This window comes from Streptomyces sp. CHD11 (assembly GCF_018638295.1).
Classification (GTDB): domain Bacteria; phylum Actinomycetota; class Actinomycetes; order Streptomycetales; family Streptomycetaceae; genus Streptomyces.
This window is the reverse complement of the sequence record NZ_JABTTS010000033.1, coordinates 1-109,953: the sequence shown is the minus strand read 5'-3', so window position 1 is coordinate 109,953 and position 109,953 is coordinate 1. Positions and strand designations below refer to the sequence as shown.

Below are 109,953 nucleotides of genomic sequence, written 5' to 3'. Positions count from 1 at the left end.
CGGCGTTTGAGGAGCGGGGTCCGGGGCGGAGCCCCGGTTTCGGGACGGGAAGGGGCGGCGGGGGCGATCCGGCGTACGGGCGCCTCCCGTGCTCACGGCGCTCGGCCGGTGCCGCCCCGCCCACCCGTGCCGCCCAGGGGGCACCTCCCAGGCCTTCGAGGCACTGGGGAGTGGGGAGGCACGACTGCCCGCAGGCTGGCGCGGTAGGTCCGCCCGCAGCCACGCCGGCCTCCCGGGCACAATGGCCGGCATGGTCTCCACCACCCCGCTCCCGCCCACCGTCGGCTTCGACCTCGACATGACCCTCATCGACTCCCGCCCCGGCATCCGCGCCTGCTACCTGGCACTCGCCGGGCGCACGGGGACGTACATCGACGCCGATCTCGCGGTCAGCCGGCTCGGGCCGCCGCTGGAGGACGAGCTGGTCAACTGGTACCCGGCCGAGCGGGTCGGGGAGATGGCCGATCTCTACCGCGAGATGTACCCCGCCTACGCCATCGCCCCCACACCCGCCCTCCCCGGCGCCCGTGAGGCGATAGCGGCCGTACGGGAAGGCGGCGGGCGCGCGATCGTCGTCACGGCGAAGTACGAGCCCAACGCGAAACTGCACCTGGCGCACCTCGGCATCGAGCCGGACGCGGTGATCGGCGGCCTGTGGGCCGAGCGCAAGGCGTCGGCGCTGCGCGAGCACGACGCCACCGTCTACGTCGGCGACCATGTGGGCGACGTGCGCGGCGCGCGGACCGCCGGCGCGCTCGCCGTCGCGGTCGCCAGCGGTCCCTGCGACGCCACGGAACTGCGCGAGGCCGGCGCGGATGTCGTCCTCACCGCCCTGACGGACTTCCCGCGATGGTTCTCGGACCACCGCACCGGCGATCCGGCGGCTCAGCTCTCGGACAACTGACCCGCCCGTGCCCTGCGCCGCCCCGCCGCGGCGGATCGCAGAACGCCCGCCCCGGCCATCAGGAACCCGACGCCCATCAACATGCTCAGGACGAACATGTACGTCGGAAAGGGCGTCGTACCGAGGAACAGCGGGGCCACCGTGACCAGAGTGGCCACGGCGCCGATGATGAAGACGAGGGCGCCGGCACGGACCAGACCGTCACCGGGCGCTGCGGAATTCGCTTGGGTTTTGTCACGCACCGGACCAGGGTAGTTCCTGGCCGAGAGGAACAGCCGGGTGACGTCTTGTCACCGGACTGAAGAGCATTAGCCTTGGTACCGGCGGGTCATCGGGCCCGCCCGAGTGCTATCACGAGCCGTTTTCCGACCCAGTTTTCCCGACGAGTACGAGGACGAGGACAGACGTGCCCACCGGCAAAGTCAAGTGGTTCAACAGTGAGAAGGGCTTCGGCTTCCTCTCCCGTGACGACGGCGGCGACGTCTTCGTGCATTCCTCGGTCCTCCCCGACGGGGTCGAGGCCCTGAAGCCGGGACAGCGCGTGGAGTTCGGTGTGGTCGCCGGGCAGCGCGGCGACCAGGCACTCTCCCTGACGATCCTCGACCCGACCCCGTCGGTCGCGGTCGCCCAGCGCAGGAAGCCGGACGAGCTGGCCTCCATCGTCCAGGACCTCACGACCCTGCTGGAGAACATCACGCCCTCGCTGGAGCGGGGCCGCTACCCCGAGCGGGCGGCCGGCAAGAAGATCGCCGGCCTGCTCCGCGCGGTCGCCGACCAGCTGGACGTCTAGGAGGCCGGCCGGCCGGACGTCCAGGAGATCGACGCGGCGCTCACGGAAACCGCAGCGCGTCCGGGCCGAGGGGCGGCACCAGTCCCTCGGCCGCCGCGCGGGTGAGCAGTCCCCGCACGGCCGCGTAGCCGTCCTCGCCGAGGCCGGCCGTGAACTCGTTGACGTACAGCCCGATGTGCTGGTCGGCGACGGCCGGGTCCATCTCCTGCGCGTGATCCATGACGTACGGCCGTGACGCCTCGGGGTCGTCCCACGCGGCCCGTACGGAGGCACGGACCGAGTCGGCGAGCCGCGTCAGCGTCTCCTCGCCCAGCGCCCGCCTGGCGATGATCGCGCCGAGCGGGATCGGCAGCCCCGTCGTCCGCTCCCAGTGTTCGCCCATGTCGGCGAGCTTGTGCAGCCCGTAGTTCCGGTAGGTGAAGCGCGCCTCGTGGATGACGAGTCCCGCGTCGACCTTCCCGTCCCGTACGGCGGGCATGATCTCGTGGAAGGGCATCACCACGATCTTCCCGAACCCGCCCGCCCGTCGCCCACCACCGCCCTCGACGGAGGGCCCTGCGGGCCCGCCCCCCTTGCTCGCCCGTCGCCCACCACCGCCCTCGACGGAGGGCCCTGCGGGCCCGCCCCCCTTGATTCGCAGCACGTCCGCCGCCCAGAGCCGGAACAGCAGGTACGCCGTGGACCGCTCGCTCGGCACGGCGACCGTGCGGCCGGTGAGGTCCACGCCCGCCTCCCGGGTGAGCACCAGCGGACCGCAGCCCCGCCCCAGCGCGCCCCCGCAGGGCAGCAGGGCGTAGTCGTCGAGGACGTACGGCAGCACCGCGTACGACACCTTCAGCACATCGAGTTCGCCGCGCTCGGCCATGCCGTTGGTGAGGTCGATGTCGGCGAAGGTGACGTCGACGGCGGGCGCGCCGGGGACGCGGCCGTGGGCGAGGGCGTCGAAGACGAAGGTGTCGTTGGGGCAGGGGGAGTAGGCGATCCGCAGCCGCTGCTGCTCAACAGTGGTCATGCCGGTTCCAACTCTCCAGGACGGGCGCGAGCTTCCCGAAACCCTCGGTGAGGGCGGTGAGGGCGTCTGCGATGCGCCAGGCGGCGCGGTCGCGCGGGCCGACGGGGTTCGACACGGCCCGCACCTCCAGTACGGGCAGGCCGTGCGCGGCGGCCGCCTCGGCGACTCCGAAGCCTTCCATGGCCTCGGCGAGGGCGCGGGGGTGACGGGCGCGCAGTACGCCGGCGCGGGTGGCGGTCCCGGTCACCGTGGAGACGGTGAGCACGGTTCCGGTGAGCGCGCCGGCCGCGGCGGCGGCCTCCCGCGCCAGTGCGGCGGGCGGGCGGTGGGTGACGGTGCCGAAGCCGAGGCCGGTGACCGGCAGGAAGCCGTCGGCCGTCTCGGCGCCCAGGTCGGCCGCGGTGATCTCGTCGGCGACGACGAGGGAGCCGAGGGGCGCGTGCGGCGCGAATCCGCCGGCGATCCCGGCGGACACGACCAGCCGGTAGGGCCGGCCGCCGAGGGCGGCGGCGGTCAGGGCGGCGGCGGTGGACGCGGCGGCGAGCGCGGGTCCGACTCCGGCGGCGAGGAGGTCGGGGCCGTCGGTCACCCGGTGCGGGGCGGCTCCGGGCAGGCGCACCTCCCGCACCGTCCGCCCCGGGAACGCCTCGGCCACCGCGTCCCGTTCGGCGGGGACCGCGGTGGCCACGAGCACGCGTGACGGGGACGTGATCAGCTGTCCTTCTTCAGCCGGAAGGACCACAGACCCGTGGCCTCGTCGTTCCCGCCCTCCTTGATCGACACCAGGGTCGAGTCGCCCTGGGCGCCGTACTGGGCGTTGAAGAAGATGTTGCCCGGGATGGTGGTGTAGGTCTTGGTCTCGGCCTCGGACAGCAGGGGCTGTCCGTTCATCAGGATGATCCAGCCGTTGTCGGCGATCTCCGGGTCGACACCGAAGCGCACGGGCTCGTCGGGATCGACGGTGAGCTCGTCGACGCCCTTGTCCTGGAGGCACTTGGTCAGCTCGGCGGCCTTGAGGGCCTTGCCCTCCCCGCCGCAGGTGGCCTCGGAGCTCGCCGAGTCGCTGCCCACCGTGACGGTGGCGATCGGCGTCGGCTTGTCACAGGCGGCCAGGACGAGCAGTCCGGCGGAAACGGCGCCGGCGGTGGCGACGGCGCGGCGGCGTCGTGCACCGCGGTGTCCGATTGCGGCTGCGCCGCGGGGCAACGTGGTCATGGCCGAAGGTTATCGGGCAGGCGTGCCCCACTCCCCACGTGGGGTACGGCGTGGCCGGAGCGTTACGCCACTCGCGCCCGTCCGCCGTGTCCCTGCCGGGCCGAGCGGACCAGTCCGCGGAGCGTGGTCAGCCAGCCCGTGGCGACGATCGCCGCGCCCACGGCCAGCCCGAGCGGCCCGATCAGCGGCATCACGATGCCGATCGCTCCGCCCAGCACCCAGGACATCTGCAGCAGGGTCTCGGACCGGGCGAAGGCCGAACTGCGCACGAACTCCGGCACGTCCCGCTGGATCAGCGCGTCCAGCGACAGTTTGGCCAGCGCCTGTGCGAACCCGGCGATCGCGGCGAGGCACGCCACCAGCACCGCTCCGAAGAACGCCGCGGCCACGACCGCCGCGCTGACCACGCAGGCCACCACCGTCACGATGATGATCTCCGGCGCGCGGTTCCGCAGCCCTGCGCCGACCGCCGTACCGAGTGCGTTGCCCGTGCCGGCCGCCACTCCCACGATGCCGAGCGAGACCGCGGCGCTCTGGCCGGACATCGGATGCTCGCGCAGCAGGAACGCCAGGAAGAAGATCAGGAATCCGGTGAGGCAGCGGATGGAGGTGTTGGCGGCGAGCGCGTGGGTGACGGCCGGGCCGACCGTGCGCAGTCCGGGGCGCTTGTCGGTCTTGCGGTGCGGGCCGTGCAGATGCTGCTCGTCGGCGGCGAGCAGGGCCATGGCCTCGCCCTTGGCGGAGTCCACCTTCGGCGGCAGCCGGAAGGACAGGAACACGCCGGTCATGAAGAGCACGAACGCCCCGTACAGCGGCCAGCGCGGCCCGATCTGATGGAGCCCCGCGCCGATCGGCGCGGCGATGCCGGTCGCCAGCAGCCCGCCGAGGGTGACCCGTGAGTTCGCTTTCACCAGGGAGAAGGCGGGGGGCAGCAGCCGCGGCACGACCGCGCTTCTGACCACTCCGTACGCCTTGGAGGAGACCAGTACGCCCAGTGCGGCCGGGTACAGCTCCAGTCCGCCGGTGACGACCGCGCCGGACAGGACCAGCGCGAGCAGTGCCCGGGCGAGCATCGCGCCGGCCATGGCGGCGCGGCGGCCGTGCGGGAGACGGTCCAGGAGCGGGCCGACGACGGGGGCGAGGAGGGTGAAGGGCGCCATGGTGATGGCGAGGTAGAGGGCGACACGCCCGCGGGCCTCGTCGGTCGGCACGGAGAAGAAGACGGTGGATGCCAGCGCGACCGTGATCATCACGTCACCGGCGCCGTTCACGCCGTGCAGTTCGATCAGCTTGCCGAGTCCGGACTCCCCTGCGCCGTGCGCGTGGGTCGCCCGGCGGATCCCGCGGGCGGTCCTGGTCACCGGGAAGCGCAGGGCGCGCCCGCACGCACGCAGGGGGCCGCCCGCCCGGCCCGTGCCGAGGCGTCGGCCGTTTCCCTTGTCCCCTTTCGGCCCACCGGTCCCGGTGGCGTCCTGGGGCGTCCTCGCGGTAGCCACGACGTCATAGTGCCCCGAGATGGCGGTGCGTAGTGCGGTCTCCCCCACGGACGGCATCCCGGTTGCGGCTGTACGGCGCAACGCGGGCCCCCGCGCCGTGTCGCCGCGCGGCCGACGCCGCCGCCGGTGTGTCGTGGACGGATCAACGCCGCGGAGGCGGACGAACGCCCACGGAAAACCGGCGCGCGGCACCCCATAACAACCGTCGGTGTAGGCCCAGCGCACGCGAACAGGTAGCGTGCGTATCTCAGCCATCCCGCAGAATGGATGGAGGCGCGCCCGAGCACGTTGCGGCGCGGACGTCGACGCGGTCCCCTGTCCGCTCCGTCCGCCCCCCGCGCTGGGAGTGGCGCACTCGTGAGACGGCGTAGGAGAGAAGCGATACCTGTGAGCGCAGCGACAACGCGAAGCCGCACCCCCGACCGTCTGTGCGCCGAGGCCGTCGACCTCGCCCGCGCCGCAGCCGAGGAGGCCGCCGCCCCCGGGGTCGTGGGCGAGCACGAGGGAATGGTCTCCGAGGGTGACCGCGTCGTCACCCACTTCTTCGGATGCATGGAGCCCGGCTACCGCGGCTGGCGCTGGGCCGTCACCGTCGCCCGCGCCTCCCGAGCCAAGATCGTCACGGTCGACGAGTCGGTGCTGCTGCCCGGCCCCGACGCGGTCCTCGCGCCGGAGTGGGTGCCGTGGAGCGAGCGGCTGCGCCCCGGTGACATGGGGCCCGGCGACCTGCTCCCCACCGACGCCGAGGACCTCCGGCTGGAACCGGGCTTCATCGGCGACGAGGAACCGCCGCCGAACTCCGCCGTCTCCGAGGAGATGGCCGAACTGGTGGAGGCCGAGGACGCCGAGGTCACGTCGGGCGCCCCCGCCGACCTGTCCGTCGTCCCGGCCCGCGGCACCATCGCGGCGGTCGCCGAGGAGCTCGGTCTGCGCCGCGCCCGGGTCCTCTCCCGCTACGGGCTGCACATCGCCGCCGACCGCTGGGAGGAGGGGTTCGGCGCGAAGACCCCGATGGCCCAGGCGGCCCCGGCCACCTGCATGTCGTGCGGTTTCCTCGCCCGTATCGGCGGCTCGCTCGGTCAGGCGTTCGGGGTGTGCGCCAACGAGTACTCCCCGGCCGACGGCCACGTCGTCTCGCTGGGGTACGGCTGCGGCGGCCACTCGGAGGCCGCGGTCATGCCCAAGCCGCCGCAGCCGGCACCGCCGGTCATCGACGAGACCCGCGTCGACCCCTTCCCCCTCCGCCCTGCCCCCGACTCCGGCTCTGTCCCGGCGGCGGAGGACGAGGCGTCGGCGGAGCTGGGGCACTCCTAGGGCAGGTTCGTCCCCGGGGCGGGGCGGGACCTAGGACTGCGCCCCGGCGTCCTTGATCGAGGTCGGGCCCAGCTGCTCGGCGCCGGCGTACTCGGGCATCGCCATGGGTTTGTCGAAGAGGAAGAACGACTGGTTCGTCCCCACGGTGAATTCCATGTACGCGCCGGTCGTGGCGTCGAAACCGTAGTACGCGTGGCACATGGAGCCCGCCGAGTACGTGCCGTCCATGCCCGGCTGCGGCAGGACCGCCACGCCCTGGGACCTGGTCTCCACCCGCTCGGTGGGCGTGAGCATCTTGCAGCGCGGGACCGGCAGGCCCTTCATGACGAAGTACCCGTACTCGCCCTTGGCGTTCTGGATGTAGACGTAGGAGAGCTTGCCCCGCTTGCCCCAGGTCTCGACCCACTGGTTGATCGCCTCGCGGGTCGGGGAGTACTCCATCAGGCCGGCGGGCTGCCGCGCCACGAGCTGGTCGTAGCCGTCCTGCTTGGCCTTGTTCTCCTTGTCCTGGCTGGAGTCGCCGGTGCAGGAGGCCAGCCCGAGGCCCAGGGTGAGCACCGAGACGGCTGTCAGGGAGATGCGTGCGGTCCTGCGCATGGTCGTTCGTCCCCTTCCCGGGGTCAGTCGGTGCAGGTCGTCTTCTCGGCGTCGGCGTCGAGCCGGTAGGGGAGGCTCTCGTCGAGGAAGGGCGCGCGGTGCTCCTGGGCGGCCTTGGCGTTGTACTCGTTGACGGACTCGATCCGTGACGCTCTCAGCGCGGTGACCGACTGGTCGATCTGGGTCTTGCGCGCCTCCGGGGCCGACGGGCGCTCCTGCCGGAGCGCCCCGATCGTTCCCTCGGCGTTCTGCACGGCTTCACACAGGTCGAAGAACTCCTGGTAGGTGGTCAGACGGAACGCACCTGACGCGACGGTCCTCTCCCGCTCGTCGACCTCGCCGCGGAACGGCGCGGTGATCCACGCGGCACTTCCGAAGGCGAACGCACCGGCCACATAGACGGCGGTCACGCCGAGGACCCCGCGGGCGATCCACGCGCCGGTCCGTGCCTGCTTCCGCAACTCCCCCATGACATCTCCCTCTCCCCGGCTGTCCGCCTCAGGCGTGGAACATCACTCGGCAACGTGCGTACTCTGTAGGATTGTTGAACGATCCTCCCAGGCTGACAACCCGTCGCGCGACGTGATTTTTCGTCAACCGCGCGTCGGGCAAAGGGAGATGCCGTCATCGGGGTGTGGTGCAGGTGAGGCAGAGAGCCTGGGTGTCGGGGGCGCGGAAGGCGCGGTCGCAGCCGTCACAGTTGCGGAGATCGTGGCGTACGGGCACGGGCAGGGCCGGAGCGCGGTACGGGGGCAGGGGCGGGAGCCCGCCGGTGAGGCGGTGGGCGAGGAAGGCCGCGGGGCGGTGGAGGGGTTCGTCGGGGAGGTTCTCGGTGAGGGCGTGGCGTAGGGCGGTGGGGGTTACCTCGCGCTCCAGCCAGGCGATGACGCCGGGGGCGAGGTGATCGGTGTCGGCCGCGGAGAGCAGGAGGCGGGGGTCGTGGCGGCGGAGGGTGCTGAGGAGGTCGGCGGCCCGCTGGCTGAGTGCGGTGGCAGCGGCGCGGGTGGGCTGGGGGACCGGGGGAAGGGCTTTGCGGGGGCGAGGCTTGGTGGTGCGCTCCGCCGTCGGGCGGGGCGGCGGAGCGGGGCAGCCAGTGGGTGCCGCTTCGCGTCGGTGGCCGGGCTGGTTGCAGGAGGTGGTGCGGGTGATGATGCGGCCGGTGGGGGTGCGGTGGCGTTCGCGGCGGAGGTAGCCGTGAGTCTCCAGTTCGCGCAGGGCGTCGGCGATGCGTTTGGTGCCTTCTTTGAAGCGGGCGGTGAGGCTCTTGATGTCCACGGGGGCGCCGGCGGGCAGCGACTGGATGTGGCAGCCGAGGCCGATGGCGAGCAGGGAGAGTTCCGCGTGCTGGGTGAGGTGGTTGCCGATCACCACGAAGCGGGTGGTGTGGCGGGTGTTGTCGTGGATGACGCCGCCGGTGGTGGTGCGGTGACGCGATCGTGGCGGATTGCCGCCGTCGGCTGACTGGGCGCGCGGGGGCGCGCTAGGGTTTTGAGTACCCATTCGGGAAGCTCCTCTTCCTGGGTGGTCAGGCCCTCGCACCGGGAGTGGAGTCCCAGCGGGGGCCGAAGTTTTTTCGGGCTGTGTGCGCTGAGCGTAGAGGTGTCTGAGGTCCGGAAATCCAGCTGAGCCGGTGATGTTCACCCGCCCGAGTGACGACACGCCTCGGGCGGGAAGGGGTGGGGCTTGGTGGGGTTCTTTTCCCCCGGGTTGTTGTTCTGGAAGGCGCCGACGGCACCGGAGCCTCAGAATTCGGGTTCCGGTTCCGCGAGCCGTAGTTCGGCCCAGACGGTTTTGCGCGGGAAGCGCTCCTCGGATACGCCCCAGCGGTCCGCGAGCGCTTCGACGAGCAGGAGACCGCGGCCCGACTCGGCGTCGCGGGAGCCCGGTTGAAGCTTGGGCAGGCGATCGCAGCGGGTGTCGGTGACCTCGATACGGAGCGTGTGGTTCACCACGTAGAACGCGAGACGGAAGTCCCGGCCCGGCACGCGACCGTGGGTAACGGCGTTGACAGCCAGCTCGGCCACGACCTGGCGTGCGGCCCCCGAGTCGTATCCCCAGTCGCGGAGGTGGGCGTCGGTGAGGAGCCGGGCGAGGCGCGCACTGCGTGGGGTGGCGGACAACAGCACGCTGAAGTTCCTGACGGAAGCGGTGGGTTCGGCAGTTTGCTGATTCACATCACTCAGCGTGGCGGTGTCTGCGTACCGTGGAGTGTCACTCAGCGGGTGCGTACGGTCACTGTCCGGTGCTTGTCCGGTGCTGTCGTGGCTGTTCCGACGGTTGATACGGGTAGGGCGCCGGGTGGCGTCACGGACGGTTCCCGAGGGAGAGGTGCGGCATGACGGCGGTCGAGACGGAGACGGGGCAACTCAAGACCGAGGCGGACGAACCGGGTTGGGAGGTGGACCCGGACGACGAGTGGGGCGTCGCGGTCATCACGACCGTCGGACGACAACTGAAGCTGCGCCGCGAGGCGGTGGGGATGCGGGCCGCCGACTTCGGCCGGGTCGTCGGGTACGGCGAGGACATGGTGTACAAGATCGAGGGCGGCAAACGGATCCCCCGGCAGGAGTTCCTGGACAAGGCGGACGAGGTCCTGAACGCGGGCGGCCTCATCGCGGCGGCCTGGGAGGACGTGAAGAAGGTCCGGTATCCGAAGAAGGTTCGGGCGCTGGGCAAGTTGGAAGCGAAAGCGATCGAGATCGCTGTGTACCAGTGCAACAGCATCAATGGTTTGTTGCAGACGCCGGAGCATGCGCGAGCTGTGATCGGGGCAGCACAGCCGCCCTACTCCCCGGACGATGTCGAGCGCATGGTCGCTGCACGGGTTGCCCGGCGGACCGTCTTCGAGCGCACACCCGCTCCCGCTCTCAGTTTCGTTCTGGAAGAGGGGGTTCTGCGTCGGCCGATCGGGGGCACAATGGTCTGGCGGCAGCAGCTCGAACGCCTGTCGGAGGTGGGGCGGTTGCACAACGTCGTGCTTCAGGTGATGCCGATGAATTGTGAGACCCACTCAGGGACGGATGGCACCATTGAGCTGCTGAAGTTCGTGGACGGTACGGCGGTTGGCCGGGCCGATGGCGAGTTCAACGGGCGGCCGACTTCGGACCCTAAACAGCTGCGCATCCTTGAACTGCAGTATGGGACGATCCGAGCTCAGGCACTCTCGCCTCGGGAGTCGCTGGCCTTCATCGAGCAACTGCTGGGAGAAACATGATCCGCAAGACCACTGCCGGGGACGCCTCCGAGCTGGCGTGGTTCAAGAGCAGCTACAGCAGCGGCAACAACGGCGAGTCCTGTGTCGAGCTTGCCGTCACCCCGGGCACCATTCACGTCCGCGACTCCAAGAACACTGAAGGCCCCCGCCTCACGTTCGCCCCGGGCGCGTGGGCGGCGTTCGTCCCGTACGCGCCCGAAGCCTGATGGTGCGACCTGGTCCGGCTGCTTACTCCAGAAGCAGGCGGACCAGGTCGTCCAGCTCCTCGGCATCCGGGACATTGCGATGTTGCGATGCGAGCCGCTTCCGCGGCTCCCAGCTCGGCGAGCCGCTGGTGGCCGGGGTTCGCGGGATCGAACTCCGGAATGGGGAGCTGCCATACGGCCTTGTCCACATGCCTCTCGTCCTTGCCGTAGGACATGAGGGGGCGGACGACCTCGGTCAGTGCTGGCGTGTTGAGGATGGCGCAGAGGTACATGCCTTCATCGCGGCTCTTCACGGTGCCCCAGTACAGGCCGTGCTCGATGACCACGTTCGGAGTGTCGACGAGTACAGCAGACACGTGCATTCCAGAGGCGCCGTACACCACCCGCAACGGCGTCCCCGGAAGTTGCATGGAGAGCTTCCGCCGGAACTCCAGCTGATCGAGCAGCGTCAGCCGCTCACTGCTCCGGTTCTCCAGCCACAACTCCTCCGCACCGCGCCACCACTTCGCCAGGTCCGGGTACCGGTCGATGTGCTCGTGACCGCCGTCCATCAGCGTGTTGCTGCCCTCGACGGGCAGCACCGCCTTGCGCGGAGTGAGGAGCCGGTACGGCAGCACGCTTTCCCCGAGCAGAACCGGGCGGACGAACTGCTTCTCGACCACGCCCTCTTGGTCGGAAAGGTCTTTCCACGGCTTCTTCTCGGTGCTGCTGCGAGTCGACCGCACCCTGATCCGCCCGCTTCCCAGTCCGAGCGGGCCGGCGTCCTGCTGCTCCATGAAGAACAGGACGCGCGGCACGATGGTGGCGCCCTGCCAGAACCGCGACCGATACGGCGACGAGATCAGATCCTCGCCCACGTACTTCAACTCGGCCGCCTCCCGCGTGACCCACCCCCGCACGTGGGTCCAGTCATGAGCGGTGACCGGGATTTTCCCGGTCCACCGCTCCGTGTCCTTGGACAGCGGTTCGTCCACACCTATGAGCGGGGGCCGGTCTCACGCCGTCGTGCGGTTCGGGCATCGCCGCGTCCCGCGCCACCCTGTCGCGGCTCGGGCTGGTCGATCCGGAGCGGCCGGTGACGGTGCGTAACCCGGGCGGTGTCGCCCGGAGTTACCTCCGGACGGTCGGTGACGTGTGGCAGCCGGCGCTGGAGGGCAACGCCACCCTCGTGTACGACGCCGAACTGGACCCCGCCATGCTCCTCGGGGACGGTCCGGTGACCTACGAGGGTGCCGCACACATGGCGGAAATCAGCGCGTTCGCGGAACTCAGCCGGGAAAACATGAAGGTGCTGCACGAGGCGGGCGTCCACCCGACCGAGGTCTGACCGCCGGACGTTCGTCACCGTCCCGACGGCCGGCTCCGCCCCGTGCCGCTTCCAGTGGACGAGGGGGAGGGGATGGACGGTGGGGGTGCTGTCGATCGGTCTGGTGGCCGTCACGTCGGGCATCGCGCTGCGGCAGGTGGACCGGTGGTGGTTCAGCCCGGCGCGAGGACGGCACACACCGGACTCGCTCCGGTCGGTGATGCGACTCCAGCGTGAGCGGCTGAACGACATCACGCCCGTGCTCCTGCTGCTCGGTCATTGGCTCGAGTTCGCCGGATGGTGTGCGGTGGCCGTGTACGGCGGCCCCTGGGGGTGCGCGGTCGCGGCGCTCGCGGGAGCGGTGAAATTCCGTCATCTCCAGGAGGTCAGCCACTTCGCGGTGCACGGCGTACTGGTTCGCGGAGGCCGGCTGAATACGCTGCTCGCCGAGGTGGCCGTGCATGTCCCGCTCGGCTTCGTCCCCGTGCCCGTACGTCGACGTCGGCACGTCCGCGAGCACCACCCGAACGCGACGGTCACCGGGGCCGATCCGAACCTGGCCGAACTCCACTCGGTGGGACTGCGTCCGGGAGCCACGGTGGTGCGGTACGTGCTCGCCCTGATCCACCCGCTCACTCCGGCCGGTGTGTACGGCACTGTGCGGAGTATGACCGGCCTGCGGCGGGAGACGGCTACCGGAGGGCTGCTGCGGGCGGCCGGTCCGGTGGCCGTGACGACGGCCCTCGCCCTGGTCTTCGGCTGGGAGGCGGCGGTGTTCGCCTTCCTGCTGCCCCGGCTGCTGCTGTATCCGCAACTCGCCTGGATGTCGCTGCTCGTCGAGCACCGCTGGTTCGATCCTGAGGTGATGACCGGTCCGCCCGTCGCCGTGGAGGCGGGCCGCTGTCTGCGGCTGTACCCGCGCAACGCCTCCCTCACCCTGTTGGCTCGTGGCACCTGGCTGCCGTACGGCGACCTCTACCACTTCGCGCACTCCGCGCACCCGGCGGTGCGCTGGAACTACCTTCCGGCGCTGGAGCGCACCCTGCGCGGCCCCGCGTACCGACCGCACGCCCTTCTGCTGGGCGAGTCCGCGGTACTCCGCCATCACCGCCTGGCCCTGTCCCCGGCCACCGAGCCGACCCGGCAGAGCACAGCGAGCGAGGAAACCGTCCGAGGCGGAGCACGCACCGGCTGGTGAGCACGCCGTCCACGGCGGTCGGGAGGAGAGAGAAGGCCCGTTGCGCCTTCCTCCTGCCTGAACGCTGTCCCGTGACTGAGACCATCCGGCCCGCGGCACGATCGCGGCGAGCGGGCCTGCGAACCGAAGCCACTCCTGCGCGGCACTCCGCTGCGCGGGCGGCCTCCGACCTGAACGCGTTCGAGGGCTGACCGCGGTTCTCGTCCCCGGCGTCATGCGGCCTGGGACGTAAAGGTCACCGAGAGATCATTGTGTCGTTCGAGGCGGAATCGGAGCTCTCGTACCTTTCCGCCGAGACGGCGGGCGTAGGGCTCGTCGAGTATGCCGTCGGAATCGGAGAGGAGGTCTGCGTAGTGGCGATCACCGCCATCACCCTGGCCGAGTTGTCAGCCGGAACACATCGAACGCGCCCGTTGGCTCGACGTTCCGCAACGTGCCGAGAACGAGTTCGGTCCCATCCTCTTCGACGCCGAGGCGGCCCCTGCTGCCAGGGCATCGGGCCGGTGGACATGCGACGGGGCTTCGACGCGTGCAGCGACCCCGGGGCGGCGCGGGGCCGCTTCCGGGGTCGCTCGGTGTTGCTGTGTGACCGGGCTCGGGGTCAGAGGTTGACGCCGTTGGCGCGCAGGAAGGCGGCCGGGTTCACGGCGGAGCCGTAGTTCGGGCTGGTGCGGATCTCGAAGTGCAGGTGAGGGCCGCTGGAGTTGCCGGTGTTGCCGGACGAGGCGATCTTCTGGCCGGTCTTGACGACCTGGCCCGCCTTCACGTTCACCGAGGACAGGTGGGCGTACTGGGAGTACTTGCCGTTGCTGTGCTTGATGACGACGGCGTTGCCGTACGCGGGGCCGTCGCCGGCGCCGTTGCCGCCGGCCTTGACGACGGTGCCGCCGTGGACGGCGACGACGGGGGTGCCGGTCGGGACGGCGTAGTCCTGGCCGGAGTGCTTGGAGGCCCACATGCCGCCGTTCGCGGCGTAGCTGGCGGAGAGCTTGTAGCTCTTCACGGGGGAGACCCAGGACGCCTGCTTCTTGGGGGCGGTCTTGGTGGTCTTGGGGGCCTTCTTGACCGTGACGGCCTGCGTCTTCGCGGCCTCGGCCTGAGCGGCGGCCTGCGCCTGGACAGCGGTGGCGCTGCCGGACACGGCCGTGTTCTCGGCGGCGGCGACCGCGACCCCGGCTCCCAGGACGACCGTGGAGCCCAGGCCGGCGGCCAGGACGGCCGCGCGGGTGCGGGTGGCGGACGTACGGGGGAAACGGGACGTGACGCGCTCGAACATCGAAACCTCATGGGGGAGGGGGCGGGGGAAGCCATCCGCGGAACTGGTCCGTGCCGCGCTGGCTGTTCCTTGGTAACCGCCGCCGCCCAAAAGCCGCAAAGGTGTGACCTACGACGAAAGGCCGTACTTCGGGCGTGAGATCCAGGTCTCTTGACGGGAGCCCCGTACGGAGCGAAACCCCCATTTCAGGCTGATCGATCAGGGCTGCTTGCTAAATGTCCGATTTTGAACAGGTCACTTCTCGACTAATCCGGGTAGTACGGGAGATTCCGCCTGTGGAGCATGTCACCGGGCGGCCGTTCCGGGTGTGGCGTGGGTCTCCGGAGAATCGCTGTTTCCCCCGCTCCGCCGGGCCGGTCGGGCGAGGAAGTCCACCAGCGGGCGGTTCAGTCCGGCGGGACGCCCGGTGGGATCGAGTGGGGGCCAGGCGTCCGGGAGGACGACGGCCTGCGCGCCGGGCATGAGACGGCGCGCCCGGCCCGCCGAAGAGCGCGCCGGGCCAGGCCGACAGCTCACCGGCCCCACGCAAGGCGGCCCCGTCGTGCACCCTGCGGCCGAAGCCGCCGATCAGGGCGGTGGCGTACACCCGGCGGGCGGCGGCCGGCCGGGACCAGCCCCGCCCTGTGCGTCTCGCACAGCCTCCGCGCCCGGTCCGCGCCCTCCGGCGTCCGGCCCTCCTCGGCCGTCCACCCCTGAGCCACCGGCCACAGGGCCCGCGCCTGCGCGGCCCACCGTCCGTCACCGCCGTCGGCTCACGACTGCCCCCCGTGGTGGATGCCCGGCGACGCCGGCGGCCCGATCAATTCCGGCGCCGGTTCACCAGGACTCCGTTGCCGACCACGACGTTCCCCTTCCCAGACTCCGCACGCGGCCCGGACCGGCACGGCTGAGGCTGAGGCTCTCCTCGCCGGTACGCCCCGGGGCGGTACCTTCGTCCTCACGCCGATCAGGGCGGCCGATGAGGAGAGTCAACGTGAGCAAGTACGTGCGGCCCGCCGCCGAGGGTGCCGATCCGTTCGGGACGGCGCGGCTGCGGCGCGGTGTCCTGGACGCCTGGGCCACCAGCCCCGCCCGCTTCCGTGAGGACGCCAACGCCGAGGAGGACCTCGTCCTCGGCGGGTACCGGGACCGTCTCGTCGTCGAACTCGCGCAGAACGCCGCCGACGCCGCCGCCCGGGCCGGCGTACCGGGACGGCTCCGGCTCACCCTGCGCGACGGCGTCCTCGTCGCCGCCAACACCGGCGCCCCCCTCGACGCGGCCGGGGTCGAGTCCCTGTCCACGCTGCGGGCCTCCGCGAAGCGGGACGCGCCGGACCGGGCCGTGGGACGGTTCGGCGTCGGATTCGCCGCCGTGCTCGCCGTGACCGACGAGCCCGCCGTCGTCGGACGGCACGGCGGGGTCAGGTGGTCGCTCGCCGAGGCACGGGACCTCGCCGGCGACACCGCCGGGCAGAGCGCCGGGCTGGCGGACGAGATCCGCCGGCGGGACGGCCACGTGCCGCTGCTGCGGCTTCCGTTCGCCGCCGAGGGGACCGCGCCCGACCCGTACGACACCGCCGTCATCCTCCCCCTGCGGGACACGGCCGCCGCCGATCTCGCCGAGCGGCTGCTGCACGCCGTCGACGACGCCCTGCTGCTGGCGCTGCCCGGCCTGGAGGACGTCGTCGTCGAGATCGGGGACGACGAGCCCCGCACCGTGAGCCGGCGCGTGGACGAAGGGCTCACCGTCGTCGAGGACTCGCGGGAGGGGACGACCCGGTGGCGTACGGCCGTCGCGCACGGGCCGCTCACCCCCGACCTGCTCGCGGACCGGCCGGTCGAGGAACGGCTGCGGCCGCACTGGTCGGTCACCTGGGCGGTCCCCGTGGACGCCGACGGAAGCCCCGCCCGGCCCCGGACCAGTGCCGTCGTGCACGCACCCACCCCCAGCGACGAACCCCTCGGCGTGCCCGCCCTGCTCATCGCCTCCCTCCCGCTGGACTCCACCCGCCGGCACGCCGCCCCCGGCCCGCTCACCGACTTCCTCGTGCAGCGCGCGGCCGACGCCTACGCCGGGCTGCTCGCCGACTGGCGCCCGGTGGGGCACGGGATCATCGGCCTGGTGCCCGGCCCGCTCGGCAAGGGCGAGCTGGACGGCGCGCTGCGCCGGGCGATCCTCGAACGGCTGCCGCGCACCTCCTTCCTCCCGCCGGCCGTCGCGCCGCGCGCGGACGAGGACGACGACTCCGGCCTGCCCGAGTCGCTGCGGCCCCGGGACGCCGAGGTCGTGGAGGGCGCGGGCGCCGACACCGTGCGCGTACTCGCCGAAGTCCTGCCCACGCTCCTGCCCGCCGGTCTCGAGCGCCGCGCGGAGCTGCGCACGCTCGGTGTCGCCCGGGTGCCGCTCGCCGACGCGATCGACCGGCTGGCCGGTCTGGAGAAGTCCCCCGACTGGTGGCGGCGGCTCTACGACAGCCTCGCCGGGGTCGACCCGGACCGGCTGTCCGGGCTGCCGGTCCCGCTCGCCGACGGGCGGACGACCATCGGACCCCGGCAGGTGCTGCTGCCCACCCCCGACGCGGCGGCCCCCGACGCGGAACTCCTCGCCCGGCTCGGTCTCAAGGTCGCCCACCCCGGCGCCGCGCACCCCTTGCTGGAGAAGCTGGGAGCCCTCCCCGCCACCCCGCGCGCCGTCCTCACCACCCCGCAGGTGCGGGCCGCCGTCGCCGCCTCGCTGGACGACGAGGGCGGTGTGAACTGGGAGGAGGACGTCCCGGACGCCGAGGAACTCGCCGACACCGTGCTCGGGTTGGTGCGCGACGCCGCCCTCGAACCCGGTGACGAGCCGTGGCTGGGCGCGCTCGCGCTCCCCGACGAGGACGGCGAACTCTCCCCGGCCTGCGAACTCGTCTTCCCGCAGGGGCCGTTCGCCCAGGTGATGCGCGAGGGCGAACTCGGCCACGTGGACGGCGAACTGGCGGAGAGGTGGGGCGAACAGCCCCTCGCGGCCTGCGGGGTGCTGGTGGACTTCGCGCTCGTCCGCGCCACCGACGTCGTCCTCGACCCCGACGAGCTGGAACCCAGGGAAGGGGACTTCGCCGAACCCGACGACCCCGGGCTGCTGGACGCCGTGGACGTGTGGGGCGAGGACGTCCTCGACCGCTTCCCGGACAGCCCCGTCCCGCCGGTTGCCACCGAGATCGTCGCCGTGCGCGATCTGGACCTGGTGGACGACGACCGGTGGCCGCAGGCCCTCGCCCTGCTCTCCCGGCCCCCGCTGCGTGACGCGCTCGTCCAGCCGGTGCGCGTCCTGCTGCACGACGGCACCCACGAGGTCGTACGGCCCTACACCGCGTGGTGGCTGCGCGGGCACCCGGTGATCGGCGGGCGCCGCCCGGCCGGACTGCGGGCGGCCGGGAGCGATCCGCTGCTGAGGGGCCTGTACGAGGAGGCCGACGCGACCGGCTTCGAGGACGAGCAGGTACTGCGGGCACTGGGCGTACGCACGTCGGTGGCCGCGCTGCTCGACGAGCCAGGCGGCGCGGCCGAACTGCTCGACCGCCTCGCCGATCCGGACCGCCCGGTCACCGCCGAGCAGCTGCACGCGCTCTACGGGGCGCTGGCCGAGCTGGACCCGGAGCAGGTGACCCTGCCGGACGAGCTGCGGGCCGTGGCCGACGGGCGGGTCGAGGTGGTGGACGCGGCCGACGCGGTGGTTGTCGACTCGCCGGATCTGCTGCCGTTCACGGCGGGGGTCCCGCTGCTGCCGGTCCGGCCCGCGCGGGCCGCCGAGCTGGCGGAGCTGTTCCAGGTGCGGCGGCTGAGCGAGTCCGTCACCGGGGAGGTCGGCTCCGAGGGCGAGACGCACGACGTACCGGAAGCGGTGCGGGTACTGCTCGGGGCGGGGACACCGCAGTCGTACGTGGAGCACGAGGAACTGGTCGTCGACGGGGTGGAGATCGACTGGCGCCTGACCGCCGACGGCGTACTGCACGCGGCCACCCTGGAGGGCGTGGCCGCCGGCCTGGCCTGGGCGGCCCGGCAGTGGCCCCGCCGCTTCGAGGTCGCGGCGCTCCTGGAGGACCCCTCCCGAACAGAGGAACTGGCCCGCAACCGCTGGTTCGACTGACCCCGCCTCCCGGCGGACCGGCCGCCTCCGCCCTCCGCCCTCCGCCCTCCGCCCTCCGCGGGCAGTCGTGCCGCAGGGCGGCACGGGTGGGCGCGACGGCACCCCGCAAGCGCCGGGCTGCGCACCACACCCCCGCCCGGCACCATCACCGGGCAGCCCCCGAGCCCCCGGGGCTCCGGGGCCCGGGGCCCGGGGCCCGGAAGCCCGGAAGCCCGGAAGCCCGGAAGCCCGGAAGCCCGGAAGCCCGGAAGCCCGGAAGCCCGGAAGCCCGGAAGCCCGGAAGCCCGGAAGCCCGGAAGCCCGGAAGCCCGGGGCTCGGGGGCTCCGGGGGCCCGGGCTCCCGGGTCACCCGGCGCCGACGGAGCCCCGGACAACCTGGGCGCCCCCGGCCGCCCCCTCACTCCGCCGGCAGCCGCCTAGCCCCCGACGGCTCCTCGGCATACGCCTCCAGCGCACGCGCCAGCGTCTCCGCGTCGTACGGCCCCGTGTGCCTGCGGTTGCCGATGAAGAACGTCGGCGCGCCGCGGACCCCGCTGGCCTCGGCGCCGGCCGCGTCCGCGCGGACCCGCTCGGCCGTCTCGTCGTTGTCGAGATCACGGAGGAACTTCTCGACGTCGAGGCCGAGCTCGGACGCGTACCCCGCCGTGTCCTCGTACTCGAGCTCGTCCTGGTGCGCGTAGAGCAGGTCGTGCATGTCCCAGAAGCGCCCCTGATTGTCGGCGGCGACGGCCGCCCGCGCCGCGAGTTCGGAGTGCGGGTGCACGTCGGGCAGCGGCAGGTGCCGGAACACATAGCGGAACCGGTCGCCGAAACGCTGCCGCAGTTCCTTGGTGACGCCGGTGGCGCGGGCGCAGAAGGGGCACTCGAAGTCGCCGTACTCCACCAGGGTCAGGGGCGCGTCCGGGGGGCCGAGGATGTGGTCCCGCTCCGGGTCGACCGGCTGGTCCAGGTAGCGGGGCAGATCCGCGTCGGTCTGGCCCTTCAGCACGGCGGCCAGATGGAACACCACCCAGCCGACGAGGGTGGCGAACACGGCCGCGAGCAGCACACCGACCGTCGCCTGCGCGCGGGCCTCCGGTTCCTGGAAGGCGAGCCCGACGATCAGCAGGGAGACGGTGAAGCCGAGCCCGGACAGCGCGCCGCCGCCCAGGACGTGGCCCGGTGCCACCCCGGTCGGGAGCCTGCCGAGGCCGAACCGGGTACCGAGGGCGGCGCCGCCCCAGATGCCGAGGAGCTTTCCGGCGACGAGACCCACCACGACGGCCCAGGTCAGGGCGGAGCCCAGGGCGTTGGTCAGGACCCCGTCGCGCAGGTCGACCCCGGCGTTGGCCAGGGCGAACACGGGCACGATGACGTAGCTGGACCAGGGGTGCAGGACGGACTGCAGCCGCTCGTTGACGGAGACGGCCTGCTGCAGCCCCTTGCGCGCGACCTTGCCGACGTCCGCGCGGGGGGACTGGCGGAAGGCACGGAAGAGCCTCGCGGCCTGCTCCACCCCCTCGCGGGAGGGGTTGCGGGCCGGGATGAGCAGACCGCCGAGCATGCCGGCGATGGAGGCGTGGAGTCCGGCGTTGAGGGTGGCGAGCCACATCACGAGGACGATCAGCACGTAGGGTGCGGCCCGCCAGACCCCGAAGCGGGTCAGCGCGGACAGGACCACGCCGAGGAGCAGCGCGGCGATCAGCTCCGGCACGTTGATGCTGCCGGAGTAGACCACACCGATCACGGTGACGGCCACGATGTCGTCGATGACGGTGATGGCGAGCAGGAAGACCCGCAGCTGGGTGACGAACCGCGGGCCCACCACGGCGAGGGCGCCCAGCATGAACGCCGTGTCGGTGCCGATCACGACACCCCAGGCCTTGGCGGCCTCGCCCCCCGGCGCGATCGCCAGGTACAGCACGATGGGCACGAGCATGCCGCCGATCCCGGCAAGGCCCGGGATCACGACCCGGCGGCGTTCTTTCAGCGAGCCGACGGAGACCTCGTAGCGCACCTCGAGGCCGATGACGAAGAAGAACAGGGCCATCAGCCCGTCGTTGACCCAGTGACTCAGGTCCATCGACAGCCGGGCGTCGCCGAGTGTGACGGACGCCTCGGTGTGCCAGAGGGTGGTGTACGCATCCGACCAGGGCGAATTCGCCCATACGAGGGCAATCGCCACGGCGATCAGCAGGAGGCCGGCGCTGCCTGCCTCGGTCGCCATGAAGGCCCGCACCGGCGCGGACAATTGGGCCGCCAGTTCGCTTCTCCGTGACTGGGACTGCGAGTTGTCGGTCTTCTTTCCGCGCAGCTTCATCGGGTCTGCCGTCTCCGATCACTTGGGTCGGGGACTCCATGGTCGCTCACATCACGGGCGGCACGGGGAGTCGCGCGGCACCACCTCCCTGACTTGGTCACTTTGCTACCCGACCGTTCGCCTGTGCCACCTGCGCCAAGCGGCGCCCGATGGCACCCCGGTCCCCGCTATGCGGGGAACCGCCGGTCCACCCACCGCCACAGCAGTTCCAGCACCCCCGCCGCGACGGCCGCGATACCGGCCGCCATCCACGGCATGGTCATGCCCACCAGCTTCAGCGCGAAGAAGTCCTGGAGCCACGGCACCACCAGCACCAGCAGGAACGCCCCGCTCATCGCCGCCACCAGTCCGACACGCCACCAGGTGTACGGCCGCGCGATGATCGCCAGCACCCAGATCGAGATCAGGAACAGGGTCAGGGTCGCCGCGCTCGTCTCCGCCTCCAGCGCGCCCGCACCGCTGTAGTGCGCCCGGGCGATCAGATACGTCGTGAAGGTGGCCGCGGCGGCCAGCACCCCGCCCGGGATCGCGTACCGCATGACCCGCTTCACGAAGTACGGACGGGCGCGTTCCTTGTTGGGGGCGAGAGCCAGGAAGAACGCCGGTACGCCGATGGTGAGCGTGGACAGCAGGGTCAGATGGCGCGGCAGGAACGGGTACTCGACCTGTGAGAGCACCACCAGCACCGCCAGCAGTACCGAGTAGACCGTCTTCACCAGGAACAGCGTCGCGACCCGGGTGATGTTGCCGATCACCCTCCGCCCCTCCGCCACCACCGACGGCAGCGTGGCGAAGCTGTTGTTCAGCAGCACGATCTGCGCGACCGCCCGGGTGGCCTCGGAACCGGACCCCATCGCCACCCCGATGTCCGCGTCCTTCAGCGCCAGCACGTCGTTCACACCGTCACCGGTCATCGCCACCGTGTGGCCGTCCGACTGGAGCGCGCCCACCATGTTCCGCTTCTGCTGCGGGGTGACCCGCCCGAACACCGTGGCCTCGTCCAGCGCCTTCGCCATGCCCCCGGCGTCGGCGGGCAGCCGGCGCGCGTCCACCGTCGTCCCCGACAGGCCCAGCTTGGACGCGACCGCGCCGACCGACACCGCGTTGTCCCCGGAGATGACCTTCGCGCGGACGTCCTGCTCGGCGAAGTAGCGCAGCGTGTCGGCGGCGTCGGGCCGCAGCCGCTGCTCGAGCACCACCAGCGCGGCCGGCCGTACGCCCGTCGCGGCGGCGGGGTCGTCGACGTCCGGCCCGGGACGGACCCGGGCGAGCAGCAGCACCCGCAGCCCCTGCTCGTTCATCCGCCCGGTCTCGGCCAGCGCCGGGTCGCCGGGCTCCAGCAGCACGTCCGGGGCGCCCAGCAGCCAGGTCACGGTCTCCCCGCCCGCCACCTCCTCGAACGTCGCGCCGCTGTACTTGCGGGTGGAGGAGAAGGGCAGCGTGTCGGTCAGGCGCCACTCGGTGGTGTCCGGGAACGCGTCGATCAGGGCCTGCAGGGAGGCGTTCGGGCGGGGGTCCGCCGAGCCGAGCTCTCCCAGCACCTTGCGCAGGTACGTCTCGTCCCCGTCCCCCAGGACCCGCAGCTCGGTGACGTTCATGCCGCCCTCGGTGAGGGTGCCGGTCTTGTCCAGGCAGACCGTGTCGACCCGGGCCAGCCCTTCGATGGCGGGCAGTTCCTGCACCAGGCACTGCTTGCGGCCCAGCCGGATCACGCCGATCGCGAAGGCGACGGAGGTCAGCAGCACCAGCCCCTCGGGGACCATCGGCACGATCCCGCCGACCGTGCGGGCGATCGAGTCCTTCAGCTCGTTGTCCTTGACCACCAGCTGGCTGATGACCAGACCGATCGCGGTCGGGATCATCATCCACGTCACGTACTTGAGGATCGTGGAGATGCCGCTGCGCAGCTCGGAGTGGACGAGGGTGAAGCGGGACGCCTCCTCGGCGAGCTGCGCCGCGTAGGCCTCGCGCCCCACCCTGGTCGCCTGGAAGGAGCCGCCGCCCGCGACGACGAAACTGCCCGACATGACCTGGTCCCCGGGCTGCTTCACCACGGGATCGGCCTCACCGGTGAGCAGCGACTCGTCGATCTCCAGGCCGTCCGCCCCGGCGCACACCCCGTCGACGACGACCTTGTCACCCGGCCCGATCTCGATCAGGTCGTCCAGCACGATCTCGGAGGTGCCGACCCGCGCCGCCACCCCGTCACGGCGCACCGTGGGCCGTACCTCGCCAATCACCGCCAGGGAGTCCAGGGTCTTCTTCGCCCGCCACTCCTGGATGATCCCGATGCCGGTGTTGGCGAGGATCACGAAGCCGAACAGGCTGTCCTGGATCGGCGCGACGATCAGCATGATCACCCAGAGCACGCCGATGATCGCGTTGAACCGGGTGAACACGTTCGCACGGACGATCTCGGTCAGCGAGCGGCTGCTGCGCACGGGCACGTCGTTGACCTGGCCGCGCGCCACCCGGTCGGCCACTTCCGCGGAGTTCAGCCCGGTCGCCGGAGAGGTGACCGTGGCGGGGAGCGCGGTGTCGGCCCGGGCGCCCGCATCGAGATGCGTCATGCATTCGACGTTACGTGCGGACCCGTGGCCGCACCCACTCGAACGGCCGAAGTTCCGACCTGGGGAGGACGGTCACCGGGACGGGCGTAGTGCCGTGGTCGTACGGCGGTGGACCGCGCGGGAGTTGACTCCGCCGCCCCGCCCCGCCCCGCCCCGCCCCGCCTCAGTCCGGCCGGGCGGTCTCCGCCCGCTTGATCGCGGCGTCGCGCCTGCGGACGTACCAGATGCCGATGAAGCCGAGCCCGCCGCCGGCCAGACAGGTCCACAGCCACCAGGTGTGACCGTGCTCGTCGAACCACCCGTAGAACGGCAGCTGCACCAGGAGCAGGGCGAACCAGACGATCGTGCCGCCGGTGATGGTGGCGACCACGGGGCCCTCCAGGGGCTCCGGCGCCTCGTGCTGGGGGGTCCACTTCGCCATACGGACAGCTTACGAGGGCGGCCGGCGGACCGGACGCGTGAGGTGCGTCGGGGGCGGTGCACGGGAGCGGTGTCCGGTCGGTGCGTGCGGCGCGTACGGCGGAATCCGGCCGGGCGCGGCTCCGTGTTCTACGCGCGGAGATAGCTTCGGCACCGTTATATGTTCATACTGAATCTGTTTGTCCCTGACCGCTTTCCTTCGTAGAAAACACCAAAGGGCTTCGGGGGGAGCCCGCCGGTGATGAGGTCCTCGCATGTCCACGTCGGCCCCCGCCAAGGCCCCCACCCCCGAGCAACCGGGGTCCGGTGCCGGCTCCGGCGCCCTCGACAGCTACTTCCGGATCAGCGAGCGCGGCAGCACCCTGTCCCGCGAGGTCCGCGGCGGTTTCGCCACCTTCTTCGCGATGGCCTACATCATCGTGCTGAACCCGATCATCCTGGGCAGCGCGAAGGACCTGTACGGTCACCAGCTCGACAACGGCCAGCTGGTCACCGCGACCGCCCTGACCGCGGCGTTCACCACGCTGCTCATGGGTGTCATCGGCAACGTCCCGATCGCGCTCGCCGCCGGACTCGGTGTGAACTCGGTGGTGGCCCTCCAGCTCGCCCCGCGCATGTCGTGGCCGGACGCCATGGGCATGGTGGTGCTGGCCGGCTTCATCGTGATGCTCCTGGTCGCCACCGGACTGCGCGAGCGCGTGATGAACGCCGTCCCGTACGGACTGCGCAAGGCCATCGCCATCGGTATCGGCCTGTTCATCATGCTGATCGGCCTGGTCGACTCCGGCTTCGTCGCCCGCATCCCGGACGCCGCCCGGACCACCGTCCCGCTCCAGCTCGGGGCCGGCGGCCACCTCGACGGCTGGCCCGTCCTCGTCTTCGTCCTCGGCACGCTGCTCACGCTGGCGCTGATCGTGCGCAGGATGCCCGGCGCGATCCTCGTCTCGATCGTCGCCATGACCGTCGTCGCGCTGGTCGTCGACGCCGTCGCGGACGTCCCCTCCTGGGGTCTGACCACGCCCACCTGGCCCGGCAACCCGGTCGCCACCCCCGACTTCGGGCTGATCGGTGAGGTCAGCCTGTTCGGCGGCTTCGCCGAGGTCGGTGTGCTGACCGGCGTCCTGTTCGTCTTCACCGTGCTGCTGTCGTGCTTCTTCGACGCGATGGGCACGATCATGGGTGTCTCGGACGAGGCCAAGCTGACCGACGGCGAGGGCCAGATGCCCGGCATCAGCAAGGTCCTGTTCATCGACGGGGTCGCGGTCGCCGCGGGCGGCGCCAGCTCCTCCTCGGCCACCACCGCGTTCGTGGAGTCCACGGCCGGCGTCGGCGAGGGCGCGCGGACCGGCTTCGCCAACGTCGTCACCGGCGGCCTCTTCGCCGTGGCGCTGTTCCTCACGCCCGTCGCCACCATGGTGCCGTCCCAGGCGGCCACCCCGGCGCTGGTGGCGGTGGGCTTCCTGATCCTGGCGGGCTCGGTCAAGGAGATCGACTGGGCGGACTACACCATCGCCGTCCCGGCCTTCGTGACGATGCTGATGATGCCGTTCACCTACTCGATCACCAACGGCATCGGCATGGGCTTCATCACCTTCGCGGTGCTGCGCCTGGCAGCCGGCCGCGGCCGGGAGGTCCCGTCGGCGATGTACGCGGTGGCGGCCGTCTTCGCCTTCTACTACCTGATGCCGGCCCTGGGTCTGACCTGACGGGGTCCGGCCCCTCAGGGGACCCCGTAGAACTTCTCCGTCTCCTCGACCGCCGCCTGGAACCGCTGGTCGAAGTCATCGCGCATGAGCGTCCGGACGACATAGTCCTGCACGCTCATGCCGCGTCTGGCGGCATGCTCCCGGAGCCGTTCGAGCAGTTCGTGATCCATGCGCAGGCTGAGCACGTCGGTCCCCATGGGCACGAGCGTTGCCGCATACCGGGGTGCGGTGTGTCGTGTTTCCTGGCCGGATCACTCGTACGGGTGATCTCTCGTGACAGGAGTGGCAGGTCTCACCGCAGATGTGGCGTCCTCCGGGTGTTCTTTAGAAAGGGTAATGAGTTACGCTAAAGAACATGCCGGACTTCAGCCATGGCGACGACGCAGCCGCCGTGAACGCCCTCCGCTCCGCCGTGATGCGGCTGTCCCGTCGGCTCAAGCATCAGCGCGTCGACGAATCCCTGAGCCCCACCGAGATGTCGGTGCTGGGCACCCTGGCCCGCTGCGGCCGGGCCACCCCGGGCGAGCTCGCCCGCAAGGAACACGTCCAGCCACCCTCGATGACCCGCATCGTGGCCCTGCTGGAGGCCAAGGGACTCGTCCGCCTGGAGCCGCACCCCGACGACCGCCGCCAGAAGGTCGTCACGCAGACCGAGCAGGCCGAGGCGATGCTGGAGGAGAGCCGCCGCAAACGGAACGTGTTCCTCGCGACGCTGGTGGCGGACCTCGACGAGGACGAGTGGGCGACACTGCGCGCCGCCGCCCCCGTGCTGGAGAAACTCGCACACATCTGAGCACTTGAAGCACCTGCAGTAACAGCAGTAGCAGCAGTACCAGCAGTACCAGCAGTACCAGCAGTACCAGCAGTACCAGCAGTACCTGAGTGCCCGAGCAGGCAGCAGCGCCGCGGGCAGTGGCCGTAGCAAGGAGGCGACATCTTTGAGTACGGGATCCGGAGCAGCTTCCGCCCCCGCACCTGACCCCTACGACACCCCGACCGCCCTCGACACCCCCGCCCGCAAGAACTCGATGTTCTCCTCGCTGAGGATCAGGAACTACCGCCTGTTCTTCCTCGGCCAGGTCGTCTCCAACATCGGCACCTGGATGCAGCGCATCGCCCAGGACTGGCTGGTGCTCAGCCTCACCGGCTCCTCGGTCGCCGTCGGTATCACCACCGCCCTGCAGTTCCTGCCGATGCTGCTCTTCGGCCTGTACGGCGGTGTCCTCGCCGACCGGCTGAGCAAGCGGCCCACCCTCATCGTCACCCAGTCGGCGATGGCCGTCACCGCGCTCGCGCTCGCCGTCCTCACCCTGACCGGCCGGGTCGAGGTCTGGCACATCTACGTCGCCGCCTTCGCCCTCGGCCTCGCCACGGTCGTCGACAATCCCGCCCGCCAGGCCTTCGTCTCCGAGCTCGTCGGCCGCGGCCATCTGCAGAACGCGGTCAGCCTGAACTCCGCGAACTTCCAGTCCGCCCGCCTGGTCGGCCCCGCCGTCGCGGGCCTGCTGATCACCGGCGTCGGCACCGGCTGGGCGTTCCTCCTCAACGGCCTCTCCTTCGTCGCCCCGCTGGCCTGCCTGATGATGATGCGCGCCCGCGACCTGCACGCCGTGGAGCGCGCTCCGCGCGGCAAGGGACAACTGCGGGAGGGCCTGCGCTACGTCAGCGGACGGCCCGAGCTGCTCTGGCCGATCGTGCTGGTCGGGTTCATCGGCACCTTCGCCTTCAACTTCCCGGTCTACCTCTCGGCCTTCGCCGACGACGTCTTCGACGGCGGCGCAGGGGCCTACAGCCTGTTCAACACGCTGATGGCGGTCGGCTCGGTCTCCGGCGCCCTGCTCGCCGCCCGTCGCGGCACGGCCCGGCTGCGGCTGCTGATCCTGGCCGCGATGGCCTTCGGCGCGCTGGAGATCGTGGCCGCCGCCTCGCCCCGGCTGTGGATGTTCGCCCTGATCATGGTGCCGCTGGGCCTGTTCTCGATGACGGTCAACGTCACCACCAACACCAGCCTTCAGATGGCCACCGACCCGGTCATGCGCGGCCGTGTCATGGCCCTCTACATGATGGTCTTCCTCGGCGGCGCCCCGGTCGGCGCCCCGATCGTCGGCTGGATCACCGACACCTACGGCGCCCGCGTCGGCTTCGCCACCGGCGGCGCGATAGCGATGGCCGCGGCGTCCGTCATCGGCCTCGTCCTGGCCAGGGTCGGCGGCCTGCGGCTGTCGCTCTGCTGGCACGGCGGCCACCCGAGTGTGCGGTTCGTGCCGCGGGAGCGTCAGAAGGCCCTGGCCCCGGCGGGGTGAGGGCCGTCCGGGTCGCGGTCAGCCGCGGGGGAACTCGTCCGTCTTGAGGACGAGACCGACGACCGTCCTGGTCAGATCGATCTCGATGCCGAAGTCGAAGCGCGCGTTGCCGTGGTACTTCCCGTCCTTCGGCAGCGTGTGCAGGTGCCACTCGCCGGTGTACGGGTCGGCGATCAGGTACACCGGCACGCCGGCGGCGGCGTAGGTGTCCTTCTTCGGTCCGTAGTCGTTGGCCGCGGTCTTCCTGGAGATCACCTCGGCGACGAACTCGACCTCCTCGAAGCGCCACAGCCCCTTGCCGTTCTTCGTCGCGCCCTCGGCCAGCAGAGTCACGTCGGAGGCGAAGCCGTTGAGGTGTCCCGGGTAGTCGATGCGGACATCGGACTTGACCCGCTTGCGCGGGTACTTCACGCGCAGCTGGTCGTAGAGGTCCGCGATGATCTCCCAGTGGGTGTCCCGCTGCGGTGCCATGAAGATGTGCCCCCCGACGATCTCGGTCCTGTAACCCTCGGGGATGGGCATCTTCTCCAGCCACTCGAACATCATGTCGAGTGTGAGCTCGTCGCCGCCGCTGTCGGCCATCGCGATCCTGTCTTCGAGGACGGTCATCGTGGCGCTCCTCCCCGGCCGCCGCTCGATTGCGTACAGCCGCGCGGTACAACGATACGCACGGCGGCCAGGACACGCGGGAGTGTACGGACGTTCCCCTGTGAGACTGGACCCATGAGACTCTTCGCCGCCGTGCTGCCGCCCGAGGACGTGGTCCAGGAGCTCGCCGACGTGGTCGGGCGGCTGCGGAAGCTGCCCGGGGCCGACGGGATGCGGTGGACCGGGCGGGCCGGATGGCACTTCACGCTCGCGTTCTACGGGGAGGTCGACGACGGGCTGGTACCGGAACTGACCGACCGGCTGGCGCGGGCCGCGGCCCGCACGCACCCCTTCGAGCTGGCCCTGCACGGCGGGGGCCAGTTCGGGCACGGCAGGGCGCTGTGGGCCGGGGCCGCGGGGGACCTGCGCACGATGCGGCTGCTGGCCGGGCGCGCGGGGGCCGCGGCCCGGAAGGCCGGGGTGGGGAGGGAGGACCACCGGCGCTACCGGGCCCATCTGACGGTGGCCCGCAGCCGGGACGCCGTCGACGTACGGCCGTACCTCGACGCCCTGCACGGCTTCCGTGGCCGTCCCTGGACCGTGGACGAGCTGGTGCTGGTGCTCAGCCGCCTGCCGACGTCCGGGGTGCCGGGCGAGCAGCCCCGTTACGAGGCGGTCGCCCGCCGGGCCCTGGGCGCGGCCGGTTAGGCTCACAGGCGTGGACCCGAAGACCCGGAACCGGATCATGGCCGGTGCGCTCGTACTGATGTTCGTCGTCGTGGCGCTGGCGGCGGCGCTGGGCGGGTAGCGCCGCCGCCGGCCGCCGCGCGCGCTGCTACCAGGCGAAGGCCTCGGGGGACGGACCCGGCCCCGGGAAGATCTCGTCCAGCGAGGTCAGCAGTTCCTCGCTCAGCTCCAGCTCCACCGCACGCAGCGCGGACGCGAGCTGCCCGGCGGTGCGCGGACCGACGATCGGGCCGGTCACCCCGGGCCGGGTGAGCAGCCAGGCCAGTCCGGCCTCACCGGGCTCGATGCCGTGCTTCTCGAGAAGGTCCTCGTAGGCCTGGATCCGGTCGCGCGCGGCCGGATCGGAGAGCGTGTCGGCGGCCCGGCCGGAGGCGCGGCGGCCGCCCTCGGCCTCCTTCTTGATGACCCCGCCCAGCAGACCGCCGTGCAGCGGCGACCAGGGGATGACCCCGAGCCCGTACTCCTGCGCGGCCGGGATGATCTCCATCTCGGCGCGGCGCTCGGCGAGGTTGTAGAGGCACTGCTCACTGACCAGGCCGATGGTCCCGCCGCGCCGGGCGGCGATCTCGTTCGCCTGCGCGATCTTGTAGCCGGGGAAGTTCGAGGAGCCGACGTAATGGATCTTGCCCTGCTGGATCAGGACGTCGATCGCCTGCCAGATCTCCTCGAACGGAGTCTGCCGGTCGATGTGGTGGAACTGGTAGACGTCGATGTAGTCGGTGCCCAGCCGCTTCAGCGAGGCATCGACCGCGCGCCGGATGTTCACCGCGGACAGTTTGTCGTGGTTGGGCCAGGCCTCGCCGTCGGCGGCCATGTTCCCGTACACCTTGGTGGCGAGGACCACCTTGTCGCGGCGCCCGCCGCCCTTCGCGAACCAGCTGCCGATGATGCTCTCGGTGCGGCCCTTGTTCTCGCCCCAGCCATAGACGTTGGCCGTGTCGACGAAGTTGATCCCGGCGTCCAGCGCCGCGTCCATGATGGCGTGACTGTGGGGCTCGTCGGTCTGCGGACCGAAGTTCATCGTCCCGAGGACGAGCCGGCTGACCTTGAGACCTGTGCGTCCGAGCTGCGTGTACTTCATGTTCATCAAGCCAACGGCTTGGAGTGCGCTCCATGCAAGAGGGGCCGGTCCCGGGGGAAGTCGCCGGTGGGCACGGTCAGGTCGGCCACGGTGCCGGTCAGATCGATGTCGTCGCCGAAGTCCACCCTCGTCCTCGTGACGTAGTCGCCGTCCTTGGGGTCGGTGTAGACGTAGCAGCGGCCCTGATAGGGGTCGGCGATGACGTAGAGAGGGACCTCGGCGGTCGCGTAGGCGGTCTTCTTCGGACCGTAGTCGTTGGCGGCCGTGCCCTCGGAGATCACCTCGAAGACGAACCTGACGTCCTCGTAGCGCCAGTGGTTTCCCTCGTCCTTCTCCGCGGAGGCACGGAGCACGGCCACGTCGGGACAGAGGCCGTTCTCGTGCCCCGGGAAGTCGATTCGGACGTCCGAGAACACCAGGGCGTCCTTCCCGAACCGGGCTTCAACGGCCATCGCCATCTTGAAGATGATGGTCCAATGGGTGTCACGCTGCGGTGTCATGTAGACGGTGCCCCCGACGATCTCGACTTTGAACCCTTCGGGGACGGGCATCCGCTCCAGCCGCTCGAACCACTCGTCCAAGCTCTGGGTGTTGTCGCTCTCGGCCATCGCGATCCTGTCGTCAAGGACGGTCATCGTGGCGCGCTCCTCCCCGGCCGCCCACGGACGAGTGCGGCCGCGCGGTACAACGATACGCACGGTGAGCAGGTCACGGTGCCGACCGCATATGCCGGACGGGCGGGACGGTCACTCCGCCCCGTCGTACGGCCCGCCCAGGTCCCACTCCCGCCACATCGCCTCCGCGAACGCGCCCGCGATTCTGTGTTCGCCGGTCTCGTTGGGGTGGGTGCCGTCGTAGGTGTCCGTGTGGAAGTCGTACGAGGCCGGGGGCGGGACGAGCACCAGGGAGGAGCCCGGTTCGTCGAGGTCGGCGACGGTCTTCGCGAGAAGTTCGTTGAAGCGGGTGACCTGCCCGGCGAAGGAATCGTCCGCCTCCACCCGGATGTTGCGGACCACCGGCATGACGGCGATGCGGATGCGCGGCGCGGCGGCCCTCGCCTCGGCGACGAACGCGCGGACGTTGTCGGCCGTCTGCTCCGCGTTGGTGTAGAAGCCGAGGTCGATCAGACCCAGCGAGACCAGCAGCACGTCCGCGCGGCAGGAGCGTACGGCCTCGCCGATCAGCGGGGTCATATGGTGCCAGCCCTCGCCCCAGCCGGCGAGATGGGCGCGGGGGAAGTCCGGATCGGCGTACGCGTAGGACGTGGGGGCGTCCGCCGCCGGGTCGTGCAGCGTCTCGCGCGGGCCCACCAGGGTGAAGGGGCCGCCGTACGCCGCGCACAGGTGCTGCCACAGCCGGTAGCGCCAGGTGTGTTCACCCGCGCTCCCGATCGTCATGGAGTCACCTACGGGCATCAACCTGAGCACCCGCTCATCATGGTCGATCGGCCGGGCCGTCGCGATGTGAGACCGGCCACCCGCCGTGAAGTCCGCTGAACAATGGCACCCTTGGCACATGCGCCGACCTTTCGTCCTGCTCGCCGCGGCCCTTCTCACGGGCGTGCTCGCCGTCCCCGCCTCCGCAGCCGCAAGCGGCGACGGAAACGACGGGTTCTCGATCGACGACCCGCGCATCACCGAGTCCAGCGGGCTCGCCGCCTCCCGGCAGCACCCGGGCATCTACTGGACCCACAACGACAGCGACGACGGCCCCTACCTCTACGCCGTCGACAGCGCGACCGGCGAGACCGTCGCCCGGCTCACCCTCACCGGTATCGGCGCGCCCCGCGACGTCGAGGCCATCTCCATCGGGCCCGGCGACAGGATCTTCGTCGGGGACATCGGGGACAACCTCGGCGGCACCTGGCCGTACGTCTGGATCTACGAACTGCCCGAGCCGAAGAAGCTGCGGGACGCGACCGTGCGGGCCACGCAGTACGTCGTGAAGTACTCCGACGGGCCCCGGGACGCGGAGTCGATGGTCGTGCACCCGAAGACCGGGCGCGTCTACATCGTCGACAAGAAGGAGGAGGGCGGGCATCTCTACGAGGGGCCCGAGAAGCTCTCCGCGTCCGGCGAGAACGTCTTCCGGCCGATCGCCCCGGTCGAGCTGTGGGCCACCGACGCCGCGCTCTCCCCGGACGGGCAACGGCTGGCGGTGCGCGGCTACTTCGGCGGTATCCACTACACCTGGAACGGCGGGAAAATCCAGCGTGTGGACCGGCTGAGCGTGCCGCTCCAGGGGCAGGGGGAGTCCGTGACCTACTCCGCCGACGGCTCCCGGCTGATGTTCGGCAGCGAGGGCTCCGGGAGCCCGGTCGAGTCGCGCGAGGCGCCGGGCGCCGGTGAGAGCGGGGGCGGTGGCGGGAAGGGCGCCCGCGCGGAGGACGGGAAGGACGCCGCGGGGGCGGAGAGCGGGGACGACGTCAAGCTCGGGGGCGCTGTCGCCGTGGCCGTCGTCGTCGCGATCCTGTTCGGGCTGACCCGGCGGCGCCGCCGGAGCTGAACCGGGCGGCGCGCGGAGGCTGTTCAGGACGTGTCCGCGGCCGCCCGCTCCGCCGTCCGCCGGGTGACGAACCCCTCGAGGCCGTCCAGGATGCGCTGGAGTCCGAACTCGAAGTGGTCGAAGTCGGGGCCGAAGGTGTCCTCCGAGAGCCCGGCCAGGACGGGATAGCGCCCGCTGTTCATCGCCTTCTCCAGGGCCGGCTGCTGCGCCTGCCAGAACTGCGCGTCCGTCAGTCCGGAGGTGCGCTCCGCCTCCAGCTGGTACACCTGCGTACGGGCGGCCCCGACGACGTACCCGTCGATCATGGTGATCGCCGACAGCAGCTCCGGGTCGGACAGGCCCATGGGCTTGATCCGGGCGAGCACCCTCTCCATGCCGTCCAGCGCGCCCGGCCCGAGGATCGGACGGGACTGGTTGACCTCCAGCAGCCAGGGGTGCCGGCGGTACAGGGCGAGGGCGGCCCTCCCCAGCGCCTCCAGCGCCGCGCGCCAGCCGCCGTCACCGAGGTCCGCCGGGTTCTCCGAGGGCCGCTGGACCCGGTCCAGCATCAGGTCGAGCAGCTCGCCCTTGCCGGGGACGTAGCGGTACAGGGACATCGTGCCGGTGCCGAGTTCCGTGGCGATGCGGCGCATCGAGAGCGCGCCGATCCCGTCCCGGTCGGCGACCTCGATCGCGGTCTCCACGATGCGGTCCAGCGTCAGGCCCGGTTTCGGCCCGCGGCTGGGCCGTGGCCCGGTGTCCCACAGCAGGTCGAGGGTGCGGGCGATGTCGCCGCTGCCGCTGGTCTCGGTACCGCTCCTGCCGCTGCTCATGAGGTCAGTCTAGGACCGGGCGCAACAACTGAGTACGGTGTACGCGCAATCGGGTACGCTGTACCCAGTTATTGGAAGGGGGACCCCCATGAACGAGTACGACGACGGCTGCGCGGTCCGTGCCGAAGGGCTGGAGAAGCGCTACGGCGAGAAGCGCGCCCTCGACGGCTTCGACCTCACCGTCCGGACCGGCACGGTGCACGGGCTGCTCGGGCCGAACGGCGCCGGCAAGACCACCGCCGTGCGCATCCTGTCGACCCTGATCCGGCTCGACGGCGGCCGGGCCACGGTGGCCGGGCTCGACGTCGCCCGGAGCGCGCGCGAGGTGCGGGCGCGGATCGGCCTCACCGGCCAGTACGCGGCGGTGGACGAGGTGCTCACCGGGCGGCAGAACCTGGAGATGTTCGGCAGGCTGTTCCACTTCGGCGGCCGGCGCGCCGGGGCGCGGGCCACCGAGCTGCTGGAGCAGTTCGACCTGACCGGCGCCGCCGACAAGGGCGTGGGCGACTACAGCGGCGGCATGCGGCGCCGCCTGGACCTCGCGGCCTCGATGATCCTCGCGCCGGCCGTGCTGTTCCTGGACGAGCCGACCACGGGCCTGGACCCGCGCAGCCGGGGTGAAGTCTGGGACTCCGTACGGGCGTTGGTGGCCGGCGGCACGACCGTGCTGCTGACCACGCAGTACCTGGAGGAGGCCGACCGGCTCGCCTCCCGGATCACCGTGATCGACCAGGGCAGGTCCATCGCGGACGACACCCCGGACGGGCTGAAGAACCTGGTCGGCGGTGACCGTATCGAGGTGGTGGTCGCCGAACGGTCGGAGATCCCGCGCGTGGTGAAGGTGGTCGCCCGGGTCGCGGAGGGCGAACCCGAGTCCGACGAGACCGAGTTGCGGGTGCACGCCCCCGTCACCGACCGGGTGGCCGCGCTGACGGACGTCGCCCGCGCCCTCCAGGACGAGGGCGTACGGGTGGAGGACATCGGGCTGCGCAGGCCCAGCCTCGACGACGTGTTCCTGCGCCTGACCGGACACCGCACGGAGAAGGAGAAGACGGCCGTATGAGCGCGCTCGACCTGACCGGACCGGCCACCCGCGGCCGCGCGTACTGGGCCCTGGCGGACTGCTGGAACATCGTCCGCCGCGGCCTGACCCACTACCGGCGCCAGCCGGTCAACATCGCCTGGCAGCTGGGCTTCCCGATCCTCTCCGTCCTCCTCTACGGCTATGTCTTCGGCAGCGCGATGAGGGTGCCGGGCGGCGGGGACTACAAGGACTTCCTGATGCCGGGCATGTTCGTCATGACGATGGCGTTCGGCTTCATCAACACGGCGACCGTGGTCGTCTACGACTCCACCAAGGGTGTCATCGACCGCTTCCGCTCGATGCCGATGGCCCCCTCCGCGGTGGTGGCCGGACGTGGGGTGACCGATCTGATCGTCGCCTGCGCGGAGTTGGGCATCCTCATGCTGACCGCCCTGGCGATGGGCTGGCGGCCGGACGGCGGCTGGGGTTTCCTGGCGGCGTTCGGACTGCTGCTGTGGCTGCGGTTCTCGCTGATCTGGCTCGGTGTCTGGCTGGGCCTGCTGGTGCCCAACCCCGAGGCCGCCGGCGGACTGTTCGCGGTCGCCTTCCCGCTGACGATGATCTCCAGCATCTTCGTCGCCCCGCAGCTGATGCCCGACTGGCTGGGCTGGGTGGCCGCCTGGAACCCGATCTCCTCCACGGCGGCGGCGGCCCGCGACCTCTTCGGCACCCCGGTCGGGAACGGGGACTCCTGGGTGGAGCAGCACGCGCTGCTGATGGCGGGCGTCTGGCCCCTCGTCCTGACGGCGGTCTTCCTGCCGCTGGCGGTACGGAGGTTCCAGCGGCTGAGCCGGTGAGGAACGGCCACCGGGGACCGTCCCCGTGCGGGTCCACCGGCCGAACGGCTGGCATACCGCCCGTCCCGCCCGTCCCGCCCGTCCCGCCCGGTCGTCGGCGGGACGGGCGGGACGGCCGGAAGGTCAGGCTCTTCCTCCCGGACGGGGACAGCACGACCCACGGGGTGCTCGTAGCCGTCCCCGGCTCCGTGGCGGTGCTGTGCGCCATCGCGCTGGGGCTACGGCTGGGGCCGGAGATGATCTGGCGGCGCCGGGAGGCGCCGTGACCGCGGTGCCAGTGGTTCAGTCCGCCCGCGCCGGCTGGACGACGCGGGTCGTCGAGACGACATCCGGCAGGGGGCGTTCGCCGGTGAGGACGGGCTCGCCCGAGGGGTCGTTCCCGAGGTGCTTGTCGAAGAAGGCGGTGGCGTAGACGGTCAGCGCGTTCTGCTGGGGCGCGGGGGCGAGTTCGCGGTCGGGGCAGGTGCTGTCGTCCTCGCCGAGCGGGGCCGGGGGTGTCCACCGCGTGTTGAAGTAGTTGTGGTTGCCGTCGCGCAGCGAGACCGAGTAGGCCGGTTCGGTGGTGAGCCCCACGACGTCGTCCAGATACTCCTGGCCCTGCTCGTGCACCGCGCCGTCACAGCCGGAGGTGACGACGGCGACGGGCGTCCGCGTGACGAGCGCATCGGCGTTGCCGTCCCCCGGGGGGTCGAACTTCACGGGCGCCAGGGCGAGTACGGCGCCGACCCGGACCCCGTCGGGAATCTCGTCCCGGTGCTTGTCCGACGCCTGCCACATCACGCCCTTGCCGCCCCGGGAGTGCCCGATCGTCCCGACGCGTTCCAGGTCCACGTGCCCGCGCAGCGAGGGCAGGCTGTCGGCGAGCGGGCCGCCGCCCGAGTCGAGCTCCCGCCACAGCCGCAGATGTTCGTTGATGATGCGGGCGCGGTCCCCGTAGTCGAAGGACACCATGTTGATGCCGTCCGCACTGAGCGAGACGACCACGTAGCCGCGCGCGGCGAGGGCCCGGCCGAGGTAGTCGTAGCCCAGGTGGCTGGGGTACGGCTCGCCCCGGTCGCAGGGCCAGGACTGGGCGTCGGGGTCGGTGCACGCGTACCAGGAGCCGTGGGAGATCACCACCAGGGGCAGCTTGCCGCTCAGCCGGCGCGGTCGGTGCACCACCGCGCGGATCTCGCTGACCGTGCCGGAGACGGAGTCGGTGAACGCCGTATCTCCCAGGTCGTAGTACTCGGTCACCGTCCCGGTCCCGGTCACCGTCCCGGTCACCGTCCCGGTCCTGGCCACGGCACTGTCACCGGCCGCCACTCGGAGAGTGCTCCCGGCGGTCCCGGCGGTCCCGGCCTCCCCGGCCGCGGTGGCCGTACCGGTCGTGCCGGTGAGGCTCGCGCCCAGCAGCAGTGCGGCGATCAGCGCCCCGCCGGCGGTGGCCCGGGTCCTCGTGTGCGCGCGTGTGCGTGGTTTCATTCCGCTTCTCCTGTCGGCCTTCGCGGCCGGCCACCGGGTCCCGGCGCCGGGGGGCGTGGCCCGCCCCCCTCAGAGACGACGGAGCGGGTGGGTCGGTTGGGACGGATGTTCCGGAGGCGCGGTGGTGGCCGGGCGCGGGGCGAAGCGCCCGCCGCGGCGGGCGCCGGGTGGAAGGGGCGACACCGTCCTGTGAACCGGATCACGGCTTCGGGCGGCGCGGAGGGGGCGGGGCCCGGTGGTTAGACTGGAGTTCTGCTCGGCCCCACGGCCGAGGTGGTCAGACCCGGGCGTCCGGTGTCTGGTCCGAGGCTTGAAACCTCCGGCGCTCCTCACAGAACCCCGGAGGTTTCTGCATGTCCGTCCCGTCGTCCCCGCCCGCGGTTCCCGACCCCCGCCGATGGTGGGCGCTGTCGGTGATCGCCCTGACGCAGTTGGTGGTCGTGCTCGACGCGACGATCGTCAACGTGGCCCTGCCCCAGGCCCAGATCGAACTGGGGCTGAGCGACACCGAGCGGCAGTGGGTCATCACCGCCTACGTCCTGGCCTTCGGCGCGCTGCTGCTGCTGGGCGGACGCGTCGCCGACTACTGGGGCCGCAAGCGCAGCTACATGGTCGGGATGCTCGGGTTCGGCGCCGCCTCCGTGTGGGGCGGCCTCGCCCAGAGCGGGACCGAGCTGATCGCGGCGCGCGGCCTGCAGGGCATGTTCGCGGCGCTGCTGGCACCCGCGGCGCTCGCGCTGCTGACGGTCACGTTCCCGGCCGGGCGCGAGCGCGGCACGGCGTTCGCGGTCTTCGGTACCGTCGCCGGCACCGGTGCCGCGGTGGGTCTGGCGCTGGGCGGCGTCCTGACCGAGTACGCCGACTGGCGCTGGTGCCTGCTGGTCAACATCGTCTTCGCCGTGGTCGGCCTGGCCGGCGCGCTGCTGTTCGTCTCCGAGAGCCGGGTCGACGGCGCCCACGGGTACGACATCTGGGGCACCCTGGCCGTCACCCTCGGCCTGGCCGCCCTGGTCTACGGGTTCACCCTGGCCGAGTCCGGATGGACCGAGCCGGACACCGCCGGCTTCCTCGCCGGCGGCCTGGTGCTGCTCGCGGCGTTCGTGTGGATCGAGGCCCGCGTCGCGCAGCCGCTGCTGCCGTTGCGGATCGTGCGGGACCGGGTCCGCGCCGGAGCGTTCCTCATCCACGCGGCCATCGGCGCCGTCTTCATCGGGATGACGCTCTACCTGATGTTCCACCTGCAGCTCGTGCTCGGTCTCTCTCCGCTGCTCGCCGGACTCGCCAGCCTCGCGATGACCTTCGCCACCATGGTCACCGCACCGGTGGCCGCCAGGCTGCTGCCCCTCTGGGGGCCCCGGGCGCTGATGACCGGTGGGCCGCTGACCGCCGCGGCCGGAATGCTGTGGCTGACCTTCATCACCCCCGACGGAAGCTACTGGACCCAGGTCTTCGGCGGTCTGGTGGTCGTGGGTATCGGCATCGCGTTCGTGATCGTCCCGGTGCAGAACGTCGCGCTCACCGACGTGGGCCACCACGACGCGGGCGCGGCCTCGGCCCTGGTCAACTCCACCTTGCAGATCGGCGGATGCGTGGGCCTGTCGGTGTTCACCACGCTCTACCTCAGCGCCGTCGAACGATCCGCCGCCACCGGCGCCGACCGGGCCGCCGCCCTCACCGACGGCTACTCCGCGGTGTTCCTGGCCACGGCCGTCACCCTGGTGGCCGCGGCGGCCGTCGCCGCGGCCATGCTCCGCGGCACCCGCCCCGCCGTCGCACCGCGACAGCCCGCCGAGCTGCCGGTCCACACCGGCTGATCACCTGGCGGCACGCCCTCCCGGCCCTCGTGCCAGGGGGCAGCGGGGTTCCGGGTCCCCACGGCTCGGGCAGCAGGTGACCAGGGCCAGGGAAAAAGGTACGAGGGACGTTCGAGGGAGAAGCCCGGCGAGGCGTCGGCGCCCGGGCCCAGCCGGCCGGCGGCGGAGGCGACGAGGGAAGTGAGCAGGGCGTAAGGACGCGAGAGGGACGCCCGGTGGAGGATGATCCGCCGGGCGCCCCTCGTCGTGCGGGACGTGTCTACAGCTGCTCGATGACGTAGTCGACGCACGTCGTCAGAGCCTCGACGTCCGACGGGGCGACCGCCGGGAACATCGCGACGCGGAGCTGGTTGCGGCCGAGCTTGCGGTAGGGCTCGGTGTCGACGATGCCGTTGGCGCGCAGCACCTTGGCGACGGCGGTGGCGTCGATCTCGTCCGTGAAGTCGATGGTGCCGATGACCTGGGAGCGCTTGGCCGGGTCGGTGACGAACGGGGTGGCGTACTTGGATTCGTCCGCCCAGGTGTACAGACGGGTCGAGGAGTCCTTCGTACGGGCCGTGGACCAGTCGAGGCCGCCCTGGCCGTTCAGCCACTCCAGCTGCTCGTTGAGGAGGAACAGGGTGGCAAGCGCCGGGGTGTTGTACGTCTGGTTCTTGCGGGAGTTGTCGATCGCCGTGGGGAGGCTGAAGAACTCCGGGATGTGGCGGCCGGAGGCGTGGATCCGCTCGGCGCGCTCGATCGCGGCCGGGGAGAAGACGCCGATCCACAGGCCGCCGTCGGAGGCGAAGGACTTCTGCGGGGCGAAGTAGTAGACGTCCGTCTCGGCGATGTCGACCGGGAGGCCGCCCGCGCCGGAGGTGGCGTCCACCAGGACCAGGGAGCCCTCGTCCGCGCCGGCCACCCGCCTGATCGGCATGGCGACACCGGTGGAGGTCTCGTTGTGGGTGAACGCGTAGACGTCCACGCCGGTTTCGGCGGCCGCCTCGGGGTGCGTGCCCGGGTCGGAGGAGATGACGGCCGGGTCGGCGAGCCAGGGGGCGAGCTTGGACGCCTTGGCGAACTTGGAGCTGAACTCGCCGAAGGTGAGGTGCTGCGACCTGTTCTCGATCAGACCGTGCGTCGCGATGTCCCAGAACGCGGTGGAGCCGCCGTTGCCGAGGACCACCTCGTAACCCTCAGGGAGGGAGAAGAGCTCGGAGATGCCCTCCCGCACCGCGCCGACCAGGTTCTTCACCGGGGCCTGGCGGTGGGAGGTGCCGAGCAGGGACGTGCCGGTCGCGGCCAGGGCGTCCAGCGCCTCCGTCCGCACCTTGGAGGGACCCGCGCCGAAACGTCCGTCGGCGGGCTTGATGTCAGCGGGAATCTGGATATCAGCCACGAGCGGAGCCTAGCGGCTGCGGGAAACCCCGGCGAAACATCGTCCGTCCGCTGAGACGGTGAACGGGAGGAACGGGGACGGCCGGGGGACGGCCGGGGCACGAACGGGGCACGAACGGGGGACGGGTGGTGGACGGGTGGTGGGGCGGACCGGGGGGAGGTCCGTCCCACCACCCGCGTCGCTCACCCGCCGAGCTTCACCGGAAGCTCGAACAGGTCGTTCTGCGTGACCACCGGCTTGTTGCGCAGCTCGCTCGCCGGAACCGCCAGGTCCAGCCCCGGGAAGCGGGCGTAGAGGGCCGGGAGTGCCACACCGGCCTCCAGCCGGGACAGCGCGGCGCCGGGGCACACGTGCGGGCCGTGGCCGAAGGAGATGTGCCGGCTGGCGCTCTCGCGGGTGATGTCGAAGTCACCGGCCGTCGGGCCGTGTGCCTGCTCGTCCCGGCCGATCGCCGCGTACGACACGATCAGCGCGTCCCCGGCGGGGAGGACCTTGTCCCCGACGGGCACGTCCTCGGTCGCGAACCGGATCAGGACGTGCGAGGTGGGGGTCGAGTGGCGCAGCGTCTCCTCGACCACCGCCGACCAGTCCGCCTTGCCGGACAGCACCAGCTCGCGCTGCTCCGGGTGGGTGGAGAGGTTGAGCACCGCGTTGACGATGAGGGAGATCGTCGTCTCGTGACCGGCCGCCACCATCAGCTGGAGCGTGGCCACGATCTCCTCGTCGGTGAGGCTGTCGCCGTTCTCCGACGCCTGGATGAGCGCGGAGGTCAGGTCGTCACCCGGGTTCTCGCGCTTGCGCGCGACCGTCTCGGCCATGATCCCGGCGAGCTCGGTCAGCGTCGCGATGACCTCCTCGGGCGGGGTCTGCGTGGAGAAGAACTTCTCGAAGAGCACCTTCAGCCGCGGCAGCCGCTCCTCCGCCAGCCCCATCAGGTCGGCGATCACGTACATCGGCAGCGGATAGGCGAACGCCGCCTTCAGGTCCACCGTGTCGCCGGACTCCGCGGCCACGTCGTCGAGCAGCCCCTCGGTCAGCTCCGTGATCCGCTCCCGCATCCGCTCCACCCGGCGGGGCGTGAGCGCCTGCGCGACCAGCGTGCGCAGCCGGCGGTGGTCGGAGCCGTCCACGGTGAGCATGGAGCGGGGCGGGTTGGCCAGCCCGATCAGCGGCCAGTCGGGGGCTATCTCGCCGCGCTGCCAGGCACCCCAGACGTTGATGTCCTTGACCAGCCGCGGGTCGGTGAGCAGTTTCTTCGCCTCCGCGTGGCGCGTCACCGCCCACACCGGCACACCGCCGGGCAGCGTGACGGCGGCCAGCGGCCCCGCGGCCCGCAGCGCCGCGCTCTCGCCGTCCAGGTCGGAGACGAAGGGGTCGAGGAGGATCCGGGACTGTTCGCCACCCGTCGTCGTGGTGTCCGTAGCAGCCGTCATGCGCGCGTGCCTCCAAGGGCGGGAGTGGGTGTGAAGGTGACCGGGAGTTCGGACAGACCGCGCAGCCACGGTGAGGGGCGGCGGGTCAGCTTCGCGGCCGGGACCGCGAGATCGATGTCCGGCAGCCGGTCCAGGACGACCTCGATACCGGTCCGGGCGATCACCTCGGCGACCTCCTGCGCCGGGAACGGGCAGCGGTGCTCCCCGTGGCCGAAGGAGAAGTGGGCGCCGTTGCCGCCGGTCAGCGCCGAGCCGTCGGTCCGCACCTGGGGGTCGGAGTTGGCGCCCTGGAGGCCGAGGAGCAGCATGTCGCCGGCGCGGACCCGGCGGCCGCCGAGCTGGGTGTCGCGGGACGCCCAGCGGGCGGCCACGTTCTGCGTGGGCGTGTCCTCCCACAGCACCTCGTTCATCGCCTCGGCGACGCTGTTGCGGCCCCCGAAGAGGGAGGCGGCGAACCGGGGGTCGGTCAGCATCAGATGCAGCGAGTTGCCGATCCAGTCGGCGGTCGGCTGGTGACCGGCCGCCATCATGACCATCATGTCCTGGACGATCTCCTCCTCGGTGAACCCCGAGGTGTCGGTGAGCATCCGCGAGGCGACGTCCTCGGCGGGCGCGCTCCCGCGGGCGGCCACCAGTTCCGTCATCGACGTGAAGAGGTGGGTCTGGCCCGCGAGCGCGCGCTCCCGCCCGTCGATCATGTCGTTGAGGGCGGTGACCAGCGCCGGGCCCTCCTCGTCGGGGAAGCCGAAGAGCCGGGCCAGCACCCGCACCGGGAGCAGCATCGCGAACTCGCCGATGATGTCGGCGGCGCCCTGGGGGCAGATGCCGTCGATCAGTTCGTCCGCGAACTTCTCGGCGTAGCCGCGCAGTTCGAACGGGTCGACCGCCTCCAGCGCGTTCACCAGCATCCCGGCCCGCTCACGGTGCCGTTCGCCGACGGTGTAGAGGATCGACGGCTGTCTGCGGCCGATCATCGGCAGCAGGGGCCAGTCGTCGGGGATGTTGTCCCACTGGTTCCACAGGTCGGAGTCGCGGCTGAACAGCACCGGGTCGCCGGTCACCTGGTGCAGTTCCCGGTAGCCGAGGACCAGCCACGCCGGCGCGTCCCCGTCCAGCACCACCGGGACGACGCTGCCGTGCTCGCGGCGCAGCTCCCGGTACACCCGGGCCGGGTCGTCCTGGAGCAGGGGGCCGCTGAACGGGACGGCGTTGGGGACGGTGGCGGGACTCACACCAGCTCCTGACGGGGGGCTCGGGCAGGGTCGGCGTACAGGGTCTGGATGTGCTCCACGAGTGTGATCAGCACGATCTTGCTGGACTCACGGGACCGCGCGTCGCAGTTCACCAGCGGTACGTGCGGGTCGAGGTCGAGGGCCTCGCGGATCTGCGTCGGGGTGAAGGTGGCGCCTCCGAAGTCGTTGCAGGCCACGATGAACGGCGTGCCGTGCTGCTCCAGCCGGTCGATGGCGTACCAGGAGTCGTCGATGCGCCGGGTGTCGACCAGCACGACCGCGCCGAGCGTGCCGGAGAACAGCCGGTCCCACAGGAACCAGAAGCGTTCCTGGCCGGGCGCGCCGAACAGGTACAGCACGTTGTGCGCGTCGAGGGTGATGCGGCCGAAGTCGAAGGCGACGGTGGTCGCGGTCTTGGCGCTCACACCGCTGGTGTCGTCGACGGCCTCGCCGGCCTGGGTCATCGTCTCCTCGGTGTTGAGGGGACGGATCTCGCTGACCGAGCGGACCATGGTGGTCTTGCCGGCGCCGAAGCCGCCCACGACCACGATCTTCAGGCCGTTGTCGGCCGACGCGCCCAGCGGTGCACGGGTCTCGGTGACCGTGTCCGTGCGCGGGTCAGAGGTTGCGGAGTCCAACGAGCACCTGCTCCAGGATGTCGGGGTCGGGTACGGCGGCCTTGCGGGGATGACGGGCACTGACCCGGCCCGCCGCCTGTAGGTCGGAGAGCAGGATCCGGGTGATGCTCACGGGCAGTCTCAGCTCGGCCGCGATCTCCACGACGGCCGTGGGGCGCCCGGTCATCCGCAGGATCGCCGCGTGCTCGGACTGCATGCCGGGCACCGGATCGCATTCGGCGACGACCAGGGTGACCAGGTCGAAGGGGTTGTCGGGACCGGAGCGGCTGCGTCCCTGGGTGAGGGTGTACAGCCGGTCGGGGGCGTCGTCCCTGCCGGGCCGGCTCATGAGCTGCGCGGCAGCGCGGTCAGGTGCTCGCCGAGCTGCTCCACGAGTTCGCTCATGTTGTGCCCGATGAGCCCGGCGTCGGCCTCCTCGCTGGTGACGACGGCCAGATGGGCGCCGTTCCCGGCCTCCACGATGAACAGCACGCCACCGTAGAACTCGGTCATCGCGGAGCGCACCCCACCGCTGCCGTCGCCGAACTCGACGGAGGCGCCGTGGGACAGGGACTGGATGCCGGCGGAGATGGCGGCCAGCTGGTCGGCCTGGTCGGCGGACAGCTCCGGGGTACGGCACAGTTTCAGGCCGTCACGGGAGAGCACGAGCGCGTGCCGCGCGCCCGGCGTTCGCTCCAGCAGGCCCTCCAGCAGCCAGGTGAGCTTCTCGTCGGCGGTCGTCGTGCCGGTCATGAGGTGGTGTCGCCTTCCGGGGTCGCGGGAGTGGTCCGTGCTTCGGGAATCGGGTCGGGGGTGGTACGCGTGCCGGCGGGGCCGGTGCCGGGAGTGTCCGCGGCCGCGGGGGTGTCCGGGTCGGCGGTGTCGTCCGGGGTCGGGGTGCGGACGGCCTGGCGGAAGCTGCTGAAGCGCGCGGTGCGGGCTCGCGTCTCCTCGGCCGTGGGGGCGGGCCGGGGGGCGGAGGGCCCGCTGGTGCCGGAGCGGCCGCGCTCGGCTTCGGCCAGGGTCCGGCCCCGGCGGCGGCGGGGCAGCACGATGGCCTCCGTCTCGTCGGTTTCCGGGGTCGGCGACTCGTGGGTGGGGACCGGGTCGGGGTCGAGGTCGGCCCCGGCGCGGGAGGCGGCGTAGGAGGGAGCGGGGCGGGCGCTTCCGAGGGGCGTGGGGCCTTCGGCCGGGGTGGCGTCGGTGCCGGTGGTGGGGTCGCCGCTGTGCGCGGTGGTGTGGCTCGTCTCCGGTTCCGGCCGGCCGGGGGTGGCGGCGCTGGCCGGGAGGGCTGCCGGGCCGTCGGGCCGGCTGCCGTTCCGGCGCTGGGGAAGGACGATGTCCGCCGGATCCGCGGAGGAGCCCGCGGGACCGGCCGGGAACCCGGCCGCCGTGGCGCCGGCCGGCGGGATGGTGCGGGACGGCGCCGGCGAGGGCGTACGGGGCGGGGCCGGCGAGGGGGTCGTTCCGGCGGGCGTCGCGGTGGTCACCGGCAGCGGTGCCGAGGGCCCCGCGTCCGCCGGTACGAGGATGTCCTGCGGGACGAGTATCAGTACGCCCGTGCCGCCGCGGGCCGAGGGGCGGTAGGAGACCCGCAGCCCGTACCGCCGGGCCAGCCGGCCGACCACCGCGAGGCCGAGCCGGGTACCGGTGAGACCGCCGAGCTCGGTGCTCTCGCCGGAGACCGCGCGCTCCGCGCGGCGCAGCTGTGCCTCGCCCATCACCAGCCCGCTGTCCTCGACGGACACGATGACCCCGGCCGGGACCTCCTCGACGTAGACGTGCACCTCGGCGGTCGGCGGTGAGAAGTTCGCGGCGTTGTCGAGGAGTTCGGCGAGCGCGTGCATCACGCCCTCGGCGGCGTGGCCCGCGACGGCGGTGTCGCTGGCGGAGTGGACGCGGATCCGCTGGTAGCCGCTGATCCGGCCCATGGCGCCGCGCAGGATCGACTCCATGGCGATGGGCCGGGCCCAGCGCCGGCCGGAGCGGGCGCCGGTGAGGACGGCGACGGAGTCGGCGAGCCTGCCCGCCTGCGCGGTGCGGTGGTCGAGGTGGAGCAGGTCGGCGAGGACCTCCTCGTCGTGGTGCTTCTCCTCCATCGCGCGCAGGTCGGCGAGCATGCCCGTGGAGAGCGCCTGCATCCGTCCGGCCGCGTTGGCGGTCGCGGAGACGGCGGCGGCCCGGATGCCGTTGGCCTCCCGCAGCCTGGTGGTCAGCCGGGCGTTCTGTTCGCGGAGCCGGTCGCCCTCGGACATCAGCTCGGTCCGCTCGTCCTCCAGCCGCTTCAGCTCCTCGGCGTGGTCGCGGGCCGTGCGGGCGGTGTGGGCGGTGTGTTCCTCGGTGATGAGGTGCAGCTTCGCGGCGTGTTCCCCGGTCAGCCGTTCCAGTTCGGCGGTGTGCGCACCGGTGAGCCGGGTGAGTTCCCCGTCGTGTTCCCGTGTCAGCCGCGCGAGGTCGTCGCCGTACTGCTCGGTGAGCCGGTCGCGTTCGGCGGCCAGGGTCTCGGCGAGGCGGGCCCGCTCCTGGTCCAGCTCGGCGGAGAGGCGGGCGCGTTCCCGGTTGAGTTCACCGGTCAGCCGCTCGTGCTGGCGGCGGGACTCCTCGGACAGCCGGGCCCGTTCCTGGAGCAGGCGCCCGACGTCCTGGGTGACGGACTCCAGGCGGGTGCGTGCCGCCCGCGCCGCGAGGATGAAGTAGGCGGCCACACCGGCGGCCGCGCAGAGCAGCACGGCGGCGACCGTCCCGGTCACCAGGGTGGCGGTGGCCGCGGCCTCCGGGACGAGGAGGAACGCGGTGAGTACCGCCGCCGCGGCGAGCGCCGCGGTGAGCAGGGGGACGGGCACCATGCTGCGGGGGGTGGGGCGGTCGCCGGGGAGCAGGGGGGAGGTCATCAATCAGGTTCCTCGGTCGGGTCCTCGGTCGGTCCGCGGGCGTGCGCCGTCGTCTCCGCGCGGCCCTCGGGGGGTTCGATGGGACGCCGGACCTGTTTCTGGGGTCGCTTTTCCGAACGAGGTCCGACAACTGCGCGCAACTCGCGGTCACTATATGAGAGTTCGTGATTGTCTTGGGAAGATTCCGGTTCCACTCTCGATAAACGCCGTGTTTCCGGGCGGCGGACCGGCGCCGCGGGCGGTGTGTTCCGCCGCCCCCGCCCGGCCCGTGCGGAGGCATCCTGAGGACATGACGGATCACCGGGAACTGCGGGCCGCACTGCGCGCCGCCGTGGGCGGCGAGGTCGACTTCTCCGCGACCGCACGTGCGCTGACCACGATGGATGCCTCCAACTACCGCCGGGTGCCGCTCGGTGTGGTGGCGCCACGGGACGCCGACGACGTGGCGGCGGCGCTGTCGGTGTGCCGGACGTACGGGGTTCCCGTGGTGCCGCGCGGCGGCGGCACGTCGATCGCGGGGCAGGCGACCGGCACGGGTGTAGTGCTCGACTTCACACGGCACATGAACCGCCTGCTGTCCCTCGACCCCCGGACCCGCACGGCCGTCGTCCAGCCCGGCCTCGTCCTCGACCGCCTCCAGGAGGCCGCCGCCCCGCACGGCCTGCGCTTCGGCCCGGACCCCTCCACCCACAGCCGCTGCACCCTCGGCGGCATGATCGGCAACAATTCCTGCGGCGCCCACTCGGTGGCCTGGGGCACGACGGCCGACAGCGTGCGCGAGCTCACGGTCCTCACCCCGCGCGGCGAGCGGCTGCGCCCGGGACCGGCCTGGGCGGGTGCCCCGGACGGGCTGCGCGCGCTGGCCGACGGCGAACTGGCCCGCCTGCGCACCGGGTTCCCCGACCTGCCCCGCCGCATCTCCGGCTACGCGGTGGACGCCCTGCTGCCCGAGCGGGGCGCCGACGTCGCCCGCTCCTTCTGCGGCTCGGAGGGCACCCTGGGCGTGCTGACGGAGGCGGTCGTGGACCTGGTACGGGCACCACGCGCGCGCAGCCTCGCCGTGCTGGCGTACGCGGACGAGAGCGGGGCGGCGGAGGCGGCGGCGGGACTGCTGGAGCACGGCCCGCTGACCGTGGAGGGCATGGCGGCGGATCTGGTGCCGCCGGACGCCGGGCTCCCGCGCGGGGGAGCGTGGCTGTTCGTGGAGACCGGCGGGGACACGGAGGCGGAGGCCCGCGCGCGTGCGGAGACGATCGTCCGCGCGGCGGACGTCCTGGACGCCCTGGTGGTCACCGACCCGGCCCGCCAGGGCACGCTGTGGCGCGTCCGGGAGGACGCGAGCGGGACGGCGACGCGGATGCCGGACGGGACCGAGGCCTGGCCCGGCTGGGAGGACTGCGCGGTACCGCCCGCCCGGCTCGGCGCCTATCTGCGGGACTTCAGGGGGCTGCTGGCCTCCCACGGCCTGCGCGGCACCCCGTACGGACACTTCGGGGACGGCTGCATCCACGTCCGCATCGACTTCGACCTGCTGACCGCGCCGGGCGTCGCCCGCTTCCGCCGCTTCTCGGAGGAACTGGCCGGCCTGGTCGTCTCCTACGGCGGTTCCCTCTCCGGCGAACACGGCGACGGCCAGGCACGCGCGGAGCTGCTCCCGCGGATGTACGGCGCGGAGACGGTCGCCCTCTTCGGACGGGTGAAGGCCCTCTGGGACCCGGACGACCTGCTGAACCCCGGCATGCTGGTGCGCCCCGCACCCCTGGACGCCGACCTCCGCTTCTCCGTCCTCCCGCGCGAACCGGTGGACGTCGCCTTCGGCTACCCCGCAGACGGCGGCGACTTCCCGGCTGCGGTACGGCGCTGCGTGGGCGTCGCCAAGTGCCGTACGACGTCGGTGTCGGGAGCGGCGGTGATGTGCCCCTCGTACCGTGCGACGGGCGAGGAGGAACACTCCACGCGCGGGCGCGCCCGCCTGCTGCACGAGATGCTCGCGGGCGAACTGATCACCGACGGCTGGCGCTCCACGGAGGTACGGGACGCCCTGGACCTCTGCCTGTCCTGCAAGGGCTGCCGCTCGGACTGCCCGGTCGGGGTCGACATGGCCACGTACAAGGCGGAGTTCCTGCACCACCACTACGCGGGCCGCCGCCGCCCCGCCGCCCACTACGCGATGGGGTGGCTGCCGGTGTGGCTGGGCTGGGTGGCGCGGACACGTACCGCGGGGGTGGTCAACGCCCTGGCCTCGATGGGTCCGCTCGCGCGCGTGGCGAAACGGCTGGGCGGGATCGCGGGGGAGCGGGCGGTCCCCCGGGTGGCGGGGGAGACGTTCACGCGGTGGTGGCGGGGGCGGTCCGGGCCGCCGGGCGACGGCGGACCCGCGTCCTTCGCCGGGGACCTGCCGGGGCCCCCGGCAGGTGCCAGGACCGCGTTCCCTGCCGGAGACCGGCTGGTGGTCCTCTGGCCGGACACCTTCACCGAGCACCTGTCGCCGTCGGTGGGCCGGGCGGCCGTGCGCGTGCTGGAGGCGGCGGGCCTGCGTGTGGCGCTGCCTCCGACCCTGCGGACGGCCGGCAGGGTGGGCGACGCCCGCAGCCGCTCGGCCCTGTCCCTGCTGACGGCCCGCAGGAGCCGGGTCTGCTGCGGCCTGACCTACATCTCCACGGGCCAGCTCGACCGCGCCCGCGCCGTCCTGCGCCGCACCCTCGACCTCCTGGAACCGGTCCTGGCCACCGACGCCCCCCTGGTCGTCCTGGAACCGAGCTGCGCGGCGGCCCTGCGCACGGACGCCCCGGAACTCCTCCACGACGACCCCCGCGCGGCGCGACTCGCCTCCCGCGTCCTGACCTTCGCGGAAGCGCTGGAGCAGTACGCCCCCGACTGGAAGCCACCGTCCCTCAACCGTCCCGTCACCGGCCAGACCCACTGCCACCAGCACGCGGTACTGGGCGACGCCCCCGACCGCCGCCTGCGCGCGTCGGCCGGCCTCACCGGTGAACTGAGCGGCGGCTGCTGCGGCCTGGCCGGCAACTTCGGATTCGAGAAGGGCCACTACGAGGTGTCGGCCGCCTGCGCCGAGGAGCAGTTGCTCCCCTCGGTCCGGGACGCCCCGGAGGAGGCGGTCGTCCTGGCCGACGGCTTCTCCTGCCGGACACAGCTGGAGCAGCTCGCGGACGTCCGGGGGCGGCACCTGGCGGAGGTCCTGGCGGAGGCACTGGAGACATAGGTGAGCAGTCGCCGCCCTGGTGTCCTCGACGCGCTCGGCTGAGCTGCCCCGGCCTCCGCCCCCGGCTGTCCGCCACCCGCAGCGCGTCGGCGAGGGCGGAGGGCGAGGCACTCGGCGAGGTGGCGCCTACGTGGAGGCGGACGTCTAACGCCCACCGCCGCCACGGCCACGCCCGCGCTGCCCGCTCGGCTGCTGGGGCCACTGCGAGGCGGACGACCCATGGTGTCGCTGGGAGTTGTCGCCTGCGTACGGAGTTCGGGTGGGGTTGAAGCCGGCGACGTCCTGCGGCATGCCGTAGGGGGCGGCGGGCTGGGCGCTCGTGGTCCCGTAAGACTGGCCGTACTGGACGTCTTGGGCGCTGTAGCGGGCTCCGAACCGGACCTGGCCGTTCCCCGGCGACGTGGTGGAGGACGAGGCGCCGTACGGGTTGGCCGTGTACGGCGCGGTGCCGACGTGCGAGGCAGGAGCCCCGTACTGCATACCGGGCGGGTTGTACATGTCGACCGACGAGCTGGACGAGGACGATGCGGTGGTCGGTGACTGTCCTGCGGACCCGGACTGGATCTGGAAGTCGTTGTCGGCGTGGGCTGTGAACGCTGCCCGGCTCAGGGGGTGGCCGTAGCCCCGGATCACGTCGTCGCTGTCGCTGCCGCTGTCGCTGTTGCGAACGGTGCTCGTGCTGGTGATGTGGTAGGTCTCCGCACCGACCCCTTCGGACTGTATCCACCTCGCGGCGTCGTTCAGACTGATGGGGTCACGGGGTACGGGAGCGGCCGGGAGCGGGTGGTGCAAGGTCGGTAGCGCCAGGGCGCGGAGGTCCCGCCCGTCGGCGATCTGGCTGTGGTCGACGGAACCGGTCTGGATGTTGTCGAGCCCGTAGGTCTGCGGGTTCGTGACCCTGGCCTGCAGGGGCCATGTGTCGATGTGCGCCGACTCGGGGCGGTTCGGCGGTCCGATGATGACCATCGCGTGTCCGGGCTCGAGGTTCGCGCGCGTCACCTGGGTCCCCCGGAGCCTCCTGTTCGCCTCCGTGAAGGCGTAGGCACTCTGTTCGTCGCAGGCGCCGGCCCCGACGTGTGATGCGAGCACCGCGGTCTGGCCGAGCCACCTCGCCGTGTCCGTGGGCATCCTGAGGCTGTCGTCGAGCAGGACCTCCATGAGCGCGTCGTAGCTCTGACCGCCACTGTTGGCGATGTCGCTGATCTGGTTGGTCGCGAAAGGAACGGCTTCCATGGTGTCCGCGGTGATCCTCCTGGCCCAGTCGCGGCGCGCCCGGTACAGACGGTTTTCCTGTTCCGGTATGGATTCCATAAGTCGACGGTCCGTACGAAGGTCCTCTGCGGACCTGCTGTGTGCCGTCCTCGCCCGCCTCTCGACGTCCCGGAGTGTCGTGAGCACCGTCGCCCTGTTGGTCGCCTCGCTGTCCCTCAGCTCCTGGTACCTCTGGTTCCCCTGCGGGTCACGCCGGGCCCAGCCGATTCCCTGCCTCTGGTAGGCGTCCAGTCCGATGAGCTCGTTGATCGCGTGGGCGAAGTTGTCGATCTCGTTCCGGGGGCGGCCGAGCCGACTCTGCCGGCGCCGGACGCGGTCGCGGATACTCCGAAGCTGAGCGCGGTCGTCGTCCAGCTCTCTCTGCATTCCGACCATTTGTTCCGGGGTCGCCATAGCCGTCTCCTTCGTTGCGATCTGACCACAGCACTACGAGTGGGGACGGTCGATGGGTTCACGCCCGCGATCGACGCGGTGTTGTCCTCGTCGAGCCGCTGTGGGCGCCGCCCGTGCCGGGCGGCATCCGTCGCACGCGGGATCGCCGAGTCGTCCCGGGCGCCCTGTGCCGACCGGGCGGATCCGGGTTCCAGGGGCCGGCCGTGACGTTGCCGACGGTCACCGGCCCCGGTCTGCTGCCCGGCGCGCACGCCGGAGGACCGCGAGCATGCCCGGAGCGCCTTGTTCCTTGAGGAGAGGCGGCCGACGGCACTCTCAGGGAGCCGTCTCCCCCCGTACCAGCGGGCCGCACACCGGCTGGGTTCCCTCCGGGAGGCCGTCCGGGCGGCACCAGCGGGCCTCGATGATCTCGAAGGGGTCGAGGCGGAGTTCGCCGCCCAGGAGGCGGGCCTCGTAGGCGACCTCCATGCGGGTGCGCAGGCCGCTGTTCAGCATGACGAGGCGGCCCACCTCCACGTCGAGGTCGGTCTCCTCCTTGACCTCGCGCACCACGGTGTCCCGGAAGTCCTCGCCCTTGCGGGCGAAGCCGCTCGGCAGGCCCCACTGGCGGTGCGGGGGCCACATCCGGTGCCGGAGCATCAGGACGCGCCCCTCGTCGTCGCGCACGACACCGGTCACGCCGACCACGAACTTGGCGTGCAGCAGCCACATGATGCGGCTCTGCAGCGGGCGCAGGAGTCGCCAGAGACGGACGAGAAGGCGTCGCACAGGGCCTCGGATGCTGGGAGCGGACAGGGGGGGGGATCACCAGGGGAGACGGTACCCGGTGGGGTCCACGTCGTGGACGGAGTTGACCGAGGCGCCGAGCGGGCCTCATCGTCAGGTATATACGTGCTTTACGGTGCTGACTTAGTGCAATAGGATGGACTAGGCAGTACATCAGGCCGCACGCTCGGTCTGGACAAGTCTCCGCTCCGACGCTCCTGGAAGGCCCCGTGACCACCCCCAGCGCCACCACCCCCTCCACCGCGCCCGGGACGGGCCATGCCTCCGCGCCCGCCCCGGACGGCGTCCCGCGCGGGCGGGGTTCGCTGGGGCCGGTCGGGCTGGTGCTCGCGGGCGGGGTCTCCGTGCAGTTCGGCGGGGCGCTGGCGGTGACGCTGATGCCGCGCGCCGGTGCGCTCGGGGTCGTGACGTTGCGGCTGCTGGTGGCGGCGGTCGTGCTGATGCTGCTGTGCCGGCCGAAGCTGCGCGGGCACGCGCGCGCCGACTGGGGCACGGTGATCGTCTTCGGGGTCGCCATGGCGGCGATGAACGGGCTGTTCTACCAGTCCGTCGCGCGGATCCCGCTGGGCCCGGCGGTCACGCTGGAGGTGCTCGGCCCGCTCACCCTGTCCGTGCTGGCCTCCCGGCGGGCGGTCAACCTCGTATGGGCCGCACTCGCCCTGGCCGGTGTGTTCCTCCTGGGCGGCGGCGGCTTCAGCAGCCTCGACCCCGCCGGTGTCGCCTTCGCGCTGGGCGCCGGGGTGATGTGGGCGGCCTACATCGTCTTCAGCGCCCGTACGGGACGCCGCTTCCCGCAGGCGGACGGGCTCGCCCTCGCCATGGGCGTGGCGGCGCTCCTGTTCCTGCCGCTGGGCATCGCGGAGTCCGGTACCAAGCTCCTCGACCCGGCGGTCCTCGCCCTGGGGGCGGCGGTCGCGGTGCTGTCCTCCGTGCTCCCGTACACCCTCGAACTCCTCGCGCTGCGCCGCCTGCCCGCCTCCACCTTCGCCATCCTGATGAGCCTGGAACCGGCCCTCGCCGCGGCCGCCGGCTTCCTCATCCTCGACCAGGCCCTCTCCACCACCGAGGCCGCCGCCATCGCCCTGGTCATCGCGGCGAGCATGGGCGCGGTGCGGACGCAGGTGGGGCGGGGGAAGGTGAAGGGGGCGAGGGCTCTCTCCTGACGATCGCCGGGCGTGGCGCGGCCTGTCAGGACTAGAGTCGCTGTCGTCTCTCGAAGCAACCGGCCCCGTCGCGTGACCGGCCCGTCCCCAGGGGTACGAAGGGAACAGCGCCATGAGCGTGCAGCACACCGAGACCGTCGGCGACCGCCCACTGATCCCCCGCCCGGAGCGAACACCTGGCGCCCTGCGGGCTGCCTGCACGGTTGTTGCTCCCGGCCTGTTGGCGGCGTATGACCAGGCGAAGGATCAGGCGCTCGCGGAGGCGGTGGAACACGGTTCACTCAAGCCGGTACACGCCTACCTCAGGCATTGGGCCGCCCTGATCGAGATCGAGCGGTACCCGGCCACGGCCAGGGAGTATCACCGCGCGGAGTACCTTGCCCGGATTGCCACCACGGCGGACGAGGCGCAGAGGCATCTCAGGACGGCGAGTTCCCTCTATCGTGAGGCTGCCGAGGCGGTGCGCGCGGAGTGACGTGGCGTTGGGAGTACGTGCCCGACCGCGAGACCGTAGCGGGCGGCGCTCCGGTCGACTTCCTTGCCGAGGTGGCGAAGACGGCCGATGAACTGGTCAGGGCGGCTGAGGTGCTTCACCTGCATGGGCCCGGGTATCAGGGCGCCGACGAGGGCGCCAAGCACGCGTTCGTCGCCGGTGGCTTTTTCGTGTACATGATTACGCCGCGTTCGGAGCTCGTCACCATCTGGCGGGTGACACCCGATCCCCTCGCCTGAGGATCCCGGCGAAGAACCAGGCGGTCGCTGAGGGCGAGCGAGTTGCGCCGGAACGGTGCGTCCAGAAATCCATGCAAGCATGCTTGCTTGTTTCTGGTCCCGCTGCCATGCTCCACGCAATCGCGCCGCACACCGCCGTGCCCGTGCCCCGAGGGGAGCGCCTCATGTCCGATCCGACGCCCGTGATCGACGACCTGCGTGAGGAGAGCGAGGCGGTCGACCGGCTCGTGGCCGAGCTCTCTTCCGGGCAATGGACGCTGCCGACGCCCGCCCCCGGCTGGACCGTCGCGCACCAGATCGCCCACCTCGCCTGGACCGACCACTCCTCGCTGCTCGCCGTCACCGACGCGGACGGGTTCCGGGCGCTGGTCGAAGGGGCCCTCGAGGCGCCGCGGTCCTTCGTCGACCAGGGCGCCGAGGAGTACGCCGGGGCCGCGCCAGCCGAGCTGCTCGCCCGCTGGCGGGAAGGGCGCGCGGCGCTGGAGAAGGCGCTGCGGGAGGCGCCGGCCGGGGCGCGGTTCCCCTGGTACGGGCCGCCCATGTCGGCCGCCTCCATGGCCACCGCCCGCCTCATGGAGACCTGGGCCCATGGACTCGACATCGCCGACACGCTCGGTGTGACGCGGCCACCCAGTGACCGGCTGAGGCATGTGGCGTGGCTCGGGGCGCGCACCCGGGACTTCGCGTACGGGGCGCACGGGCTCACCCCGCCCGCCGAGCCCTTCCGCGTGGAGCTCGCCGGGCCGGGCGGTGACGTGTGGGCGTACGGACCCGAGGACGCGCCCCAGCGGGTCACCGGGCCCGCGCTCGACTTCTGTCTCCTCGTCACCCAGCGCGCCCACCGCGCGGACCTCGCCCTCACCGCCGACGGTCCCGACGCCGACCGCTGGCTGGACATCGCCCAGGCCTTCGCCGGGCCGCCCGGCGGCGGACGGGAGCCGAAGGAGGGCACCGCGCCGTGACGGCGACGCCCCTGCGCATCGGGAACTTCTCCGGCTTCTACGGCGACCGCTCCGGCGCCCTGCGCGAGATGCTCACCGGCGGCGAGGTCGACGTCCTCACCGGCGACTACCTCGCCGAACTGACCATGCTCATCCTCGCCCGCGACCGGCTGAAGGACACCTCCGCCGGATACGCCCGCACCTTCCTGCGGCAGCTGGAGGACACCCTGGGCCTCGCGCACGAGCGGGGCGTCGGGATCGTCACCAACGCGGGCGGGCTCAACCCGGCGGGGCTCGCGGACGCCGTACGGGCTCTCGCCGGCCGGCTCGGCATCCCCGTACGGGTCGCCCATGTGGAGGGCGACGACCTCACCGCGCGGTACCCCGGCAGCCTCGCCGCCCACGCCTACCTCGGCGGCTCCGGGATCGCCGAGTGTCTCCGCGCGGGCGCCGACATCGTGGTCACCGGGCGGGTCACCGACGCGGCCCTGGTCACCGGGCCGGCCGCCGCCCACTTCGGCTGGGGGCCGACCGAGTACGACCGGCTCGCGGGGGCCGTCGTCGCCGGGCACCTACTGGAGTGCGGGACGCAGGCCACCGGCGGGAACTACGCCTTCTTCGGCGAGCGCGACCCCCGTGACCTCCGGCGGCCCGGATTCCCGCTCGCCGAGATCCACGCCGACGGCAGCGGCGTCATCACCAAGTACCCCGGCACCGGCGGCTTCGTCGACGTGGGGACCGTCACCGCGCAGCTGCTCTACGAGACGGGCGGCGCCCGGTACGCCGGGCCCGATGTCACCGCGCGGCTGGACACCGTACGGCTGCGGCAGGACGGCCCCGACCGGGTGCGCGTCGAGGGGGTCAGGGGTGAGGCACCGCCGCCCACGCTCAAGGTCGGGCGCAACCGGCTCGGCGGATTCCGCAACGAGGTCGTGTTCGTGCTCACCGGTCTCGACATCGAGGCCAAGGCGGATCTGGTGAAGGAGCAGATGGGCGACGCGCTCGCCACGTCGCCGCCCGCCGAGGTGCGCTGGGAACTGGCGCGCACCGACCGGGCCGACGCCTCCACCGAGGAGACGGCGAGCGCGCTGCTGCGGCTCGTCGTACGCGACCCCCGGCAGGAGGCGGTCGGCCGGGTGCTGAGCGGGGCCGCCGTCGAACTGGCGCTGGCGAGCTACCCCGGATTCCATGTGATGGCACCACCGGGGAAGGGCTCCCCGTACGGGGTCTTCGAGGAGGTGTACGTGCCCCATGGTGACGTCGACCATGTGGCCGTCCTCCACGACGGCCGCCGTATCGCCGTCGACGCGCCGGGCGGGACCGCCGTACTCGACGCCGTACCGGAACCCGCGCTCCCCGAACCGCTGCCCGCGGGACCCGTGACCAGGGCACCCCTCGGCCTCCTCGCCGGCGCCCGCAGCGGCGACAAGGGCGGGAACGCCAACGTCGGCGTCTGGGTGCGCGACGACGACGCCTGGCGGTGGCTCGCGCACGAGCTGACCGCCGAGCGGTTCCGCGCGCTGGTCCCCGAGGCCGCCGGTCTGCCCGTCACCCGGCACGTACTGCCCCACCTGCGCGCGCTGAACTTCGTCGTCGAGGGCATCCTCGGCGAGGGCGTCGCCGCGCAGGCCCGCTTCGACCCGCAGGCCAAGGCGCTCGGCGAATGGCTGCGCTCCCGGCACCTCGACATCCCGGAGGTCCTGCTGTGACGGTCCTCGGATCCGCCCTGAACCCGGCCGACCCGGAGTACCGCGAGCACCGCGACGCCATGCTCGCCAAGCTCGCCGAACTCGACGCCGAGCACGCCAAGGCCGTCGCCGGCGGCGGTGAGAAGTACGTCGAGCGGCACCGCACGCGCGGCAAGCTGCTCGCCCGTGAGCGCATCGAGCTGCTCCTCGACCCCGACACGCCCTTCCTGGAACTGTCCCCGCTGGCCGCCTGGGGGAGCGACTACACCGTCGGCGCCTCCCTCGTCACCGGCATCGGCGTCGTCGAGGGCGTGGAGTGCCTGATCACCGCGAACGACCCGACCGTGCGCGGCGGCGCCAGCAACCCGTGGAGCCTGAAGAAGGCCCTGCGCGCCAACGAGATCGCGCTCACCAACCGGCTCCCGGTGATCAGCCTCGTCGAGTCCGGCGGCGCCGACCTGCCCTCCCAGAAGGAGATCTTCATCCCCGGGGGCGCCGTCTTCCGGGACCTCACCCGGCTCTCCGCGGCCGGCATCCCCACCGTCGCCGTCGTCTTCGGCAACTCCACCGCCGGCGGCGCGTACGTCCCCGGCATGTCCGACCACGTGATCATGGTCAAAGAGCGGGCCAAGGTGTTCCTCGGCGGCCCGCCGCTGGTGAAGATGGCGACCGGGGAGGAGAGTGACGACGAGTCCCTGGGCGGCGCCGGGATGCACGCGCGCGTGTCGGGCCTCGCCGACCACTTCGCCGTCGACGAACCGGACGCGCTCCGCCAGGCCCGCCGGGTGGTGGCCCGGCTCAACCACCGCAAGGCGTACGCCGCCCCGGCACCAGCCGCCCCGCCCGCGTACGACGAGGACGAACTCCTGGGCATCGTCCCGGGCGACCTGAAGACCCCCTTCGACCCGCGCGAGGTCATCGCCCGGATCGTCGACTCCTCCGACTTCGACGAGTTCAAACCCCTCTACGGCACCAGCCTCACCACCGGCTGGGCCACCCTCCACGGCTATCCCGTCGGCATCCTCGCCAATGCCCGGGGGGTCCTCTTCAGCGAGGAGTCCCAGAAGGCCGCCCAGTTCATCCAGCTCGCCAACCAGCGCGACATCCCGCTCCTCTTCCTGCACAACACCACCGGCTACATGGTCGGCAGGGAGTACGAGCAGGGCGGCATCATCAAGCACGGCGCGATGATGATCAACGCGGTCAGCAACTCCCGCGTGCCCCACCTGTCCGTCCTCATGGGCGCCTCCTACGGCGCCGGGCACTACGGCATGTGCGGCCGCGCCTACGACCCGCGCTTCCTGTTCGCCTGGCCCAGTGCCAAGTCCGCCGTCATGGGCCCGCAGCAGCTCGCCGGCGTCCTGTCCATCGTCGCGCGGCAGTCGGCGGCGGCGAAGGGACGGCCGTACGACGACGAGGCGGACGCGGCGCTGCGCGCCATGGTGGAGCAGCAGATCGAGTCCGAGTCGCTGCCCATGTTCCTGTCCGGGCGGCTGTACGACGACGGCGTCATCGACCCGCGCGACACCCGCACCGTCCTCGGCCTGTGCCTGTCGGCCATCCACACCGCCCCCTACGAGGGCGCGCGCGGTGGCTTCGGCGTCTTCCGGATGTGAGGCCCACCATGACCACGATCACCTCCGTACTGGTGGCGAACCGCGGCGAGATCGCCTGCCGTGTCGTCCGCACCTGCCGTGAGCTGGGAATCCGCACGGTCGCCGTGCACTCGGACGCCGACGCTGACGCGCTCCACACGCGCGTCGCGGACACCGCCGTCCGCCTGCCCGGGTCGTCGCCCGCCGACACCTACCTGCGCGGCGACCTGATCGTGAAGGCCGCCCTCGCGGCCGGCGCGGACGCCGTGCACCCCGGCTACGGCTTCCTCTCCGAGAACGCCGGTTTCGCGCGGGCCGTCCAGGGCGCCGGACTGGTGTGGGTCGGGCCGCCCCCGGAGGCGATCGAGGCGATGGCGTCCAAGACGCGCGCCAAGGAGCTGATGGGCATCAAGCCCCTGCGCGAGGTCACCGAGGCCGATCTGCCGGTGCTGGTGAAGGCGGCGGCGGGCGGCGGCGGACGCGGCATGCGCGTCGTACGGCGCCTCGCGGACCTGGACGCCGAGCTGTCCGCCGCCCGCGCGGAGGCCGCGAGCGCCTTCGGCGACGGGGAGGTGTTCACCGAGCGGTACCTCGGCGGTGACGCGGGCGGGCGGCACGTCGAGGTGCAGGTCCTCGCCGACACCCACGGCACGGTGTGGGCGCTCGGCACCCGCGACTGCTCCCTCCAGCGACGGCACCAGAAGGTCATCGAGGAGGCCCCGGCCCCCGGGCTCTCCGCCCGGCTCACCGGGGAACTCCACTCCCTCGCCGTACGCGCCGCGCGCGCCGTCTCCTACGTCGGGGCCGGCACCGTGGAGTTCCTCGTCGCCGGCGGACGCGCGCACTTCCTGGAGATGAACACCCGCCTCCAGGTGGAACACCCGGTGACGGAGGCCGTCTTCGGCGTCGACCTCGTCGCCGAGCAGATCCGCGTCGCCGAGGGGCACGCCCTGGACGGCGAACCCCCGGCCCTGCACGGGCACGCCGTGGAGGCCCGCCTCTACGCCGAGGACCCCGCCCACGACTGGGCACCGCAGACCGGCCGGCTGCACCGCCTCGCCGTCCCCGACGGCGTGCGCCTGGACACCGGCTGCACCGACGGCGACGACATCGGCGTCCACTACGACCCCATGCTCGCCAAGGTCGTCGCCCACGCGCCCACCCGCGCGGAGGCGGTCCGCAAACTGGCCGCCGCCCTGGAGCGCGCGGTGATCCACGGCCCCGTCACCAACCGGGACCTCCTCGTCCGCTCCCTGCGGCACGAGGAGTTCGCGGCAGCCCGGATGGACACCGGCTTCTACGACCGCCACCTCCCCGGACTGACCACCCCGGCCCCCGACCCGCACGCCCCGCTCGCCGCCGCCCTCGCCGACGCCCACGGCCGCTCCCGCTTCGGCGGCTGGCGCAACCTCGCCTCCCAGCCGCAGGTCAAGCGGTACGCCATGGCGGGCGAGGAACACGAGGTCCGCTACCGGCACACGCGCGACGGCCTGGCCGCCGAAGGGGTGCGGGTCGTGCACGCCGACGCGCGTCTGGTGATCCTGGAGGCCGGCGGTGTACGGCGCAGGTTCGAGGTCAGCCGCTACGGCGACCGCGTGTACGTCAACGCCGCCGCGCTCACCGCCCTGCCCCGCTTCCCCGACCCCACCACCCAGCACGCCCCCGGCTCCCTCCTGGCCCCCATGCCGGGCACCGTCGTCCGCGTCGCCGACGGAGTGACCGAGGGAGCCGCGGTGGAGGCCGGGCAGCCCCTCCTCTGGCTGGAGGCCATGAAGATGCAGCACAAGATCACCGCCCCGGCCACGGGAGTCGTCAGCGCCCTGCACGCGACCCCCGGCCGGCAGGTGGAGGTCGGCACCCTTCTGGCGGTCGTGGAAGCGACCCCCTAGGGGCGCGGGGCTGTGCCCGCTGTGCGGCTACCGCCGCGTGGGCGCGACCGGCCCAGGACCACCCGCACCCTCCCGACGACCCGCAGCACCTCCCCCTTAGGAGCGCTCATGCCGGTGATCGAATCAGAAGAGCACAAGGCCCTCCGCGAAGCGGTCGCCGCGTTCGCGAAGAACCACCCCCGTACCCCCGGCACCGACAACCGCCCGTTCTGGCAGGAAGCCGCCAAGCTCGGCTACATCGGCGTCAACCTGCCGGAGGCGTACGGCGGTGGCGGTGGCGGCATCACCGAACTGTCCCTCGTCTCCGAGGAGATGGGCGCCGCCGGCAACCCGCTGCTGATGATGATCGTCTCCCCGGCGATCTGCGGCACCGTCATCTCCCGCTTCGGCACGGAGACCCAGCGGCGGGAGTGGCTGCCCTCCCTGGCCGACGGCAGCCGCCTGATGGCCTTCGGGATCACCGAACCCGACGCCGGATCCAACAGCCACCGCATCACCACGACGGCACGCCGGGACGGCACCGACTGGCTCCTCACCGGCCGCAAGGTGTTCGTCTCCGGGGTCGACATCGCCGACGCCACCCTCATCGTGGGCCGCACTGAGGACGCCCGCACGGGGAAACTCAAGCCCTGCCTGTTCATCGTCCCGCGCGACGCCGAGGGCTTCCAGCGGCGCCCCATCGACATGGAACTCAACTCCGTGGAGAAGCAGTTCGAGCTCGTCCTCGATGACGTACGGCTGCCCGCCGACGCGCTCGTCGGCGACGAGGACGCCGGACTGCTCCAGCTCTTCGCCGGCCTCAACCCCGAACGCGTCATGACCGCCGCCTTCGCGATCGGCATGGGCCGCTACGCGCTCGCCCGCGCCGTCGAGTACGCGCGCGAGCGCACCGTCTGGAACTCCCCCATCGGCGCCCACCAGGCGATCGCCCACCCCCTCGCCCAGGCGCACATCGAGATCGAACTCGCCCGCCTGATGATGCAGAAGGCCGCCCATCTCTACGACACCGGCGACGACATCGGCGCGGGGGAGGCCGCCAACATGGCCAAGTACGCGGCCGCCGAAGCCTGTGTGAAAGCCGTCGACCAGGCCGTGCACACCCTCGGCGGAAACGGCCTCACCCGCGAGTACGGACTCGCCTCGCTGATAACCGCCGCGCGCGTGTCTCGTATTGCCCCGGTGAGCCGGGAGATGATTCTCAACTACGTCTCCCACCAGACCCTGGGCCTGCCCAGGTCGTACTAGGCCCGCCCGGCCGTCCGGCCGTCTTGGAGGAACCATGTTCCGCAGCGAGTACGCAGACGTCACCCCGGTCGAACTCCCCATCCACGAGGCGGTGCTCGCCCGGGCCGCCGAGTTCGGGGACACCCCGGCACTGATCGACGGCACCGACGGCACCACCCTCACCTACGAACAACTCGACCGCTTCCACCGGCGGGTCGCCGCCGGCCTCGCCGAGGCGGGTGTGCGCAAGGGCGACGTGCTCGCCCTGCACAGCCCCAACACCATCGCCTTCCCCACCGCGTTCTACGCGGCCACCCGCGCGGGCGCCTCCGTCACCACCGTGCACCCCCTGGCGACCGCCGAGGAGTTCGGCAAGCAGCTGAAGGACGCCGCCGCCCGCTGGATCGTCACCGTCTCCCCGCTCCTGGAGACCGCGCGCGGGGCCGCCGAGATCGCGGGCGGCGTGCGGGAGATCTTCGTCTGCGACAGCGCGCCCGGACACCGGTCCCTGATCGACATGCTGGCCTCCACCGCCCCCGAACCGGCCGTCGACATCGACCCGGCCGAGGACGTGGCCGCACTGCCGTACTCCTCCGGCACCACCGGCGTCCCCAAGGGCGTGATGCTCACCCACCGGCAGATCGCCACCAACCTCGCCCAGCTCCAGCCCGCGATCACGGCAGGCCCCGGCGACCGCATCCTCGCCGTCCTGCCGTTCTTCCACATCTACGGCCTGACCGCCCTGATGAACGCCCCCCTGCGACAGGGCGCCACCGTCGTCGTCCTCCCGCGCTTCGACCTGGAGACGTTCCTCGCGGCCATCCAGAACCACCGCATCACCGGTCTGTACGTGGCCCCGCCCATCGTGCTCGCCCTCGCCAAGCACCCCCTGGTCGCCCAGTACGACCTGTCCTCCCTGCGGCACGTCATCAGCGCCGCCGCACCCCTGGACGCGAGCCTCGCCGCCGCCTGCTCACAGCGGCTCGGCCTGCCCCCCGTCGGACAGGCGTACGGCATGACGGAACTGTCGCCGGGCACCCACGTCGTCCCCCTCGACGCCATGAACGAGGCACCGCCCGGCACCGTCGGCAAGCTGATCGCCGGAACCGAGATGCGCATCGTCTCCCTCGACGACCCCGGCAAGGACCTCGCACCCGGCGAGTCCGGCGAGATCCTCATCCGGGGACCCCAGATCATGAAGGGCTACCTCGGCCGCCCCGACGCCACCGCCGCACTGATCGACGAGGACGGCTGGCTGCACACCGGGGACGTCGGGCACACCGACGAGGGAGGCTGGCTGTTCGTCGTCGACCGCGTCAAGGAACTCATCAAGTACAAGGGCTTCCAGGTCGCCCCCGCCGAACTCGAGGCGCTGCTCCTCACCCACCCGGGCATCGCCGACGCGGCCGTCATCGGCGTCTACAACGAGGACGGCAACGAGGTCCCGCACGCCTTCGTCGTCCGCCAGCCGTCCGCGCCGGAACTCACCGAGGGCGAGGTCATGATGTACGTCGCCGAGCAGGTCGCCCCGTACAAACGGGTCCGGCACGTCACCTTCATCGACGGCGTACCGCGCGCCGCCTCCGGAAAGATCCTGCGCCGGGAACTCCGCACGGCGCACAAGGAGCCCACGTGACCCTGATCGGCCGCACCCGCACCCGGGGCGTCGAAACGCTCTCCCTCGACGCCCCGGAGCGCCGCAACGCCCTGTCCGCCGCCCTCGTCGGCGAACTCGCCACCGCGCTCACCGACGCCGGCCAGGACACCGGCGTCCGCGCGGTGCTCCTCACCCACACCGGCAACACCTTCAGCGCCGGCGCCGACCTGCGCGACCCGCCCGCCCCCGAGGCACTGGTGGCCCTGCTGCGGCAGATCGTCGAGCTGCCCAGACCCGTCGTCGCCCGGGTCACCGGACACGTCCGCGCCGGCGGGCTGGGCCTCCTCGCCGCCTGCGACATCTCCGCCGCCGCCCACACGGCGACCTTCGCCTTCACCGAGGTCCGCGTCGGAGTCGCCCCGGCCGTCATCTCACTGCCGCTGCTGCCCCGCACCGACCCCCGCGCACTGGCCCGCTACTACCTCACCGGCGAGCGCCTCGACACCGCCGAAGCAGCCCGCATCGGCCTGCTCACCGCGGCCGGTGAGGACGTCGACGCCATCCTCGCCCCGATCCTCGACGGCCTGCGCAAGTCCGCCCCCGAAGCCCTGGCCGCGACGAAACGGCTGCTCACGGCTAGGGTGCTGGAGACCTTCGACCGGGACGCGGCCGGCCTGACCGCGCTCTCGGCACGCCTCTTCGCCTCCGCCCCCGCGCGCGAGGGGATGACGGCCTTCCTCGAACGACGGGAACCGGAATGGACGGTGTGAGCACGACCGACCGTGCGGAACGGGTCCCCAAGCAGGACCGCAGCCGCGCCACCCGGCAGCGGCTCCTGGAAGCCGCCGTGGCCTGCCTCGCCGAACACGGCTGGTCGGGCTCCACCGTCTCCGTCGTCGCCGAACGCGCGGGCGTCTCCCGGGGAGCCGCCCAGCACCACTTCCCGACCCGCGAGGACCTGTTCACCGCCGCCGTCGAGTACGTCGCCGAAGAACGCTCCGCCGCGCTGCGCGCCCTCTTCCCCGAGGGCGCCGCCGCGAGCGACCGCCGCGCGGTGATCGCGGCACTGGTCGACCTCTACACCGGCCCCGTCTTCCGCGCCGCGCTCCACCTCTGGGTCGCCGCCTCCGACCAGGAACAGCTCCGCCCGCGCGTGACCGAACTCGAACTGCGTGTCGGCCGCGAATCCCACCGCACCGCCGTCGAGCTCCTCGGCGCCGACGAGTCCCGCCCCGGCGTCCGCGAAACCGTCCAGGGCCTCCTCGACATGGCCCGCGGCCTCGGCCTCGCCACCCTTCTCACCGACGACACGGCCCGCAGGGAACGCGTGGTGGCGCAGTGGGCGGCGCTGCTGGACGGGGCACTGGGCCGGACCGCCCCCGCGGCGCCCCGGACCACCGGCTGAGGCGACGGGTCAGGGGCTCAGCCGCTCCACCGGGCCAGGGGCCCAGGCACTCCGATGGTCAGGGGCTGAGCCGCTCCACCCGCCAGCCCCCGTCCGGCTCCGCGACGTAGCGCAGCCGGTCGTGCAGCCGGTTCTCCCGGCCCTGCCAGAACTCCACCGCCTCCGGGGTCACCCGGAAACCACCCCAGTTCGGCGGTACCGGGACCTGCTCGCCCTCCGGGTACCGGGCGGCCAGCCCGGCGTACGCCGCGTCCAGCTCCGCCCGGCCGGCGATCACCGAGGACTGACCGCTGGCCCACGCGCCCAGCTGGGAGCCGTGCGGGCGGGTGCGGAAGTAGGCGGCCGTCTCGTCACGGCCGGTGCGCCGCGCCGTACCGTGGACGATGACCTGCCGGGCCATCGGGTGCCACGGGAACAGCAGCGACACACGGGGGTTCTCCGCCAGGTCACGGCCCTTGCGGGAGTCGTAGTTCGTGTAGAAGACGAACCCCTCGTCGTCGAAGTGCTTCAGCAGCACCGTGCGCGAGGTGGGCCGCCCCTGGGCGTCCGCCGTCGAGACGATCACGGCGTTCGGCTCGAACAGCCCGCCGTCCGTCGCGGCCTGCTTGAACCAGCGCGCGAACTGCTCCACCGGCGTGGCGGCCAGATCGGACTCGGAGAGCCCCTCGGTCCGGTACTGCTTGCGCATCGCGGCCGGATCGAAGGGAACGGCGTCAGGGTCGGTCACGCCGTCATCCTGCCCCATGCGTGCCGCCGCCGGGAGAGGTGTCCTCCCTCACGTCGTGGCACTGAGTGCCGCGGACTCTCCCCAAAGATGGCACTCGGGGATATCGTGCTGGCACCGATCCGGTTGGGTGACCACCAGCCGGGCATCACAGGGATACGTCCCGGACCGCGAGCCGACACAGCGTGACCGCGGAGCCACCGGACGTCCCCGATCGAGCCGCCCTGACCCGACACATGGTCGTCCCACCCCACACACCGTCTGTCACCCACCTCACAAGGAGCCGCCAGATGTCCGACTTCGTACCCGGGCTCGAAGGAGTCGTCGCGTTCGAGACGGAGATCGCCGAACCGGACAAGGAGGGCGGCGCCCTCCGCTACCGGGGTGTCGACATCGAGGATCTGGTCGGGCACGTCTCCTTCGGCAACGTCTGGGGGCTGCTCGTCGACGGGGCGTTCAACCCCGGACTGCCCCCCGCGGAGCCGTTCCCGATCCCCGTGCACTCCGGTGACATACGCGTCGACGTGCAGTCCGCGCTCGCCATGCTGGCCCCCGTCTGGGGCCTCGAACCGCTCCTCGACATCGATGCCCGGCAGGCCCGCGACGACCTCGCCCGCGCCGCCGTCATGGCGCTGTCCTACGTCGCCCAGTCCGCGCGCGGCCAGGGCCTGGCGATGGTGCCGCAGCGCGAGATCGACAAGGCCGACTCCGTCGTCGAACGCTTCATGATCCGCTGGCGCGGCGAGCCCGACCCCAAGCACGTCGCCGCCGTCGACGCCTACTGGACATCGGCCGCCGAGCACGGCATGAACGCCTCCACGTTCACCGCACGGGTCATCGCCTCGACCGGCGCGGACGTCGCGGCGGCCCTCTCCGGAGCCGTGGGCGCCATGTCGGGCCCGCTGCACGGCGGCGCCCCCTCACGCGTGCTGCACATGATCGAGGAGATCGAGCGCACCGGGGACGCCGAGGCGTACGTCCGCCAGGCCCTCGACAAGGGTGAGCGCCTGATGGGCTTCGGCCACCGCGTCTACCGCGCGGAGGACCCCCGCGCCCGCGTCCTGCGGCGCACCGCCCGCGAACTGGCCGCCCCGCGCTTCGAGGTCGCCGAGGCCCTGGAGAAGGCAGCCCTGGCCGAGCTGCACGCCCGCCGCCCCGACCGGGTGCTCGCCACCAACGTCGAGTTCTGGGCGGCGATCGTGCTGGACTTCGCCGAGGTCCCGGCCCACATGTTCACGTCGATGTTCACCTGCGCCCGTACCGCGGGCTGGTCGGCGCACATCCTGGAGCAGAAGCGCACCGGCCGCCTGGTCCGCCCCTCGGCCCGCTACGTCGGACCGGGCACCCGCGACCCGCGCGAGATCGAGGGCTACGCGGACATCGCCCGCTGACCGCCCGCGAGAACGCAGACGACCCGCGAGTCCGGTTCCTCCCGGAGGAGGAGCCGGCCGGACGTTACCGGCGACTCGCGGGTCGGGTGACTGCTTGAGATTGGGCCGGCTGCACGCTTCGCACACGTGCCGGCTCGGCACCGCACTGGGTGTGGTGACGGGCCGCTAGCCCGCAGCCACCTCCGACGTCCGGTACGCATACATGCTCCGAACCACCTCCTCTCTCGGTAACCACCACTGTAGGAGGCGGAGAATCGCCCATCAATCGATTTTCTGTGAGGCCTCCGGCCGGATGGAGTGGCCGTACCCGTCGTCCCGCCGCGGCGGGCGCGAACTCCGGTGACCGGCGTCGAGCCGTCCCCCAGGCGTGCGGAGGCTGCGCTGTCCCCTCGCACGTACCGGGATACGCCCCGTCCGCGGTGGTGCGAGCGCGACGTTCAGCTGATCTCGCTGATACCGCCGCATCAGGCGTCCTGTGCAGCGGAGGCCGATGCCGCGGGCGGCACGGCCCGCGCTTACAACAATTCTCCCAATCTTGTCGAGAACCCGATGTGCGCTGAGTCACGTTCACGTTGAATGATGATGAGTGAGCGAACCGTCGTACCGTACGTGCGGACGCAGCCTGCAGGGGGTCCAGGTGAGTGCATCCCGGCGTAGTGGGGCCACCGACGAGCTGGGGCCGGACGAGCCCGAGCCCGCGAGGGAGGGGTCGGACGGATCCGACCTCCTCGCCGCGCTGCTCGACGGCATGGACGCGGCCCTGTGCGCCTTCGACGCGGACGGGACGGTCACGCACTGGAACCGTGAGGCGGAGCGGATCCTCGGCTGGAGCGCGGACGAGGCGGTGGGACGGGCCGGTTTCGCCGGGTGGGCCGTGCGCAGCGCGGACGCCGAGGAGGTGGAGGCGCGGCTGCTGTCGGCCATGGACGCCCCGGGCCGGCAGGTCAACGAGTTCGCGCTGCTGACGAAGGACGGCGGCCGGGTGCTGGTGCGCACGCAGTCCGCGGCCGTGCGCGGGCCGGACGGGAAGCCGGCCGGGGTGTACTGCGCGTTCAGCGAGGTGCACGCGCAGATCGATCTGGAGCGGTCGATCGCGCTGAGCGAGGCGCTGCTGGAGGACGCCAGCTGGGGTGTCGTCCTGGTCGACGCCGACCTGCGGCCCGCGGTGGTGAACGCGCACGCCGCGCGGGCGCTGGGCGCGGGGCGTACGTCCGTACTGGGCCGGCCGCTCGGCGAGCTGCTGACGCAGGGCGTCGAGGAACTGGAGAGCGCGCTGACCCACGTCCTCGCCGAGGGCGCGCCGCCCGCGCCGGCCGAGCTGTGGGTGAGCGTGCGCACGCCGGAGGGCGAGCGCCGGCGGTGCTGGCGCAGCGGGTTCGTGCGGCTGACGTCACCGCTCACCGAGGAGCCGGTGCCGCTCGGGGTGGGCTGGCTGTTCCAGGACGTGACCGAGTCGCGGCAGGGGGAGCAGGAGGGCTCGCTGCTGCGGTTCCGCGCGCAGCAGCTGCACCGCGCGGCGCGCGCGGCCGCGGAGTGCGAGGACCCGGCGGAGGCGGCGACGGTCCACCTCGACTTCGCGCTCGCCGGATTCGCCGACCATGCGCTGATCGACCGGGTGGCCGAGTGCGCGGAGGATGCCGACCTGGTGCGGCTGGTGCGGATCGCCGCCACACCGTCCGGCGCGCCGGGGCCGAGCAGGCTCGACGGGCGGGCGGGGCTGCCGGTGCGGTACGGGGAGGGGCATCCGGCGGTGCAGTGTGTGGAGCGGGCCGGGTCCGTGCGGGCCGGGGCGGGGGCGATGTCCGCGCAGGACGCGCGGGCGTGGGCGCTGGCGCGGCAGTGGCCGGCGGACGCGGTGTACGCGCTGTGCACGGTGCTGCGCAGCCGGGGGCGGACGCTGGGTGCCGTGACGTTCCTGCGGGGGGCGGGGCGGAACGCGTTCGAGCGCGGCGACGCCATGTACGCGGAGGATGTGGCGGTGCGTATCGCCACGGCGCTCGATCTGGGAGGTCTTGTCGGCCGTGAACTCTGATGCGCCCCCGGCGCCCGCTCCCGCCGGCGGGAGTTCCGGGGGCGGAAGTCAGCGGTGGTAGAAGATCCGGTCGGCGTACTCGTCGAACACCCGCGCGTTCCACGCGTGGCCGCCGTCCACGTTCCCCGAGCGCAGCAGCGGCGGCTCGATGCCCCGGTCCGCGAGCTCGGACGCCGCCGTGGCCATGACGGCCTGCAACAGGGCGGCCGTGACCACGGTGGACGCGGGAGCGAACGGAGCCGGGACGTTCTCATGGGTGAGCTCCGCGTCGCCGACCGCGATCCCCGAGTCCAGTACGAGATCGCAGTGGTCCTTCAGGAACGACCCCGAGGAGTGCCGGGACGACGTCTGCGCCGCGTACGCCACCGAGGTCACGCCGATCACCTTGACGCCCAGCTCACGGGCCTTCATGGCCATCTCCACGGGCAGCGCGTTGCGCCCGGACAGCGAGATGATCACCAGTGCGTCGCCCGCGCGCAGGGGCGAGGTCTCGAGCACGACGCCCGCCAGCCCGTCGACCCGCTCCAGGGCGGAGCCCAGCGTGGCCGGCATCACGTCGACGCCGACGGCACCCGGCACGGTGAGCAGGTTCATCAGCGCGAGCCCGCCCGCGCGGTAGACGAGGTCCTGCGCGGCGAGCGAGGAGTGTCCGGCGCCGAAGGCGAAGAGCCGTCCGCCGTCCGCGACGGTGTCGGCGAGCAGCGCGCCCGCGGCCGCCACGGACTCGGCCTCCCCGTCACGGATCCGCTCCAGCAGGCCGATCGCGGCGTCGAGGAACCGGACGGCCGGCGTGCGGTCGCTCATGCGCATCCCTTCACGGGTGGAGTGTTGCGGATCACCGTGCGGTCTGGACCAGTGCCGTGTCAATACGGCGCCGCGCGCCCGGTTCCCGGGCCCCGGAACCCTCCGTTTCCGCGGCGTGGCCCGGTTGTCGGCCGTATGCGTCAGAATTGAGTCCTGGGCCAGCGCACGCGCCGGTGAGCAGTCCAGCCTCCGGCAGAGCAATTCCGCAGATCTCATCAAGGGGCATGTATGTCCGGACTGATCGACACCACGGAGATGTATCTCCGCACCATCCTCGAGCTGGAGGAGGAAGGTGTGGTCCCCATGCGTGCCCGGATCGCCGAGCGGCTCGACCAGAGCGGGCCGACGGTCAGCCAGACGGTGGCGCGCATGGAGCGCGACGGTCTGGTGTCCGTCGCTCCCGACCGGCATCTGGAGTTCACGGAGGAGGGCCGCAGGCTCGCCACACGCGTGATGCGCAAGCACCGCCTCGCGGAGTGTCTGCTGGTCGACGTGATCGGCCTGGAGTGGGAGCAGGTGCACGCCGAGGCGTGCCGCTGGGAGCACGTGATGAGCGAGGCCGTCGAGCGCCGCGTGCTGGAGCTGCTGAGGCACCCGACCGAGTCGCCGTACGGCAACCCGATCCCGGGCCTGGAGGAGCTGGGCGAGAAGGACGGCGCCGACCCGTTCCTGGACGAGGGGATGGTGTCGCTGGCCGATCTCGACCCGGGCCCCGAGGGCAAGACGGTCGTGGTGCGGCGGATCGGCGAGCCGATCCAGACGGACGCGCAGCTGATGTACACGCTGCGGCGGGCGGGTGTGCAGCCCGGTTCCGTGGTGAGTGTGACGGAGTCGGCCGGCGGGGTGCTGGTGGGCAGCAGCGGTGAGGCGGCCGAGCTGGAGACGGATGTGGCCTCCCACGTGTTCGTCGCCAAGCCCTGACCGACCGGCCGGGCCGCATCCGGAGCGCCGGAAGCAGCGGCACCAGAAGCAGCGGCGCACCCGGAGCCACAGGAGTGGCCGGAGCCACCGCCTCGACGGGATCCGAAGCGGCGCGCTCCGCTCACGGTGCGGACGGGACGCACCCTGCGGTGTGAACGCGCCGAATCGGAAATCCGTTGCGTGGAACCGCAGCGCTCGCCGGAATCGCGTGCAAGGCTGTCGCGTGAGGCATATGACCTGAGGGGCTCTTGGCCGGGCGACCGCGATGTCACTCCGGCCGGGGAGGGGCGGGACGGTGTGCCGTGACCAGTGCCGTGACCAGTGCCGTGACCACGTGAGGAGCCCCGGCGCCTTATGGCGCCGGGGCCTGTCCTCCCCTGTGCTGACCCGGAGCCCCGAGCTCCCAGGGTCATTCCCCGCGGACCGGTTTCCCCGAGCGGTCCGCCTCCCGCTGAAGATCTCCCCCGGGCCACGGCGATCAATCCCCGCCTGGGGTCACTCGAACGAGCGGTCTTGCCGGGCGGGAAGACATTTTCGAATGCGCTTTCGATAGTCTGCGGGCGGTGGCAGTGGCAGTGGCAGTGCGGCGGACAGCGCCAGGACACACGCAGTGGGGTATGCAGCGAGCTTGGGGGGTGCCAGGACCATGGCGCGACGCATCGACGTGACCGGGACGGACGGCGTACGGCTCGCCGCCTGGGAGTTCGGCGACCCGCCCAAGGACGGGACGGACCAGGCGGAGGCCGGCGCGGCGAGCGGTCCCGGCGTGCTCTTACTGCACGGCCTGATGGGACGTGCCTCGCACTGGGCGTCCACCGCTCGCCGGCTCTCCGCGCGCTACCGCGCGGTCGCCCTCGACCAGCGCGGACACGGCCGCAGCGAGAAGCCCCCGCAGGGCTCCTTCACCCGTGACGCCTACGTCGACGACGCCGAGGCCGCGCTCGAACAGCTCGGCCTCGGCCCCACCGTCCTCATCGGCCACGCGATGGGCGCGCTCACCGCGTGGCAGCTCGCGGCGAAACGTCCCGACCTGGTCCGCGGTCTGATCATCTGCGACATGCGGGCCTCCGCCCTCGGAGCCGCCTCGCAGCGCGAGTGGGCCGAGTGGTTCAAGACCTGGCCTCTCCCCTTCGCCACGCTCGCCGACGTACGCAAGTGGTTCGGCGAGGACGACCCCTGGGTGGAGCGCCCCCATCCCACCCGGGGCGAGTTCTACGCCGAGGTGATGGCCGAGTCCCCCGACGGCTGGCGCCCCGTCTTCGACCCGGAACAGATGCTCCGCTCCCGCGAGACCTGGGTGTTCGACGCCCACTGGGAGGAACTGGCCCAGGTACGGTGCCCCGCCCTGGTGGTCCGCGGCCTCGACGGGGAACTGGGCCGCGCCGAGGCCCAGGAGATGGTCCGCGTCCTGCCCCGCGGCCAGTACGCCGAGGTCGCCGACGCGGGCCACCTCGTCCACTACGACCAGCCGGAGACCTGGCTGGCCGCGATCGAACCGTTCCTGGACACCATCGGCGGCGGCTGAGGCGCCCGCGCATCGAGGCCCTGCTGCCGCGGCCCTCGGGCCGGCCGGTCCCCGGGCCTCGCTGCCCGCAGGTCTCATCCCCTGCTGACCGCCGTGATGATCTCCGGCAGCCGCCGGGCCGTCAGCGGCGCGGAGAGACGCAGCCCCAGCAGGGTCAGGGCACCCGAGGGCGTGGGACCGTGCGGGCGCGCGTCCCTACCGGTCCCTGCCGCACGCGTAGGCCAACGACGGAATCAACTCCTCCACGTCCGGCAGCCACCGGTTCGCCGATGTGGGCCGGCAGGCCCACTGCACGGCTCCCCGGCACCCGACCCGGGTGGGCGGCCCGGCGACGAATTCCCCCTCACCGCGCACCGTCAGGTCGATCGAGGACAGCGACCACCCCAGCCTGCACAGCAGTCCCGGCACCTTCGCCGCCGCCCCGGGCAGCACGAAGAACTCCGTCCGCCGGTCCGGTGTCAGCGTGACCGGCCCCAGTGTCAGGCCCATGCGCTCCATCCGTGCGAGGGCCAGGAACCCGGACGTCTCCGGAACGGAGATCGCGTCGAACGTCCGCCCGGTGGGCAGCAGGACCGACGCGGTCGGCTGCTGCTGCCACATCCGCCGGACGACGGTGGCGCTGCCGGTCGCCTGCGCCGCCCAGTCCGGGCGGGCCGGATGCGCGCCGGGCACGGGGCACGCCGCGTCACCGCACGAGCAGCCCCGCACCCCGTCCGCGGCCTCCAGCCAGGTGCCCGGGACCACGTCCCAGTGCCGCTCCTCCGCGTACCGGACGGCGGCGTCCAGCAGCGATTCCCCGCGCTGCTTCGGGATCTGTACGGCGTCGGTGCCCGCGATCGTCTCTTCCACGATGAACACAACTACGGCCGTCAGCAGGGAGTTACGCCCGCCCGCATGCGCGGGGGAGGAGCACCGTTTCCCCGGCCGGGGCGCATGGGTGCATCCGTGGGGGCGCGCGGGGGATCCGCCGGCGGGGATGGGTAACGACGAGGGGGGGCCGGCAGCCGTCGTCACCCCGGCAATCCTCACATGCCTCGCATTGTCGTCACATCGGCGGGGCATTGATCTTCACGGCCGGTGCTTCTCGCCGGGACGTGAGAAGTACGGCCGCGGAAGAACGTCGAACCCGGTGCGTGGGCAGGCACCGCAGCCTCAGGGGGTACGCCATGGCCGCAAGGCCTCTCGTCGCGCGGCAGCCGAACGAACGGCTGCAGGCGCTCATCCAGGAAGCCGGATGTTCCAACGCCGGGCTGGCCCGCAGGGTCAACATGTGCGGCGCGGAGCACGGTCTCGATCTGCGCTACGACAAGACGTCGGTGGCGCGCTGGCTGCGCGGACAGCAGCCGAGGGGCCGGGCGCCGGCGGTCATCGCGGAGGCTCTGGGCCGCAAGCTGGGCCGTACGGTCACGATCGACGAGATCGGCATGGCCAACGGCAAGAACCTCGCGTCGGGTGTCGGTCTCCAGTTCTCGCCGACGGTACTGGGGGCCATCGAGCAGGTCTGCGAGCTGTGGCGCAGTGACGTGGGGCGCCGGGACTTCCTGTCCGGCTCCTCCGTGGCCTCCTCCGCGCTGGTGGAGCCGAGCCGGGACTGGCTGATCTCCGCCCCCGACGGACAGGTGGCGAGGGCCGCCGGTCCGCGGGTGGGTCAGTCCGACGTGGGGGCCGTGCGGTCCATGACGCAGGCCCTGGTCGACCTGGACCACCAGTACGGCAGCGGGCATGTGCGCCCGGTCGTGGTGCACTACCTCAACAGTGTCGTCTCGGGGATGCTGGCGGGCTCGTACCGCGAGGCGGTGGGCCGGGACCTCTTCGCGGCGGTCGCGCGACTGACCGAACTCGCCGGGTACATGGCCGTCGACACCGGACAACCGGGCCTCGCCCAGCGCTACTACATCCAGGCGCTGCGGCTGGCGCAGGCGGCCGGGGACCGCGGCTACGGCGGGTATGTGCTCGCCGCCTCCATGAGTCATCTGGCCGCGCAGCTCGGAAACCCGCGCGAGATCGCGCAGTTGGCGCGCGCGGCACAGGAGGGTGCGCGGGGGCGGGTGACGCCCCGCGCGGAGTCGATGTTCCTCGCGGCGGAGGCGCGCGGGCACGCGCTGATGGGCGACACGCACTCCGCGCAGGCGGCGGCGGGCCGCGCCGTGCGTGCCATGGAGGCCGCCGATCCGTCCTCCGGCGACGACCCGGTGTGGATCGCCCACTTCGACGAGGCCTATCTGGCCGACGAGTTGGCGCACTGTCACCGGGATCTCGGGCAGGCCGACGCCGCCGCGCGGTGTGCCCGCCAGTCGCTGGAGGGGCATCCCGAGTCGCGGGCCCGGCGCCGGGCGATCGGCTATGTGCTGCTGGCCACCGCGCAGGTGCAGCAGCGCGAGATCGAACAGGCCTGCACCACGGGCCTGAAGGCGGCGGGGCTTCTGGGCGGGCTGCGGTCGAACCGGGGCGCCGAGTACCTCGAGGATCTCCAGCAGCGCCTCGAGCCCTACCGGGAGGAGCCGGTGGTACGGGAGTTCGGGGCGCGCATGGAGCTTCAGGCGGCGGCGTGACACCGGCTGCCGGGCGGGGAGACGAGGAGGGAGATGAGGAGGGGGACGTAAGCAGCGTGTGGTGACCCGGTTTTGTTACCGCGCTCACAGGGCAGAAGGTCAGGTTCTGTGCTGCGTGGCACCGGGCTCCGGGGACCCGGTAGCGTGAACCGACGATCCACAAGGTCCCCCATTTCTGGTAGGAGTCCCGGTGACGCAGAGTGGACAGGGCGAGGAGCCCTCGCAGCGCCCCGCGCGCGAAGGCATCGTGCTGCCCTCCGACGGTGGTGAACCCCTGCTGCCGGGTATGACGGCCGGACCGGTCGCCCCCGGCGGCAGCGCGGACGGCCGGCCCCCCGCCGGCGGTTTTCCCGCCTCGGCCCCGCCCGGCGGCCAGACCTGGGGCACGCCGTGGGGTCCCGGTCAGCGGGATTCCGGTCGGCAGGGTTCCGGGTCGCCGTCGGAGCAGGACGGTCAGTCCCCGTCCGACGGCCGGTGGGGCGTGGCGGAACCGTCCTCCTGGGGCGACCGGAACCCGCCCGGGGGCGGTCAGGGCCCCGGCCCGCTGCCGCCCGAGGGCGCCCGGCCCGCGTCCCCGGCCTACGGCGGTCACCCCGGCCCGGACGGTGGTGCGGACGCCTACGGTGCCCGGCACGGCGCGGACCCCGGGCACCAGCCCTACGGCGCCACGCCCGGCCCGCACGCCCAGCCGGACGGCGGCTACGGCGGCGCGACCGCGTCGCACGGTGGCGCGGACGCCTATGGAGCCCGGCAGGGCGGCGGCTACGGCGACGCGACCGGGCCGCACGGTGGTGCGGACGCCTACGGTGCCCGGCACGGCGCGAACGCCGGGCACCAGCCCTACGGCGCCACGCCCGGCCCGCACGCCCAGCCGGACGGCGGCTACGGCGCTCACCCCGGCCAGGACGGCGCCGCCGGCGCGTACGGCTCCGGTTACGGCGCTCCCGCCCACCACGCCTACGGCGCCTCCCCGGCCGCCGGCGGGCCCATGCCGCCCGCCGCGCCCGACGGGTCGGAAGGGGCCACACAGTTCCTGCCGCCGGTGCCCGCGGCCGGCGCCGACGAGGGGGCGACGCAGTTCATACCCCCGGTGGGCCCGGGCGCGCTGCCGCCCGAGATGCCCGCCGCACACCACTCCGAGGACACCCGGTACCTCGGCCTCTCCCAGCAGAACGCGCCCGGCGGCGACCGGCTGCCGCCCTCCGGCGGCCCCGACGCCGAGGCCACCCAGTACATCGCCCCCGTCACCGGGCAGCCCCCCGGGCAGCCCTACGGCGTCCCGGCTCCGCCGCCGGGTGACGGCAACCGGCAGCCGCCCGCCGAGTTCGACAGCCTCTTCCGCGACGATGCCGCCGGCCCGGCGGGCTCCACCCAGCAGCTCCCGCGCGTCGAGTACGGCGGGCCCGGCCCGGCGGCGCCCACCGCGTACCCGGCCGGTCCGGGCGACGGCGGCCGGGGCGGCCGCGGTGGACGTGGCGGTGGCCGCTCCGGTTCGCGCCTGCCGGTCATCGTGGCGGTCGGTGTCGGTATCGCCGTCCTCGGCGTCGGCGCGGGCGCCCTGATCGGCAGCGGGGGCGACGACGGCGACGACAACCAGACGGTGGCCGCGAGCGCGCCCGCCACCCAGGAGTCCTCCCCCTCCCCCTCGCCGACCGTCGACCCCGCCCGTGAGCAGGCCGTCGAGCTGGACAAGCTGCTGGCCGTCAGCGGCGACAGCCGGACCACCGTGATCAACGCGGTGGCCGACGTGAAGGCCTGCCGCGAACTGGGCCGGGCGGCCAAGGACCTGCGGGAGGCGGCCGGACAGCGCAACAAGCTGGTGACCGACCTCGCCGGGCTGTCGGTGGACAAGCTGCCCGGCCAGCAGGCGCTGACCTCCGCGCTCACCAAGGCGTGGAAGGCGTCGGCGTCGGCCGACAACCACTACGCGGCCTGGGCCGACCAGGTCGCCGGCAAGAAGGGCTGCAAGAAGGGCCAGGCCCGCTCGACCAAGCAGACCGAGGCCGGCAACCGGGAGAGCGGCACGGCGACCGCGGAGAAGGGCAAGGCCGCCGGGCTCTGGAACAAGATCGCCAAGCAGTACGGCCTGACCGAGCGCCAGCCGACCCAGCTCTGATCACGGGCACCGGACGCCACCGGACGCCACCGGGGGCGCCGCCGCGCCGGGCGGACACCGGAGTCCCGGGCCCCCCGGCGCCGGACCCCGGCCCCGGCGGGTGGGGGTCGGTGGCCGGTCAGAGGTCCGCTTCCCGCAGGGTCTTCGTCACATCGGTGAAGCCCTCGCGGGCGGCCACCAGCCGGCCGCCCTCGACCACCTGGAGGGTCACGTACGCGTTGACCAGCCGCGGGAAGCCGACGGCGGCCAGCTCGTCCTGGAACCTCCACCGCAGGGTCGGGGTGAGGCCGCCCGTGGTGACCTTCAGCCCGCTGTCCAGCGCCCCGCTCACGGTGTCGGCGGACACCTCGCCGTCGAGCGACTCCACGGCCTGGCGCAGCACGGCGTAGGCGATCCACGTGGTCTGCACCCCGGCGTCCGCCGCGTCGATCCGGTTGTCGCCGAACCCTTCCTTCCTGATCACGTCCTTCATCGTGTTCCAGCGGGCGTCACCCGCCGCCGGGTACCAGCCGGTGACGTACGAGCCCTCGTAGGGTCCCGAGGCCCCGCCGGTCGCGTCGATGACCGACTGGTCGACGCTGCCGAGCACGGTCGCGGTGCGCACGTCGGGATAGTCGCCGCGGGACCGCCGGAAGGAGTCCATGAACGTGCCCGTGCGGTCGCCGAGCGCGGGCACCACACAGCCCGGCTCGGCCGCGGCGCCGGCCGTCGCCCGCTCCAGGGCCCGCTTCGCCTGACCGTCGTAGGAGGTGGCGGTCTCCGCCGCCCGCTGGTCGCCGGCGAGCTCGTGCCCGCCCGCCTTCAGACCCGAGCCGAGCAGCGGGGGCAGCTGGTCGCCCGCGATGGTGTCGGGCCGGATCAGGGTGACGGGGCCGCAGCTGTCGGCGAGGGTGCGGCCGAGACCGGCCAGCAGCGCCGGCTGGCCGCCGTTGACGGGGTAGGACAGAGGGCTGGTGAACTCGTCGTTGGTGATGCCGTAGCCGCCGATGTAGGGGATGCCGGCGGCCTCCAGGGTCGGCAGGAAGGAGTCGGCGTGCTGGCTGTAGGAGCCGACGACCGCGACGGCCCCCTCCTCGACCGCGCGCCGGGCGCAGCGCGCGGCGGCCGCGGCGTCGTTGCGTTCGTCGCAGGTCAGCACGGAGAGCCGGCGTCCGTCGATACCGCCCCGGGAGTTGATCCAGCGGGCGTAGGCCTCGGCGAACGCGGGCATCCCGGACCTGTTCGTGCCCCCGGCCTCCCCGGGCGCCCAGGTCATCACGGTGACGGTGTCGCCCCCGGAGTCCCCCGGGGCACCGGGGACGACACCGCACCCGGCGGTGAGCGGCACGCACGCCACCAGCGCGCCCGCGGTCAGGGCGCGGGCTCTGACGGGCCGGGTGAGGAGGCGGGAAAGGAAGGTGCTGCGGGTCTGTCGCCTGCCGGTCATGCCTCCGCACGATTCCGCCGCCCGGCCAACCCCCGAGTGACCCTCGGGTGACGGACGGTGACGGAAAGGTGAATTGAGGGGTCCCCCGCCACCCCCGACGCGGGGAAACGTACGATCGACGACCGTGCAAGGTTCGGAGAACTCTTCCCGTCGCGGCCGTCGCTCCTCCACCATGGGCGGCATGCCACTCAACGACATGCCTTGGTGGCGCTGGCGCAGCAATGTGCGCTCCGCGCTGCACATGCTCTCCGACCCCGGCTTCCAGCGGGACGTCTGGCTGGCCGGCGTGCCCGGCTACGGGGACGTCACCGACGCCGTCTACCGGCTGGTCGAGGACACCTGGCTGGACAGCTGGTCCGCCGAGAAGTACGTCGGCACGATCTTCCGCGACTCGCAGGAGGCGGCGCTCGTCGACACCGCGGTGCTGCGTGTGCTGCGGATCATGCACCAGGTCGGCCCGGACGCGCCGGTGACCGCCTATCTGGAACACGAGGGATGGCCGGAGGCGGTGCGGGCCGCGCGGGACGCGCACATGCGGATGGCGGCCAGTGACGGCGAGGACCCCGACGGGCCGCCGAGCAGCCTCGAGGTGCTGCAGATCCTGACGCGGTCCGCGTAGCGGAACGGCCGGCCGCACGTGCCGGCGCGTGTGGGACCCTTTTCCCCATGAGCGAGCAGTCCACCCGAGCCGCGGCCCCGGCCGACCAGTACGTCCTCACCCTGTTCTGCCCCGACAAGCAGGGCATCGTGCACGCCGTGTCCAGCTACCTGTTCATGACCGGCTGCAACATCGAGGACAGCCAGCAGTTCGGCGACCACGACACGGGACTGTTCTTCATGCGCGTCCACTTCTCCGCGGAAGCCCCGGTGACCGTGGAGAAGCTGCGGGCGAGTTTCGCGGCGATCGGCGACTCCTTCCGGATGGACTGGCAGATCAACCGGGCCGACGAGAAGATGCGCATCCTGCTCATGGTCAGCCGGTTCGGGCACTGCCTGAACGATCTGCTGTTCCGCGCGCGGACCGGCGCACTGCCCGTGGAGATCGCCGCAGTGGTGTCCAATCACACCGATTTCGCCGAGCTGGTGGCTTCGTACGACGTCCCCTTCCACCACATCCCCGTGCCGAAGGACGGCAAGCCGGAGGCCGAGGCCAGGCTGCTGGAGATCGTGCGCGAGGAGGACGTCGAACTCGTCGTCCTCGCCCGGTACATGCAGGTCCTCTCCGACGACCTGTGCAAGCAGCTCTCCGGGCGGATCATCAACATCCACCACTCCTTCCTGCCGAGCTTCAAGGGCGCGAAGCCGTACCACCAGGCGCACGCGCGGGGTGTGAAGCTCATCGGCGCCACCGCGCACTACGTGACCGCCGACCTCGACGAGGGCCCGATCATCGAGCAGGAGGTCGAGCGGGTGGGCCATGACGTCACCCCCGAGGGCCTGGTCGCCGTCGGCCGCGACGTGGAGTGCGGGGCGCTGGCGCGGGCGGTGAAGTGGCACGCGGAGCGGAGGATCCTGCTGAACGGCCGCCGGACGGTGGTCTTCGCCTAGGTCCGGTATCGCGGGCGGCCGCGGGCCGTCGGCGGCCGGCCGCGCGGTTCCCCGTGCCCCTGGAGGCACGTCCACCGCGCGTACTCGAGGGGCGCGGGAACCGCGCGAGCAACCCCCGCACGCCCGCGGCCGCCGGTGTACCGGGACCGGCTCCACGCACCGCGCGTCCCGCGCTACATCCTGCTCATGCTCGCGGCGGCGGACAGCACGTCGCTGATCGCCGTACGGTCCCCCTCCTGCCCGGCGGCGGCCTCCCGCGGCGGGAGGTGGCCCGCGGCCAGCCGGCAGAACTCCGCGCCGTCCAGCGCGACATGCGCCACCTCGTGCTCGGCGGAGCCCTTCGCCGCGGGGGAGTCCAGCGGGATCAGCCACTCCCCGCCGCCGGACCCCTCGATCTCCAGCCGCAGACTGCGCCCCGGCTCCCCGGCGGCGACCAGGCGCCGCTCGACGGGGGAGGCCAGCCCGTGCAGCCGGCGGTGCTCCAGCACGGACGGGAGCATGCGCGCGGCCAGGTCGACGATGCGGTGCAGATGCCGTCCCGAGGGCGGGTCGTAGGGGTAGTCGACGGCCTCGGCGATGTCCTCCCCGTGCACCCAGCACTCGAACGCCCGGTCCAGCATCGCGTCGTGCAGCGGCAGTTCGAAGTCGCCGTAGGGAACCGCCAGCCGTCCGGCGCGGCCGCCCGTGAAGGACACCGTCCGGACCAGTGCGTGGCTCTGCTCCCGCCAGGGCGCCCGGACGGAGCGGGTGGGCGGGTGGCGGGCGGCCCGCCAGTAGGCCTCGGTACGGTCCGACGGGGTGGGCCGGGATGCCGGCGCGTCGCCGAGCGGGTCGTCCAGGCCGAGGGCCACCGCGACCAGGCCGTCGACGGTCAGCAGATGCGCGATCACCCCGGCGACGGTGGTGCGGCGGCTGCTCGCCTCGTCGGCCTCGTACCAGCGCAGCCGTACCGGCGCGTGCCACTCGGAGTCCCCGAAGTCCTGCAGCAGCGCGTCCAGGCGCGCGGTCTCGGCGTCGTAGGCGGCGGCCCACTCCGGTACGGGGGTGCGGGGCGGGCGCCGCTCCAGGCAGGAGTCCAGGACGCGGGTGCGCAGACCCGGGTCGAGGTCGAGGCTCTCGGGCCGGTGGAGCAGGCCGACCGCCTCCCGTAGCCGCAAAGCCTCGTCCGCGCAGGACCCGCAGGCACCGAGGTGCTCCTCGACGGCCTCCGCCTCCGCGGGGCCGCAGGCGGCCAGTGCCCAGGCGCCCAGCAGCGACTTCAGCACGTGGTGGGGCGTCCCGCGGTGCGCACCGCCCGCACCGTCCGCACCGTCCGGCCCGTTCGCGGGGAAGGCGCCGGCGGACGGCCGTTCGGGCCGCTCCCGTGCCCGGACGTCGTCGGGGGACCCGGGTCCGTCGTACGGCCGGTGGTGCTCGCTCATGCGGCGCCCCCGATCCCGGGCGGGGAGCCCGGGGCCTCGGTGTCGTGGGCGGTGGCCAGCAGTTGCAGGCCCAGGCGGAGCCGGCGGCGGGCCTCGTCGTCGGTGACGCCCAGGTCGACGGCGGTCTGGTGGTAGTCCCGGCGCTGGAAGTAGGCCAGTTCCAGGGCGGCCCGCAGCGGCGTCGGCATCAGCTGGACGATGTAGTCGGCACGGGCGGCCACCGAGGCGTGCCGCAGCTTGCGCTCCAGCTCCTCGGGCGTGCCGGGGCCGCCCCTGGCGAGGGCGGCGGTCTCGGTGGTGCGCAGCCGCTGCACGGCCAGCCGGTTGGTCAGGGTCGCGAGCCAGCTGCGCAGCGGGCCCTGGCGGGGATCGTAGGAGTCGGGGTGCTGCCAGACGTGCGCGAAGACGTCGCGGGTGATGGCGTCGGCGGTGTGTTCGTCGCCGACGACGCGGTGGGCGAGTCCGTGGACGAGGGAGGCGAAGCGGTCGTAGAGCTCGCCCAGGGCCGCCGCCTCCCCGCGCGCGAGCCGCTGCTGCATCTTGCGGTCCCAGCGGGGCGGTACGTCCTTGCTGGTCATGCTGCCCCTCACCCCCTGTTCTTCCCCGGCCGACCGGTGCCCGGGGCCGCGGCGTGTGGCCGGTGACCCTCCGAATGTAGTCGCCACCAAGAAGGGCGCACGCCCCTTTGTGGTGATGTGCGCCCCCGGCAGAGCCGCAGGTGGTAAAGGGCCGCCCGGGGGTGTCGGAGAGCTTCCCGGACGTGTCTACCCCACCTCGCGATGATCGGAACCGATCGAATCGGATCGAAGACGACTAAAACAAGCCGATTCCGTTCGGTTACCGTTTCTCGGGCCGTGTTTCAGGGAACGGCCGGTGGGCAGCCGCGCTGCAGGGAAGCGTAGGTACTGCTTCCGTTTTCGGCGAGCGAGGGGCGTGGTGGTGACCTTCAACGTGACCGACCAGGAACACGGCGAATGGGCCGTGCTCCGGGTGTCGGGCGAACTGGACCTGCTGACGTCCCCGGTGCTCCGCCAGCGGGTGCACGACGTGGTGGCCGACGGCCGGCACCGTCTCGTCCTCGATCTGTCCGAGGTGTGGTTCTGCGATTCCAGCGGCGTGGGTGTGCTCATAGCCTCCCGCCGGCTGCTGCGCTCCTGCCAGGGCAGTCTGCGGCTGATCCTGCCCGCGCGGGGAGCCGCCGACGGCAGCCACGTCAACAAGGTGCTCGGCGCCCTCGGCGTCCGCCGCCTCTTCGAGATCCACCCGGACGTCCCGTCCGCGGTCGACGAGGACGCCCGCCCGCTGTCGGCGTGACCGCTCACGTGTGTCACACGAGTGTTCCGTTCTTCCCCCGGTCCCGGTCCAGCGGCCGCTTTCGGGTTTCCCGGCGGCCCTGACCACGTACGCTCCCAGCGAGACGATCCATCCGACCTAAGGCGGCCTGAAAGAGACATGGTCACCAGCGACTACGAGCGCCGGATCGCGGCCCGGTTCGCCATTTTCGACCAGGACGGCAACGGCTACATCGACCGCGAGGACTTCAGCGGAGCGGCCAAGGCGCTGCTCGCCGAGTTCGGTACGGCGGCCCGCTCCGACCGGGGCCAGGCCCTGTACATCGGCGCCGAGGCGTTCTGGCAGGGCATGGCGGGGATCGCGGACCGGGACGGCGATCAGCGCATCACGCGCGAGGAGTTCGTGCACGGCGCTGTCAAGCGGCTGCGCGACAGCCCGGAGCGCTTCGCCGAGATCGCCCGCCCCTTCCTCCACGCGACGCTCGCCGTCGCCGGTGGTGGTGACGGCGGCGCGGCCGGTGTCGAGGACGTCGCGCGGGTGCTCACGGTGCTCGGAGTCGCCGGGGGCCCCGCCCGTTCGGCCGCCGCCGCGCTGGACGCCGACGCGGACGGCCGGATCGACGAGGAAGAGATCGTGCGGGCCTTCGCCCGCTATTTCACCGTTCCGGAGTGACGCGCCCCGCGCGGATGTCACCGATCGTGGCATTTCCGTGATCACGGAGCGTCGGGACCGGTTTGTGTCCTCCGCGTGACTCGTCACGGTCCGGAGTCGGACGTCCGCTCCGGTACCTTGTGTGGGATGCGAGTCGTTGTGAGCACGGACCGCGCCGGATTCGCCGCCGAGGCGACTCCGTCTCCGCTGGTGCCCGCGGTTGCTCACCGTGCGGCCGGGCCGGCTGTCGCCGCCTGTTCGACTCCCCCCGGCGGGCGTCGCACAGTATGCCGCACGGGTACTCCTTCGCGCTGGAATATGCCCGAAGCGCTTGTTGACGTGACTGTACGTCAACCATGCTGTCCCACAAGGGAATCACGTTCCGTGACCCCTGTCCCGGCCGTTGTTCGGGGCATGCAGAAAATGGCTACGATCGTGGCCCTCGCGAGGCGCGAGTCCAAGTGTCCGCCGGTTCGGATGGTGTGAGCGGTGCAGGTGCTTCAAGTGCAGCTGGAGATCCGTCCCGACCCCGCTGAAGTGGGGCGGGCCCGGCGGTGGGCCCGCTCCCGGCTGGCCGGGTCCGGGATAAGGGCCGACGAGCCGCTGGCCGAGATCCTGATCCTGCTGGTCTCGGAGCTTGTCACCAACGCCGTGGTGCACACCGGCTGTCCGGCCGTGCTGCGGCTGTCCCTGCCGGACGCGGAGGCGGCCGAGGAGGCCATCGTCCGGCTGGAGGTGGCCGACCGCAGCGACCGGGCGCCGGTGCCGCGCTGCGTGGACGGTGAGTCGACCGGGGGGCGCGGACTGGCCCTCGTCGACGGCCTGGCCGACCGCTGGGGCTGGAGCGCCGAAGGGGTGGGCAAGCGCATCTGGTGCGAACTGGACCGCTGCGCGCAGGAGTCCGACGCCGAGCGGCCCTGCGGCTCAGGCGCCGCCGCGGCCTACGACGGGCTGGCGTTCGAAGCGGTGTGAGCGCGCGCGGCGCGGAGGTGCGGGCCGCGCCGTCCGTCCGCGCACGGCGCCGGTGCGGACCGTCCGGAGGCGGTGGCGGTGTGCGCTGCCCGTCCGCGGGTGGTGGCGGTCGTCGGCGGTGCGCGCGCACGTGGTGCGACTGCCGGCTGTCCGCCCCCGGAGGGGCACGGGTGCACGGTGGGCCCGCGGCACGGGAGGGTGTGCGGACCGGTGCGCCGGGCGTGCTTCCGTGCGCTGCGCCGCCGAACAGGGCTTATGCCGACGCGGGCCCCTCTTGCCCGAACCGGTATTGACGCGCCGTGACGGTGTGATCACGCTGTTCGCAGCGATTCGCCGCGAGGGGACGGCGAGGGCCCGGCGACGGGGGCCCTCGACGAGCGTGGGTCGTGGTCCGGCGTCGGTTCCCCCGGGCCGGGGGGACCCGGGGGGAGCGACGGATCGGGGAGCGGGGGGGGGGGGGGGGGGGGGGGGGGGGGTCGGGGCCGCCGGGCGACGGCGGACCCGCGTCCTTTGCCGGGGACCTGCCGGGGCCCCCGGCAGGTGCCAGGACCNCCGCCCCCGCCCCCCCCCCCCCCCCCCCCCCCCCCCGCCACAGGGGCAGGCGCGTATCACTCCGGCCGCGGCCGTCCACAGGCTGTGGACAACTTTTCGCTCATCCGGGAACGGACGCCGCCGCTCCCGCTCCCGCCTCTGCCCGCCGTCCGCCGGACCGGAAGGTCCGCCGGTACGCCGTGGGCGTCACCCCCAGCGCCGCCTGGAGGTGCTGCCGCATCGACTGGGCCGTACCGAAACCGGCGTCGCGCGCCACCTGGTCGACGGACAGGCCGGTGGACTCCAGCAGGTGCAGGGCCCGTTCCACCCGCTGCCGGGTCAGCCACTGCCCCGGGCTGACGCCGGTCTCCTCGCGGAAGTGCCGCGTGAAGGTGCGCACCGACATCGCCTCCCGCGCGGCCAGGTCCCGCAGCTGGATCGGCTCGTGCAGCCTGTCCAGCGCCCACGCGCGGGCACCGCTCGTCGACGCCTGCCGCGGATCGGGCACCGGCCGCCGGATGAACTGCGCCTGCCCGCCGTCCCGGTGCGGCGGCACGACCGTGCGCCGGGCCACCTCGTTGGCCACGCCGGCACCGTGGTCGCTCCGCACCATGTGCAGGCACAGGTCGATGCCGGCCGCGACGCCCGCCGAGGTCAGGATGTCGCCGTCGTCGATGAACAGCACGTCCGGGTCCACCCGGATCCGTGGGAAGAGCGCCTGGAAGCGCTCGGCGTCCGCCCAGTGCGTCGTCGCGGGGCGCCCGTCGAGGCGGCCGGCGGCGGCGAGGACGTAGACGCCGGTGCAGATGGACGCCATCCGGGTGCCGGGCCGGATCCGGTCGAGGGCGGCGGCCAGTTCGCCGGTCAGCTCACCGCGCTCGTAGACCGGGCCGAGCTCGTAGGAGGCCGGAACGATCACCGTGTCGGCCGTGGCGAGGGCCTCGGGACCGTGGGCGACGTGGAGGGAGAAGTCGGCGTCCGTCTCGACCGGGCCGGGCGGCCGGACGGAGCAGGTGACCACCTCGTACAGCCGCCGGCCGTGCCTGTCACGGGGGAGCCCGAAGATGCGGTGCGGGATGCCCATCTCGAAGGGCAGCAGCCCGTCGAGGGCGAGGACGGCGATCCGGTGCGGCCGGAAGGCGTCGGACGTGGGGGTGTGCTCGGCCGGATCCATGGCCCGATCCTAGCGAACGCTGTCCTCCGGGCCACTCGATGCGACGCTCCCCGGAACCGGAAGCTGTATGACGTGACACAGACAAGCGAGACAGCCGCCGTCGAGGAGCCGCCCGCGGGCGGCCGGCGGCCGGGCCGCCGCCGGTTCCACCGCGCGTGGTCCGTCGCCGCCGTCACCTTCGTGACGATCATCGGTGCCGCCGCCTTCCGATCCGTGCCGGGCCTGTTCATAGACCCCCTGCACGCCGAGTTCGGCTGGTCGCGCGGGACCATCGGCGCGGCGGTCTCCGTCAACCTCGCGCTGTACGGGCTCACCGCGCCGTTCGCGGCCGCGCTGATGGACCGCTACGGCATCCGGCGGGTCGTCGCGGCCGCCCTCACCGTGATCGCGCTCGGCTCCGGACTGACGGTGTGGATGACCGCGGCCTGGCAGCTGCTGCTGTGCTGGGGCCTGCTGGTCGGCCTCGGCTCCGGTTCCATGGCGCTGGCCTTCGCCGCCACCGTGACCAACCGCTGGTTCACCGAGCGCCGCGGCCTGGTCACCGGCATCCTCACCGCCGCCTCCGCCTCCGGACAGCTGATCTTCCTGCCCGTACTGTCCTGGATCGTCACCACGCACGACTGGCGTCCGGCCGCCGTCACCGTGGCGCTCGCCGCGCTCGCGGTGGTGCCGTTCGTCTGGCTGCTGCTGCACGACCACCCGGCCGACGTCGGCGAGAAGCCGTACGGGGCCGAGAAGTTCGTGCCCAGGCCCGCGCCGGTGCCGGGCGCCGCGCGGCGTGCGGTGACCGTGCTGTCCTCGGTGGTGCGGACCGGGCCCTTCTGGCTGCTCGCCGGCACCTTCGCGATCTGCGGCGCCTCGACGAACGGTCTGATCCAGACCCACTTCGTGCCCGCGTCCCACGACCACGGCATGCCGGTCACGACGGCGGCGTCGCTGTTGGCGGTCATCGGCGTGTTCGATGTCGTCGGAACGATCGCCTCCGGGTGGTTCACCGACCGTTACGACGCGCGGCGGCTGCTCGCCGTGTACTACGCGCTGCGGGGTGTCTCGCTGCTGTTCCTGCCGCTGCTGATGGCGCCGGGCGTGCATCCGCCGATGCTCTTCTTCATCGTCTTCTACGGTCTCGACTGGGTCGCGACCGTGCCGCCGACGCTGGCGCTGTGCCGGGAGCACTACGGGGACGACAGCCCGATCGTCTTCGGGTGGGTGCTCGCTGCCCACCAGGTGGGGGCCGCCGTGATCGCCTTCGCGGCCGGGGCCGCCCGGGATGCGTTCGGCTCCTACGACGTGGTCTGGCAGGCGTCCGGGGCGTTGTGCGCGGCGGCGGCGCTGATGGCCCTGGTGATCCGCCGCCGGCCGCGGGGCGAACCCGCGGTGGCCGGCTGACCCTCCCGCCCCCGCGCGGACCGCCGTGCGGCAGGGCGGCGCGCGGCCGCGACGGCATCTCCGCACCCCCGGCCGCGTCACCCCCCGTCCCGCCCCAACGCGTGGGTCACGTCGTGGGGAGCCGGGAGGCGCCTCCCGCGCGGGCGATCGCCTTCGCGATCCGCTCGGCGTCCAGCGCCAGTTCGCGCAGGTTCCCGCTGATCGGATTGGTGTAGCCGGTGAAGTGGAGCCCCGGCGCACCCGCCGGGGTACGGGGCCCGTGGGCCACGGGCCTGCCCCGGCCGTCCAGGACACCGAGACCCCCGACCAGGGGCTCGAGCGCGCGGACGTACCCGGTCGCCGCGATGACCGCGTCCGGCGCCAGGCGCTCGCCGTCGGCCAGGACGACCTCGCTCCCCTCGAGACGCTCCACGGCGGCCACGATCTCCACCGTCCCCTTGCGTACCGCGTCGATCAGCCCGACGTCCTGCACGGGGATGGCCCCCTCCAGCACCCGGGTGTACAGACCGGACGCGGGCCGGGGCAGGCCCTGGGCCGACAGGTCCGGGAGCGCCACCCGCGACTGGATCCGGGACAGCCGGTCGACGAGGCCGACCGGCAGCCGCCGTACCAGGATGGCCGAGTACTGCGCGGGCCAGCCCGCGGTCGAGCGGCGCACGATGTGCGGCGGGGTGCGCACCGCGAGCCGGACCCGGGAGGCGCCCCCCTCCACCAGGTCCACGGCGATCTCGGCGCCCGTGTTGCCGATGCCCACGACGAGCACGTCCCGGCCGGCGAAGGGCTTCGGCTCGCGGTACTCGCAGGCGTGCAGGAACTCGCCGGTGAACGTGGACCGGCCGGCCCAGTCGGGAACGCGCGGGGTGTGGTTGTACCCGGTGGCGACGACGACCGCCGCGCCGGTCAGCTCCCGGCCACCGGTGGCGTGCAGCAGCCAGCCGGTGCCGTCCGGGGTGCGCTCGACCCGGGTGACCTCGACCCCGGTGACGATCTCCAGGCGGTGGTGCTCGGCGTACTTCTCCAGGTACCGGACCACGTCCGCCCGTGTCACCCACCGGCCGAACCGGCGCGGCATCGGCAGGCCGGGCAGGGCGGACTGCCGCCGGGTGGTGTGCAGGCGCAGCCGGTCGTAGTGGCGCCGCCAGGAGTCGCCGACGCGGTCGGACCGCTCCAGGACGACGGCCCGGATCCCCCGGGCCCGCAGGGCGTACGCGGCGGAGAGCCCGCCCGGTCCGCCGCCGATGACGTAGACGGGGCGGTCCGCCGGGTTCGGCGCGGTGGGCTGCGCGGACGTCGGCGAGCCGGAGGAGTCGGTCATGAACGCGAGCGTAATCCCGCCCCCGCTTGATGGGTATCAGTCAAGACCGAAATTGGTTGCGGATCGATCACGCCTGTGGGGATCGCGCGCTTGAATGCCCTCATGTCCTCCTCACCCGAACACCTGTCACCCTCTCCGCTCCCCGGACCCCCCGGAGCCCCCGGACCCCCCGAGCTCCCCGAGCTCCCCGAACTCCGCGGCGACGGTCTGCGCCTGTGCGCCTGGGACCCGGAGTCCCGGGCCGACGTGGAGGCGTGGCTGCGGGGCCTCACGGACCCGGAGTTCCGGCGCTGGAACACTCCGCTCCGGCCGATCACCGACGAGGACAGTGCCCGGGAGTCGCTGCGCCGGGCCGCCCGGCGCGACGCGGACGGCACGGCCGCGTCCTTCCGGGTCGCCGACCTGGACACCGGCACGGTGCTGGGCCATATCGGCGTCAACGAGATCCACCCGGTGATGCTGCGCGGCACGGTCGGCTACTGGGTGCTGCCCGAGGCCCGCGGCCGGGGCGTGGCCACCCGGGCGCTGCTGCTCGCCGCGCACTGGGCGTTCACCGAACGCGGGCTGCACCGGCTGGAGCTGGACCACGCGATCGGGCACGAGGCGTCCTGCCGGATCGCCGAGCGGTGCGGGTTCCGCTACGAGGGGACCGTACGCGGGGCGATCCTCGCCGCGGACCGCCGCGACGCCTTCCGTGACGCCCACCTGCACGCCCGCCTCGCCCCGGACCCGGAACCCGTCCGACGCCCGGCGACGGCCACCTGACGCGCCCCGGCGTGCCTCACGTCCGGCGCCCGGATGCTCCCCAGCGGCCCGTAGCGGCGCCGGGGCGCACTCCCGGTTCTCCCGGCTGTGACGGGGCTCGCGCGTCTCCTCCCGGCCCAGGGGCCCGCATGGAGAGGCCCGGTCACCCGGAATCCCGCGGTCGTGGCGGCGCCGCGGCCGGCCTCCGGTCCCGCTGCCGTGGCGACTGCCTGTTCCGCTCTCCGGGCTTCCCGCTCCCGGCGACCGCGTGGGGTGCCTCCGGCCTCACGGCCACAGGGTCTCGCCGGCCCACGCCCCGTCCTCGCGCCGGTAGCGCAGGCGTACGTGGCGGCGGTGGGCTTCGCCCTGGAAGAACTCCACCTCGTCGGGCCGCAGCCGGTACAGGGTCCAGGACGGGACCGGGGTCCGCGGCTCCCGGCGGGCCCGCTGCCAGGCCTCCTCCGAGGCCCGCGCCAGTTCCTCCGCCGAGCCGAGGACCGCGCTCTGCCTGCCGGTCAGCGCGGCGGCCAGCGCCCCCGGCGAACGGGCGTGCAGATCCGCCCGCGCCTCCCCGGCCGACGCGACCGTGACGGGTCCGCGCACCCGCACCTGGCGGCCCAGCACCGGCCAGTAGAAGACCAGCGCGGCATACGGGCGGGCGGTGAGCTGCCCGCCCTTGCGGCTGTGCGCGTGGGTCGCGAAGGACCAGCCGCTCTCGTCGGCGCCGTGCAGCATGACGATCCGCGCGTCGGGGAGGCCCTCCGCGTCCGACGTGGCCAGCGACATGGTGTGCGGCTCGGGCTGCCCGGCCGCCGCCGCCTCCGCCAGCCACCGTGCGAACAGCGGCAGCGGTGCGGCGGGGGCGGTGCCGGGGTCGAACGGCGGCAGGGTGGTGTGCGCCGGGTCCCACACCCGCAGCGACCTCAGCAGCTCGTGAAGATCGGGTTCCATGCCCCGATTGTCGGGCGTGCGGCCCCCTAGACCGACCCGAGGTCCGACGACACCCACCGCTCCGGCCGCATCCGCACGATGACCTGCTCACCGTGGTTCTTCCAGGCGAAGTCGACGTAGCCCTCGACCTTGTCCGCCGGGAGGTAGCGTGCGGAGATCTCCCGGAGCCGTTCGATGGTGGCCGCGGTGGTGTCGAGCACCGGGCCCTCGACGGAGACGTAGCGGATGGTGGGTTCGACGCGGTCGACCAGCAGGGAGAAGCGCCCCGCCGCGGAGATCAGCCGGTTCTTGCGCGAGTCGAGGCCGGTGATGATCCACAGGTCGCCGCCGGGCGCGTACTGGTACCAGATCGGCACGGTCAGCGGGGCGCGGCCGTCCTCGGCGGCGACCGCGAGCGCGGCGACATGGGGTTCGGCCAGGAACTGTTCACGTTCTTCGCGGGTCAGGGCCATGGTGGTTTCCTCCTGCGACGTGTGTGCCGGGACGGCGCCTGTTCGGGCGTGCGGCCGGGCGTGCGGTCGGCCTCCCCGGGTAGAACGCAGGCTGTGCGGGGAAGGTTGCCCGTCCATCGGACCAGCTTCGCCCCGTACCACGCGACAGGCGGCGGTCCACCGGAGTGAACCGCCGCCTCGATGACAGGACTTGCGAGGTGACAGGGCTTGCGGGGTCGCGTGGGGGGGTGCGGGGCAGTGCGGCCGCTTCGGCTGCTTCGGTTACTTCGTCGGCTTCCTGCCGGTGACTCCCAGATGTACCAGCAGCGCCAGATTGGGCTTGATCTCGGCCTGCTTCACGCCCCAGGAGGAGAAACCCTGTCGGTGCGAGGCGACGGCCGCGAGCATGGCGACCAGCGAGCCCGCGATCGCGCCCGGGTTCACGTCCTTGTCGATCCGCCCCTTGGTCTGCAACTCGGCGACGGAGTCGGTCAGAGAGGCGTTCACCGCGTTCAGGACCTTCATACGGATCTTGTTGAAGCGTTTGTCGCCCTCGGCCGCGCCGAGATCCACGACCCGCAGGATCGCGTCGTGCTTCCGCCAGAACTCCAGGAAGCCGTCGACGAGTTGCTGTGCCGTCTGCCAGCCGGCCCGCCCGGCCCACGAGCGGCCGGCCACCAGATCGGTCAACCCGCCGCTCTCCGCGGCCATTTCCTCGGCGAGTTCCAGGACGGCGCCCTCGACGTCCGGGAAGTACTGGTAGAAGGTGGCCGGCGAAGTCCCGGCGCGGCGGGCGACATCGATGACTTTGACATCCCGGTAGGGGGAGGAGCTGAGCATCTCGCTGAGGCAGTCGAGCAGCTTCTGCCGGGTCGCCTGCCCACGCCGGCCGGCCACGCGGCCGTCGACGGTACGCACTTGTCCTGTCATGACGTCAGCTTACCGACGGGGGATGCGGACGCTATTCGGCCGACTGCAAATGGGGTGCACGGCCGCAGGAACCCTGGTGTGCCTGGTCTGCGGGGTGCGGGCGGCGCGGCTAGTTTGGCGGCATGGCCGAAAACAGGGCGTCGCAGGACAGGGCACCGGAGTACGCGGAGGGCACCCCGTGCTGGGTGGACGCGCAGTTGCCCGACGTGGAGGCGGGCAGGCGGTTCTACGGCGGGCTCTTCGGATGGGCCTTCGAGGAACAGCCCTGGGGGACCGTGCGGGCGCTGAAGGACGGGGAGGCGGTCGCCTCCCTCGCGCACAAGACGGACGGCAGGCTGCCCACCGTGTGGACGGTCTCCTTCGCCACCTCCGATGCCACGGCGCTGTGCCGGCGGATCAGCGCGGCCGGCGGGCAGATCGTCTCCCCGCCGCTGCCCTTCGGCGACCTGGGCTCCACCGCGCTGGTCACCGACGCGGAGGGCGCAGTGTTCTCCCTCTGGCAGGGCGCGCGGACCCCCGGCTTCGGCCGCCGTCACGAACCGGGCACCTTCGCCTGGGCGCAGCTGTACACGCGGGACACCGAGGCGGCCAACACCTTCTACGGCGACCTCTTCCACGACGCCCTGTTCGGGCCGGACGCCGAGCCCGACTTCGGACGCGCGCCGGTCACCGACGTCTTCGCCGCCGAGATGCCGCCCCACATCCTGGTCCACTTCGCCGTGGAGGACCTCGCGGCGGGTCTCGCGGGGGTCACCCGGCTCGGCGGCCGGGTCCAGGTCCCGCCCTTCGAGACGTCCTACGGGACGGCGGCCGTCGTCACCGACAATCAGGGGGCGTCGTTCGCGCTGCTGCGCCGCTGAGCCATATCCGCCCCCGTGGTCATATGTAAACCTGGACACCCTATTTGTCGGCCGGTTCGCAACCGGGCGCCCGGACAGGAACAATCGGGGTGCGTCGCGCCACGGCGGTGCGGTGGTGAGACGCTGCACTACGGTCGCGCACAGGTGGTGGCGCGACTCGTACGGGGAGGTGGCAGTTCAAGTGGTGGATCAGCTGACGCAGCACGATCCGCGGCGTATCGGGCCGTTCGAGGTGCTGGGACGGCTGGGAGCCGGCGGCATGGGGCTGGTCTATCTGGCGCGCTCGGCGTCCGGCCGGCGGGTGGCGATCAAGACCGTCCGCACGGAGCTGGCCGAGGACCAGCTGTTCCGGGTCCGCTTCACGCGCGAGGTGGAGGCGGCCCGCGCGGTCTCCGGTTTCTACACGGCGGCTGTGGTGGACGCCGATCCGCGCGCCGCGGTGCCGTGGCTGGCCACCGCCTACGTTCCCGCGCCCTCCCTCGAGGAGATAGTGAACGAGTGCGGGCCGATGCCGGCCCAGGCGGTGCGCTGGCTCGCCGCGGGCGTCGCGGAGGCGCTCCAGTCGATCCACGGCGCCGGGCTCGTCCACCGTGACCTCAAGCCCTCCAACGTCCTCGTCGTCGAGGACGGTCCCCGGGTGATCGACTTCGGTATCGCGTCCGGCGTCTCGAACACCCGTCTGACGATGACCAACGTCGCCGTCGGTACCCCCGCCTACATGTCCCCGGAGCAGGCCAAGGACTCCCGCAGCGTCACCGGCGCGAGCGACGTCTTCTCGCTCGGCTCGATGCTCGTCTTCGCCGCCACCGGGCACCCGCCGTTCCACGGCGCCAACCCGGTCGAGACGGTCTTCATGCTGCTGCGCGAGGGCCCGGACCTCGAGGGCCTCCCGGACGAGCTGCGCCCGCTCATCGAGGCGTGCATGCAGATGGAGGCCACGGCCCGGCCCAACCCGGCCGACCTCCAGGCCCAGCTCGCCCCGCACCTCTTCGGCTCCGGCTCCGACGACAGTGGTACGGCGTCGGCCTGGCTGCCCGAGCGGGCGGTGAGCCTGATCGAGACCCGCCGGGGCGGCCGTCCGGCGCCCAGACCCCCGGGTGGTACCGGCCGCAGCGCAGGCGGCGCCCGTCACCCCGTCCCGCCCCCGCCGCCGCACGCCCCCGTCGTGCCACCGCCCCCGTCCAGGCCGGCCCCGGTGGGCGCGCACGCGGGAGCGCACGCGCACGCCGGTCCGGCCGTGGCAGCCCCGGTGAGCGCCCCCGACACCGGGCCCGTACGGCTGGCGGGCGGGGCCGTCCCCATCGGTCCCGGCCCGCGCGTCGCCGACACGCGCGCGGCCGCCGTCAAGGCGCCCCCGCCGGAGGCCGCCCTCGCCGCCAACTGGTCCAAGCCCCGCCCCGGCGTCAACGGCGCCGACCCGGCCGTGGCGGCGCCCGCCGCGCCCACCGCCGCGCCGGAGCACCCCAGCGGCTGGCGTCCGTGGCGCTTCCGTATGTCCAACGACGTCTGGGGCACCCCCGCGGTCGACGGCGACCTGGTCTACGTCACCTCCTTCGAAGTGCACGCCCTCGACGTCGCCACCGGCCGCCGCCGCTTCAAGACCCGCGACGTCGCCTGGTCGATGGCGGTCGCCGACGGCCGCATCCACGCCTCCGACGGCCCCACCCTCTTCGCTCTCGACGCCCGCGACGGCGGCGACCTGTGGCGGCTGTCCACGGACGCCTGGGTGTACTCCCTCCAGGCCGACCGCGGCACCGTCGTCACCGGCACGCGTGGCGGCGGCGTCCAGGCGTGGGAGGCGGCCACCGGTCAGAAGCTGTGGGAGATCACCGGCTGCCAGAGCGACTTCGAGTCCCCCGAGGCCGGCCCGTCCGTCCACGACGGCACCGTCTACCTCTGGCAGGACGCCCGCCTGCGCGCCCTCGACGCGCGCACCGGCGAAGAGCGCTGGTCGTACCCCATCGGGGACGCGGCCTCCTGCGGCGGGGTCCCGATCCGCCTCACCCACGGCCCCGACGGCCATGTGTACGTCTGTGCCGGGACCCGCGTCCTCGCCATCGAGGTCACCGGCGGCCACGTCCGCTGGCACTTCGAGGCGCCCGCGGTCTTCCTCTGCCCGCCCGCCTTCGTCCCCGGCCCGGCGGTGACCGGCGGCGGCGTCTACCTCGCCGACTACCTCGGTACGGTCTACGCCCTCGACGCCGCCGACGGCCGTGACCGCTGGCGGATCGCCACCGAGTCCCGCGCATCGGTCGAACCGGTGCTGGTCGCCGCCGGCCACGTCCATGTGGGCAGCGGCAAGGGTCTGTACACCCTGGACGCGGTCACCGGCACGCCCAAGTGGCGCTTCCAGTCGGGCGGCGAGATCGTGGGTGCCCCCGCGGTCGCCGAGGGCCGCATCCACTTCGGCTCCAGCGACCACCTGCTGTACACCCTCAAGGCGGACGACGGCCGCCTGAGGTGGAAGCTGGCGACCGGCGGCGAGATCACCGGCTCCCCGGTGGTCCGGGACGGCGTGGTGTACGCGTGCAGCAAGGACCGCTGTGTGTACGCGCTGGACGCGGAGAAGGGGACGGGAACGGCCCGTACGACATAGGGCCGGCGCTGCCGGACGGCGGGTACGCGACGGTCGACTCGCTGTGACGTGCTCGTGACACACCGTTCGCTAGGCTCGCAGCCATGCAGCCACGGGGGAACACACTCAAGCTCACAGCTGTCTCGGCGCTCGTCGTTCTGACCCTCACCGGCTTCTCGGCCGGCCGCGGTCACGGCGGCAGCAGCGGCGACGGGGGAGGGGGCGGTTGCAGCAGCTCCGGCCAGAACCACGACTCCTCGGGCTCCGGGGGCGGCTCACACCGCGACGACGACGATGACGACGACGACTACGGCGCCGACGATTCCGACTACGGCTCCGACTCCGGCGGCACGGGGGACGGCGGCGTCAGCGACGCCACGTCCGAACTGGACGCCCGCGTGGACCTGGTGGACTGCGCCTCGCCCGAGACCCCGTACGCCACGGTCGACGTCACCAACCAGAACGCCACGGCCGGCGTCTTCACCGTCACCGTGAGATTCGAGGACGCGACCGGCGCGGAGGTCGTCACCCGCACCCGGGACGTCGCCGTACCCGGCTCCGGCACGGTGCCGGTCCGGGTGGACGTCGACGCCGACCAGGACGTGTCCCGCATCGCCGCATGCGACCCCGGAATGTTCGCACCCGCCGTGACCTGACCTGGGCCTGGCCGCCCGACCGGAACGGCGGGTGCCGACCGGGCCGTCGGACCTCCCGCCGGGAAGCGCCCGGGGACACACGTCGGCCGCGGCGGCTCCCCTCCGCGCCGCCGCGGCCGACCGTGCGGGAATGGGTCTACTTGCCGTCCCGGCCCAGGGCGGGCGGAGCCGGCATGTTGTTGTCCATCGTGGTGATGGCGTCCCCGGCGGGCTCGCTGGGCATGTTGTTGTCCAGGACGGTCGGCGTCTCGTCCGACGCCGGAGGGCTGGGCATGTTGTTGTCCAGCGGCTTGGCGTCCGAGTCCCTCGTGCTGTCGGCCATGGAGTTGCTCCCCTTCTGTGGTGACAAGTCTGAGGCGCCCGCCCGGCAGCTCCCCCGAGCACTCCCGGGCGGACGCCTGGAGCCGCACAGTAACCACTGAGGCTCCCGGTCACCCGCCTGCCCCCCGACGCGACGGCGTGACACTCACGATGGTGCCCGGCGGCGATAAACGAACACTGAACGCCGGCAGAGCGCCCGTACGGCCGCCGGGTTCAGGCCGTGGCCGCCGGGGCGAGCAGCGTCCGCACCAGCAGGGCCTCGGAGGCGCCGTTGGCCTCGTAGAGCCCGAGCGCCTCGCGCCAGCAGGCCCTCGCCCGGCCGGCCTGGCCCAGCCTTTCGAGAGCCTGCCCCAGCAGCGTCAGGACGTTGCCGCGCATCCGGTCACCGCCGATGCAGCCCAGGGCCAGCGCCTGTTCCGCGTGCTGGGCCGCCCGGGCCGGACGGCGGGCGGCCTGGTGCGCCTCGGCGATCCTGAACTGGGTGGTGCCCTCCCAGAGGCGCTGGCGGTGCTCCGTGAAGATGGTCAGCGCCTTGGAGAACTGGCTGAGCGCCTCGGTGTGCCGGCCGGCCGCGACCAGGGCGACGCCCAGGGCGTAGTGCCCGTTGGCGAGGCGCATCGTGCTGCCCACCGCGATGTGCCGGGACAGCCCGTGCTGGGCGAACTCGACCGCCTTGCCGGTGTTGCCCATGCCCATGTGGGCCCGGGAGAGGTTGCAGAGCGCGGTCGCTTCGCAGAGCCCGTTGCCGGCCGCCCGGAATCCCTCTATCGCCTGGTCGAAGAAGGCTTTGCCGTCCGCGTACCGGTGCTGGTGGAGGGCGATGAGCCCCCGGTCCTGCGCGGCCCAGCTCGCGGCGGTCGGGTCGCCGGCGGAGGCGGCCCGTTCCATGGCGGCACACGCTTCGTGCTCGGCCTCCTCGATGCGTCCGGACACCAGCAGAACCCCGGTGAGGGTGGTGCGGGCCCGGCCCTCCGCCCGGGTGTCACCGGCGTCCCGCGCGGCCTGGCAGACGGCGGCGGCGGTGACCTCGTACTGACGGGCGTCGGTGCCCGACTCGGCCAGGTCGCGCGAGGCCCACAGGAGGTCGATGCCCCCTCGCAGCCTGACGGAGCCCGCGGTCTGCCGCACACAGGCGAGCAGGTTCGCCGACTCGGTGTACAGCCAGTCCAGGGCGGCGGACCCGTCGGTGAAGGCCAGGCCCGGGTACCCGGTGGGTTCGAGGTCGTCCACCAGCCGGTCGCCCGGCCGCTCGGTCGCGTACACCCCCGCCGCCGTCGCCAGATAGAAGTCCAGCAGCCGTGACAGCGCCGACTCCCGCTCGCCCGGCGGGTGTTCGTCCCGCTCCGCGCAGGCACGCGCGTAGAGCCGGACCAGGTCGTGGAAGCGGTAGCGGCCCGGGGCCGCCGACTCCAGCAGCGAGGTGTCGACCAGCGACTCCAGCAGGTCCTCGGTGTCCCGCGGAGGAAGGTCCAGTACCGCCGCGGCCGCCGCGAGGGAGATGTCCGGGCCGTCCGCCAGGCCCAGCAGGCGGAAGGCGCGCGCCTGGGCGGCCTCCAGCTGTCCGTAGCCCAGCTCGAACGTCGCCTTCACCGCCAGGTCGCCCGCCTGAAGTTCGTCCAGGCGGCGGCGTTCGTCGGCGAGCTTGGCCGCGAGCACCGAGACCGTCCAGGTGCGGCGGGCCGCGAGACGGGACGCCGCGATCCTGATCGCCAGCGGCAGGAAACCGCACGCCGCCACCACGTCCAGGGCCGCCTGGCGCTCGGACACCACCCGCTCCACGCCCACGATCGTGGTGAAGAGCGCCAGCGCCTCCTCCGGCGACATCACGTCCAGGTCGACCAGGTGCGCGCCGGCCAGGTCCACCATCCGGACGCGCGAGGTCACCAGGGCGGCGCAGCCCGCCGTGCCGGGGAGCAGGGGGCGCACCTGGGCCGCGTCGCGCGCGTTGTCCAGCAGCAGCAGGACCCGGCGGCCGTCCAGCACCGAGCGGTACAGCGCGGCCCGTTCCTCCAGGGAGTCCGGGATCTCCGAGTCCGCCGTGCCGAGGGCGCGCAGGAAGGAGCCGAGCACCGTCTCCGGCTCCGCCGCACGCGCGCCCGCGCCCTGCAGGTCGACGTACAGCTGGCCGTCGGGGAAGGCGGTGCGGGCCTGGTGGGCCACGTGGACCGCGAGGGTCGTCTTGCCGACGCCGCCGATGCCGGCCAGTGCGGACACCGCCATCACCCGCCCCCCGGAGCCGGACGCCGAGGCCAGTACCTCGCTCAGCTCCCGCACGAAGGACGCGCGGCCGGTGAAGTCCGGCACCGTCGCCGGCAGCTGGGCCGGGCGGACGGGGGCCGCCACCGGTTCCGCCACCGGGGCGGAGGGCTCCGCCAGGTGCGGGTCGGCGCGCAGGATGCGCCGCTGGAGCTCCTGGAGACCGGGGCGCGGGTCGACGCCCAGCTCGTCGGCGAGCAGACGGCGGGTGTCCGCGTACACGGCGAGCGCCTCGGCCTGGCGGCCGCTGCGGTACAGCGCCAGCATCAGCAGCTCGCGCAGGCGTTCCCGCAGGGGATGGGCGGCCGTGAGGGCCGTCAACTCCGAGACGGCCGCCGCGTGGCGGCCCTGCTCCAGATCCATGTCCAGCCGTATTTCGAGGAGTTGGTGGCGCCACTCCTCCAGGCGGACCCGCTGGGCCTCGGCGTAGGGGCCGGGGATCCCGGCCAGTGTCTCGCCGTCCCACAGGGCCAGGGCCTGGCGCAGTGTCTCCCGGGCGCGGCTCAACTCCCCGGCGCCGACGGACTTCTCCGCCTCCGTCGCCAGCTCCTGCGCCGTCGCCAGATCCAGCGCCCCCTCGCCGAGCCCGCGCACCGCGTATCCGCCGGACTCGCTGACCAGGACCCCGGGGCCCAGCACCTTCCGCAGCCGGGAGGCGTAGGTGCGCACCGCGGCCAGTGCCTGGGGCGGCGGTTCCCCGCCCCACAGGGCGTCGATCAGCTCGGCCGCCGTGGCCGTCCGGCCTTCGCGCAGCAACAGGGCCGCGAGCAGGGCGCGTTGCTGAGGGCTTCCGGTGGCGACCGGTTCGTCGTCGCGCCAGGCGCGCACCGGTCCGAGCACGCCGAAACGCAGCGCACCGGGCTCCGTCGAGGAGCCGGGACGCGGCAGCTCCGGTCCTCGCGGCACACCCTCCATGCAGTCCCCCTCATGCATCCCGAACACCTACGCCAGTCTGCCTTCTCGAGGCTCTTGCGTCAGCCGTGCGAGACGCCGATCACAGGGGCGGGGGCGGGCCGGCACGGAGCCCGCACATCTCGTCCTCAGCCGTCCAGTTCCACGCGCACCGTGAGGAGTTGGGACCCGAACGCCCGTACGGCGGCGCTGTTGAGGCGGGGCAGGAGGCGCAGCCGGGCGGCGGGGTCGTCGTCGGGCAGGAGATGGGCGGTGCCGGTGTGCCAGCGGCCCCGGATGCGCACCCGCACCCGGGGGTCGGCCTTGATGTTGCGGATGTACTGCGAGCGTTCGCCGAACTCCGAGACCAGCCAGAAGGAGTCGCCCACCCGTCGTCCGCCCACCGGGGTGCGGCGGGGGAGGCCGGAGACCCGGCCCGTGGTCTCCAGCACCGTCTGGAGGGGCAGCCGGCGCAGGACGGGGTTGAGCCGGCGCTGGAAGGCGGTGGCGGTCCGGTACTTGCGTTCGGCGTGCGGGGTTCCGGAAGTCATCGTGGGGGGAGCCTACCGGCGGGCGGAGGGGGACGGACCGGTGGTTCCGGCCGACGTCGCCGGCGGCGGTGGGCGGCAAGGCGGCCCCGGCCGAATGCCGACCGGTCGGTATGGACAGGAGGGGTGGGGACGGGTATTGATGGGTCCGTCGTCCGCGTACGAAAGGCAGGGCCGCTCATGCGTATCGCCGTCACCATCTTCCTCACCGACGAGACGATCACCCCGGTCCGGCTCGCGCGTGAGCTGGAGCAGCGCGGGTTCGCCGGGCTGTACCTGCCGGAGCACACGCACATCCCGGTCGAGCGGACCACCCCCTACCCGGCGGGCGGGGAGCTGCCGCGGGAGTACGGCCGCACCCTCGACCCCTTCGTCGCGCTCGGGCAGGCCGCCGCCGTCAGTGAACGGCTGGGGCTCGGTACCGGCATCACGCTCGCCGCGCAGCACGATCCGATCGACCTGGCCAAGCAGGTCGCCACCCTGGACCACCTCTCCGGTGGCCGGTTCACGCTCGGTCTCGGCTTCGGCTGGAACGTCGAGGAGGCCGCCGACCACGGCGTGCGGTGGCGCACCCGGCGTGAGCTGGTGCGCGACCGGATGGCTCTGATGCGGGCCCTGTGGTCGGAGGAACCGACCGCCTATGAAGGGGAGTTCGGGAGCGTACGGGCCAGCCTCGCGCACCCCAAGCCGGTGCAGAAGCCGCGTGGCCCGGTGGTCGGTCCGCGCACGCTGGTCGGCGGGGCGGCCGGACCGAAGCTGTTCGCGCAGATCAGCGAGTACGCCGACGGCTGGCTGCCGATCGGCGGGCGGGGCCTGAAGGAGGCGCTGCCGCTGCTGCGCACCGCCTGGGCGGACGCGGGCCGGGACCCGGGCGCCCTCCAGGTCGTCCCCTACGCCGTCCTTCCCGACGCGGGCAAGCTGGCCTACTTCGCCGGGCTGGGTATCGAGGAGACCGTGGTGCAGCTGCCGGCGGCGGGGGAGGCGGATGTGCTGCGGGCGCTGGACGCCTACCAGCCGTTCGTGGACGGAGCGGACGGAGCCGACGGAGCCGACGGAGCGGACCCGGCGGACCCGGCGGACCGACAAGGGTCCTGATCACCCCGAACGTATGCTCAGGGAATGACGACTTCCGCGACCTCCGGCACGGGCGGCCCGACCGACAACTCCCTGCGCCGCGCCCTCAGACGCGCCAGGGACGGCGTCTCCCTGGATGCCGGCGAGGCGGCGGTCCTGCTCCAGGCCCGCGGTGAGCACCTGGAGGACCTCTCGGCGTCGGCCGCCCGGGTGCGGGACGCGGGGCTGGAGGCGGCCGGGCGGGCCGGCGTCATCACGTACTCGAAGAGCGTCTTCGTCCCGCTGACCCGGCTGTGCCGGGACACCTGCCACTACTGCACGTTCGTCACCGTGCCCGGCAAGCTGCGCCGGGCCGGGCACGGGATGTTCATGTCGCCGGACGAGGTGCTGGACATCGCCCGCAAGGGCGCCGCCGCCGGCTGCAAGGAAGCCCTCATCACCCTCGGCGACAAGCCCGAGGAGCGCTGGCCGGAGGCGCGCGAGTGGCTCGACGCGCACGGCTACGACGACACGATCGCCTACGTGCGCGCCATCTCGATCCGCATCCTGGAGGAGACGGGACTCCTCCCGCACCTCAACCCCGGCGTCATGACCTGGACGGACTTCCAGCGCCTCAAGCCGGTCGCCCCGTCCATGGGCATGATGCTGGAGACCACCGCCACCCGGCTCTGGTCCGAGCCGGGCGGCCCCCACTACGGCTCCCCGGACAAGGAGCCCGCCGTACGGCTGCGGGTCCTCGAGGACGCGGGCCGCTCCTCGGTCCCCTTCACCTCCGGCATCCTCATCGGCATCGGCGAGACCTACGAGGAGCGCGCGGAGTCGCTGTTCGCGCTGCGGAAGGTCTCCCGTGCCCACCACGGCATCCAGGAACTGATCATCCAGAACTTCCGCGCCAAGCCGGACACCGCGATGCGCGGCATGCCGGACGCGGAACTGGACGAACTCCTCGCCACCGTCGCCGTCGCCCGGCTGCTCCTCGGCCCCTCCGCCTGCCTCCAGGCCCCGCCGAACCTGGTCGACTCCGAGTACGGGCGGCTGATCGCGGCCGGCATCGACGACTGGGGCGGGGTCTCCCCGCTCACCATCGACCACGTCAACCCCGAGCGGCCCTGGCCGCAGATCGGGGAACTGGCCGAGCAGTCCCGCGCGGCCGGCTTCGAACTGCGCGAACGCCTCTGCGTCTACCCGGAGTTCGTGCGGCGCGGCGAGCCCTGGCTGGACCCGCGGCTGCGCCCGCACGTCGCCGCGCTCGCCGACCCGGACACCGGCCTCGCCCGCCCCGGCACGCTCCCGCGGGGGCTGCCCTGGCAGGAGCCGGACGAGGCGTTCACCGCGACCGGCCGCACCGATCTGCACCGCACCATCGACACCGAGGGCCGCAGCGGCGACCGCCGCGACGACTTCGACGAGGTGTACGGCGACTGGGACGCGCTGCGGGAGGCCGCCGTCCCCGGAATGGTCCCCGAGCGCATCGACACCGACGTGCGCGAGGCCCTGCGCACGGCGGCCGACGACCCGACCCGGCTCACGGACGCGGAGGCCCTCGCGCTGCTGCACGCCGACGGTCCGGCGCTGGACGCGCTGTGCCGGGTGGCGGACGACGTCCGCAGGTCGGTGGTGGGCGACGACGTGACGTACATCGTCACCCGCAACATCAACTTCACCAACGTCTGTTACACCGGCTGCCGCTTCTGCGCCTTCGCCCAGCGTCGTACGGACGCCGACGCGTACACGCTCTCGCTGGACCAGGTCGCCGACCGGGCGCAGCAGGCGTGGGACGTGGGCGCGGTGGAGGTCTGCATGCAGGGCGGGATCCACCCCGACCTGCCGGGCACCGCCTACTTCGACATCGCGCGCGCGGTGAAGGAGCGCGTCCCCGGCATGCATGTGCACGCCTTCTCCCCGATGGAGGTGGTGAACGGCGCGAGCCGCACCGGGCTGTCGATCCGGGAGTGGCTGACGGCGGCGAAGGAGGCCGGCCTGGACACCATCCCGGGCACGGCGGCGGAGATCCTCGACGACGAGGTCCGCTGGATCCTCACCAAGGGCAAACTCCCGGCGGCGACCTGGACCGAGGTGGTCACCACCGCCCACGAGCTGGGCATCCGCTCCTCCTCGACGATGATGTACGGCCATGTCGACCAGCCCCGGCACTGGCTCGGGCATCTGCGCACCCTGGCCGGCATCCAGCAGCGGACCGGCGGTTTCACGGAGTTCGTGACGCTCCCCTTCGTGCACACCAACGCCCCCGTCTACCTGGCCGGCATCGCCCGTCCGGGCCCGACGGTCCGCGACAACCGGGCGGTCACGGCGATGGCCCGCCTCCTGCTGCACCCGTACATCCCCAACATCCAGACGAGCTGGGTCAAACTGGGCGCGGAGGGCGCTGCGGAGATGCTCCGCTCCGGGGCCAACGACCTCGGCGGCACGCTGATGGAGGAGACCATCTCGAGGATGGCGGGCTCGTCCTACGGCTCCTACAAGTCGGTCAAGGACCTGATCGCGGTCGCGGAGGCCGCGGGCCGCCCCGCCAGGCCGCGCACCACCCTCTACGGTGAGGTCCCGCGGGAGCGCCGCCGCGCGGCGGAGGCCTCGGACGGCCACCTTCCGGAGCTGCTGCCGGTACTGGACTGAGCGGGTCGGAGGAGTACGGCGCCCGGACCGGGGCGGCGGGACGGTCGGGGGAAGGGTGAGCGCTGGCAGTAGGATGATCCGACGCGCGTTCGGGACCCGTAGCTGAGGAGATACGTACCGGTGTCTGCCCGACTTCCTTCGTGGGCCTGGGTGACCGGGCTGACCACGGGCGCGATAGCCGTGGTGGGGTTCCTGGCCGTACAGGCGGACCAGGGGACGAAACCCACCGCCGCCACGAGCCGGCCGAGCGCGTCGGCCACGGCGGACGCGAAGCCGTCCGCCGAACCGGAGAAGAAGAAGCCGGCGGCGGTCCCGGCCGACTCCGGCACCGGCCGCCGCATCGTCTACTCCCTCGACCAGAAGCGCGTATGGCTGGTCGACGCCAGCGACGCCGCCCGCAGGACCTTCACGGTGTGGCCCGGCACGGTCTCCCCGGACCCCGGCACCTACGAGGTCGGCACCCGCACGGAGGCCACCACCGGCAGCGACGGCGTGGAGGTCGAGCACATCATGTACTTCGCCGCCAAGTCGGGCGTCTCGGTCGCCTTCTCCAACGCGGTCGACGGTTCCTCACCCCCGCCCGCGGCCCCGGACGCGAAGACCGGCGGAATCCGCGTGACGAAGAACGACGGCAGGGCCCTGTGGACCTTCGGCACCCCGGGCACGGCGGTACGGGTGGTCGGGTAGCCCCGGAACCTCAGCCCCTCTCGGCCACCACACGTGGATGCCCGGCCGTGAGCAGGCCGATGTCCGCCACATCGGAGGTCAGAACGGTCACTCTGCCCGGGTGGTGCAGGGCGGTCGCACAGAGCATGGCGCCGATGGTGTACGTGTGGCCGTGCGGGCCTGCCGCACGCAACAGGATGGCGGCGGACTGGGCGAGCGCCTGGGTGACCGGCTCCACGCGCAGCCGGGAGAGCGTCCATCGCAGCGCGGCGTCGTCGATCCTCGGATGGATCACCTCGGACCAGTACTGAGGCCGAGGTGATCACCGGCAGATCCGCCTCCCGGGCGGCCGTCAGCCACTCCTGCACCTCAGGGTCCCGCTGTACGGCTTCGGCCAGTCCCTCGCTGTCCAGGACCAGGGCACCACTCACGCAGCGGCCGCCGCGTCCGAGCCCTCCCCGGTGAGCCGGGCGCGCCTCGCCGCGACGGCCCCCGGCGGCACCATCCCGCTGAGGGCGAGCGCCCCCGGGCGCGCACCCGGAGGGACAGGGGCGTACGCCACCGTGACGGTTGAAATCGTCCACATCCGATCACTCGGGTCACATTCCGCATACCGATCCGCCCCCTGAAGCGACCGACCGCATTCGATTACAGTGCCTGGCGTCGTATGTACGGACGGTGCCCGGGAGGTCTTGGTGAGCGGTACCGCCGGGCCCGTGTGGGGGCGCCGGGAGCAGCAGGACTTCCGCAGCCGGGTGCGCGGGACGCTGCTCGGGGTGGCCGTCGGCGACGCGCTGGGCGCGCCCGTGGACGGCAGCGCGTTCGACGCGATCCGCGAGACGCACGGCGCGGAGGGCGTCACCGACCTCGCCCCCGCCTACGGGCGGCGCGGTGCCGTCACCCACCACACCCAGCTCACCCTGTTCTCCGTGGACGGCCTGATCCGCGCCCAGGTGCGGCGGGACACCGGCGCGTGGCATCCTCCGACCGACCTGCACCGGGCGTATCTGCGCTGGGCCACCACCCAGCGGGACTGGGGCCCGGACGAGCGGCGGGGGGACGACGGCTGGCTGGCGCGGGAGGAGTGGCTGTACGCCCGCCGGGACCCCGCCCGGACGCTGCTGCTCGGGCTCGGGGACGCGACCATGGGGACGCTGGAGGCGCCCAAGAACCCCGGCGAGGCCGGGCCGGAGGCCGCCGCCCGCTCCGCGCCCTTCGGGCTGCTCGTCGGCTGGGAGCCGCAGCTCGTCGCCCAGCTCGCCGTGGAGTGCGCGGCGCAGACCCACGGCCATCCGGCCGGCTTCCTCGCGGCGGGCAGCTACGCCGCGATCGTGCACGCGCTGGCCCGGGGGGAGAGTCTGGACACGGCCGTCCAGCGCACGCTCGCCCTGCTGGCCGAGCGGCCGGGACACCAGCCGGTGTCGGACGCGCTCCAGCACGCGCTGGGCGCCGTGCGGCAGGGGATGCCCGCCCCGGAGCGGGTCACGGAGCTGGTCGGCAACGCCACCGCCGAAGGGCTGCTCGCCGCCGCCGTGTACTGCGCGCTGGTGGGGGAGGACGTACGGCACGGGCTGTGCCTCGCCGTCAACCACGACGGGCCCAGTGCCGCCGCCGGCGCGCTGACCGGCGGGCTGCTCGGGGCCCTGCACGGCGAGACGGCCCTGCCGCCGGCCTGGCTGGCCGAACTGGAGGGCCGTCCCACGATCCTGGAACTCGCCGACGACTTCGCGATGGAGATGACCCAGGGCCCCGCCCTGCACGGCCCCGCCGGCTCCTCCCCGGCCTGGCTGACCCGCTACCCCCGAGGATCCTGACCCCCTCCAGGGGCGGGGAAGGAGCGGCGGGGCGAACTCACCACGACAGACGCCCGCACCGCCCTGCACTCCCACGGGGTGAGGACCCCGGCGTCCCCCAGCCCACCGGCACACCGCGCCGGCACACCGCGCCGGCACACCGCGCCACACACCCCGCCGCGCGACGCCGCCGCGATCAGCGCAGCTCGTCCGGGCAGGGCGTACCCCGGTCCCACTGGTACGGAGCCCCCAGGCGATACACCCCCGGCTCCGGCGCGAGCAGCATCGTCCACGTGTCGCCGTTCGCGTCCTCCTCCGTCTCCATCACGCAGCCGCTGACGTTCTCGTACGTCTTCGGCTCACCCTCCGGACGGTCCTTCGACTCCTCCGTCTCCTGCGGAGGCTCCAGCGCCTTGCCCTCGGCGTCGACGAGCCCGAGCCACGGCGAGTACGGGACGCGGACCAGGATCCGGCCCGCCTTCTCCACCCGCAGCGTCCACTCGCCCTGCTCGGCCCGTTCCACGACCGTGTGCGGCTCCGCCAGCGGGGTCGGCTCGTCCACCGCGAACAGCTGCCAGTTCGCGTCGCCCCAGATCTGGTTCAGATACGGCAGCCCGCGCTGCACCAGCTCCCGCTCCCGCTGGCCGCCGTCGCCGTCCGGCTCGTCCTTGGGCAGCACCACGAAGTGCACGCCCCAGCGCTTCAGCCACTCGCGGTAGTTCGCCGAGTTGAGGGTGTCGTCGTAGAAGAGCGGGTTGCGCTCCATGTCGGCCTGCCGGTTCCAGCCGCGGGCCAGATTGACGTACGGGGCGAGCGCGGACGCCTCCCGGTGCGAGCGGGCCGGGACGACCTCCACCCGGCCCCGCTCGGCGCCGACCTCCTGCAACTCGTTCACCAGCGGCGCCAGCTCGCGCGCCCAGGACGCGCGAGGCGTGGTGTGCACGACGTCGTCGACCGACTTGAAGCCGATCCAGCCGTTGAAGCCCACGACGGCGATGACGATCACGTACCACTTGCGGGACTTCGGCACCGCGAACGGCAGCGCCGCCACCAGCACCACACCGCCGAACAGCATCGCCAGCCGCGTCATGTTCGAGCCGATCTGCGAACTCACCAGCCAGACCAGCACGATCCCGAGCCCGTACACCGCCGCCGTGATCCGCACGGTCCGCCACTCCGGCGGCACCAGGACGTACACCAGGACCGAGTACAGCAGCGGCAGGACCACCGAGCCGATGCCCATCGGCTGCGTCCCCGAGAACGGGAACAGCCACGCCGACACCGCCACCACCGCGGTCGGTGCCAGGCCCAGCGCCCACGCCCCCGGACGGCGCTTCTGCAGGAACAGCGCCACCGCCACCAGACCCACGAACAGCCCCGCGACCGGCGAGGCCGTGGTCGCCAGCGCCGCCAGCGGGGCCGCGCACAGGGCCTTCGCCCAGCGCTTGTAACGCCAGCGGTAGGGCCAGCAGAAGACGACGGCGACCGCGCCGAGCGCGAACATCGTGCCGAGCCCGTACGTCACCCGACCCGAGGCGGCGTTGCACAGCAGCGCGAACACCCCGGCCAGGGCCGCCCACAGCGGGTTGCGGACTACCCTGCTGCGCATCAGCACCAGCGTCAGCAGCCCCGCCGACACCGTGCCCGCGATCATCATCGTCGTCCGCACGCCGAGGACGGACATCAGATACGGCGACACCACGCTGTACGACACCGGATGCATCCCGCCGTACCACGCGAGGTTGTACGCGGAGTCCGGGTGCCGTCCGACGAACTCCGCCCAGGCGTCCTGCGCCGCGAGGTCGCCGCCGCTGTTGGCGAACGTGAAGAACCAGACGATGTGCAGCAGACCGGCGAGCGCGGTGACGGACAGCACGGGGTGCCGCAGCATGCGGTCCCGCACGGCCGACACGGCGGCCATGACGGTGCCGGGGGCGCCGCCGTCACCCGGGGTGTCCGGTCGGTCAGGAGGGTTGCGGTCGCCGGCGGCATCCGGAGCGGCGGCCGCGCCGGCGGGGACCGGGTCGCTCGGGGTGCTCGGGGTGCTCGGGGTACCGGGCGTGTCCTCGGCCTGCCGGGCAGGGCCCTGTGCCGCGGACACGGGTATTCGCGGACCGGCCCCCGGACCGGGCTCGGCGTCGTCGGCGCGTGTCGGCTCCGCTGTGGCCACCTGAAGGCTCTCCCGTGTCCAGTTCCCTGCCCGATTCCTGACCGTTTCGTGAAGCTAGCACGCACCCCGCCGACCGTCGCCCGGGTGGGCGGGGGCCCGCGGGGTGCGGGTGTGCTGCGCCTGCCGCCGTCTCAGGCGATACGGGTCAGCCTGTCCGTGAAGCCCGGCTCCACGAGGTCCTCCTGAAGGGCGACCGGGACCTTGACGGCACTGCTCGTACCGTCGCCCACGGTGAGCGTGCCCACCTTCGTGCCGGTCTCCGCCGTGCGCGGCAGCTCGTCCGCGGCGAACGTCAGCTTCACCGAGAGGCCCGCCCAGCCGACGGCCTTCACATCCTCCGTGACGGCGACCGGCGTACGGCCGCCGAGCCCGTCGTCCACGTACCCGACGACGGTGCCCTTCTTCAGGATCGTCGCCGCCTCCAGTGCGCCCTGCGCGGCCCGGATCAGTTCGTCGCCCGAGGTGAGGGCGGCGGACAGGATGGTGTTGTCCTTGCCGCCCGCGGGCTGGCGGACGACGGCGCCGACGATGGTCCGGGTCTCCCCGCCGATCTCCTTCTTCGCGGCGAACACGAGGTTGCCGAGGGCGGAGGTGGTGGTGCCGGTCTTGATGCCGACGACGTTGTTGTGGCCGACCAGCTGGTTCCAGTTGGAGTGGTTGACACCCTTGTAGTCGTCGTACGACATCATCGCGGCGACCTCGCGGAAGGCGGGCTGCTTCATCGCTTCCTTGGCCAGCTTCACCTGGTCCACGGCCGTGCTCACGGTGGTGTCGTTCAGACCCGAGGGGTCGGTGTACGTCGTGTTGGTCATGCCGAGGTCCTTCGCGGCGTCGTTCATCTTCTCGACGAACGCCTCCTCGGACTGCGCGTCCCAGCGGGCGAGCAGCCGCGCCACGTTGTTCGCGGACGCGATCAGCACCGACTCGACCGCCTCCCGCTGGGAGATCTCGTCGCCCGCGGTGACGTCGACGGTCGACTCCTGCCCGGCGTCGGACTGCTTCTCGGCCAGCTCGTCGATCTCGATCATCGGACCTTCGGCGCCGCTCTTGAGCGGGTGGTCGCGCAGGATCAGATACGCGGTCATCACCTTGGCCACACTGGCGATCGGTACGGGCTTCTGCTCACCGGAGGAGCCGAACGTGCCGATGCCCTGCACGTCGAGCGCGGCCTGGCCGTCCGCCGGCCACGGGATCTCGGGTTTGCCGCCCTCGAAGGTGTAGCTGTCCTCGGCGGTGAGCTCCAGCGTGGGCGCCGGGAGCGGACGGACGTTCTGTACGACCGCGAAGACGATCACCAGCAGCAGCACCAGCGGCGTCCAGATCTTGACCCGCCGTACGGCCGTGCGCAGCGGGGTCTGCGGGGGCGGCGGGGTGTTGGTCAGCTCCGCCAGCAGATCCAGCGGCGGCCTGGGCGGCAACGGCTGCTGCGTCGTCCGGTCCGGGCCGATCTGCGGGACCGCGGTGGTGGCCGCGGCGGGCGGCACGGCCCCCGGCGCCGTGCCGGCGTCGGGGGCGCGCGGGGGCTTGCGGGCGGCGGGGTCGTCGAAGTCCTTCAGCGCGACGAACCTGCTGGTCCGCTCGGCCTCGGCGGGGCTGTCGTCCCGGCTCCCGTCCTCGACGTCGCTCTCGGCCTCGGCACCCGCTTCACCCAGCTTGAGCATGGTGGTCGGCTGATCGACGGAGGGCGGCCGCGTCCGGAAGACAGCGGTGGGCTGATCGACGGGACCCTTGGCCTTCCCGGCGCCCTCGCGGTCCGCTTCCGGGGACGCGTCACCGCTGTCCGCGTCGGGCTCGGCGGAGGGCGTTCCCGCGCGGTCGGTCTCGGACGGGTGGTCCGTCGCCGGTGCCTGGTCCGCGTCCGTCTCGTCCTCGGGTGTCTCCGTGCCGGTGGCGTCACCGGGGGGCGCAGTGGCGTCGTGGCCGTTCTCCGAGGGATTCCCCGTCGCCGGTGCCTGGTCCGCGTCCGTCTCGTCCTCGGGCGTCTCCGTCCCGGTGGCGGACCCGGTTTCCGGGTTCCCGGCCGCGGGCACGGCGTCGCCGGTGTCCGTGTCGGGCCCGGCGGGGGGTGTGGCGTCGCGGTCGCTCTCGGACGCGAGGTCCGTCGCCGGTTCCGGGTCGGTGTCCGTGCCGTCCTCGCGCCCGGGCGTCTCAGCCCCGGCGGCGCCGCCGGCAGCGGCACGCTCGGCGTCCCGGTCCTCGGCCTGCGGCTCGGACGCCGCCTCCGCGGGCGTGGGCCCGGCCTGTGGGCCGGGTTCGTCGGGGGAGCCGTCCGTGCCGTCGCCGGGGCCGGCCGGCCCCGGCGTGTCGCCGTCCGCGCCGCCGTCCGTGGCCGCGCCGGCACCGCTGTCACGGGGCTCGTCGGGGCCCTCGGCGGCGGGGGCGG

The 109,953-nt window shown here is 72.8% G+C and carries 94 protein-coding genes and 2 pseudogenes; 49 read left to right on the top strand and 47 right to left on the bottom strand.

The window, feature by feature from the left end:
* Positions 1 to 250 precede the first annotated feature (250 nt).
* On the top strand, positions 251 to 904 hold the full coding sequence (locus HTV45_RS28770; protein ID WP_215208816.1) for an HAD family hydrolase: 654 nt from the start codon (positions 251 to 253) through the stop codon (positions 902 to 904).
* Here the strand turns inward: HTV45_RS28770 and HTV45_RS28765 are convergent.
* Complete coding sequence (locus HTV45_RS28765) at positions 886 to 1,146, bottom strand: hypothetical protein (protein WP_215208815.1); 261 nt, start codon at positions 1,144 to 1,146, stop codon at positions 886 to 888. The genes HTV45_RS28770 and HTV45_RS28765 overlap by 19 nt on opposite strands.
* 164 nt (positions 1,147 to 1,310) lie before the next feature.
* On the opposite strand from HTV45_RS28765, the gene HTV45_RS34905 reads away from it, so the two are divergent.
* A complete protein-coding gene (locus HTV45_RS34905; protein WP_215208814.1) occupies positions 1,311 to 1,694 on the top strand; it encodes a cold-shock protein in 384 nt (127 codons plus the stop codon).
* A 40-nt stretch (positions 1,695 to 1,734) separates the two neighbouring features.
* Here the strand turns inward: HTV45_RS34905 and HTV45_RS34545 are convergent, their stop codons facing one another.
* The 4 genes from HTV45_RS34545 to HTV45_RS28735 form a co-directional block, all read right to left on the bottom strand.
* Positions 1,735 to 2,706: a 1,4-dihydroxy-6-naphthoate synthase gene (locus HTV45_RS34545; RefSeq protein WP_251692906.1), complete on the bottom strand. Its 972-nt coding sequence runs from the start codon at positions 2,704 to 2,706 to the stop codon at positions 1,735 to 1,737.
* Positions 2,693 to 3,394 carry a futalosine hydrolase gene (locus tag HTV45_RS28745; protein ID WP_215208822.1) on the bottom strand — a complete coding sequence of 234 codons (702 nt, stop codon included), beginning with the start codon at positions 3,392 to 3,394 and terminating at the stop codon, positions 2,693 to 2,695. The genes HTV45_RS34545 and HTV45_RS28745 overlap by 14 nt, the downstream gene beginning before the upstream one ends.
* 23 nt (positions 3,395 to 3,417) lie before the next feature.
* Positions 3,418 to 3,921, bottom strand: a complete 504-nt coding sequence (locus HTV45_RS28740; RefSeq protein ID WP_215208813.1) for a DUF2771 domain-containing protein — start codon at positions 3,919 to 3,921, stop codon at positions 3,418 to 3,420.
* 62 nt (positions 3,922 to 3,983) lie between these two features.
* Entirely contained in the window at positions 3,984 to 5,417 is a 1,434-nt protein-coding gene (locus HTV45_RS28735; RefSeq protein ID WP_215208812.1) for an MFS transporter, read from the bottom strand.
* Positions 5,418 to 5,804: 387 nt separating this feature from the next.
* On the opposite strand from HTV45_RS28735, the gene HTV45_RS28730 reads away from it, so the two are divergent.
* On the top strand, positions 5,805 to 6,731 hold the full coding sequence (locus HTV45_RS28730; protein ID WP_215208811.1) for a DUF3027 domain-containing protein: 927 nt from the start codon (positions 5,805 to 5,807) through the stop codon (positions 6,729 to 6,731).
* Positions 6,732 to 6,761: 30 nt separating this feature from the next.
* Here HTV45_RS28730 and HTV45_RS28725 read toward each other — a convergent pair whose 3' ends face one another.
* The 4 genes from HTV45_RS28725 to HTV45_RS28710 form a co-directional block, all read right to left on the bottom strand.
* Positions 6,762 to 7,328: a hypothetical protein gene (locus HTV45_RS28725; protein ID WP_215208810.1), complete on the bottom strand. Its 567-nt coding sequence runs from the start codon at positions 7,326 to 7,328 to the stop codon at positions 6,762 to 6,764.
* 23 nt (positions 7,329 to 7,351) lie between these two features.
* Entirely contained in the window at positions 7,352 to 7,798 is a 447-nt protein-coding gene (locus tag HTV45_RS28720; RefSeq protein WP_215208809.1) for a hypothetical protein, read from the bottom strand.
* A gap of 154 nt (positions 7,799 to 7,952) precedes the next feature.
* A complete protein-coding gene (locus tag HTV45_RS28715; protein ID WP_215208808.1) occupies positions 7,953 to 8,828 on the bottom strand; it encodes a helix-turn-helix domain-containing protein in 876 nt (291 codons plus the stop codon).
* Between the two features lie 242 nt (positions 8,829 to 9,070).
* Positions 9,071 to 9,502 carry an ATP-binding protein gene (locus HTV45_RS28710; RefSeq protein WP_215208807.1) on the bottom strand — a complete coding sequence of 144 codons (432 nt, stop codon included), beginning with the start codon at positions 9,500 to 9,502 and terminating at the stop codon, positions 9,071 to 9,073.
* Between the two features lie 161 nt (positions 9,503 to 9,663).
* Between HTV45_RS28710 and HTV45_RS28705 the strand changes: the two genes are divergently transcribed.
* Positions 9,664 to 10,542: a helix-turn-helix transcriptional regulator gene (locus tag HTV45_RS28705; RefSeq protein ID WP_215208806.1), complete on the top strand. Its 879-nt coding sequence runs from the start codon at positions 9,664 to 9,666 to the stop codon at positions 10,540 to 10,542.
* Complete coding sequence (locus tag HTV45_RS28700) at positions 10,539 to 10,748, top strand: DUF397 domain-containing protein (RefSeq protein WP_215208805.1); 210 nt, start codon at positions 10,539 to 10,541, stop codon at positions 10,746 to 10,748. Before HTV45_RS28705 ends, HTV45_RS28700 begins: the two co-directional genes overlap by 4 nt.
* Here the strand turns inward: HTV45_RS28700 and HTV45_RS28695 are convergent.
* Positions 10,655 to 11,722, bottom strand: a complete 1,068-nt coding sequence (locus HTV45_RS28695; protein ID WP_215208804.1) for a hypothetical protein — start codon at positions 11,720 to 11,722, stop codon at positions 10,655 to 10,657. The two genes, HTV45_RS28700 and HTV45_RS28695, sit on opposite strands and share 94 nt — an antisense overlap.
* A 101-nt stretch (positions 11,723 to 11,823) precedes the next feature.
* Between HTV45_RS28695 and HTV45_RS28690 the strand changes: the two genes are divergently transcribed.
* The 3 genes and pseudogenes from HTV45_RS28690 to HTV45_RS34540 form a co-directional block, all read left to right on the top strand.
* On the top strand, positions 11,824 to 12,075 hold the full coding sequence (locus HTV45_RS28690; protein ID WP_215208803.1) for a hypothetical protein: 252 nt from the start codon (positions 11,824 to 11,826) through the stop codon (positions 12,073 to 12,075).
* Between the two features lie 79 nt (positions 12,076 to 12,154).
* A complete protein-coding gene (locus HTV45_RS28685; protein WP_308309776.1) occupies positions 12,155 to 13,252 on the top strand; it encodes a fatty acid desaturase in 1,098 nt (365 codons plus the stop codon).
* Positions 13,253 to 13,605: 353 nt separating this feature from the next.
* Positions 13,606 to 13,756: pseudogene (locus tag HTV45_RS34540) on the top strand (VapC toxin family PIN domain ribonuclease); the annotation flags it as partial.
* Positions 13,757 to 13,853: 97 nt separating this feature from the next.
* Here the strand turns inward: HTV45_RS34540 and HTV45_RS28680 are convergent.
* Positions 13,854 to 14,528: a M23 family metallopeptidase gene (locus HTV45_RS28680; protein WP_215208802.1), complete on the bottom strand. Its 675-nt coding sequence runs from the start codon at positions 14,526 to 14,528 to the stop codon at positions 13,854 to 13,856.
* Between the two features lie 973 nt (positions 14,529 to 15,501).
* Between HTV45_RS28680 and HTV45_RS28675 the strand changes: the two genes are divergently transcribed.
* Positions 15,502 to 18,636, top strand: coding sequence for a sacsin N-terminal ATP-binding-like domain-containing protein (locus HTV45_RS28675; RefSeq protein WP_215208801.1), 3,135 nt, complete (start codon positions 15,502 to 15,504; stop codon positions 18,634 to 18,636).
* Positions 18,637 to 19,033: 397 nt separating this feature from the next.
* On the opposite strand, the gene nhaA is transcribed toward HTV45_RS28675, so the two are convergent.
* From nhaA to HTV45_RS28660, 3 genes are all read right to left on the bottom strand, one after another.
* Positions 19,034 to 20,935: a Na+/H+ antiporter NhaA gene (gene nhaA, locus HTV45_RS28670; RefSeq protein ID WP_215208800.1), complete on the bottom strand. Its 1,902-nt coding sequence runs from the start codon at positions 20,933 to 20,935 to the stop codon at positions 19,034 to 19,036.
* 167 nt (positions 20,936 to 21,102) lie between these two features.
* Complete coding sequence (locus HTV45_RS28665) at positions 21,103 to 23,505, bottom strand: HAD-IC family P-type ATPase (protein WP_215208799.1); 2,403 nt, start codon at positions 23,503 to 23,505, stop codon at positions 21,103 to 21,105.
* Between the two features lie 163 nt (positions 23,506 to 23,668).
* A complete protein-coding gene (locus HTV45_RS28660; protein ID WP_215208798.1) occupies positions 23,669 to 23,926 on the bottom strand; it encodes a DUF2530 domain-containing protein in 258 nt (85 codons plus the stop codon).
* A gap of 253 nt (positions 23,927 to 24,179) precedes the next feature.
* On the opposite strand from HTV45_RS28660, the gene HTV45_RS28655 reads away from it, so the two are divergent.
* Positions 24,180 to 25,631 carry an NCS2 family permease gene (locus tag HTV45_RS28655; RefSeq protein WP_215208797.1) on the top strand — a complete coding sequence of 484 codons (1,452 nt, stop codon included), beginning with the start codon at positions 24,180 to 24,182 and terminating at the stop codon, positions 25,629 to 25,631.
* A 14-nt stretch (positions 25,632 to 25,645) separates the two neighbouring features.
* On the opposite strand, the gene HTV45_RS28650 is transcribed toward HTV45_RS28655, so the two are convergent.
* The gene (locus tag HTV45_RS28650; protein ID WP_215208796.1) at positions 25,646 to 25,828 is read right to left on the bottom strand and encodes a ribbon-helix-helix protein, CopG family; all 183 of its coding nucleotides are present in this window, start codon (positions 25,826 to 25,828) and stop codon (positions 25,646 to 25,648) included.
* A gap of 158 nt (positions 25,829 to 25,986) precedes the next feature.
* Here HTV45_RS28650 and HTV45_RS28645 point away from each other — a divergent pair, with 158 nt between their 5' ends.
* Together HTV45_RS28645 and HTV45_RS28640 are read left to right on the top strand one after the other, a co-directional pair.
* Positions 25,987 to 26,424 carry a MarR family winged helix-turn-helix transcriptional regulator gene (locus HTV45_RS28645; protein WP_215208795.1) on the top strand — a complete coding sequence of 146 codons (438 nt, stop codon included), beginning with the start codon at positions 25,987 to 25,989 and terminating at the stop codon, positions 26,422 to 26,424.
* Positions 26,425 to 26,569: 145 nt separating this feature from the next.
* Positions 26,570 to 27,934 (top strand): MFS transporter, encoded by a 1,365-nt coding sequence (locus tag HTV45_RS28640; RefSeq protein WP_215208794.1) that lies wholly within the window; start codon positions 26,570 to 26,572, stop codon positions 27,932 to 27,934.
* 18 nt (positions 27,935 to 27,952) lie between these two features.
* Here HTV45_RS28640 and HTV45_RS28635 read toward each other — a convergent pair whose 3' ends face one another.
* Positions 27,953 to 28,543 carry a Uma2 family endonuclease gene (locus tag HTV45_RS28635; protein ID WP_215208793.1) on the bottom strand — a complete coding sequence of 197 codons (591 nt, stop codon included), beginning with the start codon at positions 28,541 to 28,543 and terminating at the stop codon, positions 27,953 to 27,955.
* A gap of 114 nt (positions 28,544 to 28,657) precedes the next feature.
* Between HTV45_RS28635 and thpR the strand changes: the two genes are divergently transcribed.
* Positions 28,658 to 29,230, top strand: a complete 573-nt coding sequence (gene thpR, locus HTV45_RS28630; protein ID WP_215208792.1) for an RNA 2',3'-cyclic phosphodiesterase — start codon at positions 28,658 to 28,660, stop codon at positions 29,228 to 29,230.
* 127 nt (positions 29,231 to 29,357) lie between these two features.
* On the opposite strand, the gene HTV45_RS28625 is transcribed toward thpR, so the two are convergent.
* From HTV45_RS28625 to HTV45_RS28615, 3 genes are all read right to left on the bottom strand, one after another.
* Positions 29,358 to 30,350 (bottom strand): aldo/keto reductase, encoded by a 993-nt coding sequence (locus HTV45_RS28625; protein ID WP_215208791.1) that lies wholly within the window; start codon positions 30,348 to 30,350, stop codon positions 29,358 to 29,360.
* A gap of 5 nt (positions 30,351 to 30,355) precedes the next feature.
* Positions 30,356 to 30,985, bottom strand: a complete 630-nt coding sequence (locus tag HTV45_RS28620; protein ID WP_215208790.1) for a Uma2 family endonuclease — start codon at positions 30,983 to 30,985, stop codon at positions 30,356 to 30,358.
* A 111-nt stretch (positions 30,986 to 31,096) separates the two neighbouring features.
* Positions 31,097 to 31,777: a GDSL-type esterase/lipase family protein gene (locus HTV45_RS28615; protein ID WP_215208789.1), complete on the bottom strand. Its 681-nt coding sequence runs from the start codon at positions 31,775 to 31,777 to the stop codon at positions 31,097 to 31,099.
* An 88-nt stretch (positions 31,778 to 31,865) separates the two neighbouring features.
* On the opposite strand from HTV45_RS28615, the gene HTV45_RS28610 reads away from it, so the two are divergent.
* Entirely contained in the window at positions 31,866 to 32,855 is a 990-nt protein-coding gene (locus tag HTV45_RS28610; protein WP_215208788.1) for a WD40 repeat domain-containing protein, read from the top strand.
* Positions 32,856 to 32,878: 23 nt separating this feature from the next.
* Here the strand turns inward: HTV45_RS28610 and HTV45_RS28605 are convergent, their stop codons facing one another.
* Positions 32,879 to 33,667 (bottom strand): TetR/AcrR family transcriptional regulator, encoded by a 789-nt coding sequence (locus HTV45_RS28605; RefSeq protein WP_215208787.1) that lies wholly within the window; start codon positions 33,665 to 33,667, stop codon positions 32,879 to 32,881.
* 88 nt (positions 33,668 to 33,755) lie between these two features.
* On the opposite strand from HTV45_RS28605, the gene HTV45_RS28600 reads away from it, so the two are divergent.
* A complete protein-coding gene (locus HTV45_RS28600) occupies positions 33,756 to 34,730 on the top strand; it encodes an ATP-binding cassette domain-containing protein (RefSeq protein WP_215208786.1) in 975 nt (324 codons plus the stop codon).
* Entirely contained in the window at positions 34,727 to 35,548 is an 822-nt protein-coding gene (locus HTV45_RS28595; RefSeq protein WP_215208785.1) for an ABC transporter permease, read from the top strand. The genes HTV45_RS28600 and HTV45_RS28595 overlap by 4 nt, the downstream gene beginning before the upstream one ends.
* Before the next feature lie 282 nt (positions 35,549 to 35,830).
* On the opposite strand, the gene HTV45_RS28590 is transcribed toward HTV45_RS28595, so the two are convergent.
* Positions 35,831 to 37,012 carry a hypothetical protein gene (locus HTV45_RS28590; protein ID WP_215208784.1) on the bottom strand — a complete coding sequence of 394 codons (1,182 nt, stop codon included), beginning with the start codon at positions 37,010 to 37,012 and terminating at the stop codon, positions 35,831 to 35,833.
* 353 nt (positions 37,013 to 37,365) lie between these two features.
* On the opposite strand from HTV45_RS28590, the gene HTV45_RS28585 reads away from it, so the two are divergent.
* The gene (locus HTV45_RS28585; RefSeq protein WP_215208783.1) at positions 37,366 to 38,826 is read left to right on the top strand and encodes an MFS transporter; all 1,461 of its coding nucleotides are present in this window, start codon (positions 37,366 to 37,368) and stop codon (positions 38,824 to 38,826) included.
* A 259-nt stretch (positions 38,827 to 39,085) separates the two neighbouring features.
* Here HTV45_RS28585 and serC read toward each other — a convergent pair whose 3' ends face one another.
* The 7 genes from serC to HTV45_RS28550 form a co-directional block, all read right to left on the bottom strand.
* Positions 39,086 to 40,204, bottom strand: a complete 1,119-nt coding sequence (gene serC / locus HTV45_RS28580) for a phosphoserine transaminase (RefSeq protein WP_215208782.1) — start codon at positions 40,202 to 40,204, stop codon at positions 39,086 to 39,088.
* Positions 40,205 to 40,386: 182 nt separating this feature from the next.
* Positions 40,387 to 41,637 carry a cytochrome P450 gene (locus HTV45_RS28575; protein ID WP_215208781.1) on the bottom strand — a complete coding sequence of 417 codons (1,251 nt, stop codon included), beginning with the start codon at positions 41,635 to 41,637 and terminating at the stop codon, positions 40,387 to 40,389.
* A complete protein-coding gene (locus HTV45_RS28570) occupies positions 41,634 to 42,869 on the bottom strand; it encodes a cytochrome P450 (protein ID WP_215208780.1) in 1,236 nt (411 codons plus the stop codon). Before HTV45_RS28570 ends, HTV45_RS28575 begins: the two co-directional genes overlap by 4 nt.
* Positions 42,866 to 43,450 (bottom strand): ATP/GTP-binding protein, encoded by a 585-nt coding sequence (locus HTV45_RS28565; RefSeq protein WP_215208820.1) that lies wholly within the window; start codon positions 43,448 to 43,450, stop codon positions 42,866 to 42,868. Before HTV45_RS28565 ends, HTV45_RS28570 begins: the two co-directional genes overlap by 4 nt.
* Before the next feature lie 37 nt (positions 43,451 to 43,487).
* On the bottom strand, positions 43,488 to 43,835 hold the full coding sequence (locus tag HTV45_RS28560; RefSeq protein WP_215208779.1) for a DUF742 domain-containing protein: 348 nt from the start codon (positions 43,833 to 43,835) through the stop codon (positions 43,488 to 43,490).
* Positions 43,832 to 44,239, bottom strand: a complete 408-nt coding sequence (locus HTV45_RS28555; RefSeq protein WP_215208778.1) for a roadblock/LC7 domain-containing protein — start codon at positions 44,237 to 44,239, stop codon at positions 43,832 to 43,834. The genes HTV45_RS28560 and HTV45_RS28555 overlap by 4 nt, the downstream gene beginning before the upstream one ends.
* Positions 44,236 to 46,377, bottom strand: a complete 2,142-nt coding sequence (locus HTV45_RS28550) for an ATP-binding protein (protein WP_215208777.1) — start codon at positions 46,375 to 46,377, stop codon at positions 44,236 to 44,238. Before HTV45_RS28550 ends, HTV45_RS28555 begins: the two co-directional genes overlap by 4 nt.
* A 289-nt stretch (positions 46,378 to 46,666) precedes the next feature.
* On the opposite strand from HTV45_RS28550, the gene HTV45_RS28545 reads away from it, so the two are divergent.
* On the top strand, positions 46,667 to 49,600 hold the full coding sequence (locus HTV45_RS28545; protein WP_215208776.1) for an FAD-binding and (Fe-S)-binding domain-containing protein: 2,934 nt from the start codon (positions 46,667 to 46,669) through the stop codon (positions 49,598 to 49,600).
* 144 nt (positions 49,601 to 49,744) lie between these two features.
* On the opposite strand, the gene HTV45_RS28540 is transcribed toward HTV45_RS28545, so the two are convergent.
* Together HTV45_RS28540 and HTV45_RS28535 are read right to left on the bottom strand one after the other, a co-directional pair.
* A complete protein-coding gene (locus HTV45_RS28540) occupies positions 49,745 to 51,265 on the bottom strand; it encodes a hypothetical protein (RefSeq protein ID WP_215208775.1) in 1,521 nt (506 codons plus the stop codon).
* A gap of 315 nt (positions 51,266 to 51,580) precedes the next feature.
* Positions 51,581 to 52,033 (bottom strand): NUDIX hydrolase, encoded by a 453-nt coding sequence (locus tag HTV45_RS28535; RefSeq protein ID WP_215208774.1) that lies wholly within the window; start codon positions 52,031 to 52,033, stop codon positions 51,581 to 51,583.
* A 227-nt stretch (positions 52,034 to 52,260) separates the two neighbouring features.
* On the opposite strand from HTV45_RS28535, the gene HTV45_RS28530 reads away from it, so the two are divergent.
* From HTV45_RS28530 to HTV45_RS28480, 11 genes are all read left to right on the top strand, one after another.
* Positions 52,261 to 53,214 carry a DMT family transporter gene (locus tag HTV45_RS28530; RefSeq protein WP_215208773.1) on the top strand — a complete coding sequence of 318 codons (954 nt, stop codon included), beginning with the start codon at positions 52,261 to 52,263 and terminating at the stop codon, positions 53,212 to 53,214.
* A gap of 112 nt (positions 53,215 to 53,326) precedes the next feature.
* Positions 53,327 to 53,689, top strand: coding sequence for a DUF6247 family protein (locus HTV45_RS28525; RefSeq protein ID WP_215208772.1), 363 nt, complete (start codon positions 53,327 to 53,329; stop codon positions 53,687 to 53,689).
* 17 nt (positions 53,690 to 53,706) lie between these two features.
* Complete coding sequence (locus HTV45_RS28520) at positions 53,707 to 53,946, top strand: hypothetical protein (RefSeq protein WP_251692897.1); 240 nt, start codon at positions 53,707 to 53,709, stop codon at positions 53,944 to 53,946.
* Positions 53,947 to 54,110: 164 nt separating this feature from the next.
* Positions 54,111 to 54,908: a TIGR03084 family metal-binding protein gene (locus tag HTV45_RS28515; RefSeq protein ID WP_215208770.1), complete on the top strand. Its 798-nt coding sequence runs from the start codon at positions 54,111 to 54,113 to the stop codon at positions 54,906 to 54,908.
* The gene (locus HTV45_RS28510) at positions 54,905 to 56,596 is read left to right on the top strand and encodes an acyclic terpene utilization AtuA family protein (protein ID WP_215208769.1); all 1,692 of its coding nucleotides are present in this window, start codon (positions 54,905 to 54,907) and stop codon (positions 56,594 to 56,596) included. The genes HTV45_RS28515 and HTV45_RS28510 overlap by 4 nt, the downstream gene beginning before the upstream one ends.
* Complete coding sequence (locus HTV45_RS28505) at positions 56,593 to 58,191, top strand: acyl-CoA carboxylase subunit beta (RefSeq protein ID WP_215208768.1); 1,599 nt, start codon at positions 56,593 to 56,595, stop codon at positions 58,189 to 58,191. Before HTV45_RS28510 ends, HTV45_RS28505 begins: the two co-directional genes overlap by 4 nt.
* 8 nt (positions 58,192 to 58,199) lie before the next feature.
* The gene (locus HTV45_RS28500) at positions 58,200 to 60,059 is read left to right on the top strand and encodes a biotin carboxylase N-terminal domain-containing protein (RefSeq protein WP_215208767.1); all 1,860 of its coding nucleotides are present in this window, start codon (positions 58,200 to 58,202) and stop codon (positions 60,057 to 60,059) included.
* Positions 60,060 to 60,167: 108 nt separating this feature from the next.
* On the top strand, positions 60,168 to 61,304 hold the full coding sequence (locus HTV45_RS28495; protein ID WP_215208766.1) for an acyl-CoA dehydrogenase family protein: 1,137 nt from the start codon (positions 60,168 to 60,170) through the stop codon (positions 61,302 to 61,304).
* Positions 61,305 to 61,338: 34 nt separating this feature from the next.
* Positions 61,339 to 62,919: a 4-coumarate--CoA ligase family protein gene (locus HTV45_RS28490; RefSeq protein ID WP_215208765.1), complete on the top strand. Its 1,581-nt coding sequence runs from the start codon at positions 61,339 to 61,341 to the stop codon at positions 62,917 to 62,919.
* Entirely contained in the window at positions 62,916 to 63,650 is a 735-nt protein-coding gene (locus HTV45_RS28485; RefSeq protein ID WP_215208764.1) for an enoyl-CoA hydratase family protein, read from the top strand. Before HTV45_RS28490 ends, HTV45_RS28485 begins: the two co-directional genes overlap by 4 nt.
* Positions 63,638 to 64,285, top strand: a complete 648-nt coding sequence (locus tag HTV45_RS28480) for a TetR/AcrR family transcriptional regulator (RefSeq protein ID WP_215208763.1) — start codon at positions 63,638 to 63,640, stop codon at positions 64,283 to 64,285. Before HTV45_RS28485 ends, HTV45_RS28480 begins: the two co-directional genes overlap by 13 nt.
* A gap of 58 nt (positions 64,286 to 64,343) precedes the next feature.
* Here HTV45_RS28480 and pdxH read toward each other — a convergent pair whose 3' ends face one another.
* Entirely contained in the window at positions 64,344 to 65,030 is a 687-nt protein-coding gene (gene pdxH, locus HTV45_RS28475) for a pyridoxamine 5'-phosphate oxidase (RefSeq protein ID WP_215208762.1), read from the bottom strand.
* 269 nt (positions 65,031 to 65,299) lie between these two features.
* Between pdxH and HTV45_RS28470 the strand changes: the two genes are divergently transcribed.
* On the top strand, positions 65,300 to 66,400 hold the full coding sequence (locus HTV45_RS28470; protein WP_215208761.1) for a citrate synthase 2: 1,101 nt from the start codon (positions 65,300 to 65,302) through the stop codon (positions 66,398 to 66,400).
* 637 nt (positions 66,401 to 67,037) lie between these two features.
* Positions 67,038 to 68,432 carry a PAS domain-containing protein gene (locus HTV45_RS28465; RefSeq protein ID WP_308309775.1) on the top strand — a complete coding sequence of 465 codons (1,395 nt, stop codon included), beginning with the start codon at positions 67,038 to 67,040 and terminating at the stop codon, positions 68,430 to 68,432.
* Positions 68,433 to 68,480: 48 nt separating this feature from the next.
* On the opposite strand, the gene HTV45_RS28460 is transcribed toward HTV45_RS28465, so the two are convergent.
* Positions 68,481 to 69,236: an SIS domain-containing protein gene (locus HTV45_RS28460; protein WP_215208759.1), complete on the bottom strand. Its 756-nt coding sequence runs from the start codon at positions 69,234 to 69,236 to the stop codon at positions 68,481 to 68,483.
* Between the two features lie 228 nt (positions 69,237 to 69,464).
* Here HTV45_RS28460 and HTV45_RS28455 point away from each other — a divergent pair, with 228 nt between their 5' ends.
* Both HTV45_RS28455 and HTV45_RS28450 read left to right on the top strand, forming a co-directional pair.
* Positions 69,465 to 70,157: a metal-dependent transcriptional regulator gene (locus HTV45_RS28455; protein ID WP_215208758.1), complete on the top strand. Its 693-nt coding sequence runs from the start codon at positions 69,465 to 69,467 to the stop codon at positions 70,155 to 70,157.
* A 646-nt stretch (positions 70,158 to 70,803) separates the two neighbouring features.
* A complete protein-coding gene (locus HTV45_RS28450) occupies positions 70,804 to 71,682 on the top strand; it encodes an alpha/beta fold hydrolase (protein WP_215208757.1) in 879 nt (292 codons plus the stop codon).
* A gap of 195 nt (positions 71,683 to 71,877) precedes the next feature.
* Here the strand turns inward: HTV45_RS28450 and HTV45_RS28445 are convergent, their stop codons facing one another.
* A complete protein-coding gene (locus tag HTV45_RS28445; protein ID WP_215208756.1) occupies positions 71,878 to 72,540 on the bottom strand; it encodes a bifunctional DNA primase/polymerase in 663 nt (220 codons plus the stop codon).
* 308 nt (positions 72,541 to 72,848) lie between these two features.
* Between HTV45_RS28445 and HTV45_RS28440 the strand changes: the two genes are divergently transcribed.
* The gene (locus HTV45_RS28440; protein WP_215208755.1) at positions 72,849 to 74,234 is read left to right on the top strand and encodes a transcriptional regulator; all 1,386 of its coding nucleotides are present in this window, start codon (positions 72,849 to 72,851) and stop codon (positions 74,232 to 74,234) included.
* 190 nt (positions 74,235 to 74,424) lie between these two features.
* On the top strand, positions 74,425 to 76,350 hold the full coding sequence (locus HTV45_RS28435) for a hypothetical protein (RefSeq protein WP_215208754.1): 1,926 nt from the start codon (positions 74,425 to 74,427) through the stop codon (positions 76,348 to 76,350).
* A gap of 118 nt (positions 76,351 to 76,468) precedes the next feature.
* Here HTV45_RS28435 and HTV45_RS28430 read toward each other — a convergent pair whose 3' ends face one another.
* The gene (locus tag HTV45_RS28430) at positions 76,469 to 77,776 is read right to left on the bottom strand and encodes an ABC transporter substrate-binding protein (RefSeq protein ID WP_215208753.1); all 1,308 of its coding nucleotides are present in this window, start codon (positions 77,774 to 77,776) and stop codon (positions 76,469 to 76,471) included.
* 181 nt (positions 77,777 to 77,957) lie between these two features.
* Between HTV45_RS28430 and HTV45_RS28425 the strand changes: the two genes are divergently transcribed.
* Positions 77,958 to 78,395 carry a hypothetical protein gene (locus HTV45_RS28425; protein WP_251692895.1) on the top strand — a complete coding sequence of 146 codons (438 nt, stop codon included), beginning with the start codon at positions 77,958 to 77,960 and terminating at the stop codon, positions 78,393 to 78,395.
* Between the two features lie 47 nt (positions 78,396 to 78,442).
* Positions 78,443 to 79,324 (top strand): formyltetrahydrofolate deformylase, encoded by an 882-nt coding sequence (purU, locus tag HTV45_RS28420; protein WP_215208752.1) that lies wholly within the window; start codon positions 78,443 to 78,445, stop codon positions 79,322 to 79,324.
* Positions 79,325 to 79,497: 173 nt separating this feature from the next.
* Here the strand turns inward: purU and HTV45_RS28415 are convergent, their stop codons facing one another.
* Positions 79,498 to 80,745 carry a maleylpyruvate isomerase N-terminal domain-containing protein gene (locus tag HTV45_RS28415; RefSeq protein ID WP_215208751.1) on the bottom strand — a complete coding sequence of 416 codons (1,248 nt, stop codon included), beginning with the start codon at positions 80,743 to 80,745 and terminating at the stop codon, positions 79,498 to 79,500.
* Entirely contained in the window at positions 80,742 to 81,323 is a 582-nt protein-coding gene (locus tag HTV45_RS28410; protein WP_215208750.1) for a sigma-70 family RNA polymerase sigma factor, read from the bottom strand. Before HTV45_RS28410 ends, HTV45_RS28415 begins: the two co-directional genes overlap by 4 nt.
* A gap of 355 nt (positions 81,324 to 81,678) precedes the next feature.
* Here HTV45_RS28410 and HTV45_RS28405 point away from each other — a divergent pair, with 355 nt between their 5' ends.
* From HTV45_RS28405 to HTV45_RS28395, 3 genes are all read left to right on the top strand, one after another.
* Positions 81,679 to 82,059, top strand: a complete 381-nt coding sequence (locus tag HTV45_RS28405) for an STAS domain-containing protein (RefSeq protein ID WP_215208749.1) — start codon at positions 81,679 to 81,681, stop codon at positions 82,057 to 82,059.
* Positions 82,060 to 82,197: 138 nt separating this feature from the next.
* On the top strand, positions 82,198 to 82,710 hold the full coding sequence (locus HTV45_RS28400; RefSeq protein WP_215208748.1) for an EF-hand domain-containing protein: 513 nt from the start codon (positions 82,198 to 82,200) through the stop codon (positions 82,708 to 82,710).
* A gap of 483 nt (positions 82,711 to 83,193) precedes the next feature.
* Positions 83,194 to 83,661 carry an ATP-binding protein gene (locus tag HTV45_RS28395; protein ID WP_215208818.1) on the top strand — a complete coding sequence of 156 codons (468 nt, stop codon included), beginning with the start codon at positions 83,194 to 83,196 and terminating at the stop codon, positions 83,659 to 83,661.
* 652 nt (positions 83,662 to 84,313) lie between these two features.
* Here the strand turns inward: HTV45_RS28395 and HTV45_RS28390 are convergent.
* Entirely contained in the window at positions 84,314 to 85,366 is a 1,053-nt protein-coding gene (locus HTV45_RS28390; RefSeq protein WP_215208747.1) for a GlxA family transcriptional regulator, read from the bottom strand.
* A gap of 72 nt (positions 85,367 to 85,438) precedes the next feature.
* Between HTV45_RS28390 and HTV45_RS28385 the strand changes: the two genes are divergently transcribed.
* Positions 85,439 to 86,755, top strand: a complete 1,317-nt coding sequence (locus HTV45_RS28385) for an MFS transporter (protein WP_215208746.1) — start codon at positions 85,439 to 85,441, stop codon at positions 86,753 to 86,755.
* A gap of 106 nt (positions 86,756 to 86,861) precedes the next feature.
* Here HTV45_RS28385 and HTV45_RS28380 read toward each other — a convergent pair whose 3' ends face one another.
* Entirely contained in the window at positions 86,862 to 88,070 is a 1,209-nt protein-coding gene (locus HTV45_RS28380) for an NAD(P)/FAD-dependent oxidoreductase (protein ID WP_215208745.1), read from the bottom strand.
* A gap of 102 nt (positions 88,071 to 88,172) precedes the next feature.
* Between HTV45_RS28380 and HTV45_RS28375 the strand changes: the two genes are divergently transcribed.
* Complete coding sequence (locus tag HTV45_RS28375; RefSeq protein ID WP_215208744.1) at positions 88,173 to 88,835, top strand: GNAT family N-acetyltransferase; 663 nt, start codon at positions 88,173 to 88,175, stop codon at positions 88,833 to 88,835.
* A gap of 264 nt (positions 88,836 to 89,099) precedes the next feature.
* On the opposite strand, the gene HTV45_RS28370 is transcribed toward HTV45_RS28375, so the two are convergent.
* The 3 genes from HTV45_RS28370 to HTV45_RS28360 all read right to left on the bottom strand — a co-directional run bounded on the left by HTV45_RS28370 (position 89,100) and on the right by HTV45_RS28360 (position 91,126).
* The gene (locus HTV45_RS28370) at positions 89,100 to 89,765 is read right to left on the bottom strand and encodes a pyridoxal 5'-phosphate synthase (protein WP_215208743.1); all 666 of its coding nucleotides are present in this window, start codon (positions 89,763 to 89,765) and stop codon (positions 89,100 to 89,102) included.
* 26 nt (positions 89,766 to 89,791) lie between these two features.
* Positions 89,792 to 90,217: a pyridoxamine 5'-phosphate oxidase family protein gene (locus HTV45_RS28365; protein WP_215208742.1), complete on the bottom strand. Its 426-nt coding sequence runs from the start codon at positions 90,215 to 90,217 to the stop codon at positions 89,792 to 89,794.
* 261 nt (positions 90,218 to 90,478) lie between these two features.
* Positions 90,479 to 91,126 (bottom strand): TetR family transcriptional regulator, encoded by a 648-nt coding sequence (locus HTV45_RS28360; protein WP_215208741.1) that lies wholly within the window; start codon positions 91,124 to 91,126, stop codon positions 90,479 to 90,481.
* Between the two features lie 122 nt (positions 91,127 to 91,248).
* On the opposite strand from HTV45_RS28360, the gene HTV45_RS28355 reads away from it, so the two are divergent.
* The 3 genes from HTV45_RS28355 (at position 91,249) to HTV45_RS28345 (ending at position 95,217) form a co-directional block, all read left to right on the top strand.
* Positions 91,249 to 91,986, top strand: coding sequence for a VOC family protein (locus HTV45_RS28355; protein WP_215208740.1), 738 nt, complete (start codon positions 91,249 to 91,251; stop codon positions 91,984 to 91,986).
* Positions 91,987 to 92,167: 181 nt separating this feature from the next.
* Positions 92,168 to 94,582, top strand: a complete 2,415-nt coding sequence (locus tag HTV45_RS28350; protein WP_215208739.1) for a serine/threonine-protein kinase — start codon at positions 92,168 to 92,170, stop codon at positions 94,580 to 94,582.
* 83 nt (positions 94,583 to 94,665) lie between these two features.
* The gene (locus HTV45_RS28345) at positions 94,666 to 95,217 is read left to right on the top strand and encodes a hypothetical protein (protein WP_215208738.1); all 552 of its coding nucleotides are present in this window, start codon (positions 94,666 to 94,668) and stop codon (positions 95,215 to 95,217) included.
* A gap of 136 nt (positions 95,218 to 95,353) precedes the next feature.
* On the opposite strand, the gene HTV45_RS28340 is transcribed toward HTV45_RS28345, so the two are convergent.
* The 3 genes from HTV45_RS28340 to HTV45_RS28330 all read right to left on the bottom strand — a co-directional run bounded on the left by HTV45_RS28340 (position 95,354) and on the right by HTV45_RS28330 (position 99,236).
* Positions 95,354 to 95,539, bottom strand: coding sequence for a hypothetical protein (locus tag HTV45_RS28340; protein ID WP_215208737.1), 186 nt, complete (start codon positions 95,537 to 95,539; stop codon positions 95,354 to 95,356).
* Between the two features lie 212 nt (positions 95,540 to 95,751).
* Positions 95,752 to 98,709 (bottom strand): BTAD domain-containing putative transcriptional regulator, encoded by a 2,958-nt coding sequence (locus HTV45_RS28335; protein WP_215208817.1) that lies wholly within the window; start codon positions 98,707 to 98,709, stop codon positions 95,752 to 95,754.
* Between the two features lie 125 nt (positions 98,710 to 98,834).
* Complete coding sequence (locus HTV45_RS28330) at positions 98,835 to 99,236, bottom strand: nitroreductase family deazaflavin-dependent oxidoreductase (protein WP_215208736.1); 402 nt, start codon at positions 99,234 to 99,236, stop codon at positions 98,835 to 98,837.
* A gap of 177 nt (positions 99,237 to 99,413) precedes the next feature.
* Here HTV45_RS28330 and HTV45_RS28325 point away from each other — a divergent pair, with 177 nt between their 5' ends.
* The 3 genes from HTV45_RS28325 (at position 99,414) to HTV45_RS28315 (ending at position 103,628) form a co-directional block, all read left to right on the top strand.
* Positions 99,414 to 100,328: a TIGR03619 family F420-dependent LLM class oxidoreductase gene (locus HTV45_RS28325; RefSeq protein WP_215208735.1), complete on the top strand. Its 915-nt coding sequence runs from the start codon at positions 99,414 to 99,416 to the stop codon at positions 100,326 to 100,328.
* Between the two features lie 24 nt (positions 100,329 to 100,352).
* Complete coding sequence (locus HTV45_RS28320) at positions 100,353 to 102,941, top strand: bifunctional FO biosynthesis protein CofGH (RefSeq protein ID WP_215208734.1); 2,589 nt, start codon at positions 100,353 to 100,355, stop codon at positions 102,939 to 102,941.
* Positions 102,942 to 103,061: 120 nt separating this feature from the next.
* Complete coding sequence (locus HTV45_RS28315; RefSeq protein ID WP_215208733.1) at positions 103,062 to 103,628, top strand: hypothetical protein; 567 nt, start codon at positions 103,062 to 103,064, stop codon at positions 103,626 to 103,628.
* Between the two features lie 10 nt (positions 103,629 to 103,638).
* Here the strand turns inward: HTV45_RS28315 and HTV45_RS28310 are convergent.
* Positions 103,639 to 104,038 (bottom strand): annotated as a pseudogene (locus HTV45_RS28310) (DNA-binding protein).
* 264 nt (positions 104,039 to 104,302) lie between these two features.
* On the opposite strand from HTV45_RS28310, the gene HTV45_RS28305 reads away from it, so the two are divergent.
* On the top strand, positions 104,303 to 105,421 hold the full coding sequence (locus HTV45_RS28305; protein ID WP_215208732.1) for an ADP-ribosylglycohydrolase family protein: 1,119 nt from the start codon (positions 104,303 to 104,305) through the stop codon (positions 105,419 to 105,421).
* Between the two features lie 175 nt (positions 105,422 to 105,596).
* Here the strand turns inward: HTV45_RS28305 and HTV45_RS28300 are convergent, their stop codons facing one another.
* Together HTV45_RS28300 and HTV45_RS28295 are read right to left on the bottom strand one after the other, a co-directional pair.
* The gene (locus HTV45_RS28300; RefSeq protein ID WP_215208731.1) at positions 105,597 to 107,570 is read right to left on the bottom strand and encodes an MFS transporter; all 1,974 of its coding nucleotides are present in this window, start codon (positions 107,568 to 107,570) and stop codon (positions 105,597 to 105,599) included.
* 131 nt (positions 107,571 to 107,701) lie between these two features.
* A partial coding sequence (locus tag HTV45_RS28295; protein WP_251692891.1) for a D-alanyl-D-alanine carboxypeptidase occupies positions 107,702 to 109,953 on the bottom strand: 2,252 nt, incomplete at its 5' end.

Bases quoted from the DNA above. Each gene is read 5' to 3' on its own strand.
- HTV45_RS28770 (WP_215208816.1), top strand. From the start codon at position 251: ATGGTCTCCACCACCCCGCTCCCGCCCACCGTCGGCTTCGACCTCGAC.
- HTV45_RS34545 (WP_251692906.1), bottom strand. From the start codon at position 2,706: ATGACCACTGTTGAGCAGCAGCGGCTGCGGATCGCCTACTCCCCCTGC.
- HTV45_RS28740 (WP_215208813.1), bottom strand. From the start codon at position 3,921: ATGACCACGTTGCCCCGCGGCGCAGCCGCAATCGGACACCGCGGTGCA.
- HTV45_RS28725 (WP_215208810.1), bottom strand. From the start codon at position 7,328: ATGCGCAGGACCGCACGCATCTCCCTGACAGCCGTCTCGGTGCTCACC.
- HTV45_RS28720 (WP_215208809.1), bottom strand. From the start codon at position 7,798: ATGGGGGAGTTGCGGAAGCAGGCACGGACCGGCGCGTGGATCGCCCGC.
- HTV45_RS28715 (WP_215208808.1), bottom strand. From the start codon at position 8,828: ATGGGTACTCAAAACCCTAGCGCGCCCCCGCGCGCCCAGTCAGCCGAC.
- HTV45_RS28705 (WP_215208806.1), top strand. From the start codon at position 9,664: ATGACGGCGGTCGAGACGGAGACGGGGCAACTCAAGACCGAGGCGGAC.
- HTV45_RS28700 (WP_215208805.1), top strand. From the start codon at position 10,539: ATGATCCGCAAGACCACTGCCGGGGACGCCTCCGAGCTGGCGTGGTTC.
- HTV45_RS28680 (WP_215208802.1), bottom strand. From the start codon at position 14,528: ATGTTCGAGCGCGTCACGTCCCGTTTCCCCCGTACGTCCGCCACCCGC.
- nhaA (WP_215208800.1), bottom strand. From the start codon at position 20,935: ATGAAGCTGCGCGGAAAGAAGACCGACAACTCGCAGTCCCAGTCACGG.
- HTV45_RS28665 (WP_215208799.1), bottom strand. From the start codon at position 23,505: ATGACGCATCTCGATGCGGGCGCCCGGGCCGACACCGCGCTCCCCGCC.
- HTV45_RS28660 (WP_215208798.1), bottom strand. From the start codon at position 23,926: ATGGCGAAGTGGACCCCCCAGCACGAGGCGCCGGAGCCCCTGGAGGGC.
- HTV45_RS28655 (WP_215208797.1), top strand. From the start codon at position 24,180: ATGTCCACGTCGGCCCCCGCCAAGGCCCCCACCCCCGAGCAACCGGGG.
- HTV45_RS28650 (WP_215208796.1), bottom strand. From the start codon at position 25,828: ATGGGGACCGACGTGCTCAGCCTGCGCATGGATCACGAACTGCTCGAA.
- HTV45_RS28645 (WP_215208795.1), top strand. From the start codon at position 25,987: ATGCCGGACTTCAGCCATGGCGACGACGCAGCCGCCGTGAACGCCCTC.
- HTV45_RS28635 (WP_215208793.1), bottom strand. From the start codon at position 28,543: ATGACCGTCCTCGAAGACAGGATCGCGATGGCCGACAGCGGCGGCGAC.
- thpR (WP_215208792.1), top strand. From the start codon at position 28,658: ATGAGACTCTTCGCCGCCGTGCTGCCGCCCGAGGACGTGGTCCAGGAG.
- HTV45_RS28625 (WP_215208791.1), bottom strand. From the start codon at position 30,350: ATGAAGTACACGCAGCTCGGACGCACAGGTCTCAAGGTCAGCCGGCTC.
- HTV45_RS28620 (WP_215208790.1), bottom strand. From the start codon at position 30,985: ATGACCGTCCTTGACGACAGGATCGCGATGGCCGAGAGCGACAACACC.
- HTV45_RS28610 (WP_215208788.1), top strand. From the start codon at position 31,866: ATGCGCCGACCTTTCGTCCTGCTCGCCGCGGCCCTTCTCACGGGCGTG.
- HTV45_RS28605 (WP_215208787.1), bottom strand. From the start codon at position 33,667: ATGAGCAGCGGCAGGAGCGGTACCGAGACCAGCGGCAGCGGCGACATC.
- HTV45_RS28600 (WP_215208786.1), top strand. From the start codon at position 33,756: ATGAACGAGTACGACGACGGCTGCGCGGTCCGTGCCGAAGGGCTGGAG.
- HTV45_RS28595 (WP_215208785.1), top strand. From the start codon at position 34,727: ATGAGCGCGCTCGACCTGACCGGACCGGCCACCCGCGGCCGCGCGTAC.
- HTV45_RS28590 (WP_215208784.1), bottom strand. From the start codon at position 37,012: ATGAAACCACGCACACGCGCGCACACGAGGACCCGGGCCACCGCCGGC.
- HTV45_RS28585 (WP_215208783.1), top strand. From the start codon at position 37,366: ATGTCCGTCCCGTCGTCCCCGCCCGCGGTTCCCGACCCCCGCCGATGG.
- HTV45_RS28575 (WP_215208781.1), bottom strand. From the start codon at position 41,637: ATGACGGCTGCTACGGACACCACGACGACGGGTGGCGAACAGTCCCGG.
- HTV45_RS28560 (WP_215208779.1), bottom strand. From the start codon at position 43,835: ATGAGCCGGCCCGGCAGGGACGACGCCCCCGACCGGCTGTACACCCTC.
- HTV45_RS28555 (WP_215208778.1), bottom strand. From the start codon at position 44,239: ATGACCGGCACGACGACCGCCGACGAGAAGCTCACCTGGCTGCTGGAG.
- HTV45_RS28550 (WP_215208777.1), bottom strand. From the start codon at position 46,377: ATGACCTCCCCCCTGCTCCCCGGCGACCGCCCCACCCCCCGCAGCATG.
- HTV45_RS28545 (WP_215208776.1), top strand. From the start codon at position 46,667: ATGACGGATCACCGGGAACTGCGGGCCGCACTGCGCGCCGCCGTGGGC.
- HTV45_RS28540 (WP_215208775.1), bottom strand. From the start codon at position 51,265: ATGGCGACCCCGGAACAAATGGTCGGAATGCAGAGAGAGCTGGACGAC.
- HTV45_RS28525 (WP_215208772.1), top strand. From the start codon at position 53,327: ATGAGCGTGCAGCACACCGAGACCGTCGGCGACCGCCCACTGATCCCC.
- HTV45_RS28515 (WP_215208770.1), top strand. From the start codon at position 54,111: ATGTCCGATCCGACGCCCGTGATCGACGACCTGCGTGAGGAGAGCGAG.
- HTV45_RS28500 (WP_215208767.1), top strand. From the start codon at position 58,200: ATGACCACGATCACCTCCGTACTGGTGGCGAACCGCGGCGAGATCGCC.
- HTV45_RS28495 (WP_215208766.1), top strand. From the start codon at position 60,168: ATGCCGGTGATCGAATCAGAAGAGCACAAGGCCCTCCGCGAAGCGGTC.
- HTV45_RS28490 (WP_215208765.1), top strand. From the start codon at position 61,339: ATGTTCCGCAGCGAGTACGCAGACGTCACCCCGGTCGAACTCCCCATC.
- HTV45_RS28480 (WP_215208763.1), top strand. From the start codon at position 63,638: ATGGACGGTGTGAGCACGACCGACCGTGCGGAACGGGTCCCCAAGCAG.
- pdxH (WP_215208762.1), bottom strand. From the start codon at position 65,030: ATGGGGCAGGATGACGGCGTGACCGACCCTGACGCCGTTCCCTTCGAT.
- HTV45_RS28470 (WP_215208761.1), top strand. From the start codon at position 65,300: ATGTCCGACTTCGTACCCGGGCTCGAAGGAGTCGTCGCGTTCGAGACG.
- HTV45_RS28460 (WP_215208759.1), bottom strand. From the start codon at position 69,236: ATGAGCGACCGCACGCCGGCCGTCCGGTTCCTCGACGCCGCGATCGGC.
- HTV45_RS28455 (WP_215208758.1), top strand. From the start codon at position 69,465: ATGTCCGGACTGATCGACACCACGGAGATGTATCTCCGCACCATCCTC.
- HTV45_RS28450 (WP_215208757.1), top strand. From the start codon at position 70,804: ATGGCGCGACGCATCGACGTGACCGGGACGGACGGCGTACGGCTCGCC.
- HTV45_RS28440 (WP_215208755.1), top strand. From the start codon at position 72,849: ATGGCCGCAAGGCCTCTCGTCGCGCGGCAGCCGAACGAACGGCTGCAG.
- HTV45_RS28430 (WP_215208753.1), bottom strand. From the start codon at position 77,776: ATGACCGGCAGGCGACAGACCCGCAGCACCTTCCTTTCCCGCCTCCTC.
- HTV45_RS28425 (WP_251692895.1), top strand. From the start codon at position 77,958: ATGCCACTCAACGACATGCCTTGGTGGCGCTGGCGCAGCAATGTGCGC.
- purU (WP_215208752.1), top strand. From the start codon at position 78,443: ATGAGCGAGCAGTCCACCCGAGCCGCGGCCCCGGCCGACCAGTACGTC.
- HTV45_RS28415 (WP_215208751.1), bottom strand. From the start codon at position 80,745: ATGAGCGAGCACCACCGGCCGTACGACGGACCCGGGTCCCCCGACGAC.
- HTV45_RS28410 (WP_215208750.1), bottom strand. From the start codon at position 81,323: ATGACCAGCAAGGACGTACCGCCCCGCTGGGACCGCAAGATGCAGCAG.
- HTV45_RS28400 (WP_215208748.1), top strand. From the start codon at position 82,198: ATGGTCACCAGCGACTACGAGCGCCGGATCGCGGCCCGGTTCGCCATT.
- HTV45_RS28390 (WP_215208747.1), bottom strand. From the start codon at position 85,366: ATGGATCCGGCCGAGCACACCCCCACGTCCGACGCCTTCCGGCCGCAC.
- HTV45_RS28380 (WP_215208745.1), bottom strand. From the start codon at position 88,070: ATGACCGACTCCTCCGGCTCGCCGACGTCCGCGCAGCCCACCGCGCCG.
- HTV45_RS28375 (WP_215208744.1), top strand. From the start codon at position 88,173: ATGTCCTCCTCACCCGAACACCTGTCACCCTCTCCGCTCCCCGGACCC.
- HTV45_RS28370 (WP_215208743.1), bottom strand. From the start codon at position 89,765: ATGGAACCCGATCTTCACGAGCTGCTGAGGTCGCTGCGGGTGTGGGAC.
- HTV45_RS28365 (WP_215208742.1), bottom strand. From the start codon at position 90,217: ATGGCCCTGACCCGCGAAGAACGTGAACAGTTCCTGGCCGAACCCCAT.
- HTV45_RS28360 (WP_215208741.1), bottom strand. From the start codon at position 91,126: ATGACAGGACAAGTGCGTACCGTCGACGGCCGCGTGGCCGGCCGGCGT.
- HTV45_RS28355 (WP_215208740.1), top strand. From the start codon at position 91,249: ATGGCCGAAAACAGGGCGTCGCAGGACAGGGCACCGGAGTACGCGGAG.
- HTV45_RS28345 (WP_215208738.1), top strand. From the start codon at position 94,666: ATGCAGCCACGGGGGAACACACTCAAGCTCACAGCTGTCTCGGCGCTC.
- HTV45_RS28340 (WP_215208737.1), bottom strand. From the start codon at position 95,539: ATGGCCGACAGCACGAGGGACTCGGACGCCAAGCCGCTGGACAACAAC.
- HTV45_RS28335 (WP_215208817.1), bottom strand. From the start codon at position 98,709: ATGGAGGGTGTGCCGCGAGGACCGGAGCTGCCGCGTCCCGGCTCCTCG.
- HTV45_RS28330 (WP_215208736.1), bottom strand. From the start codon at position 99,236: ATGACTTCCGGAACCCCGCACGCCGAACGCAAGTACCGGACCGCCACC.
- HTV45_RS28325 (WP_215208735.1), top strand. From the start codon at position 99,414: ATGCGTATCGCCGTCACCATCTTCCTCACCGACGAGACGATCACCCCG.
- HTV45_RS28320 (WP_215208734.1), top strand. From the start codon at position 100,353: ATGACGACTTCCGCGACCTCCGGCACGGGCGGCCCGACCGACAACTCC.